The sequence below is a fragment of the Pseudomonas sp. SCA2728.1_7 genome, assembly GCF_018138145.1.
GTDB classification, from domain to species: domain Bacteria; phylum Pseudomonadota; class Gammaproteobacteria; order Pseudomonadales; family Pseudomonadaceae; genus Aquipseudomonas; species Aquipseudomonas koreensis_A.
The window spans coordinates 5518784-5634126 of record NZ_CP073104.1 but is presented as its reverse complement, the minus strand read 5'-3'; the positions used below and the strand labels follow the sequence as shown (position 1 = coordinate 5634126).

Annotated in this window: 88 protein-coding genes (2 of these 88 running past the window's edge); 43 read left to right on the top strand and 45 right to left on the bottom strand. The window is 59.3% G+C overall.

Annotation, left to right across the window (positions count from 1 at the left end; all coding sequences use genetic code 11):
- The 8 genes from ruvB to KBP52_RS25145 form a co-directional block, all read right to left on the bottom strand.
- Positions 1-571 carry the 5' portion of a Holliday junction branch migration DNA helicase RuvB gene (gene ruvB / locus KBP52_RS25180; RefSeq protein WP_007912736.1) on the bottom strand. 491 nt of this gene lie to the left of the window's left edge, so 571 of the gene's 1062 nt are visible here — the first part of the coding sequence; the start codon lies at positions 569-571; the stop codon falls past the left edge of the window.
- Positions 572-1180, bottom strand: coding sequence for a Holliday junction branch migration protein RuvA (gene ruvA, locus KBP52_RS25175; RefSeq protein ID WP_034153418.1), 609 nt, complete (start codon positions 1178-1180; stop codon positions 572-574). It abuts the gene before it with no gap.
- Positions 1181-1294: 114 nt separating this feature from the next.
- On the bottom strand, positions 1295-1822 hold the full coding sequence (ruvC, locus tag KBP52_RS25170) for a crossover junction endodeoxyribonuclease RuvC (protein WP_212621207.1): 528 nt from the start codon (positions 1820-1822) through the stop codon (positions 1295-1297).
- Between the two features lie 158 nt (positions 1823-1980).
- A complete protein-coding gene (locus KBP52_RS25165; RefSeq protein WP_007912738.1) occupies positions 1981-2727 on the bottom strand; it encodes a YebC/PmpR family DNA-binding transcriptional regulator in 747 nt (248 codons plus the stop codon).
- A gap of 127 nt (positions 2728-2854) precedes the next feature.
- The gene (gene aspS, locus KBP52_RS25160; RefSeq protein WP_095121315.1) at positions 2855-4630 is read right to left on the bottom strand and encodes an aspartate--tRNA ligase; all 1776 of its coding nucleotides are present in this window, start codon (positions 4628-4630) and stop codon (positions 2855-2857) included.
- A gap of 101 nt (positions 4631-4731) precedes the next feature.
- Complete coding sequence (locus KBP52_RS25155; protein WP_007912741.1) at positions 4732-4953, bottom strand: zinc ribbon domain-containing protein; 222 nt, start codon at positions 4951-4953, stop codon at positions 4732-4734.
- Between the two features lie 131 nt (positions 4954-5084).
- On the bottom strand, positions 5085-5423 hold the full coding sequence (locus KBP52_RS25150) for a ribbon-helix-helix domain-containing protein (protein ID WP_212621206.1): 339 nt from the start codon (positions 5421-5423) through the stop codon (positions 5085-5087).
- A gap of 185 nt (positions 5424-5608) precedes the next feature.
- Positions 5609-6079: a Dps family protein gene (locus tag KBP52_RS25145; protein ID WP_007912745.1), complete on the bottom strand. Its 471-nt coding sequence runs from the start codon at positions 6077-6079 to the stop codon at positions 5609-5611.
- A 311-nt stretch (positions 6080-6390) separates the two neighbouring features.
- Here KBP52_RS25145 and KBP52_RS30705 point away from each other — a divergent pair, with 311 nt between their 5' ends.
- The gene (locus KBP52_RS30705; RefSeq protein ID WP_008080216.1) at positions 6391-6993 is read left to right on the top strand and encodes a cold-shock protein; all 603 of its coding nucleotides are present in this window, start codon (positions 6391-6393) and stop codon (positions 6991-6993) included.
- A gap of 70 nt (positions 6994-7063) precedes the next feature.
- On the opposite strand, the gene KBP52_RS25135 is transcribed toward KBP52_RS30705, so the two are convergent.
- A complete protein-coding gene (locus KBP52_RS25135; RefSeq protein ID WP_038366649.1) occupies positions 7064-7270 on the bottom strand; it encodes a SlyX family protein in 207 nt (68 codons plus the stop codon).
- A 3-nt stretch (positions 7271-7273) separates the two neighbouring features.
- Positions 7274-7699: an HIT domain-containing protein gene (locus KBP52_RS25130; protein ID WP_212623161.1), complete on the bottom strand. Its 426-nt coding sequence runs from the start codon at positions 7697-7699 to the stop codon at positions 7274-7276.
- Between the two features lie 895 nt (positions 7700-8594).
- Between KBP52_RS25130 and KBP52_RS25125 the strand changes: the two genes are divergently transcribed.
- Positions 8595-9959 (top strand): OprD family porin, encoded by a 1365-nt coding sequence (locus tag KBP52_RS25125; protein WP_212621205.1) that lies wholly within the window; start codon positions 8595-8597, stop codon positions 9957-9959.
- A 118-nt stretch (positions 9960-10077) separates the two neighbouring features.
- Here KBP52_RS25125 and KBP52_RS25120 read toward each other — a convergent pair whose 3' ends face one another.
- Both KBP52_RS25120 and KBP52_RS25115 read right to left on the bottom strand, forming a co-directional pair.
- Positions 10078-10920, bottom strand: a complete 843-nt coding sequence (locus KBP52_RS25120) for a mechanosensitive ion channel domain-containing protein (RefSeq protein ID WP_212621204.1) — start codon at positions 10918-10920, stop codon at positions 10078-10080.
- Between the two features lie 181 nt (positions 10921-11101).
- Complete coding sequence (locus tag KBP52_RS25115; protein ID WP_007912755.1) at positions 11102-11587, bottom strand: YajQ family cyclic di-GMP-binding protein; 486 nt, start codon at positions 11585-11587, stop codon at positions 11102-11104.
- 140 nt (positions 11588-11727) lie between these two features.
- On the opposite strand from KBP52_RS25115, the gene KBP52_RS25110 reads away from it, so the two are divergent.
- Genes KBP52_RS25110 through KBP52_RS25100 form a run of 3 tightly spaced genes read left to right on the top strand, consistent with a single transcriptional unit; the run spans position 11728 to position 15315 of the window.
- Positions 11728-12645, top strand: coding sequence for a putative 2-dehydropantoate 2-reductase (locus KBP52_RS25110; RefSeq protein ID WP_212621203.1), 918 nt, complete (start codon positions 11728-11730; stop codon positions 12643-12645).
- A gap of 45 nt (positions 12646-12690) precedes the next feature.
- Positions 12691-14727 carry a HAMP domain-containing sensor histidine kinase gene (locus tag KBP52_RS25105; RefSeq protein ID WP_116029983.1) on the top strand — a complete coding sequence of 679 codons (2037 nt, stop codon included), beginning with the start codon at positions 12691-12693 and terminating at the stop codon, positions 14725-14727.
- A gap of 3 nt (positions 14728-14730) precedes the next feature.
- Positions 14731-15315 (top strand): cob(I)yrinic acid a,c-diamide adenosyltransferase, encoded by a 585-nt coding sequence (locus KBP52_RS25100; protein WP_212621202.1) that lies wholly within the window; start codon positions 14731-14733, stop codon positions 15313-15315.
- A 113-nt stretch (positions 15316-15428) separates the two neighbouring features.
- Here KBP52_RS25100 and KBP52_RS25095 read toward each other — a convergent pair whose 3' ends face one another.
- The 4 genes from KBP52_RS25095 to secA form a co-directional block, all read right to left on the bottom strand.
- Complete coding sequence (locus tag KBP52_RS25095; protein WP_212621201.1) at positions 15429-16376, bottom strand: Nudix family hydrolase; 948 nt, start codon at positions 16374-16376, stop codon at positions 15429-15431.
- On the bottom strand, positions 16373-17005 hold the full coding sequence (locus KBP52_RS25090) for a glutathione S-transferase family protein (protein WP_116029985.1): 633 nt from the start codon (positions 17003-17005) through the stop codon (positions 16373-16375). The genes KBP52_RS25095 and KBP52_RS25090 overlap by 4 nt, the downstream gene beginning before the upstream one ends.
- A 154-nt stretch (positions 17006-17159) precedes the next feature.
- Complete coding sequence (argJ, locus tag KBP52_RS25085; protein ID WP_212621200.1) at positions 17160-18377, bottom strand: bifunctional glutamate N-acetyltransferase/amino-acid acetyltransferase ArgJ; 1218 nt, start codon at positions 18375-18377, stop codon at positions 17160-17162.
- A gap of 122 nt (positions 18378-18499) precedes the next feature.
- Positions 18500-21235: a preprotein translocase subunit SecA gene (secA, locus tag KBP52_RS25080; RefSeq protein WP_123593678.1), complete on the bottom strand. Its 2736-nt coding sequence runs from the start codon at positions 21233-21235 to the stop codon at positions 18500-18502.
- Positions 21236-21543: 308 nt separating this feature from the next.
- On the opposite strand from secA, the gene KBP52_RS25075 reads away from it, so the two are divergent.
- Positions 21544-21999 carry a DciA family protein gene (locus KBP52_RS25075; RefSeq protein WP_077574296.1) on the top strand — a complete coding sequence of 152 codons (456 nt, stop codon included), beginning with the start codon at positions 21544-21546 and terminating at the stop codon, positions 21997-21999.
- Positions 22000-22107: 108 nt separating this feature from the next.
- Here the strand turns inward: KBP52_RS25075 and KBP52_RS25070 are convergent, their stop codons facing one another.
- A complete protein-coding gene (locus KBP52_RS25070) occupies positions 22108-23595 on the bottom strand; it encodes a helicase HerA-like domain-containing protein (RefSeq protein ID WP_212621199.1) in 1488 nt (495 codons plus the stop codon).
- A gap of 189 nt (positions 23596-23784) precedes the next feature.
- Here KBP52_RS25070 and KBP52_RS25065 point away from each other — a divergent pair, with 189 nt between their 5' ends.
- The 4 genes from KBP52_RS25065 to KBP52_RS25050 all read left to right on the top strand — a co-directional run bounded on the left by KBP52_RS25065 (position 23785) and on the right by KBP52_RS25050 (position 28933).
- Complete coding sequence (locus tag KBP52_RS25065; RefSeq protein ID WP_077574297.1) at positions 23785-25674, top strand: methyl-accepting chemotaxis protein; 1890 nt, start codon at positions 23785-23787, stop codon at positions 25672-25674.
- 373 nt (positions 25675-26047) lie between these two features.
- Positions 26048-27169, top strand: coding sequence for a glycosyltransferase family 1 protein (locus KBP52_RS25060; protein ID WP_249122212.1), 1122 nt, complete (start codon positions 26048-26050; stop codon positions 27167-27169).
- Complete coding sequence (locus KBP52_RS25055; RefSeq protein ID WP_212621198.1) at positions 27162-27938, top strand: DUF2334 domain-containing protein; 777 nt, start codon at positions 27162-27164, stop codon at positions 27936-27938. The genes KBP52_RS25060 and KBP52_RS25055 overlap by 8 nt, the downstream gene beginning before the upstream one ends.
- Positions 27935-28933 (top strand): lysylphosphatidylglycerol synthase transmembrane domain-containing protein, encoded by a 999-nt coding sequence (locus KBP52_RS25050; protein WP_212621197.1) that lies wholly within the window; start codon positions 27935-27937, stop codon positions 28931-28933. The genes KBP52_RS25055 and KBP52_RS25050 overlap by 4 nt, the downstream gene beginning before the upstream one ends.
- On the opposite strand, the gene KBP52_RS25045 is transcribed toward KBP52_RS25050, so the two are convergent.
- Complete coding sequence (locus tag KBP52_RS25045) at positions 28917-29096, bottom strand: hypothetical protein (RefSeq protein ID WP_034153438.1); 180 nt, start codon at positions 29094-29096, stop codon at positions 28917-28919. The two genes, KBP52_RS25050 and KBP52_RS25045, sit on opposite strands and share 17 nt — an antisense overlap.
- A gap of 85 nt (positions 29097-29181) precedes the next feature.
- Positions 29182-30030 carry a formyltetrahydrofolate deformylase gene (gene purU / locus KBP52_RS25040; protein ID WP_007912774.1) on the bottom strand — a complete coding sequence of 283 codons (849 nt, stop codon included), beginning with the start codon at positions 30028-30030 and terminating at the stop codon, positions 29182-29184.
- Between the two features lie 337 nt (positions 30031-30367).
- On the opposite strand from purU, the gene mvaT reads away from it, so the two are divergent.
- Entirely contained in the window at positions 30368-30745 is a 378-nt protein-coding gene (mvaT, locus tag KBP52_RS25035; protein ID WP_008058684.1) for a histone-like nucleoid-structuring protein MvaT, read from the top strand.
- A 97-nt stretch (positions 30746-30842) separates the two neighbouring features.
- Here the strand turns inward: mvaT and sbcB are convergent, their stop codons facing one another.
- Positions 30843-32273: an exodeoxyribonuclease I gene (sbcB, locus tag KBP52_RS25030; protein WP_212621196.1), complete on the bottom strand. Its 1431-nt coding sequence runs from the start codon at positions 32271-32273 to the stop codon at positions 30843-30845.
- A 181-nt stretch (positions 32274-32454) separates the two neighbouring features.
- On the opposite strand from sbcB, the gene KBP52_RS25025 reads away from it, so the two are divergent.
- The 6 genes from KBP52_RS25025 to KBP52_RS25000 are packed head-to-tail and all read left to right on the top strand — an operon-like array spanning position 32455 to position 39174.
- The gene (locus KBP52_RS25025) at positions 32455-33180 is read left to right on the top strand and encodes an RDD family protein (protein ID WP_212621195.1); all 726 of its coding nucleotides are present in this window, start codon (positions 32455-32457) and stop codon (positions 33178-33180) included.
- Complete coding sequence (locus KBP52_RS25020) at positions 33177-34154, top strand: stage II sporulation protein M (RefSeq protein WP_212621194.1); 978 nt, start codon at positions 33177-33179, stop codon at positions 34152-34154. The genes KBP52_RS25025 and KBP52_RS25020 overlap by 4 nt, the downstream gene beginning before the upstream one ends.
- Complete coding sequence (locus KBP52_RS25015) at positions 34141-35688, top strand: DUF4129 domain-containing protein (RefSeq protein ID WP_212621193.1); 1548 nt, start codon at positions 34141-34143, stop codon at positions 35686-35688. The genes KBP52_RS25020 and KBP52_RS25015 overlap by 14 nt, the downstream gene beginning before the upstream one ends.
- Entirely contained in the window at positions 35685-36848 is a 1164-nt protein-coding gene (locus KBP52_RS25010) for a DUF4350 domain-containing protein (protein ID WP_212621192.1), read from the top strand. The genes KBP52_RS25015 and KBP52_RS25010 overlap by 4 nt, the downstream gene beginning before the upstream one ends.
- The gene (locus KBP52_RS25005; protein ID WP_212621191.1) at positions 36845-37846 is read left to right on the top strand and encodes a MoxR family ATPase; all 1002 of its coding nucleotides are present in this window, start codon (positions 36845-36847) and stop codon (positions 37844-37846) included. The genes KBP52_RS25010 and KBP52_RS25005 overlap by 4 nt, the downstream gene beginning before the upstream one ends.
- Complete coding sequence (locus KBP52_RS25000; RefSeq protein WP_212621190.1) at positions 37843-39174, top strand: DUF58 domain-containing protein; 1332 nt, start codon at positions 37843-37845, stop codon at positions 39172-39174. Before KBP52_RS25005 ends, KBP52_RS25000 begins: the two co-directional genes overlap by 4 nt.
- Here KBP52_RS25000 and KBP52_RS24995 read toward each other — a convergent pair whose 3' ends face one another.
- The 6 genes from KBP52_RS24995 to KBP52_RS24970 form a co-directional block, all read right to left on the bottom strand.
- Positions 39175-43200, bottom strand: coding sequence for a hypothetical protein (locus KBP52_RS24995; RefSeq protein WP_212621189.1), 4026 nt, complete (start codon positions 43198-43200; stop codon positions 39175-39177). It abuts the gene before it with no gap.
- Positions 43197-47270: a neuraminidase-like domain-containing protein gene (locus KBP52_RS24990; protein ID WP_212621188.1), complete on the bottom strand. Its 4074-nt coding sequence runs from the start codon at positions 47268-47270 to the stop codon at positions 43197-43199. The genes KBP52_RS24995 and KBP52_RS24990 overlap by 4 nt, the downstream gene beginning before the upstream one ends.
- Positions 47271-47315: 45 nt before the next feature.
- Complete coding sequence (locus KBP52_RS24985) at positions 47316-51011, bottom strand: Tc toxin subunit A (protein WP_212621187.1); 3696 nt, start codon at positions 51009-51011, stop codon at positions 47316-47318.
- A 122-nt stretch (positions 51012-51133) separates the two neighbouring features.
- Positions 51134-54265, bottom strand: coding sequence for a hypothetical protein (locus tag KBP52_RS24980; protein ID WP_212621186.1), 3132 nt, complete (start codon positions 54263-54265; stop codon positions 51134-51136).
- A 324-nt stretch (positions 54266-54589) separates the two neighbouring features.
- Positions 54590-54949 (bottom strand): PilZ domain-containing protein, encoded by a 360-nt coding sequence (locus KBP52_RS24975; RefSeq protein ID WP_077574329.1) that lies wholly within the window; start codon positions 54947-54949, stop codon positions 54590-54592.
- A gap of 231 nt (positions 54950-55180) precedes the next feature.
- Positions 55181-55567 carry a hypothetical protein gene (locus tag KBP52_RS24970; protein WP_007951249.1) on the bottom strand — a complete coding sequence of 129 codons (387 nt, stop codon included), beginning with the start codon at positions 55565-55567 and terminating at the stop codon, positions 55181-55183.
- Between the two features lie 170 nt (positions 55568-55737).
- Between KBP52_RS24970 and pyk the strand changes: the two genes are divergently transcribed.
- Positions 55738-57189, top strand: coding sequence for a pyruvate kinase (pyk, locus tag KBP52_RS24965; RefSeq protein ID WP_077574310.1), 1452 nt, complete (start codon positions 55738-55740; stop codon positions 57187-57189).
- Positions 57190-57368: 179 nt separating this feature from the next.
- On the opposite strand, the gene KBP52_RS24960 is transcribed toward pyk, so the two are convergent.
- The 3 genes from KBP52_RS24960 to KBP52_RS24950 are packed head-to-tail and all read right to left on the bottom strand — an operon-like array spanning position 57369 to position 60182.
- Complete coding sequence (locus tag KBP52_RS24960; RefSeq protein ID WP_212621185.1) at positions 57369-58118, bottom strand: enoyl-CoA hydratase-related protein; 750 nt, start codon at positions 58116-58118, stop codon at positions 57369-57371.
- 29 nt (positions 58119-58147) lie between these two features.
- The gene (locus tag KBP52_RS24955; protein ID WP_212621184.1) at positions 58148-59083 is read right to left on the bottom strand and encodes an iron-sulfur-binding ferredoxin reductase; all 936 of its coding nucleotides are present in this window, start codon (positions 59081-59083) and stop codon (positions 58148-58150) included.
- On the bottom strand, positions 59076-60182 hold the full coding sequence (locus KBP52_RS24950) for a GGDEF domain-containing protein (RefSeq protein ID WP_212621183.1): 1107 nt from the start codon (positions 60180-60182) through the stop codon (positions 59076-59078). The genes KBP52_RS24955 and KBP52_RS24950 overlap by 8 nt, the downstream gene beginning before the upstream one ends.
- A gap of 991 nt (positions 60183-61173) precedes the next feature.
- Here KBP52_RS24950 and KBP52_RS24945 point away from each other — a divergent pair.
- The 7 genes from KBP52_RS24945 to KBP52_RS24915 all read left to right on the top strand — a co-directional run bounded on the left by KBP52_RS24945 (position 61174) and on the right by KBP52_RS24915 (position 77795).
- Positions 61174-62697: a fumarate hydratase gene (locus tag KBP52_RS24945; protein ID WP_133340783.1), complete on the top strand. Its 1524-nt coding sequence runs from the start codon at positions 61174-61176 to the stop codon at positions 62695-62697.
- A 202-nt stretch (positions 62698-62899) separates the two neighbouring features.
- Positions 62900-67384, top strand: a complete 4485-nt coding sequence (locus KBP52_RS24940) for a SpvB/TcaC N-terminal domain-containing protein (protein WP_212621182.1) — start codon at positions 62900-62902, stop codon at positions 67382-67384.
- Positions 67381-70089: an RHS repeat-associated core domain-containing protein gene (locus KBP52_RS24935; protein ID WP_212621181.1), complete on the top strand. Its 2709-nt coding sequence runs from the start codon at positions 67381-67383 to the stop codon at positions 70087-70089. Before KBP52_RS24940 ends, KBP52_RS24935 begins: the two co-directional genes overlap by 4 nt.
- A complete protein-coding gene (locus KBP52_RS24930; protein WP_249122211.1) occupies positions 70086-72917 on the top strand; it encodes an RHS repeat-associated core domain-containing protein in 2832 nt (943 codons plus the stop codon). The genes KBP52_RS24935 and KBP52_RS24930 overlap by 4 nt, the downstream gene beginning before the upstream one ends.
- Before the next feature lie 83 nt (positions 72918-73000).
- Complete coding sequence (locus tag KBP52_RS24925) at positions 73001-74761, top strand: ATP-binding protein (protein ID WP_212621180.1); 1761 nt, start codon at positions 73001-73003, stop codon at positions 74759-74761.
- On the top strand, positions 74761-76089 hold the full coding sequence (locus tag KBP52_RS24920) for a sigma-54 dependent transcriptional regulator (protein ID WP_212621179.1): 1329 nt from the start codon (positions 74761-74763) through the stop codon (positions 76087-76089). Before KBP52_RS24925 ends, KBP52_RS24920 begins: the two co-directional genes overlap by 1 nt.
- A gap of 386 nt (positions 76090-76475) precedes the next feature.
- Positions 76476-77795 (top strand): MFS transporter, encoded by a 1320-nt coding sequence (locus KBP52_RS24915; RefSeq protein WP_007912608.1) that lies wholly within the window; start codon positions 76476-76478, stop codon positions 77793-77795.
- 141 nt (positions 77796-77936) lie between these two features.
- Here KBP52_RS24915 and KBP52_RS24910 read toward each other — a convergent pair whose 3' ends face one another.
- The gene (locus KBP52_RS24910) at positions 77937-78695 is read right to left on the bottom strand and encodes a hypothetical protein (RefSeq protein WP_077574320.1); all 759 of its coding nucleotides are present in this window, start codon (positions 78693-78695) and stop codon (positions 77937-77939) included.
- A gap of 342 nt (positions 78696-79037) precedes the next feature.
- On the opposite strand from KBP52_RS24910, the gene KBP52_RS24905 reads away from it, so the two are divergent.
- A complete protein-coding gene (locus KBP52_RS24905) occupies positions 79038-79313 on the top strand; it encodes a hypothetical protein (protein ID WP_212621178.1) in 276 nt (91 codons plus the stop codon).
- 260 nt (positions 79314-79573) lie between these two features.
- Positions 79574-80203 carry a flavin reductase family protein gene (locus tag KBP52_RS24900; protein ID WP_212621177.1) on the top strand — a complete coding sequence of 210 codons (630 nt, stop codon included), beginning with the start codon at positions 79574-79576 and terminating at the stop codon, positions 80201-80203.
- 4 nt (positions 80204-80207) lie between these two features.
- On the opposite strand, the gene KBP52_RS24895 is transcribed toward KBP52_RS24900, so the two are convergent.
- Both KBP52_RS24895 and KBP52_RS24890 read right to left on the bottom strand, forming a co-directional pair.
- A complete protein-coding gene (locus KBP52_RS24895) occupies positions 80208-80450 on the bottom strand; it encodes a hypothetical protein (protein WP_077574323.1) in 243 nt (80 codons plus the stop codon).
- Between the two features lie 44 nt (positions 80451-80494).
- Positions 80495-80848: an antibiotic biosynthesis monooxygenase family protein gene (locus tag KBP52_RS24890; protein WP_038366796.1), complete on the bottom strand. Its 354-nt coding sequence runs from the start codon at positions 80846-80848 to the stop codon at positions 80495-80497.
- A gap of 338 nt (positions 80849-81186) precedes the next feature.
- Here KBP52_RS24890 and KBP52_RS24885 point away from each other — a divergent pair, with 338 nt between their 5' ends.
- Complete coding sequence (locus tag KBP52_RS24885; protein ID WP_212621176.1) at positions 81187-82116, top strand: AraC family transcriptional regulator; 930 nt, start codon at positions 81187-81189, stop codon at positions 82114-82116.
- A gap of 654 nt (positions 82117-82770) precedes the next feature.
- Here the strand turns inward: KBP52_RS24885 and KBP52_RS24880 are convergent.
- Both KBP52_RS24880 and KBP52_RS24875 read right to left on the bottom strand, forming a co-directional pair.
- Entirely contained in the window at positions 82771-84219 is a 1449-nt protein-coding gene (locus KBP52_RS24880) for an aldehyde dehydrogenase family protein (protein WP_212623159.1), read from the bottom strand.
- A complete protein-coding gene (locus tag KBP52_RS24875; RefSeq protein ID WP_212621175.1) occupies positions 84219-85856 on the bottom strand; it encodes a 5-guanidino-2-oxopentanoate decarboxylase in 1638 nt (545 codons plus the stop codon). Before KBP52_RS24875 ends, KBP52_RS24880 begins: the two co-directional genes overlap by 1 nt.
- Before the next feature lie 228 nt (positions 85857-86084).
- Here KBP52_RS24875 and KBP52_RS24870 point away from each other — a divergent pair, with 228 nt between their 5' ends.
- A complete protein-coding gene (locus tag KBP52_RS24870) occupies positions 86085-86966 on the top strand; it encodes a LysR substrate-binding domain-containing protein (protein ID WP_212621174.1) in 882 nt (293 codons plus the stop codon).
- A gap of 326 nt (positions 86967-87292) precedes the next feature.
- Here the strand turns inward: KBP52_RS24870 and KBP52_RS24865 are convergent, their stop codons facing one another.
- Both KBP52_RS24865 and KBP52_RS24860 read right to left on the bottom strand, forming a co-directional pair.
- The gene (locus tag KBP52_RS24865) at positions 87293-87907 is read right to left on the bottom strand and encodes an NAD(P)-dependent oxidoreductase (RefSeq protein ID WP_212621173.1); all 615 of its coding nucleotides are present in this window, start codon (positions 87905-87907) and stop codon (positions 87293-87295) included.
- Between the two features lie 46 nt (positions 87908-87953).
- Positions 87954-88832 (bottom strand): MBL fold metallo-hydrolase, encoded by an 879-nt coding sequence (locus tag KBP52_RS24860; protein WP_212621172.1) that lies wholly within the window; start codon positions 88830-88832, stop codon positions 87954-87956.
- 114 nt (positions 88833-88946) lie between these two features.
- On the opposite strand from KBP52_RS24860, the gene KBP52_RS24855 reads away from it, so the two are divergent.
- Positions 88947-89852, top strand: a complete 906-nt coding sequence (locus KBP52_RS24855; protein WP_212621171.1) for a LysR family transcriptional regulator — start codon at positions 88947-88949, stop codon at positions 89850-89852.
- A gap of 219 nt (positions 89853-90071) precedes the next feature.
- Positions 90072-90248, top strand: a complete 177-nt coding sequence (locus KBP52_RS24850; protein ID WP_176091768.1) for a hypothetical protein — start codon at positions 90072-90074, stop codon at positions 90246-90248.
- A gap of 118 nt (positions 90249-90366) precedes the next feature.
- Here KBP52_RS24850 and KBP52_RS24845 read toward each other — a convergent pair whose 3' ends face one another.
- A complete protein-coding gene (locus KBP52_RS24845) occupies positions 90367-91251 on the bottom strand; it encodes a helix-turn-helix domain-containing protein (RefSeq protein ID WP_212621170.1) in 885 nt (294 codons plus the stop codon).
- A gap of 177 nt (positions 91252-91428) precedes the next feature.
- Between KBP52_RS24845 and pobA the strand changes: the two genes are divergently transcribed.
- Both pobA and KBP52_RS24835 read left to right on the top strand, forming a co-directional pair.
- A complete protein-coding gene (pobA, locus tag KBP52_RS24840) occupies positions 91429-92622 on the top strand; it encodes a 4-hydroxybenzoate 3-monooxygenase (protein WP_212621169.1) in 1194 nt (397 codons plus the stop codon).
- Between the two features lie 79 nt (positions 92623-92701).
- Positions 92702-94219, top strand: coding sequence for an MDR family MFS transporter (locus KBP52_RS24835; RefSeq protein ID WP_212621168.1), 1518 nt, complete (start codon positions 92702-92704; stop codon positions 94217-94219).
- 124 nt (positions 94220-94343) lie between these two features.
- Here the strand turns inward: KBP52_RS24835 and KBP52_RS24830 are convergent, their stop codons facing one another.
- The 4 genes from KBP52_RS24830 to KBP52_RS24815 all read right to left on the bottom strand — a co-directional run bounded on the left by KBP52_RS24830 (position 94344) and on the right by KBP52_RS24815 (position 98217).
- The gene (locus KBP52_RS24830; RefSeq protein WP_077574339.1) at positions 94344-95192 is read right to left on the bottom strand and encodes a cache domain-containing protein; all 849 of its coding nucleotides are present in this window, start codon (positions 95190-95192) and stop codon (positions 94344-94346) included.
- A gap of 113 nt (positions 95193-95305) precedes the next feature.
- On the bottom strand, positions 95306-96160 hold the full coding sequence (locus tag KBP52_RS24825) for an ATPase (RefSeq protein ID WP_116030021.1): 855 nt from the start codon (positions 96158-96160) through the stop codon (positions 95306-95308).
- A 116-nt stretch (positions 96161-96276) separates the two neighbouring features.
- Positions 96277-97269, bottom strand: a complete 993-nt coding sequence (locus KBP52_RS24820) for an NAD-dependent epimerase/dehydratase family protein (protein WP_212621167.1) — start codon at positions 97267-97269, stop codon at positions 96277-96279.
- 54 nt (positions 97270-97323) lie between these two features.
- Entirely contained in the window at positions 97324-98217 is an 894-nt protein-coding gene (locus KBP52_RS24815) for a LysR family transcriptional regulator ArgP (RefSeq protein ID WP_077574342.1), read from the bottom strand.
- 96 nt (positions 98218-98313) lie between these two features.
- Here KBP52_RS24815 and KBP52_RS24810 point away from each other — a divergent pair, with 96 nt between their 5' ends.
- The 10 genes from KBP52_RS24810 (at position 98314) to KBP52_RS24765 (ending at position 112349) form a co-directional block, all read left to right on the top strand.
- Positions 98314-98715: an ACT domain-containing protein gene (locus KBP52_RS24810; protein WP_077574343.1), complete on the top strand. Its 402-nt coding sequence runs from the start codon at positions 98314-98316 to the stop codon at positions 98713-98715.
- Between the two features lie 5 nt (positions 98716-98720).
- On the top strand, positions 98721-99323 hold the full coding sequence (locus KBP52_RS24805; RefSeq protein ID WP_116030025.1) for a LysE/ArgO family amino acid transporter: 603 nt from the start codon (positions 98721-98723) through the stop codon (positions 99321-99323).
- A 176-nt stretch (positions 99324-99499) separates the two neighbouring features.
- Entirely contained in the window at positions 99500-100096 is a 597-nt protein-coding gene (locus tag KBP52_RS24800; RefSeq protein ID WP_007918933.1) for a Fe-Mn family superoxide dismutase, read from the top strand.
- A 333-nt stretch (positions 100097-100429) separates the two neighbouring features.
- Positions 100430-102481 carry a bifunctional diguanylate cyclase/phosphodiesterase gene (locus KBP52_RS24795; RefSeq protein WP_077574345.1) on the top strand — a complete coding sequence of 684 codons (2052 nt, stop codon included), beginning with the start codon at positions 100430-100432 and terminating at the stop codon, positions 102479-102481.
- A gap of 227 nt (positions 102482-102708) precedes the next feature.
- Positions 102709-104055, top strand: a complete 1347-nt coding sequence (locus tag KBP52_RS24790) for an imelysin family protein (RefSeq protein ID WP_123593718.1) — start codon at positions 102709-102711, stop codon at positions 104053-104055.
- A 278-nt stretch (positions 104056-104333) separates the two neighbouring features.
- Positions 104334-105761, top strand: coding sequence for a di-heme oxidoredictase family protein (locus tag KBP52_RS24785; RefSeq protein ID WP_212621166.1), 1428 nt, complete (start codon positions 104334-104336; stop codon positions 105759-105761).
- 28 nt (positions 105762-105789) lie between these two features.
- Entirely contained in the window at positions 105790-106854 is a 1065-nt protein-coding gene (locus KBP52_RS24780; protein WP_212621165.1) for an imelysin family protein, read from the top strand.
- 14 nt (positions 106855-106868) lie between these two features.
- Positions 106869-107969, top strand: coding sequence for a DUF1513 domain-containing protein (locus tag KBP52_RS24775; RefSeq protein ID WP_212621164.1), 1101 nt, complete (start codon positions 106869-106871; stop codon positions 107967-107969).
- A gap of 182 nt (positions 107970-108151) precedes the next feature.
- Positions 108152-109300, top strand: a complete 1149-nt coding sequence (locus KBP52_RS24770) for an efflux RND transporter periplasmic adaptor subunit (RefSeq protein ID WP_212621163.1) — start codon at positions 108152-108154, stop codon at positions 109298-109300.
- A 13-nt stretch (positions 109301-109313) separates the two neighbouring features.
- A complete protein-coding gene (locus KBP52_RS24765) occupies positions 109314-112349 on the top strand; it encodes a multidrug efflux RND transporter permease subunit (RefSeq protein ID WP_212621162.1) in 3036 nt (1011 codons plus the stop codon).
- 168 nt (positions 112350-112517) lie between these two features.
- Here KBP52_RS24765 and KBP52_RS24760 read toward each other — a convergent pair whose 3' ends face one another.
- From KBP52_RS24760 to KBP52_RS24745, 4 genes are all read right to left on the bottom strand, one after another.
- Positions 112518-112745, bottom strand: coding sequence for a hypothetical protein (locus KBP52_RS24760; protein ID WP_034153490.1), 228 nt, complete (start codon positions 112743-112745; stop codon positions 112518-112520).
- Positions 112746-112747: 2 nt separating this feature from the next.
- The gene (locus tag KBP52_RS24755) at positions 112748-113464 is read right to left on the bottom strand and encodes a lipopolysaccharide kinase InaA family protein (RefSeq protein ID WP_077574352.1); all 717 of its coding nucleotides are present in this window, start codon (positions 113462-113464) and stop codon (positions 112748-112750) included.
- Positions 113465-113468: 4 nt separating this feature from the next.
- A complete protein-coding gene (locus tag KBP52_RS24750) occupies positions 113469-114137 on the bottom strand; it encodes a class I SAM-dependent methyltransferase (protein WP_212621161.1) in 669 nt (222 codons plus the stop codon).
- 161 nt (positions 114138-114298) lie between these two features.
- Positions 114299-115343, bottom strand: the 3' portion of a protein-coding gene (locus tag KBP52_RS24745; RefSeq protein WP_016986674.1) for a HAMP domain-containing sensor histidine kinase. Its footprint extends 230 nt past the window's final position; 1045 of the gene's 1275 nt are visible here — the last part of the coding sequence; the start codon falls outside the window, past its right edge — the gene reads right to left on this strand; the stop codon is at positions 114299-114301.

The following is a 115343-nucleotide window of genomic DNA, read 5'->3' as shown; positions in this document are numbered from 1 at the left end:
GGTCGGCCGTGCTGTAGAACTCAAGACGCTGGACGATACCGAAGCGGTCACGCAACGGGTTGGTCAGCATACCGGCGCGAGTGGTTGCGCCCACCAGGGTAAATGGCGGCAGATCGAGCTTGATCGAACGCGCTGCCGGCCCTTCGCCAATCATGATGTCGAGCTGGAAATCTTCCATCGCCGGGTACAGCACTTCTTCAACGATCGGCGACAGACGATGGATTTCGTCGATAAACAGTACGTCGTGCGGCTCAAGATTGGTCAGCAATGCGGCCAGATCACCCGGACGCTCCAGTACCGGACCGGAAGTGCTCTTGATCGACACGCCCATTTCCTGGGCAATGATGTTGGCCAGCGTGGTCTTGCCCAGACCCGGCGGGCCGAAGATCAGCGTGTGGTCGAGGGATTCGCTACGACCACGAGCAGCCTGGATGAACAGTTCCATCTGCTCGCGCACGGTCGGCTGGCCAATATAGTCGGCCAGACTGACCGGACGAATGGCCCGGTCCTGGACTTCTTCGCGCTCGCGCGGGCTGTGCGCGGCGGTGATCAGACGATCAGCTTCAATCACTTAAATCATTCCCTTCAGGGCGCGGCGGATCAGGTCTTCACTGCTCAAATTCTTGTCCTTGATGGCGGTAATCGCCTTGCTTGCTTCCTGCGGCTTGTAGCCCAGGGAAATCAGCGCGCTGACCGCATCGTTCTCGGCGGTATTGACCGGCGCTGGGCCGTCCGGCTGATTCGGTACCAGCGCGAACATGGCCGGCGTAGTTTCCCAGGCCTTGAAGCGGTCTTTCAGCTCGACCAGCAGACGCTCGGCGGTTTTCTTGCCGACCCCTGGCACCTTGGTCAACGCCGAGGTGTCCTGCGACTGCACGCAACGGATCAGTTCGTCGACTTCCAGACTCGACATCAGGGCCAGGGCCAATTTCGGCCCGACACCATTGAGACGGATCAACTCGCGAAAAAAGTCTCGCTCACGCTTGCCCGCAAAACCATAGAGTAACTGCGCGTCTTCACGTACGACCAAATGGGTGTGCAGGGTCAGCGGCTCACCGACCGACGGCAGACGATAAAGGGTGGTCATGGGCACTTCCAGCTCATACCCGAGGCCGTTTACATCCAGAATCAGGTGCGGCGGCTGTTTCTCAGCCAGAGTGCCGCGCAAGCGTCCAATCACGTTTCAGATCCTTGAGCGTTGGCCAGCCGTGGGCTGGCGACAATCAGAGCGAAAGACTCGGGCCGGCAACACAGGCGCGAAAGTCCACACTCCGTAAATTTGATGCTGATGCTATCAGAGACGCAGGCGCCCGCCACGACTGCGTGCCGTTCCCAAACCGTGCGGCAGCAGACTGGAGCGTGTGTGCGCATGGCAAATGGCAATGGCCAAGGCGTCCGAAGCATCGATTTGTGGTTTGCTGGTGAGCTTGAGCATGTGCATGACCATCATCTGCACCTGTTCTTTATTGGCGGCGCCAGTGCCGACTACAGCCTGCTTGACCTGAGTGGCCGTGTACTCGGCGATCTCCAGGCTCTCTTCAGCGCAAGCCACGATTGCAGCGCCACGAGCCTGACCGAGTTTCAGCGCCGAATCGGCGTTTTTCGCCATGAAGACTTTTTCGATGCCCATGGTCACCGGGCCGTAAGTCTGGATGATCTCGCGTACGCCGCGATAAACGATTTGCAAACGTTCGTGCAACTCGCCCGCACCGGTACGGATGCAGCCCGAAGCCACATAGATGCAGCCACCACGCCCGGTATCACGAACAATGCCGTAACCGGTAATGCGCGAACCGGGGTCGATACCAAGAATTAAAGTCATAACGCCTGCAGATTCGGTAAAAGCACGATTTTCAAATCAACCCATAACAAATGTGGGAGCGAGCCTGCTCGCGAAAGCGGTTTCATCATCAGCAACGATGTTGCCTGAAAATCCGCCTTCGCGAGCAGGCTCGCTCCCACATTGAATCGTAGTCGCTCTTAACCGAGCTGAGCGGCCACGTCTTCCGGAATATCCGCGTTGGAATAGACGTTCTGCACGTCATCCAGATCCTCAAGCATGTCGATCAGCTTGAGCACCTTTTCCGCGCCTTCCAGATCCAGTTCGGCGCTGGTGGTCGGCTGCATGACGATTTCCGCGTCATCGCCCTTGAAGCCAGCAGCTTCCAGCGCGTTACGCACGGCATAGAAGCTGGTGAACGAGGTGAACACATCGATCGAGCCGTCTTCGTGGCTGACCACGTCGTCGGCATCGGCTTCCAGCGCCGCTTCGGTCAGTGCGTCCTCATCAACGCCCGGCGCGAAGCTGATCTGGCCTTTGCGCTCGAACAGGTAAGCCACCGAACCGTCGGTGCCGAGGTTGCCACCACATTTGCTGAACGCATGACGAACGGCTGCCGCAGTACGGTTGCGGTTGTCGGTCATGCACTCGACCATCACCGCCACACCGCCCGGGCCGTAGCCTTCGTAGGTCAGCTCTTCAACGTTGTCCGCTTCGGTGGCGCCAGCGCCGCGCGCAACGGCACGATCGATGATGTCGCGGCTCATGTTCGCACTCAGCGCCTTGTCCAGCGCCAGACGCAGACGCGGGTTGGAGCCCGGGTCACCGCCGCCCTGGCGGGCCGCAACGGTCAGTTCGCGGATCCACTTGGTGAAGATCTTGCCTCTCTTGGCATCCTGACGTTCTTTGCGGTGCTTGATGTTCGCCCACTTGGAATGACCTGCCATAACTCGCTCCGAATTCTCTTTGAAACGTTGCCCGCCCTGCTCATGCAGCGGCCAGCAAACAAAAATCTCGACCTGCTCTCTATAGAAAGAAAAAAGGCGCATCCGAAGATGCGCCTTCAGGCCCGTCTTACTCAGCCTTTGGCGTTTCGCGCAAACGAATGTGCAGCTCGCGCAATGCCTTGGCATCCACCACACCCGGCGCTTGCGTCATCACGTCGGCAGCACTCTGGGTTTTCGGGAAGGCGATCACTTCACGGATCGACTGGGCGCCGGTCATCAGCATCACCAGACGATCCAGACCGAAGGCCAGACCACCGTGCGGCGGTGCACCGTACTTCAGCGCATCGAGCAGGAAGCCGAACTTCTCTTCCTGTTCCGCTTCATTGATACCCAGCAGACGGAATACCGCTTGCTGCATTTCCTTGCGGTGGATACGGATCGAACCGCCACCCAGCTCAGTGCCGTTCAACACCATGTCGTATGCGCGGGACAGAGCGCCAGCCGGGTTGGCTTCCAGCTCTTCAGGAGAGCACTTCGGCGCGGTGAACGGGTGGTGCAGCGCAGAGAAGCTGCCGTCGTCGTTTTCTTCGAACATCGGGAAGTCGACGACCCACATTGGCGCCCACTCGCAGGTCAGCAGCTTGAGGTCGTGACCGAGCTTGATGCGCAGTGCGCCCAAGGCTTCGCTGACGATCTTGGCCTTGTCGGCACCGAAGAACACGATGTCGCCGTCAACTGCACCCACGCGATCGAGGATGGCGTTGAGGTTTTCCAGCGGGATGTTCTTCACGATCGGCGATTGCAGACCGTCAACGCCGGCAGCACGCTCGTTGACCTTGATGTACGCCAGGCCCTTGGCACCGTAGATGCCGACGAACTTGGTGTAATCGTCGATCTGCTTGCGTGGCATGCTCGCCCCGCCTGGAACGCGCAGTGCGGCGATACGGCATTTCGGATCGTTGGCCGGGCCGCTGAACACTTTGAAATCGACTTCTTTCAGTTGATCGGCAACGTCGACCAGTTCCAGCGGGTTACGCAGGTCTGGCTTGTCGGAACCGTAACGGCGCATGGCTTCTTCGAAAGTCATGTGCGGGAAGTCGCCGAATTCCAGACCCAGCACTTCCTTGAACAGGTTGCGGATCATTTCTTCGGTCAGGCCCATGATCTCTTTTTCATCGAGGAAGCTGGTCTCGATGTCGATCTGGGTGAATTCTGGCTGACGGTCAGCGCGCAGGTCTTCGTCGCGGAAGCACTTGGCGATCTGGTAGTAACGGTCGAAACCGGCAACCATCAGCAGTTGCTTGAACAGCTGCGGCGATTGCGGCAGGGCGAAGAACGAACCGGCGTGGGTACGGCTTGGCACCAGATAGTCACGTGCGCCTTCAGGAGTCGCACGAGTCAGGATCGGCGTTTCGACGTCGAGGAAGCCGTTCTCGTCGAGGAAGCGACGGATGCTGGTGGTCATGCGCGAACGCAGACGCAGCTTCTCGGCCATTTCCGGACGACGCAAGTCGAGGAAGCGATAACGCAGACGGGTTTCTTCGCCGACGTCGGAGAACTCGTTCAGCGGGAACGGCGGGGTTTCCGACTCGTTCAGCACTTCCAGTTCGTATCCCAGCACTTCGATCATGCCCGACGCCATGTTGGCGTTGGTGGCACCGGCCGGACGCAGACGCACCTTGCCGGTGATCTTCACGACGTATTCGCTGCGCACGCGATCGGCAGCGGCGAAGCTCTCGGCGCGATCCGGATCGAAAACCACCTGGGCCAGACCGTCACGATCACGGATATCGAGGAAAATCACCCCGCCGTGGTCGCGACGACGGTGAACCCATCCGCAAAGGGTAATTTCCTGGCCTTCCAGGCTTTCGTTCAGTTGGCCGCAATAGTGGCTGCGCATCATGGTCGTGGTTCGCTTCTCGTAATTCGAAAAATTCGGTGGAGCTCCCGTTGCTTTTCAAGCAATGCGGAACTCACGCGTGTCGTTCAACCTGAGGTTGAACCCTAGTCAGATTTGTCGCCACCGGCCAGGTTCTTCTTGGCGCCGGTCTTGAAATCGGTTTCGTACCAACCGCCGCCACTGAGGCGAAAGCCTGGCATCGACAGTTGTTTCTTGAGCTCTGGCGCCTGACAGGCAGGGCAGTCGACCAGCGGGGCCTCGCTGATCTTTTGAATGGCTTCCAACTGATGACCACAGGAAGCACATTGATAATCATACATCGGCATGGGGGTGTCTCGGCGATCAGATTGCCACCGCGCGCAGGGCTTTGCGGCGAAAGAGCGGGATTATATCGATTAAATGCGGCCTGTGCAGCCGTAAGACTGCACAGGCCGCGACCTCGTTTGCAACCGCCGCTTCAGAGCGATTCGGCAGGTGCACCGTGCTTGACGCCGTTCATGACACACACCACCCGCACCAGCGCGCTGAAATTTCTCACCCCGCCGTGACGCAAATGCACTTCACGGTCGACGTGGGACAACAGCGAGCTGATCGAACAGCAGTTGTCTGCGGCCATTTTGCCGAGGATGTTCCAGTAGACCCGCTCCAGCCGCAGGCAGGTCGCATAACCGTTCAGACGCACGGATCGTGACGATGGCTGAACCAGTGCCATGTCGAATTCGTTGACGAACGGATCGACTTTCAATTCATGTGGCAAGCCGACAATCCTGTCGCCTCGCCTGTCTCCCTCTACCATATCGGTGACACTCCTTTGCCATCTCTGCTTGTTTGAAAAGTCACATCCTGTGGCTTTCATAAAAGCGCAGACACAAAGTTATAGCCAGACGACTTATTGACCATCTCCGTAGGATAAGCCAACGATACAGGTAAGATTCCGGACAGCGCGCAGTCCTTCGAATGCTGGCCTGCGCGCCCGCAGGATTATGCTTCCAGCAACGCGCGCAGCATCCACGCAGTTTTCTCGTGAACCTGCATGCGCTGGGTCAGCAGGTCGGCGGTCGGCTCATCGCTGACCTTGTCGAGCAGCGGGAAGATGCCACGCGCGGTGCGGGTCACGGCTTCCTGGCCATCGACCAGTTGCTTGATCATGTCTTCAGCACTCGGTACGCCGACTTCCTCCTTGATAGAAGAAAGGCGCGCGTACGTGGCGTAGGCGCCCGGTGCCGGAAAGCCCAAGGCGCGAATACGCTCGGCAATCAAATCAACGGCCAGCGCCAGTTCGTTGTATTGCTCTTCGAACATCAAGTGCAGCGTGCGAAACATCGGGCCGGTGACGTTCCAGTGGAAGTTGTGGGTTTTCAGATACAGCACGTAGGTGTCCGACAGCAGACGCGATAAGCCTTCGACGATGGACTTGCGGTCTTCTTCACTGATACCGATATCGATTGCCATGTTTACCCCCTAACGGCGATTGAATTCATCCAACAGGTGCAGACCCACTCTAGCAAGCCTGCCGACTCCCCGCAGCCCGGATCGGGTGCAGGTGCTGCGACAAATCGACCGACACCTGCCGCTGGCCGGGCTGATTTGAGTAGCCGCAGGCTTTGCTGTTAAATAGGCAGTGTGTCGCCATACCCCATTTTTCGGGGTGTTGCGCATAGGCTGATGCCGTGAACGTGTCCACCGCCTCTTATTTTGTTCCGAAGCGAACCGTGCGCCTTCAGCTCTTCCTTGTGAGCCGTCATAAACGTGAGCCAATCAAAATGTTGAAAATCGTCCACCTGCTAATGGGCGCAGCAGCCTTGCTGCTGTCGTTCATACCCAGCTTGAAATCCGAAGCTGTTCCCTACCTGCAACAACCCGATGCACTTTATCTGGCCTTTTTCGGCCTGCTTAACCTGGTGATCGCCCCAGTGATTCCTTACTGGAACAAAGGCCCTCGTCAGCATCTGCAAAACCTGGTCAGCGCTCTTCTGGTACTGACCGTCGTCCTGCAAACCTTGACCCTGATCGCCCCGATGCCCGTCATCGCCGGCCAGCCAGCCGTGCTGTTCACCCTGGTGATCGCACTGGTTGCCGTGGTCTTGCACCTGGCTGTGAGCTTCTATCGTTCTTCACCGGCTGCCGCTCCAACCAGCTATGACATGACCAATCGCGATACCGGCACCGTCAAGTGGTTCAACACTTCCAAAGGCTTCGGCTTTATCTCCCGGGATTCCGGCGATGATATTTTCGTGCACTTTCGCGCGATCCGTGGCGAAGGTCACCGCGTACTGGTCGAAGGCCAGCGCGTGGAGTTCTCGGTGATGAACCGGGACAAGGGCCTGCAAGCCGAGGACGTGATCGCCGCTCTGCCGCGACGCTGATCCAGGCATGAAAAAACCGCGAACAGCGTGCTGCTCGCGGTTTTTTTACGCCTGCTGAAAAGTACCGGTCTCAGTAGTGCGGCGGTGGCGCCTCATCCTCAAAGGATTCGAACTGGCCGACCATCTCTTCCTGGCGCTTGAGCAGGGCTGCCATCTGCAATTGCAGGCGCTCGACCACGCGCTGCTGAGCCACCAGTACGTCGTTCAACGCTTGAATGGTGTCATCCTGAAACGCCAGACGACTTTCCAGATCGGTAACGCGTTCTTCCAGACTCATGACTCAGCCCTCCACAAAGGTGAAATGCTCGGTCAGGACCAGCCGCAACCGTTCGCGAATGGCAGCGACCTGCTCGGCACTATATGGCCTGGCCGGGTGCTTGCCCCAGACCGGTGCCGGCCAGGCTGCGTCGTCGCGTTTGCGCACAATCACATGCATGTGCATCTGGCTGACAACGTTACCCAAGGTCGCGACGTTCATTTTATCGGCATCGAACAGGTCCTTGAGCAGCTCCGCCAGCGCGGTGGTTTCCTGCCACAGCTGCTGTTGATCGGCGACATCCAACTGAAACAACTCACTGATATCGTCGCGACGAGGCACCAGGATGAACCAAGGGTAATTGGCATCATTGGACAGCAGCAGTCGGCAGAGAGGGAAATCACCGATCGTCAGCGTGTCCTGTTGAAGTCGTGAATCTAAAGCAAACACTGCGCGCACTCCCGGCTGATCTTCATTATTCAGCTTAGCGGCGATCCATGGGGACAGCGCACCAAGCGACAGGACGGCAGCATACCTGCGAATGCGTCAGCCTTCACGACGACGATGTACGCCGTCGCTCTACCAACGCCCCGAGATGTGACATTTGTGAGCGCGACGCACCAGCACGGAACCAACATCGACACTCAGCCAGACAAAATGACCGAAAACAGCAGAGACGTTCAGCTTCATTGCCCATGCAAGCTGTATGAATTCAGAACAGCTGTAAATTTTTTTGCACCAAAACCGCACAGTGCGTCTACGCTCACTGCGTCGGGCATCCGCCAAATACTCACTGATGGGGTGAACCGGTAACGTTTTTGGTTGTCATGCTCGCTTCTCGGCGTGGCAACACCATAGGAGGAATGGCGTCAAGCAATGAAAAAATCAGGCTTGAAGCCCAGCTTTCACGAGGTTTTCACAAACGCAGGCGGGTGTTCAGAAAAATAACCGCACCAAAATCGCGGTTTGTGCACGCTTGTTGCATTCGTACCCATATGGACTATAAGCGCACCACTGGAAGTGGATGCCTTAAGCCCCATAAGAACAGTGGCAGGGTTGCCCGATGGAGATTCAAGTGTTTTGCCAGGGACTCTTTTTTACCGATGCAAAAAGGCCCATAAACAGCGAGAAAGTTGTCAGTCCGGCTGCATTGGTACTGTGAATTTGCGACATCCACCGCGCCATTTGCGACAACGTCGTAAAGAAGCTGAAAGGTTGGATCAGCAAGTATCGCCAACATTGTCGGCGTGATATAAGTTTGCGCCGACACAAAAAGAAAGAGCCGCCCAGATAATAAAACAGGTGGGACGGCAGTACTCTTCTAAAACCAAAGGAGCAAATCACGATGCGCGTGATGAAGTGGAGCATGATCGCACTGGCAGTTGCTGCAGCCGCCAGTACTCAAGTGGCTACGGCCGCACCGTTTGTAAGTGACCAGTCTGAAGCCAAAGGTTTTGTTGAAGACGCGAAACTCACCGAGACGTTGAAGAACTACTACTTCAACCGCGACAACAAGAACGGCGGCGCTGATGTAAAGGACTGGACTCAGGGTTTCCTGACCAATTTCACCTCGGGTTACACCCAAGGTACCGTTGGTGTCGGTATTGATGCATTCGGCTACCTGGCCTTGAAACTCGATGGCGGTGACGGTACTTCCGGTTCGGGCAACATGAGCCGTAGCGACCACACTGATCCACTGAATGACTCCCGCGACGTTAATGACAGCCAAGGCAAAGCCGGCGCAGCCATTAAATTCCGCATCTCCAAAACCGAGCTGAAAGTCGGCGACCAACAGCCAAGCACTGCTCCAGTGTTCGCTATCGGCGGTTCCCGTATCCTTCCGCAAACTGCCAGCGGCTTCCAGCTGCAGAGCAGCGAGATCAAAGACCTTGACCTCGAAGCCGGTCACTTCTACTCGGCGACCAGCCAGGACAAGAACGCCCGTAACGGCGGTCTGTACTCCAACTACTCTGGCGTAGAAGCCGACTCGATCGACTACTTCGGCGGCAAGTACGGCATCACCGAAAACCTGAGCGCATCGCTCTACGGCGCCAAGCTGGAAGACATCTGGAACCAGTACTACGCCAACGTGAACCTCACCACGCCATTCGGTGGTGACACTTCGCTGAACACTGACTTCAACATCTACCGCACCACCGACACCGGTGACAAGCTGGCAGGTGACATCAGCAACACTACGTTCTCCCTGGCAACCGCGCTGTCGTTCCTGAAAGCACACACCTTCACCCTGGCCTTCCAGAAGGTCAACGGCGATACTCCGTTCGACTACATCGGTGTGGGTAAAAACAACCGTGGTGGCGACTCGATCTTCCTCGCCAACTCCATCCAGTACTCTGACTTCAACGGTCCTGGCGAGAAATCCGTGCAAGCCCGTTACGACCTGAAAATGGCCGAGTACGGCGTTCCAGGCCTGAGCTTCATGGTTCGTTACGTTAAAGGTTGGGACATCGACGGTACCGGCCTGGCTGCAAACAGCCAATACCGCACCAACACTGGCGCTCCGCTGTACGGTGAAGACGGCGAACACCACGAAACCAACTTCGAAGCCAAATATGTTGTTCAGTCTGGCCCGGCGAAAGATCTGTCCTTCCGCATTCGTCAGGCTTGGCACGTTGCCAACTCCGACCAGGGCGAAGGCGATGTCAAAGAGTTCCGTCTGATCACCGAATACCCACTGAACATCTTGTAATCGTCAGTGGTTAGTTTGGAAGCATAAAAAAAGGCCCATCTTGCGATGGGCCTTTTTTATTGCCTGTCACTTGCAATAGTTGCCTGACCGACAAGTCAGGCAATTAATTAGCAACCTATCATTGTGTTACCGATTCCTGCACCACACGAATCACGCGTTGCGGAAAAGGAATATCAATGCCGGCAGTCTTTAAACGATCACGCGACTGTTCGTTAAACATGAACATCACGTCCCAGTAGTCTGCAGTTTTAACCCACACCCGCAGGGAAACAGTGATCGAACTGTCGCCCAGCGTCGAAATCACGGCCTGTGGCGCAGGATCCTGCAACACACGCTCATCCTTGGCCAGATCCAGCAGCACCTGACGGGCCTTTTGCAGATCGGCTTCGTAATCAACGCCTACATCAAACACGACTTTACGAGTTGGCTGACGGTTGGTGTTGGTGATGATGCCGTTCGACAGGTTGCCGTTCGGTACGATGATGGTCTTGTTGTCGCCGGTACGCAGCACCGTGTGGAAAATCTGGATGCTGTCGACAGTCCCCGCCACTCCTTGCGCTTCGATCCAGTCACCGATACGGAACGGACGGAACAGCAGAATCAGCACGCCGCCGGCGAAGTTCGCCAGGCTGCCCTGCAAGGCCAGACCGATCGCCAGACCGGCCGCACCGATCGCCGCAACGAAAGAGGTGGTTTCAACACCGATCATCGAAGCGACGCTGACAATCAGCAGCACTTTGAGAATGATGTTCGCCAGGCTGCTGATAAAACCTTGCAGCGCCAGATCGGCATTGCGCAGGGCCAGCAGGCCACCGATTTTCTGCGTGACCTTGTTGATCAGCCACCAGCCGATGGCCAGGGTAATCACTGCCAACAGCACGCGGCTGCCGTATTCCATGATCATCGGGATCCACGCCTGGGATGCCTTGACCAGGTTGTCCACCTCAGCATTCAAATCCATGTTCTATCTCCTGATTTCCGGCCGTTCGGCACGCGAAAAATAAGCGGCAGAAACCCGCCGGGTGTACACAAAACAATGTGGGAGCTAGCCTGCTCGCGAAGGCGGTGTGTCAGTCAACTCATTGCTGAATGACACGGCGCCTTCGCGAGCAGGCTCGCTCCCACAGGTCATCTGACCGAGCTTAGTCGCGGAAGTTGTTGAACTGCAGTGGCATGCCGAATTCTTTGGCACGCAATGCCGCGATGGCTTCTTGCAGGTCATCACGCTTCTTGCCAGTCACACGCACTTGCTCGCCCTGAATGGCCGCCTGCACTTTGAGCTTGGCGTCCTTGATGTGGCCGACGATCTTCTTCGCCAGTTCCTTGTCGATGCCTTCCTTGAGCACGGCGTCCTGCTTCATCAGCTTGCCCGATGCGTAGGCGTCTTTGACTTCAAGGCACTGCACATCGATCTTGCGTTTGACCAGCGCCAGCTTGAGGATTTCGATCATCGCTTCCAGCTGGAACCCGGCTTCAGCGGTCAGGCTGACGGTCAGGTCCTTTTCCTTGAACTCGAAGCTGCCTTTGCCTTTCAGGTCATAACGACGATCGAGTTCCTTCACGGCGTTCTCGACCGCGTTGGTGAGTTCGTGTTTGTCCAGTTCGGATACCACGTCGAACGACGGCATGTAATCTCTCCAATAAAAAGGCGCGCTCGATGTGGATGGAGCGCGCTTGGCTTGCGGTTAAAATCGGGCTCATTATAACGGGTCTTTTCCCACCGACACGGCGAGCCGCACATGCCTGTACGCAATCGAGCAAAAAACTGATGTCCACCCCCTGGCATGTACTGGGCGCCGGCAGTCTCGGCACACTGTGGGCCACACGTCTGGCCCGCGCGGGTCTGCCGGTCAGGTTGATCGTGCGTAATGCCGAGCGCTTGCGCAGCTATGAAGCAGCGGGCGGCTTGACGCTGGTGGAGCACGGTGTGGCGAGCACCTATGCGGTCCCCGGCGAAACACCCGACAGCCCCGAGCCAATCCGCCGCTTGCTGGTCGCGTGCAAGGCCTACGACGCCGAAAGCGCCGTCGCCCGCCTCGCCCCACGGCTGACAGCGGACGCCGAACTGATCCTTCTGCAAAACGGCCTCGGCAGTCAGGACGCCGTCGCCAACCTTGTGCCATTGGCACGCTGCATCAGCGCTTCCAGTACAGAAGGCGCGTTTCGCGATGGCGACTGGCGTGTAGTGTTTGCCGGCCACGGTTTCACCTGGCTGGGCGACGCTGGCCATCCCGTCGCGCCGATCTGGCTGGATGATCTCGACGCGGCGAAAATCCCCCACGAATGGAGCACCGATATCCTCACGCGGCTGTGGCGCAAACTGGCGCTCAACTGTGCGATCAATCCGCTGACCGTGCTGCACAACTGCCGCAACGGTGGTTTGCAGGAACACCATTGCGAAGTCGCCACCCTGTGCGCTGAACTGGCCGAGTTGCTGGAGCGTTGCGGCCAACCCGCCGCCGCCGACAATCTGCAACAGGAAGTCGAACGGGTCATCCATGCCACCGCCGCCAATTACTCATCGATGTATCAGGACGTCGCCAATCAACGCCGCACGGAAATCAGCTATCTATTGGGCTATGCCTGCAAAGTCGCTGCGCGCCACCAGTTGAACCTGCCGCACCTCAATCAATTGCAACAGCGGCTGATCGCGCATCTGAACAGCCGTGGATTGCCCAGCGACTGAGCAGCGGCTACGCTGGCCACTTGTTCCTTTGCTGCGATAAACCTGATGCCATTGCGCCAGCGCCTCGAAAACCTGCCGGTCGGCCAGAAACTGCTGGCCGCCCTGCTGGTGCTGTTGACCACGGTTCTGCTGGTCGCCAACCTGACCTTTATCAGCGCCGCCTATTACATCTCCCAGGAAAGCATGGCGCCGCAGGCCTTGCAGACCATCGGCCGACTGATTGCCAACCCGAGTCTGGTCAGCGAGGCCCTGCAATCACCGCAAAGCGCCGAGCGCCTGCTCAAAGAGCTCGACAGCTACTCACCGCTGCGCGCCGCCGCGCTGTATGACGGCAAGGGCGAACGCCTGGCGCAAGTCCAGCACGGCGACAAACTCAGCCTGCCGGAACGTTATCGGCACATCGAAGCGTGGCAACTGACCGAGTTTCGCAGCAACCAGTTGATCACCCTGCCCCGCCCCGGCACTGCGCCGGGCCATCTGTTGCTGGTGGCCAGCAGCGAACTGCCGATGGCCTTCTACACCGGCACCCTGACCGCCAGCCTCGGCATTCTGATTTTCAGTGTGTTGTTGTGGCTGGTGATTGCCCGGCAGATCAAACGTCTGATTACCCGCCCGATTCATCAGTTGGAAGAGCTCTCGCGCCAGGTCACCCGCGAAGAAAACTACGCCCTGCGCGCCTCACGCGGCAACCACGACGAAATCGGCAGCCTCGCCGAGGCGTTCAATACCATGCTGTCGCGCATCGAAGCCCGCGAACAGCAACTCAAGCGTGCCCGCGATGACTCGCAAGCCGCCTACGATCAGGCCCAAGGGCTGGCCGAGGAAACCCGCCACACCAATCGCAAACTGGAACTCGAAGTCCAGGTGCGCAGCAAGATCGAGAAGAAGCTCACCGGTTTCCAGAACTACCTCAACAGCATCATCGACTCGATGCCCTCGGCGCTGATCGCCCTCGACGAGCAACTTTACGTCACCCAATGGAACCAGGAAGCCAGTGCCCTCTCCGGCACGCGACTGGACGAAGCGCTGAACCAGCCGATCTTCCTAGCCTTCGAACCGCTCAAGCCATTTCTGCCGCAACTCAAGCAGACGGTCGAGCAGCACACCGTGGCGAAAATCGAGCGGGTAACCTGGTTCAAGGATGAAGAACCGAAGCATTACGCGCTGACGTTCTATCCATTGATGGGCGGTGCCGGGCGTGGCGTGGTGATCCGCATCGATGACATCACCCAGCGTCTGTCGCTGGAAGAAATGATGGTGCAGTCGGAAAAAATGCTCTCGGTCGGTGGCCTCGCCGCCGGCATGGCCCACGAGATCAACAACCCGCTGGGGGCGATCCTGCACAACGTGCAAAACATCCGTCGACGCCTTTCCGCCGACCTGCCAAAGAACCTCGAAACCGCCGAGCAACTGAACATCGACCTGGACACGGTGAACCGCTACCTGCAGGGCCGCGAAGTGCCGCAGTTGCTCGATGGCATTCAACAGGCCGGTGCCCGGGCAGCGAAAATCGTCACGCACATGCTCAGCTTCAGCCGCCGCAGTACCCGGCAAATGGCGCCGTGCGATCTGCCGGCACTGATCGATCAAGCCGTGGAAATCGCCGGCAACGACTTCGACCTGGCCATCGGTTTCGACTTCAAGGGCCAGGCGATCATCCGCCAGTTCGACCCGGCGCTCGGCCCGGTGCCGGGCACCGCCAACGAACTGGAACAGGTGCTGCTCAATCTGCTGAAAAACGCCGCGCAGGCGATTCACCAGCGCGAAGACGACAGTGAGCCTGGGCGGATCATCCTGCGCACCAAGCTCAATCCACCGTGGGCCGAAATTCAGGTCGAGGACAACGGCATCGGCATGAGCGAGAACGTGCGCAAACGCACCTTCGAGCCGTTCTTCACCACCAAGGAAATCGGCCAGGGCACCGGGCTTGGCTTGTCGGTGTCGTACTTCATCATTACCAACAATCACAAAGGACAGATGGAAGTGCAGTCAGCACCGGGCCAGGGCACCTGTTTCACCTTGCGCCTGCCGCTGACGCAACCGCTGCCCATCGCTGCTGAAACCAATCAAATATCGAGGTAACCCATGGGCTTTCGCCTGTCGAAAATCTACACCCGCACCGGTGACAAAGGCGAAACCGGCCTGGGTGACGGCCGTCGCGTGCCCAAGGATCACCCGCGCATCGAGGCCATTGGCGAGGTCGATACGCTGAACAGTCAGGTCGGTGTATTGCTGGCCGGGTTGCTGGCCGAGCGCGACACGTATCCGGGGCTGGATGAACTGATCGAGGTGTTGGCGCCTTGTCAGCATCGCTTGTTTGATTTGGGTGGCGAGCTGGCGATGCCGGAGTATCAGGCGTTGAACGCGGCAGAAATCGAACGACTGGAAACTGCGATCGATGTGTGGAATGAAGAACTGGGGCCGCTGGAGAATTTCATTTTGCCGGGCGGGTCAATGCTGATTGCCCAGGCCCATGTCTGCCGGAGCCTGGCGCGGAGTGCCGAGCGGCGGTGTCAGCATCTGAATGCGCTGGAACCGTTGGCCGGGGTTGGGCTGGCGTATATCAATCGGTTGTCGGATTTGCTGTTTGTGGCGGCGCGGTTGATTGCGCGGCGGCAGGGGATTGCGGAGATTCTTTGGCAGCCGGCTGCCAAGCCAGCAGAAAAGTAGCGCCCTATAGGACGCCATCGCGAGCAGGCTCACTCCTACAGTTGACCGCGTTCTACCTGAAGTAACGCGGTCAATTGTAGGAGTGAGCCTGCTCGCGATGAGGTCAGTAGCCGTTAAACAGAGTCAGGCCAGAACGCGCGAATCCCCGCCACACCCTGCGCGCCAACGCCCCAAGCCTTGTCCCGCTCCGCCGGACCAACCCCGCCCAACAGAAACACCGGCTTACTAAAGCCTTCAATCAACACCTCAGCCTGCTCCCAGCCCAGCGGCTGCGCATCCGGGTGAGTCAGCGTCGGCTGCACCGGCGACAGGGTCACAAAATCCACGCCCATCTGTTCCGCCAACGCCAATTCCTCAGCGTTGTGGCACGACGCCGCGAGCCAGCGCTCCGCCGGCAACGGGCGCCCCGCCGCCGCATATTTACGCAGCTGTGCAGAGGTGATGTGCCATCCGGCAGAGGGGAAATCGCCGAGCCATTCGAACGGCCCCTTGATCATCAACTGCGCCTTGCCGGCACACAGCCCCACCGCATCAACAGCCAGATCGCGGTACTTGGGGTCGTAGCCGTTCGGTGCGCGCAGCTGGATCAGTTTGATCCCACCGGCAATCGCCTTCTGGATTCCGCGCAGCAACGCCGGGGTTTCCAGGTCCTCAGGAGTTATCAGGTATTCCGCCGGCAGACGCGCGGCGGCAACGATCGGCTGATTGGCGGCCGGGAACTCATAGTTCGCCAGCTCCTTCGCGGTCACCCAAGCCAAAGGCTGGCCCTCGGCACCGTGTGGTTCACCGGTGAATGCCGAGACTTCCCAGACATCCAGCAATACCTGCTTGTCCGGGTAATCGTGACGCACTTTGATCAGCGGGCGGGCGGCGCCAACGACGATGCCCAACTCTTCGTGCAGCTCCCGGGCCAGCGCAGTTTCGACCGACTCGTCAGCCTCGACCTTGCCCCCGGGAAACTCCCACAGACCACCCTGATGCTGGGTGTCGGCGCGGCGGGCGATGAGGATTTTGCCACTGTCGTCACGAATGACCGCAGCGGCGACGTGTACACGTTTCACGGATTCAACTCCTCCAGTCCAGCCTTCTGCCATGCCTTGAAGGCGGGCCATTGGTAGACGGTTTCAACATAGGCTTCGTCGGCGGCGGGCAGCTGCACTTGGTAGGTGCGCAGACGCACGGCAATCGGCGCGAAGAAGGCATCGGCCAGACTCACGCGACCAAACAGATACGGCCCGCTCTCGGTCGCGGCGGCACGGCACTCGGCCCACAGCGCGAGCATGCGTTCGATATCGACCTTCACTTCCGGCGGTACCGGGTTCAGCGGTGCGTCATGGTTGAGGTTGAACGGCATGTGATTGCGCATGGCGAAGAAGCCGCTGTGCATTTGAGCGCAGGCGGATCGCGCCTGGGCGCGGGCGAAAATATCGCTCGGCCAGAGCTGCTCGGACGGGAACTGTTCAGCGAGGTATTCGGCGATGGCCAGTGAGTCGGCGATGGTGCCGCGCGCCGTTTGCAGCAGCGGGACTTTAGCGGTCGGCGAATGCTTGAGCAGCAGCGCGCGGGTGTCGGGCTTGCCGAGTTTGATCAGTTCTTCGCTGTAGGGTGCGCCGGTCAGTTCGAGCGCCAGGGCGGCACGCAGGGACCAGGAGGAAAGCAGTTTGTCGCCGATGATCAGGTGCAGGGACATGGGTGTGGCGCCTTTTCGTCAGTGGAGAAACCTGGAGACTTACATTCTTTGAGCTGCCGTCTTCGCGAGCAGGCTCGCTCCCACATTGGATCGTGTCGCCACAAATCCCCTGTGGGAGCGAGCCTGCTCGCGAAAGAAGCGACCCGGTCTAGGATCAAGTGCGGTATTCGGCGTTGATCTTCACGTATTCATGCGACAGGTCGGTGGTCCAGATGGTTTCGCTGCAATCGCCACGACCCAGTTCGATGCGGATGGTGATCTCTTCCTGCTGCATCACCGCCGAACCCTGGGCTTCAGTGTAGGTCGCCGCACGGGCGCCACGGCTGGCGATGCACACCTCGCCAAGGAACACGTCGATTTTGCTCACGTCCAGATCCGGCACGCCGGCACGACCAACGGCAGCCAGAATACGGCCCCAGTTCGGGTCAGAAGCGAACAGTGCGGTCTTGATCAGCGGCGAGTGCGCCACGGTGTAGCCAACGTCCAGGCATTCCTGATGATTGCCGCCGCCATTCACTTCAACAGTGACAAACTTGGTCGCGCCTTCGCCGTCACGCACGATGGCCTGGGCCACGTCCATGCACACTTCGAACACCGCCTGCTTCAATTTGGCGAACAGCTCGCCTTCAGCGCGGGTGATTTCCGGCAGTGCAGCCTTGCCCGTGGCGATCAGCATGCAGCAGTCGTTGGTCGAGGTGTCGCCGTCGATGGTGATGCGGTTGAACGACTTGTTGGCGCCGTCGAGCATCAAGTTGTGCAGGACATCGCGGGAGACTTTGGCGTCGGTGGCGATGTAACCGAGCATGGTCGCCATGTTCGGGCGGATCATGCCCGCACCTTTGCTGATACCGGTGACGGTGATGGTCACGCCGTCATGCGCGAACTGGCGGCTGGCACCCTTCGGCAGAGTGTCGGTGGTCATGATCCCGGTGGCAGCGGCTTCCCAGTTGTTTTCCGACAGATCGTCCAGCGCGGCTTGCAGGGCGCCTTCGATCTTCTCGACCGGCAGTGGCTCGCCGATCACGCCGGTGGAGTACGGCAGAATCTGGCTGGCATCGACACCGGTCAGCTCGGCCAGTCTGGCGGTGGTGCGCTCGGCAGCGGCCAGCCCCGGCTCGCCGGTACCGGCGTTGGCATTGCCGGTGTTGGTCAGCAAATAACGCACGGCGTTCTGTACGCGTTTCTTCGCCAGGATCACCGGCGCGGCGCAAAAAGCGTTCAAGGTGAACACGCCCGCCACGGTCGAGCCTTCGGCGCAGCGCATCACAACGACATCTTTGCGCCCCGGGCGCTTGATGCCGGCCGAGGCGATACCGAGTTCAAAACCGGCAACCGGGTGCAACGTTGGCAAAGGACCAAGACCAACAGCCATGAATGCGCTCCTTACTCAATGATGTCAGCACCGCCACGCGCAGCGACGGTGGTTTAAATGGCAAAACGCCGCGACGGCAGGAGCCGGTCGCGGCGCGGGTATTTCAGCGATTGAAACGGGTTTTACTGGATCTGCCCGTGGCAATGCTTGAATTTCTTGCCCGAACCGCAGTAGCACAGTTCGTTGCGGCCCAGCTTCTGTTCGTTGCGCACCGGCGCGGTGGCGAGGGCGACATCAACCTCTTCACCGAGTATTTCCGGTTGCTCCAGACCTGGCGCTTCGGCGTGTTCGAACTGCATGCGGGCGGCCAGTGCTTCGGCTTCCTGACGCAGACGTTGCTCTTCGGCTTCCGGATCTTCGCGGCGCACCTGAACGTGCGACAGCACACGGATCGAGTCGCGCTTGATCGAATCGAGCAACTCGGAGAACAGCGTGAACGACTCGCGCTTGTATTCCTGCTTCGGGTTCTTCTGAGCGTAGCCACGCAAGTGGATACCGTGACGCAGGTGATCCATGGTCGACAGGTGGTCTTTCCACAGGTCGTCCAGCACGCGCAGTACGATTTGTTTCTCGAACGAGCGCAGTGCGTCGGCACCGGCCTGGTCTTCTTTCTCGTTGTACGCCGCCATCAGCTCGGTCATGAGCTTCTCGCGCAGGGTTTCTTCGTACAGGTGATCGTCTTCGTCGAGCCATTGCTGGATGGGCAACGCTACACCGAAGTCGCTCTGCAGCGAGGCTTCCAGACCGGCCACGTCCCACTGCTCTGGCAGCGATTGCGGAGGAATGTGCGCGCTGACGGTGGCGTTGAGCACGTCCTGACGGAAATCAGCGATGGTTTCACCGATGTTGTCAGCGGCCAGCAACGTGTTACGCATGTGATAGATCACTTTACGCTGTTCGTTGTTGACGTCGTCGAACTCGAGCAGTTGCTTGCGAATGTCGAAGTTACGGCCTTCAACCTTGCGCTGCGCCTTCTCGATCGCGTTGGTCACCATGCGGTGCTCGATCGCTTCGCCCGGCTGCATGCCCAGGGCTTTCATGAAGTTCTTCACCCGGTCAGAGGCGAAGATACGCATCAGGCTGTCTTCCAGCGACAGGTAGAAGCGGCTGGAACCAGCGTCACCCTGACGACCGGCACGGCCACGCAGCTGGTTGTCGATACGACGCGATTCGTGACGCTCGGAAGCAATCACTTGCAGACCACCGGATTCCAGCACTTGCTGGTGACGCTTCTGCCAGTCGGCCTTGATCTGGGCAATCTGCTCAGGGGTCGGGTCTTCCAGCGACGCGACTTCAACTTCCCAGTTACCGCCCAACAGGATGTCGGTACCACGACCGGCCATGTTGGTGGCGATGGTCAGAGCGCCCGGACGACCGGCCTGCGCGATGATCTCGGCTTCTTTTTCGTGGAACTTGGCGTTGAGAACCTTGTGTTCGATGCCTTCCTTCACCAGCAATGCGGACATGTGCTCGGAGGTTTCGATGGTGGCAGTACCCACCAGCACCGGACGACCGGCCGCCATGCTTTCCTTGATGTCCGCAACGATCGCCGCGTATTTCTCTTCGGCGGTGAGGAACACCAGGTCGTTGAAGTCTTTACGCGCCAACGGTTTGTTCGGCGGGATGACCATGACTTCCAGACCATAGATCTGGTGGAATTCGAACGCTTCGGTGTCGGCGGTACCGGTCATGCCGGACAGCTTGGTGTACAGACGGAAGTAGTTCTGGAACGTGGTCGAGGCCAGGGTCTGGCTCTCGGCCTGGATGTTCAGACCTTCCTTGGCTTCGATGGCCTGGTGCAGGCCTTCGGACAGACGACGACCGGGCATGGTACGGCCGGTGTGTTCGTCGACCAGTACGACCTGGCCGTCCTGCACGATGTATTCGATGTTGCGATTGAACAGCTTGTGCGCACGCAGACCGGCATACACGTGGGTCAGCAGGCCCAGGTTGTGTGCCGAGTACAGGCTCTCGCCTTCCGCCAGCAGGCCGACGCGGGTGAGCATGTCTTCGATGAACTGGTGACCGGCTTCGTTGAGTTCGACCTGACGGGTCTTCTCGTCAACGGTGTAGTGGCCAGCCTTGGTGACTTCACCTTCGACTTCTTCAACGTGCAGTTCCAGCTGCGGGATCAGTTTATTGATCTCCATGTACAGCTTGGAGCTGTCCTCGGCCTGACCGGAGATGATCAGCGGGGTACGCGCTTCGTCGATGAGAATGGAGTCGACTTCGTCGATCACGGCAAAGTTGAGTTCGCGCTGGAATTTTTCTTCCATGCTGAACGCCATGTTGTCGCGCAGGTAGTCGAAACCGAATTCGTTGTTGGTGCCGTAGGTGATGTCGGCGGCGTAGGCCAGACGTTTCTCTTCCGGCGGCTGGAACGGCGTCACGACGCCGACGGTCAGGCCGAGGAATTCATACAGCGGACGCATCCAGTTGGCGTCACGACGCGCCAGGTAGTCGTTCACCGTCACAACGTGCACGCCCTTGCCGGACAGTGCGTTGAGGTAAACGCCCAGGGTCGCTACGAGGGTTTTACCCTCACCGGTGCGCATTTCGGCGATCTTGCCTTCGTGCAAGGTCATGCCACCGACGAGCTGTACGTCGAAGTGGCGCATACCCATGATGCGCTTGCCGGCTTCGCGGGCGACCGCAAAGGCTTCTGGCAACAGCTTGTCGAGGGTTTCCCCTTTGGCGATGCGGGCCTTGAACTCAGCGGTCTTGGCACGCAATTGATCGTCCGAAAGGGCCACCATTTGCTCTTCGAAGGCATTGACGAGCTGCACCGTCTTGAGCATGCGTTTGACTTCACGCTCGTTCTTGCTTCCAAAAAGTTTCTTTAACAAAGGCGCAAACATATCGGCAGGATCTTCCACACTAAAGGGATGGAGGGCGGCCCCGTGAGCGTCGCCCGTGCAGCCCTCATGGCCGCATGCGAACGAGCATTCTACCCGGAAACGGAAGTGAGGAAAGTGGCGATGTTCCACGATGCTGGCACTGCGCTTTGACGGGGCTCACTTAAAATAGGGGCGTTTTGCTCAACTTCAAGTCATACAAGGCAGAAGTTAGTCGTTGATTTAATGGGTAAAGCGGGGGCAAAAGCAATGGGCGAGTGATTTCGGCCTTTCTGCTACCATGGCGTTTCTGTTACTTCAGGTGTTCGATCATGGCATTCCGCCCTCTTACGGCCAGAGCACCCGCCGTTCTCCTGCGCGAAGCCAAGCCGCTCAAAGCCATCCTCGGCCATGCCCAACGACTGGGTCATTTGCAGCGCCTGCTCGAAAGCCAACTGCAACCTGCCGCCCGCGAACACTGCCATGTCGCCTCGTGGCGCGAAGGCAGTCTGTTGCTGATTGTCACCGACGGCCACTGGGCGACACGCCTGCGCTATCAGCAAAAACGCCTGCAGCGGCAATTGCAGATGTTTGACGAGTTCGCCAGTCTGACGCGGATTCTGTTCAAAGTGCAGCCGCCGACGGTTCAACGCGGGGCAGCCGGGCACACGATGGATTTGTCCACGGAAGCGGCGGCGACGATTCAGGCGACGGCGGACGGGATCACTGATCCGGGGTTGCGTGCGGCGCTGGAGCGACTGGCGGCGCACGCCAAAGACAAGTCCTGACGGCTATCAATAATTGTAGGAGTGAGCCTGCTCGCGATAGCGGTGAAACAGTCGACATTGTCGTGACTGGCATACCGCAATCGCGAGCAGGCTCACTCCTACATTAGATCAGCGGCGTTTGCTGCCACCGAGTAAAGAGCCCATAAGGCCGCGTACCAGTTGTTTGCCCAGATTGTTGGCCGCCTGGCGCATGGCGGATTTCAGCGCTTGGCCGGCGGCGGTGCCAAGGAACTCTCCCGCCCTGTCGGCCAGGCTCGGCTCTTCAGGCGCAGGCTTGCCTGCGGTTGCCTCGGCTTCAGGCGCCAGGCCCTTGCGTCCCATCAGAATTTCATACGCCGATTCCCGATCAATCGGCTTGTCATAGCGCCCTTTGAACGGCGATCCGGCAATCAACACCGTGCGCTCAGTCTCGGTCAACGGCCCGATCCGCGATTGCGGTGGCGCCACCAGCACGCGCTGGACCATCTCCGGCGTGCCTTTTTCGGTCAGCGTGCCGACCAAGGCCTCGCCAATCCCCAGTTCAGTCAACACCGACAAACTGTCAAACGCCGGATTAGGCCGGAAGCCGTCCGCCACCGCGCGCAGGGATTTCTGCTCTTTGGCAGTGAAGGCGCGCAAGCCATGCTGAATGCGCAGGCCGAGCTGCGCCAGCACGTCATCCGGCAAGTCCGCCGGCGACTGCGTGACGAAGTACACGCCAACCCCTTTGGAACGGATCAAGCGCACCACTTGTTCCAGCCGCTCCTGCAGTGCCTTGGGTGTATCGCCAAAGAGCAAATGCGCCTCATCGAAAAACAGCGCCAGCAGCGGTTTGTCGGCATCGCCGCGCTCCGGCAACTGCTCGAACAGCTCAGCCAGCAGCCACAACAAGAACGTCGCGTAGACCTTCGGCGCCTCGTGTACCAGACGACTCGCGTCGAGCAAGTGAATGCGCCCACGGCCATCGGCGCTCGGTTGCAGAATGTCTTCGAGTTGCAGTGCCGGTTCGCCGAACAAGGCTTCGGCGCCCTGCTGCTCGAGGATCGCCAGACGGCGTAGCAGCGCCTGACTCGAGCCAGTGGTCATCAGCGCCGCGTCTTCGCCCAGCAGTTGCGGGTTTTCCTTGAGATGATTGAGCAGCGCCTTCAGATCTTTCAGATCCAGCAGCAACAGGCCCTCGCGATCGGCAACCTTAAAGGCTGCGTAGAGCGCCGACTGCTGACTGTCGGTCAGTTCCAGCAGGCTGCCGATCAGCAACGGGCCCATTTCGCTCAACGTGGTGCGCAATGGATGACCGGACTCACCGTGGATATCCCACAGTGTCACCGGATAAGCCTGCGCCGTGTAGTTGAGCCACGGCATCCCGGCGATACGCTCGGCAACCTTGCCCTGCGGGTTGCCGGCCGCACCGAGGCCACACAGATCGCCCTTGATGTCCGCGGCAAACACCGCGACCCCGGCGTCGCTGAACGCCTCGGCCAAACGCTGCAAAGTAACGGTTTTACCGGTACCGGTGGCGCCGGCGACCAGTCCGTGGCGGTTCGCCAGGCGCATGGCCTGAGCAATCTGCTGGCCCGCGAGATCAGCGCCGATTACGAGTTGCGAGGAGTCAGGCATTTTGTCACCCAGTGGTTAATCTTTGATTACGCATGGCCGATACAGAAGAGTGAGAGACCCGACCACAAGTCAGGCCGGACATTTCCCTAAGGAGAGACGGAAATATCAGCTTGTTTTCACCCTTGCCCATTTTGCGCGCTTCTATAAAAGCACGCCCTGGACATTAAGACCTTAGCGGAACCCCAAGCCATGAACAAAAATCTGCGCTTCAGCCATAAAATCTTGCTTGCCGCCGCCCTTATCGTCATTGCCGCCTTCGCCTCGTTTACCTTGTACAACGACTGGCTACAGCGCAATGCGATCCGCGATGACCTGAACAACTATCTCAACGAGATGGGCGAAGTCACCGCCGGCAATATCCAGACCTGGCTCAGCGGTCGCATTCTGCTGATCGAGAACGCCGCCCAGAACATCGCCATCAACCCGGAACCGGCCAATGTCGCCAGCCTGCTGGAACAGAAAGCCCTGACGTCGACGTTCATGGCTTCCTACCTCGGCGATGCCACTGGCCACTTCACCATCCGTCCTGATGCGAAGATGCCCGACGGTTTCGATCCACGGGTGCGCCCTTGGTATAAAGGTGCCGAGAGCAGCAGTACCTCGACCCTGACCGAGCCGTACATCGACGCCGCGACTGGCCAACTGATCATTTCCATCGCCACCGCCTCGAAAAAGGCTGGTCAGAGCGTGGGCGTGGTCGGTGGCGACTTGAGCCTGCAATCGCTGGTCGACACCCTCGCCGCCCGCGACTTCGACGGCATGGGTTACGTGTTCCTGGTCAGCGCCGACGGCAAGATCCTCGTGCACCCGGACAAGGCGCTGGTGATGAAATCACTGAAAGAAGCCTATCCGCAGGACACCCCGCGCATCAGCAGCGACTTCAGCGAAGTCACCGTTGACGGCAAGACCCGCATCGTCACCTTCGCGCCAATCAAAGGCCTGCCGTCGGTGAACTGGTACATCGGTCTGTCGGTGGACAAGGATCAGGCTTTCGCCATGCTCAGTCAGTTCCGCACCTCGGCCGTGATCGCCACCGTGATCGCGGTGGCGATCATCATCGCCCTGCTTGGCATGCTGATCCGCCTGCTGATCCAGCCGCTGCACGTGATGACCCGCGCCATGGAAGACATTGCTGATGGCGAAGGCGACCTGACCAAACGCCTGACCATCGTCAATAACGATGAGTTCGGCATCCTCGGAACCGCATTCAACCGTTTCGTCGAGCGCATTCACGGCTCGATCCGCGAAGTGTCTTCGGCGACCGGCCAGGTTAACGAAGTCGCGCTGCGCGTGGTCGCTGCGTCGAACTCGTCGATGTACAACTCCGATCAGCAAGCTTCGCGCACCAGCAGTGTGGCGGCGGCGATCAACCAGCTCGGCGCCGCCGCGCAGGAAATCGCCCGCAACGCCGCACAAGCCTCGAATCAGGCCAGCGACGCGCGCGGCCTGGCTGAAGACGGCCAGCAAGTGGTGGATCGCAGCATTAAAGCGATGAATCAGCTGTCGAGCATGCTCAGCGCGTCGAGCAGCAATATCGAGTCGCTGAACAGCAAAACCGTGAACATCGGCCAGATTCTCGAAGTGATCACCAGCATTTCCCAGCAAACCAACCTTCTAGCGCTTAACGCGGCGATTGAAGCGGCGCGTGCCGGTGAGGCCGGTCGTGGTTTTGCTGTGGTGGCCGATGAAGTGCGCAATCTGGCACACCGCACCCAGGAATCGGCGCAACAGGTGCAGACCATGATCGAGGAGCTGCAGGTCGGCGCCCGTGAATCGGTGAGCACCATGAGCGACAGCCAGCGCCACAGCCAGGACAGCGTGGAAATTGCCAACCTTGCCGGGGAGCGCTTGAACAGCGTGACGCAGCGCATTGGCGAGATCGACGGCATGAACCAGTCGGTGGCCACGGCGACCGAGGAGCAGACCGCTGTGGTTGAGTCGATCAACGTCGATATCACCGAGATCAACACGCTGAACCAGGAAGGTGTGGAGAACTTGCAGGCGACGTTGCGGGCTTGTTCGGATCTGGAGCAGCAGGCTTCGCGTCTGAAGCAACTGGTTGGCAGCTTCCGTATCTGAAGATCAAGAGCCTTACCCCCTCACCCCAGCCCTCTCCCCCAGGGGGGCGAGGGGGAAAGGGAGCCGATCTTCGTGCTGTTCAAAATTCGAGTTCGACTCAGGTCTCTCAAGTCGGCGTACCTCCAACATCCACCACGGTCTGATCCCTCGTCCTTAAAAGGGCGAGAGGAAAGGGAGCAGATCTTCATGCTTTTCAGAACCTGAGTTCGACTCAGGTCTCTCAAGTCGGCGTACCTCCAACATCCACCTCGGTCAGTCCCCTCTCCCTCCGGGAGAGGGCTAGGGTGAGGGCGCTCTTCAGCCCACCGCGCAATCCCGACCGAACATCTATTCTTGATAAAGGTCAACCAAGGGAGAACCACGCAGCGGAGGGTTGATCACCGTGCACATCGCCGACATCACCATGTTCTACGCCCCGGCCAGCGGTGGCGTGCGCACTTATCTGGATGCCAAACACCGCCGGCTGGGCGTCAAACCCGGCATTCGCCACAGCCTGTTGATTCCAGGTGCGCATTTCGGCGAACACGACGGTATTTACACGGTTCCCGCCCCCGCCCTGCCCTTCGGCAAGGGTTATCGCTTCCCTGTACGCCTCGCGCCTTGGCGAAATGTCCTGCAGGATTTGCAGCCTGATCTGATCGAAGTCGGTGATCCTTACCTGACCGCATGGGCCGCGCTGGATGCCCGGCGGCAGCTCGATGTGCCGGTGATCGGCTTCTATCACTCGGATCTGCCGCTGCTGATCAGCAATCGCATGGGCCATTGGGTCACGCCGAATATCGAGGCATACGTCACCAAGCTTTACGGCAACTTCGATCGGGTCCTGGCACCCAGCCAGGTCATGGCTGACAAGCTCAGCGGCCTCGGTGTACGCAATGTTTTCGTGCAACCGTTGGGCGTCGATCTGCAGACCTTTCACCCCAGTGTCCGCGACCCGCAACTGCGCGCAGAACTGGGCATCGCCGAAGACACCCGGTTGCTGATTTTCGCCGGACGCGGTTCGAAAGAGAAAAACCTGCCGGTGCTGCTCAAATGCATGCAACGCCTTGGCCCGCGTTATCACTTGTTGCTGGTCGGTTCTTCGATGCCGGCGGCAGTGCCGGACAATGTCAGTGTGATCGACGAATTCTGCCCCGCGCCACGCGTCGCGCAGTTGATGGCCAGTGCCGATGCGTTGATCCATGCCGGCGATCAGGAAACCTTTGGCCTGGTGATCCTCGAAGCCATGGCTTGCGGCATTCCCGTGGTGGCGGTGGCTGCCGGGGCGTTCGAAGAGATTGTCACTGAGTCTTGCGGCCTGCTGTGCGCGCCAAACAACCCGCAGGCGATGGCCAATGCCGTGCGCGAACTGTTCAGTCGCGGCTGCGGCAAACTGGGCGCACAGGCCCGCCAGCATGTCGAAACCCACTACGCCTGGGACACGGTGGTCGACAGTTTGCTGGGCCACTATCACGCGGTACTTGGGCAAACGCTGCCGCGGGTGGCCAATGGTTGAATCGATGAACAATCCCGCCGTGTTGCTGGTATTGCACGACGTGGCACCGTCGACGTGGACGGATTACCAACCGTTTGTCGAGGCGGTCGACGCATTGGGCAATGTGCCAATGACGTGGCTGGTCGTACCGAACTTCCACCGGCACAACACCCTCGACGCTCACCCGGCATTTTGTCGAATGCTCGACACGCGCGCCGCCCGTGGCGATGAGTTGGCGTTACATGGTTATTTTCACGATGACCAGGAGCCCCGCCCAACGACACCACGAGACTGGTTCATGCGCCGGGTCTACACCCATGAAGGCGAGTTCTATCGTTTGTCCCGCGAAACCGCCCTCGCCCGCCTGCGCGATGGCATCGATGTTTTCCAGCGCCGCGGCTGGCCGCTGCACGGTTTCGTCGCCCCGGCGTGGCTGATGAGCGACGGCACCCGCCAGGCCCTGCGTGAATTGCCGTTTAGCTACACCAGCGATCCGCAGCATCTTTATCGGTTGCCGGATTTCACCGCTATCGACGCCCCCGGTCTGGTCTGGAGCGCCCGCAGTGCCTGGCGCCGGGGCCTGTCAAAGTTGGTCTGCGAGCAGCGGGAACAGCGCTGGTGCCAGGCGCCGGTGATTCGGCTAGGCTTGCACCCGGTGGACATGCGCCACCGCTTCTCCCGCGACTACTGGTTGCATACTCTTGAACGACTGCTGAACGAAGGACGCGTACCGATGACCAAAATGAACTGGCTCGCTCAACAGTGCGGTCGACTGGAACGCGTCGCATGAGTCGCGGCATTCTGTTGCTCATCGGCCTGCTCGCGGCAGTGCTGATTCCGGTTGTGCTCGGCGGCGGCGAAACCTGGGCGCGGCTGCAAAGTTTCCCTTTGCACTGGCTGCTGATCATGTTCGGCATGATCCTGCTGTGCTGGGGCATCAATACCCTGCGTTTACGGTTGTTGCTTGGCGATCAACGTGATCGCGTAACACCCTTGAAGAGTCTTGGCGTGGTCATGGCCGCCGAATTCGCTTATTGCGCAACACCCGGCGGCAGTGGCGGACCACTGACGATCATGGCCCTGCTGGCCCGTTCGGGTGTGCGGCCGGCGCGGGGCAGCGCGGTGTTTGCCATGGATCAACTGAGTGATTTGCTGTTCTTTCTCTGCGCCCTTAGCGGAATTCTGATTTATGCGCTGTTTCAACACCTCAGCGATCGGCTGGAGTGGCTGCTGAGCGTCAGTGCGGTGTCATTGTTCGGCGGTTTGCTCAGTTGCGTGCTGGTTGCGCGTTATCACCGCGCCTTGATTCGCCTGAGCGGTCGTCTGCTGGCAAGGATGAACGTTAAGGCCAGCACCCGCCGTCGCTGGGCGCGCAAGTTGCTGCATTTTCTCGCCGCGTTTACCGATACGTTGAAGTTGCCCTTGCAGACACTGATCAAGGTCTTCGCGCTGACGTGCGTGCATTGGTTGCTGCGTTACAGCGTGCTGTATCTGGCGCTGCGCGGGTTGGGCGCCGACTTGCAGTGGGCGTGGAGTTTTCTGGTGCAGATGCTTTCGCTCGGAGCCGGACAATTCAGTCTGCTGCCGGGCGGTGCCGGGGCGGCGGAATTGACGTCGGCAGCGCTGCTGGCGCCGATGGTAGGGAAATCCACCGCAGCGGCGGCGATTCTGATTTGGCGGGTGGTGACGTATTACTTCTATCTGGTGGTGGGGGGCCCGGTGTTTCTGTTGATGTTGGGGCGGCCGCTGTTGAAGAAGCTGATGAACGTCAGACAGGCTTCTTGACGTCGTCCTGCTCCTGCTCTTTGAGTTGTTCCCACAACTCGGCAGCGCCGGGAAACTCGGTACCATCCTCCGGGCTCATGTCCTCGGGATCATATCGACTCAAACAACCCTCGCCCAAAGTTGCCGGTGCTTTGGAAGTGGCTTTGTCCAGTGGATCACTCATGAACATTTCCTCGGGGCTTGAATGAACAAGGGTCTGAGCGATTGAACGCCCAGACCCTTGGTTTTTCAAGCCTGCATGGGTTCGATCAGAACACCACAGTCTTGTTGCCGTGCACCAGCACGCGGTCTTCGAGGTGATAACGCAGGCCACGCGCCAACACCATCTTCTCGACATCACGGCCGAAACGCACCATGTCTTCGATGCTGTCACTGTGGCTGACGCGGACCACGTCCTGCTCGATGATCGGACCGGCGTCCAGCTCTTCGGTGACGTAATGGCAGGTCGCACCGATCAGCTTCACGCCACGCAACGACGCCTGGTGGTACGGCTTGGCGCCGACGAACGACGGCAGGAAGCTGTGGTGAATGTTGATGACCTTGTGCGCGTATTCACGGCACATGTCCGGCGGCAGGATCTGCATGTAACGCGCCAGTACCACTACTTCGGCATCGTGCTGTTTGACCAGGCGCGACACTTCGTCGAAGGCCGGTTGCTTGTCTTGCGGATTGACCGGAACGTGGTAGTAAGGAATGCCGTGCCACTCGACCATGCTGCGCAGGTCATCGTGGTTGGAAATCACGCAGGAGATTTCGCAGTCCAGTTCATCGCTGTGCCAGCGGTGCAGCAAGTCAGCAAGGCAGTGAGACTCGCGGCTGGCCATCAGCACGACACGCTTTTTCTGCTCGGTGTCGGTGATGCGCCAGTCCATCGAAAACTCTTCGGCGATCGGTGCAAACTTCTCGCGCAGCACTTCAATACCGAAAGGCAGCGAATCGGCACGAATTTCGTGACGCATGAAGAACCAGCCCACTTGATTGTCCGAGTGGTGGCTCGCTTCGGTGATCCAGCCGTTGTGGGCTGCCAGAAAATTACTGACTTTGGCAACAATGCCAACGCGGTCCGGGCAAGAAATCACCAGGCGGAAAGTGCGCATGAGGGGGAAACTCCAGAACTTCGCAAAGGCCGCCATTCTAGCGGCTGCGGGGGAAAACTGCAGTATTGATCAGCATCGGTGCGCGCCAGGCCCGGCACTCCGGTTTTTCGCTGGCGTCACCATCAAGCTGAGGGCCAGCGTGTGACATCGCTTGATCAGGCAACTGTGAATATCTGTGATGACTGGATCACACTATTTAACTGAATATTCAATAGAACGCAGTTTCTCGTAACTAATTTAAATAAAAACTCCGGTTAAATGTTTACTTGATGAAACAGCCTGACTATTATTGCGGCACTGTCACCCTGCCATCCCGCACTCTACTAAGGTAGTAATCATGTCCTTGATCAACGAATATCGCGCCACCGAAGAAGCTATCAAAGAGCTGCAAGCCCGTTTGAAGAACCTGTCCCAAGACGACAAACTGCAAACCGAGCTGGAATTCGAAGGCAAACTGCGCACCCTGATGGGCGAATACTCCAAGTCGCTGCGTGACATCATCGCGCTGCTGGACCCGGAAGCAAAAACCAAAGCTCCACGTGGCGGCGCTGTAAAAACTACCGGCACCAAGCGTGCTCGCAAAGTTAAACAATACAAAAACCCGCACAACGGCGAAGTCATCGAAACCAAAGGTGGCAACCACAAAACTCTGAAAGAGTGGAAAGCCAAGTGGGGCGGTGACGTGGTTGAAGGCTGGGCTACCCTGCTGGGCTAAGCCGTAACGCCTTCGCAGAGCGATCCGCGAAAAAACAAACGCCAGCGAATGCTGGCGTTTTTTTATGCCCGGCATTTAAGCCCGGTCATGTTCGATTTCAAAGATTCAAACGTTTGCGCAATGCCTGGACATAATTCTGCCATTCATTGAGCACCTCACTCTGCATCGGCGTGGCATTAAGCGACCATTGCTCGGCCGCCTCGGTAAAAGATTTCAAGGTATTCGGTGCGCCGAACTCAGGCGTGGACAAACGCTGCTGACAAAATATTCTCCAGCGCTCTTGCTCTTCGAAATTCAACGTCTCGGGAAAGTTACGTGCGCGATATCGAAAGAGTAATTCGGGCAAACGTTCGTCATCGAAAGGCCATTGCTCTTGCGCTAGTTGTGCCGGGTCGGCGCTCCTGACTTGCTCACATAGACGCCGGTCGCGGTCGCCGATAAATCCGTCGTACAACTGTTGTTCCGGATCCTCGCTCGGCGTGAAATCTTCACTGACATAAATCTCTGCAACTTTATCTTTCCAACTTTGTTGTGCGTCAGTTAGCCGCAGTGCTCGCTGTTGATACAGCGCCATGTCCAGCCCCAGCCGTTGCTGATCTTGCGCGCGCAAAACCGAAAGCGGCGCCACCACCGGGCAACGGTTGATGTGAATCAGCTTGAGCGGTACCGGCAGCTCGCCTTCCAGTAAATCATCGCGACGCGTGTACAACCGCTGGCGCAGGGTCTGCGCGTCCAGATCAAGCAACCCCTGCGGGTCGAGGTGCAGATCGCAGACGATCAAGGCGTTACGGTTTTTGGGATGCCAGGCTAATGGCAGCACCACACCGACATAACTGCGCGCGGCCGAGAAACGCCCGGAAATATGCACCAGTGGCTGCAGCAGACGAATCTGATCCATGACCTTTTGCTTGCTGCGCAACTGGAACAGCCAGTCATACAGTTTTGGCTGTTTCTCGCGGATCAACCGCGCCAGTGCGATGGTGGCGCGCACGTCTGACAAGGCTTCGTGGGCGTGACCATGATCGATATTGTTCGCCGCTGTGAGGCGTTCGAGCTTGAGCGTCACCCGGCCTTCGTCATCGGTCGGCCAGACCAGGCCGTCAGGACGCAACGCATAGGCGGCGCGTACCACATCGATCAGATCCCAACGGCTGTTGCCGCCCTGCCACTCCCGGGCGTACGGGTCGAAAAAATTGCGATACAGGCTGTAACGGGTCATCTCGTCGTCGAAACGCAGCGTGTTGTAACCGGCGCCGCAGGTGCCGGGTGCCGCCAGTTGAGCGTGCACCCGCGTCATGAAGTCCGCTTCGCTCAAACCCTTTTCGGCGAGCTGGCTCGGGGTGATGCCGGTGATCGCGCAAGCGGCCGGATGCGGCAGGATGTCTTCGCTGGGCTGGCAGTAGAGATTGACCGGCTCGTCGATTTCATTGAGCGCATGGTCGGTGCGAATCCCGGCCACCTGCAACGGGCGATCATTACGCGGATTGATGCCAGTGGTTTCGTAGTCGTACCAGAAGATTGAAGTCACAGGCGGTTCCTGAACTGAAGATCGGCAAAGTCTAGGCGCTCGACCGCGCTCGCGGCCAGCCTCGCGTCATTCAAACACTTCGCGCTTTACGATGTGCAATACATAGTTATGTCGTTTTCCCCCGAGAGGCTGCTAGCATCGGCCTCACTTGCATCCCGAACAGGCGAACATCAGGTAGCCCATGCTCGAGCCCACAGCACCGCCAAGGAAAGCACCGCTGGCCCCGCCGCTGGATACGCGGCATCAGGTCGAAACGCCGGAAGGTATCGACCTGCCGTTGCGTCCTGCCGGGTTGATGGTGCGTGCCGTGGCCTTCGCGATCGATCTGGCCATACGCGGCGTGATCATGGGCGTGCTGTTCATCGCCCTGGCGTTTCTCGGCAAGCTCGGCATGGGTCTTGGTTCGCTGCTGCTGTTTGCGATCAGCTGGTGGTACATGGTGCTGTTCGAAGTGCTGCGTCAGGGCCGCTCGCCGGGTAAACAGTGGATGGGGCTGCGCGTGGTGCACGACGACGGCACACCGATTGGCTGGTCGGCCTCACTGCTGCGCAATCTGCTGCGTTTTGTCGATCTGCTGCCCTTCGGCTACTTCCTCGGCACCCTCAGTTGCCTGCACCACCCGGCCTTCAAACGCCTCGGTGACATGGCTGCCGGTACGCTGGTGATCTATAGCGAACGTCCGCTGATGCGTCCGCAACTGCCTGATGCCGAACCTCGCCGCTCACCTGTTGCCCTGACACTCGCCGAACAACGCGCCGTGCTGGGTTTTGCCGAGCGCCAAGGTGATTTATCGCCAGCGCGGGTCAATGAACTGGCGGCGCTGCTCGCCCAGCCTTTGCATATTTCTGCTCCCAAAGCTGTCGCTGAACTCAACGGCATCGCTCGCGGTTTGTTGGGCCCGACATGAAGCAGAGCCTTTTCGAAAGTCGCCACAAGGCCGAATGGGAGCGTTTTGCGCTGGCCCTCGAACGCCTCGAACATGGCAAGGACACCTCGCAAGTCGGCGGCTTCCCCAAGGCCTATCGACGGCTTTGCCAACATCTGGCGCTGGCTCAGGAGCGTGGTTACAGCAGTTTCCTCATCGATTCGCTGCAGCAACAAGTACTGCGCGGACATCAACAGCTGTACCGTCATCGCAGCCGACTCGGCGCCAATCTGCTGAGTTTCATCCTCGCCGACTTCCCACGTCTGGTGCGCGCCGAATGGCCTTTTGTGCTGGTCGCCAGCCTGCTGTTCTTCGGCAGCCTGATCAGCGTCGGCGTGTTGGTGTATGTGTTTCCCGAACTGGTCTACAACCTGATCCCCGCCGATCAAGTGCGCGAGATGCAAGGCATGTACGACCCGGTCGCCGGCCACCTCGGACGCCCCGCCGAACGTGCGGCCAGCGAAGACTGGGTGATGTTCGGTTACTACGTGATGCACAACATCGGCATCGCCTTTCAGACCTTCGCCAGCGGTTTGCTGATGGGCGTGGGCAGTGCGTTCTTTCTGTTCTACAACGGCATGGTCATCGGCGCGGTCGCCGGGCATCTCAGCGAGATCGGTTTCGGCCAGACCTTCTGGTCATTCGTCATCGCCCACGGCGCCTTTGAACTCACCGCCATCGCCCTCGCCGGCGCGGCCGGTCTGCAACTCGGCTGGGCGTTGATCGCTCCCGGGCGGCTGACCCGCAGCGAAGCGCTTAAACGGGCGGCGCGCAAAAGTGTGCTGCTGGTGTGCGGCGTGATGTTGTTCCTGCTGATTGCTGCGTTTATCGAAGCCTATTGGTCATCGAAAACCAGCGTCACGCCGCTGACCAAATATCTGGTCGGCGCCGGGCTTTGGGCTTTGGTCGTGGTCTATCTGTTGTTCGCCGGAAGGACCCGCCATGCGCCTGAGTGACGCCACCGTGGTGATCCGTCCGCGCACTACATGGGAGGCCATGGACCTCGGCGTGCTGATGAGCCAGCAACATCGCCGTCTGCTGATGACCAGTTGGGCGATCGTCACCTTGCCGCTGTTCGCTTTGCTCAGCCTGTTGTTCTGGGATTCGCCGTCACTGGCGGTGTTTATCTTCTGGTGGCTGAAACCAGCGTATGAACGCCTGCCGCTGTACATCCTGTCGAAAGCGCTGTTCGGCGAAACGCCGACACTTAAACAAGCCTTGCGCGAATGGCCGCGCCTGCTCAAACCGCAACTGCTGGCCAGCCTGACCTGGCGCCGCTTGAGTTTGAGTCGCAGCTTTCTGCTGCCGGTAGTGCAACTCGAAGGCCTCGATGGCAATGCCCGACAGCAACGCCTGCAAGTGCTGCTGCAACGCAACGCCGGTGCCGCGCAGTGGCTGACCATTATCGGCGTGCATCTGGAGACTGCGCTGTGGATCGGCCTGATGGTGCTGTTCTATATGCTGTTGCCGCAGCAGATCGAAACAGATTGGGACTGGCAATCACTGATCTTCGCAGCGGATCACGACTGGCGCTGGCTCGAACACCTGACCAATGTTTTCTACGCGCTGGTGCTGGTGGTGTGGGAGCCGATCTACGTCGCCTGCGGCTTCAGCCTTTATCTGAACCGCCGCACACAGCTGGAAGCATGGGATATCGAGTTGGTGTTCCGCCGCTTGCGACAGCGTCTCAACAACGGTGTTTTGGGGGTGCTGCTGGCGGTCTTTCTGCTGCTGCCGAATGTGCCTTCCGCGTGGGCCGCCGAGCCGGATGACAGTCCACAGGCGCCGCGACTGTTGAATCAGCCACTCACCAGTCAGGCATCCCGTGACAGCATCAAGGCACTGCTTGAGCACCCGCCGTTCAAGAACAAGGAATCCGTCACCCGCTATCGCTTTGGCGACGACCCGGCGAAACCTGCCGAAGCGCAAACACCGGGTGAAGCGCCGCAGTGGCTGAAAACCCTGCTGGGCTGGCTCGACGGGCAACACTTGAACGTGCTGGCGAAGGTCATCGAGGTGCTTTTGTGGGGCGCGGTCATTGCTGCGCTGGGCTGGCTGATCTGGCGTTATCGCGAGTTTCTGCAAGCCTTCGTCAGCCGCCGACCGAGGTTGCCTGCCAAACCGAAACGCGCGTTGCCGCAGCAAGCCTTCGGTCTGGATTTGAACCGCGACACCTTGCCTGACGACATCGCCGCCCATGCCGAACAACTCTGGCAAAGCCAACCCCGTGCAGCGCTGGGCCTGCTGTATCGAGGGCTGCTCAGCCATCTGTTCCACGACTTCGACCTGACCCTGAAACCCGCCGACACCGAACTCCAGGTGCTGGCACACGTGGAGCAATTGCAGCGCGCCGAACTGCTCGCCTTCAGCCGCAAACTGACCAATCACTGGCAGAACATGGCCTACGGGCATCGCGTACCACCGGCGTCCATGCAACAGGAATTGTGTGATGGCTGGCGCGCCTTGTTTGGCCCCGGAGCTGCCCGTTGAGTCGCCGGACACTGTGCTGGATCGCTGCGTTGATCGCCTTGCTGCTGGGCGCGCTGAGCGTTTTCCTCTACCTCAAGGCCAAGCCTTATCAGGAAGAAGTCGATCACGGCCCCTCGCCCGCCGCGCAAGCCAATCCTTATCTGGCGGCGGAGATCTTTTTACGTGAGCGTGGGCTCATGGTCAGCCATGCCGAAAGCCTCGCGGTGCTCCCCGATATCGATCCGCGCCGGCATACGCTTCTGCTGTTCAACGACCGCTCTCGCATGACTCCGCGTCAGGTCGATCAGATCCTGAACTGGACGCGCGCCGGCGGGCGTCTGGTATTCGTCGCCGAATCGCTGTGGGATGAGCAGACCAGACAAAGCAACGACCTGTTGCTCGACCGGGTGCAACTGCATCAATCCCTGAGCAAGGATCTGAAAGACTTGCCCGCCGACGTTGAGCCAGATCGCTTTCCGAAACTGACCAAACTCTATCTGGAAGACGAAGACGCACCGGCCTACGCCGGTTTCGACACCGACTTCCACCTCGACGACCCGAAGAATCTTGCGCAAGCCTGGGCCAACAGTGCCAAGGCCACGCACATGATGCAGCTGCCCTACAGCCTTGGCACGATCACCGTGGTCACCGACGCCGAGTTGTGGAAAAACAACACCATCAGCCAATACGACAACGCCTGGCTGCTCTGGTACCTGAGCGCCGACACCGACGTTGCGTTGATCTACAACACCGAGCACGACGGCCTGCTGACCTTGCTCTGGCGCTACTTCCCGCAAGCCATCGTCGCCCTGCTCGCCTTGATCGGCCTGTGGCTCTGGCACGTCGGTGTGCGCAACGGCCCACTGCAATTGCCCGCTCCGAGTGGACGTCGGCAATTGCAGGAACACCTGCGTGCCAGTGCCGATTTCCTGTTGCGCCACAACGGTCAACAAGCGCTGCTGCAAGCCCTGCAACAGGATGTACTGCGCCGCGCCCGTCGCCGGCATCCTGGCTTTGATCAATTGAACGTTGCCGAACAATGGCTGGCGTTGTCGCGCCTGACCCGGCAACCCACCCGCGCTATCAGCCAGGCCCTGAGCCCGGTGCCGAACCGGCGCATATCCAGCACCGATTTCTGCCGCCAGGTCGCCCACCTGCAAACTCTGAGGAACACGCTATGACTGAACAGATCGAGCCCGGCAGCGCCAGCCACGCCGCCCAGCAACGCCAGCGTGCCAGCCAGTTGGCGCAGGCAGTGCGCGGCGAATTGCAGAAGGCCCTGATCGGCCAGAATCAGGTGATCGACGACGTGCTGACGGCGCTCATCGCCGGCGGCCACGTGCTGCTCGAAGGCGTGCCGGGGCTGGGTAAAACCCTGCTGGTACGGGCATTGGCCCGTTGCTTCGGCGGCGAGTTTGCGCGGATTCAGTTCACTCCGGATCTGATGCCCAGCGACGTCACCGGCCACGCCGTGTATGACCTGCAAACCGAGCAGTTCAAGCTGCGCAAAGGCCCGTTGTTCACCAACCTGTTGCTGGCCGACGAGATCAACCGCGCACCGGCAAAAACCCAGGCAGCCTTGCTCGAAGCGATGCAGGAGCGTCAGGTCACGCTCGAAGGTCGCGCCCTGCCGATCGCGCAACCGTTCATGGTTCTGGCGACGCAAAACCCCATTGAGCAGGAAGGCACCTATCCCCTGCCCGAAGCGGAACTCGACCGTTTTATGCTCAAGGTGCGCATGGATTATCCCGACGCCGATCAGGAGTTGAACATGGTGCGTCAGGTCTGCCGTTCGACCCGCGCCGACATGCTCGATGTGCAACCACTGCGCACCGTGTTGCAAGCCAAGGACGTGCAAGCCTTGCAACGCATCGCCAGTGACTTGCCGCTGGACGATCAGGTGCTCGATTACGCCGTGCGCCTGGCGCGCAGCACGCGCACCTGGCCGGGGCTGACCCTCGGCGCCGGGCCGCGCGCCTCGATTGCGTTGGTGCGTTGTGCCCGCGCTCGCGCTTTGCTGCGTGGGGGTGAGTTCGTGATTCCCGACGACGTCAAAGGCTGCGCGCTGGCGGTGCTGCGTCATCGGGTGCGCATTGCCCCGGAGCTGGATATCGAAGGCCTGCAGGTCGATCAAGTGCTCCAGCAACTGCTTGAGCAGATTGCGGCGCCGCGTCTGTGAAACCCTCGCGCCTGCTGTTGATCTGGCTGGCCTTGTTGCTGGCCATCGGCATTGTGCTGGGCACATTGCGCGCACTGGAGATCGAGATCTCGGCGAGCCTGATCTCGATCAACTGGGGCTTGCTGCTGGCGTTGCTGGCCTTGGCGATACTGGATGCGCTGCGCCTCAAACGTCTGCCGACGCCACGCGTCACTCGACAAATGCCCGGCAGTCTTGCACTCGGCCGTTGGGGTGAAGTGCGTCTGGAAGTCGAACATGACTTCAGCGAGCCGATGCACATTCAACTGTTCGACCATCCGCCAGAAGGCCTGAGTTTCGAAAACCTGCCACTGTCGATTGAATTGCAACCCGGCCAGCGCAGCCTGCTCGGCTACCGTCTGCGCCCGCTCAAACGCGGGCATTTCAACTTCAGCCACTGCGAAATCAACCTGCCCAGCCCTTTGGGGTTATGGTCAGGCAAACGCCTGCTCAATGTCCGCGACCAGACCCGTGTCTACCCCGACTTCGCCCGGCTCTACGGCGGTGAGTTGCTGGCCGTGGACAACTGGCTCAGCCAGCTCGGCGTACGCCAGCGGCAACGTCGCGGTCAGGGTCTGGAGTTTCACCAACTGCGCGAATTCCGCGAAGGCGACAGCCTGCGTCAGATCGACTGGAAAGCCACCGCCCGTCAACGCACACCGATTGCCCGCGAATATCAGGACGAGCGCGACCAGCAAATCATTTTCATGCTCGACTGTGGCCGACGCATGCGCAGCCAGGATGATGAACTGTCGCACTTCGACCACGCGCTCAATGCCTGCCTGCTGCTCAGTTATGTGGCGTTGCGCCAGGGCGATGCGGTGGGCCTGAGTACCTTCGCCAGCGAACACCCACGCCACCTCGCGCCGGTCAAAGGCAGCGGCCAACTGAACGTGTTGCTGAACACGGTTTATGACCTCGACAGCACGCAACGCCCTGCCGATTATCAGGCCGCTGCCAATCAACTGCTGACGCGACAGAAGCGCCGGGCCTTGGTGGTGCTGGTGACCAACCTGCGCGATGAGGACGATGAGGAACTGCTGAGCGCGGTCAAACGCCTGAGCGCACAACATCGGGTACTGGTCGCCAGTCTGCGCGAAGAGACACTGGATACGTTACGCCAGTCAGCGGTGCAAACCCTGCCCGAGGCGTTGGCTTACTGCGGCACGGTGAGTTACCTGAATGAACGGGCAGAACTCCATGAGCGGTTGAGTGCTCATGGGGTTCCGGTGGTGGATGTTCGGCCCGCCGAGTTGGGGGCCGAACTGGTGACGCGGTATCTGAGCTGGAAAAGAAGTGCGGCGCTTTGATCAAGTCACCACCTCGACCTGTACGCTGCCAGTGTCCGAAGAACCGTCAGGATTTTCGACCTTGACGGTCATAGACATGACTTGCGGCACCTGCACAGGCCTGCCAACGCTGGTGTATTTCCCCTCTCTGTCGGTAAGCCCCTCGATAAAGGGCGCATTGTTGCGTGACACCAGAATTTTTCTGAATGGCATGGGTTTTCGCGATTGCTTGTCGACGATCCGCGCGGTCATCGTCACCAACTGATTGACCGGAACCGGATTGGGTGTAGCGACAACCGACTCGACGGCCGCAAAACGTGACTCGACGATATCGAGGATCAACGTCCTGACGTTCCATCCCGCTACCCCGCCCTTCACCGATGCGCATAGTAAAAACTTTTGTGACATGCCAAGGACCAAATACACCTTCGTCTTGCCCTCGGCATCCGTCAGCGTTGTCGGCAATGGTTTGTTGTCGCACTCCCAGATCACTTCGACATTGGCCAAAGGCTCGCCGGTAGCTGAAACCACCAAAGCCTGCGCTGAAATCTCTTGCCCCGGATAACCGGTCAAATTGTCGCTGAACAGGTCTTTGATCTCTCGAGGCGCATGAAGGAAGAACGGCAACGAAATCGATTCCGAATACTGCGCATCCCCCACCGTCGCGATCAGTTGCGCCGCTCCGGGAGTCTTGGGCACAAAGCGGATCCGCGCCACGCCGTAGAAGTTGGTGGTCGTCGTCACCTCGCCAAGATCCTCATTGCGAAAGACAACGGTCATCCCCACCATCGGCCTGCCACTGATGGCAGAAACAACGGTGATCTGTTCAGACACCGCCTCGCCCCAAAGCAAGGTCTGACTGACCCGCGAACGCTCGGCGATTTTCACCACTTGTGCGCCTTCCCCCAAAGACATCGCGTTGACGGGAGAAAGACTCGCCAAGCGTTCGGAAGCAAAACACAGCCCGAAACGGGCATTTTTCAGATCTCCAACGGAATAGAAGTAGGTGAGTCCGTTCTCACTGAAACGCTTGAATTCGCCGAGCGCGGGCTCATCGAAGCGTATGCCCAGTTCCATTGGCCCGGCCCCTGTCATCCCCAGTGCCAGACCGTGATCCTGCAATGCGCTGTTGGCCGCGGCTTTCACATCGATCCGGTGCTGGCCCTTGCGGCGCGGGAAACAGGTTTTCTCACCCCACAGTTGTTCCGGCTTGTTGTCGAAACTGACCATCAAGCCGGCCCACGGATCCGTTAGCTGCGCTTTGACGGCTACCGTGCGAGTGTCTTCGAAGTTGTCAAAGTAGCTGTCCACCAGCGCCGTCACCGAATGCATGCCGCCGGTTTTTGGACGGAAGTCGAAACCGCTCCAGCCCTCGGAGTCGGTGGACGTTGTCGTGCCATCCATGCCGTCCCACCATTTCACCGAAACCAGCTCCACCGGACGGTCGGTGAAATGCGAATACACCTGTACCCACAGCCAGGCGGGGGCCTGGCCCACGACCGGATCCACGGCTGCTTCGCGCAAGGCATGGATCCTCACTTTGTTATGGCCCAACACCATCGATTTGGCTTCGGAGACATAACCCAGCTCAGGAAAGGCAAACTTCAGCGCGAATCGACCGGGCTGCTCGCTGGCGGAAAAATTCAGCTTCCAGATCGCCCCTCCATCACTCAATAACTGGAAATCATCCAGCGGGGGGACAATCGTTGCATTGAGCTGCTCTGGTGAATCGCCCAACCAACTCAGCGCGGCCTGCAACCCCAACAGCGGGCTTAACGCATTGGGCAACACATTGAAACAGTGAATGGCGCGCAGACACGGATAAAGCGCTTGTTCGTCCGGCGCAGCCCGGATCTGATCCAGCAGCAGGCTGACCTCCGTACTCAAATCTACAGACAACAGGCGCCCGGACAACTCTCGAACACTGTCGATACCTTCCAGACGCAGCTCCAGCTCAAACAGCCTGCTGGTGCTGTCTTGCGCCGCTGAACTCAGCGTCCATTGCACCCCCGCCGCTGCCAAAGGTTTGCCTTTCCCCAAATCGGAAGGCTGTAAACCGATATCGGGATCATCGCCACGCCAGTGCAGGCTGATGGCTTTGCCGACCCAAGGACTGCCCGGCAAAGGGGTGACGCTCAAGGTGTGCGAACGCCCTTTTCGACAAACCAGACCGAGCGTATTGCGTTCGACGACCTCACCATCCAACCGGATCTCGACCTCGCTCTTCCAGGGGCTGGTAGCGATCGCCCGGACCTCGAACTCCCGAGTGATCGGCACGGCTTCCGGGTGCGCCTTGATGTGGGCGGTGACCTTCAAATCACGGGCTGCTGATGGGGGGTAGAACACGTTTGCCCAGCCACCAGCCCCGGTCCGGGCAGTAATAATGCCTTCAGGCGTGTGCCAGTCGACCAACGCGTTACGAACCGGGTCACCGTCAGCGAATGCCGTCTCATGCACGACTTGCACACGCAACAACACGCTTTCCTGCTCATCGACCACCGGAAATTTGTTGGCTTCGCGCACATCGCCGACCCTGACCCGATTGCGCGCCAGCGACATCGGTTTGCCCGGCGATGGCAGCAACAGTTTCGAGCAAATCAGCGACAGCAGGAAACGGCCGTCGAGCTCATCACCACAGCGCAGCGTCCAGTGCGTGTCGGACGGTGTGACCGGCACCCACTTCGCAAGGGGTGGACTGACATCGACGCCCAGTTGTTGATGACTGTCGCCACTCGAATGCAAGGACAGCTCAGTGTCCAGCAATGGACTGTTTTGCGGCAGACGCACCTGCAAGTCATAGATGTCGCCACGATTCGGATAACCGTTCGCATCCCAGGCTGTCTCGGTATCCTCGACAACGGCGCGCAAGTCCTTCCACGGATCAGTGGGCAGTACGTGCACCGTGAACGGTTCGGTGTAAACCCCATTGGCGTAGTAACGACTCTCGACCGACGCCACGACGACCACTTCTCCCGCCTTCGCCGGCTCAAAAACAACGTAAGCCCAACCGTACTCATCGGACACAGAGGCTGCTATCACCCGCTCTTCCGTCGACCAGTTGACCGTCTGACCCGCGAGGGGCTGATGCGTATAGAAAGACGCCACCCGCACGCCCAGACGCACGCTTTGCTGATGTTCCAGTACCGGGTGATACGCGGCTTCGAGTCTCTCGCGAAACTCCAGGCGATGATGTCCCAGCGATACCGGGATCGTATAAGGCTCTGAGTTGTAGCGGTTGATCAGGTTCAGCTTGAGCGAATATAGATCCCCATCACCGACCACTGGACAGTAGAACGACCATTTCCCTGTCAGCAACTGTTCAACCTCCGGCCCCGGTTTGACGATGATCGCTTGCTGTGGATTATCAGTAAGGGTCAGTGCTGCCTCGGTATTCTCCCAGGCATTCTCCGGTTCAGGTTCGCACGTCAAACTGTGTGGGTTGTCGTCGGTTGCCCCCAGACAAAAATACAACGTGCTGCCCTCGTCCAGAACCTGATCATCCAGTTTCATGGTTTGCAGTTTCAACGGGGCCAGGTGCAACTGGAGGTTGATGCGGGTAATACGCACTTTCGAGTGGTAATCCCCATCGTTGTTTTGCGGACTATTGATCTCTATACGAAGCTTATCGCCGGCGTCGAGTGGTGAATTCAGCGCTTGCTCATATTCATTCGGGACAAACTCCAAAGGTTGCCCGGCCGCCAATCGGGCCACATCCTCTTCATGGTTGCGGCCAACCGCGGGTTTCAGCTCTACCTTCAATATTTCTTCCGAACCCTTGAAGAGGTATAGCCATCCCGACTGCTGGTGGATCGTCTCGCACAGGAAACTCAGCCGGTATTGCGCATCGCTGGCGGTTTTCCTGGGGACTTCCAACTCCTGGCTGACAGCACTGTTATGAGAGAGGTGCAGCAGTATGATTCGCTCCTCGGCGAACCAGTCTTCCGATACACCGATCGAAAGACCGCTTTTTTTCCAGCCCTGTGTCCCTTCGCTGAAATCACCATTGAACAGCAGATTCCGCTTCGCTTGAACGATCGGCTCATTCATGACTGGCCCACTCCTTTGACCTGACTGTTGCGCGCGGCACTTTCAAATTCGTCAACCAGATCAATTACTTTGCTGACAAAGGTCGGCTCGCCAACCTTGGCCGTGTAGCGGATACGCACGATGCAGTCGGTCATGGAGAGCAGCATGTCTTTTTGCGGTTGCTTCAAATGCCAAGGGAAAAACAGCATCCACTTCGACACCGCGCCGGTGTTCTCGAAGCTATTGAGCAAGCCTTCATCGGGTTTCATGGCCGTCAGACCGTTGTCGGCGATCCCGACCGACAACACGATTTGCTGGCCACTGCGCAAATTGATCAACACGTCGCCAGGCGCCACGTCCCCAGGTTTATGCAAGTACTGCACTGACTGCGTCGTTGCCCGGGTGGCCGTCTTGCTTGAGATCTGCAGCAAGGTCGCCCGCACATCCTCGAACGGTCCGGTCAGCACCGGCAGGTCGATTTCCACTGAGTTGATCTGCCGGCAGAAGTGTCCCGGATGATCACGATCGAAGAGCAACTGGGTCAGCTGGAATTCCAGTGTGCCGGTTGTCTGTAGCTGGGCGAGCGCAACGTCCCAGCTGGCGATACCAGGCTGCGGGTCAACCTTGTCGTTGAACAATTTGCGCAAGGAAACGGTTTTCACCAACTCCTGCCGACGCTCGTAGCGCTGCAGATATTCGCGCTCCATCCGCAGCAAATGCACGCGCAAATGCTCGCCGGCTGTCAAACCATGACGTTGTTCCAGAAACACATTGGGCAAGGGAATTTGCGCATCGTAATCGCCGGTTTCAGCATTCAGCGACGCCTGGGCACTGAGGCACAGGCTGATCACGGCGTCATAGGTCTGATAGTACAAAGCCTGGAACTGGCCAAGCATCCAGCCAAACAACTCGGCATTGCTCGCGCGCTTTTTCAGGAAGTTGTAAACCGCCAGCGCCTGAGCATTGGCCCGCAGGGTTTGTGCAAGGTTCGTGCGAGCCGCGGTGACCGCATGGCGTTGTGCCTCGACCTGCACACTGAGGCCGGCGGCCTCGGACTCGGCCTGATCACGTTGCAGCGCCCATTCGTTGCGGCGGCGACGGTAACTTTCGGTAGTGGCCTGACCGTCGGCGTCGATTTGCAACATCGATGCGGCGATTTCCAGGCTGAAGCACACGGCATCGATCGCATTTTCGGGTTTCATCCCGCCATTGGCCACGCCAAAGATTTTTGGCAACGCCGCGATGACCGCTCCGGTGGGTTTGAGGATTTTGGCGGTCAAGGCATGGGTTTTCGACTGTTTCAAGCTCGCCATGACCTGATATTCAACCGCCGACACGTCCTCGTTATAGCGCTGCGCGTAGGCCTGCTGCCGCTGTAGCGCCACGTCCCGGCTCTGCTCCAGCGCCCTGACGCTGGCCTCCAGTTGAGCGATGGACTGCTCCTGCACGGTTCGGGAGTAGTCGCCCAATTCCACCAGATGTGTTTGCTGCAGTTCTTCCTGCTCGGCACGCGCGCGTCGTTCGAGCATATCGCGTACCTGATTGCCGAACCCCTCTAGCACCTGCACCGCACGCGAGGCGATGTCGTGAACGGTGCGCCAGCGAAACGCGCCGACAACCAACCGCCCGCCCATCGGCCGTGGCCCACCCACGCCATCCGAAGCCAGAAAGCGCAGCAACTCGTTGGGATCGGACCGCGGGCTGAAAAGCGGGATATCCAGCGGTTTGCCATCGAGGGTGAGGTTGTTGCGCAAGTTGTGCAGACGTTGACCCGGAGCGTCAAACAAATCCATCAACGCTTGATCGATGGGAATCCTGAACGGCCCGGCAGCCAACAAACCGAGCTTTGGCGCAATATCGGAACCGGACGGGACATCCGCCAGACTGAAGGCGAGCGACTGTTCAAACGCCTCCAGCGCCGGACGGCTACTGCTTGCGCCCAACAGACTTGCCACAGTAGCGGTTTGCCAGCGATTCACCGCTCGGGCCACAGGCGGCTTGCCCATCAGGAATTCGGCTTGCACATAACACAATTTGGCCGCCACCAGGCTGTCGCGGGTCAGTTGACGGTAATACCAGTCGCCCCAAGCCATGAGATTTTTCACGTACTCGCAGAACATCAAAATCCTGAAGTGCTTGGGCGCTGAATAGCCGATGGCATCCGGATCGGCGGGGGCCAGTGCCTCACAGCCGGGATTGCCGGCGTCGTTCGCCAACGGCCGGCAGCGCCAGTACGACACTTTGGGGGCGGGGCTGTCGGGATCGGCGATGGCTTGCGGATCAAACGCGTAGTGCAGCCATTTCTGCGCATCGGCAAAACGCTCTTCATCGCGCAGACGCGTGTACACCAGATGCGGCAGATGGAAAAACAACTCCCAGTAGTGCAACCCGTTGGCACCATCGAAAGCACCGTTGGGCTCGTCGAACTCACTGCCGGTTGGCGGTGGCTCCACGAGAAACTGTGTATCCCAGTCCAGCACAGCGTCGACGGAGATACTGGAACGCAGTACCAGTTCAGGGCCGAACTGTGAGTTCAGGCGACTGTATTTCAGGTAGGGAACCGGCAATTCGTAGGCAATAAACTGCGCGGAATCGGTGGTGTTTTTCAGCAGTTTTGGCGGAGTGAAGTCCGCCAGATTGACGATGTCGAGTTTGAATTCCTTGCCGCCAAACCCGGTTTCCGTAGCGTTGAGAGTGAAGGTTGTGCCTCTGGGCCAAGTACCTTTGTCACGTTCGAATTTCAGCGATGCAGTGGCCCAGTCTCCGGCTTGCGAAAACTTCGCTTTAATAGGCCCAGGATCCGTAGCGGCACCGCCGACCAAGGTCAATTCGAACTCTACTGGAACGCCGGCGGGCAGCCCCGTAGGCCTGCAAAAACCATTGACGGTCAGCACATCTTTCTCGTCGACACGCTGGGCCGTGGCCCGGAGATCGAGATAACCCGCCATGGAACCGACAGGCTTTACCGCGCTGGTCATCGTCACCTGAAGGTTAAATGGATGCTGCACCGTCTCGGGCGTTTTAAACCGGTCTTGCGCGACATCCAGCCAGCCACCTGCGTCAGTCAGGTCGGGCCGCATCAGCACATCGTAAATCCTGTGTATCACCGGTTTTACCGGAGTTGATTCGTTGTCCTTCACCGGAATCAACACCCCCAGCTTGCCTTTGGGAGACCCCATATCGATCCACACCGTGGCAATCAGCTGAAAATCCTCGGCATCCTCGGGCTCTGCTTGCGCACTGTACAAAGTCAGCGGCGCCGACCATTGACCGTTCTGCGTCATGAAGGCCAGGTTGACGCTCAGTTTGTCGGGGATGAAGTCGTCATCCGTTTTACCTTCGACCTTGTCACTCCACTCGGCCCAGACCAGACACAACCGACCGTTCCAGAATACCGCGCGAATATCCAGCACCCGATACGCTGGCTGGATCCCCACTTCCCGCCATTCGCCCCAGGCCGCCGGATTGACAGCAACGCAGGTGGACGTGAGCTCAATCTCGGCCTTGCGCCAGAAGTACAGGAACGGCGGCACCCGCTGACGACCGACAAAATAGTAATCGGCGCGGTCAGGCGTGTGGCCGTGCATGTAGCAACTGATGACATCCAGATCGCAGGTCTGCTCGAAGCCTTGCAGATAGTTCTGCAAGGCCGCCTGCACCGAATCGGCATTCAAGCGGGTCTGGTTCAAGTCGTTTTCGAGGGTTTTGAACAGGCTGCTCTTGCGTTGGCGGACAAACGGGTTGACGACTTGTTCCGGGTAAATCCTGATCAACTGCAAGGCAGCCCAGTCAGAAATGTTGTTGCACAGTCCCCACTCTTCCAGATCGCTGGCGGGAAACTGGTGATTGGGATAACCGGGTTCAAGTTTGCGGTACACCGCGTGAATGTACTGTTGCGCGCAACTGGTCGCTTCGGCCACCCAAGAACTTTTCACAGCGTAGGTGTCCAGCGGATCCATGCGCAGCAGTTCGAACAAATCTGCCAAGGTTTCCACAAAAGGGTATTTCGCCCGGCTCGCATGGCCGATGCAGTAATCAAGCAAAGCGGAACGCCGTTTTTCCTGCAGATCGCCAATGTGTTTCAGTGCCATGACCCTTGCTCCTGGATGGGGAATAAATGCTGGACTGGGGACATCTCACGCTGGTGGCCCACCCCCCTCGAACGTAATCTCATCGAAGTGCGCCTTCGTGCCGCTACGCTCGCAAAGCACGCTCAACTTGAATTTGCCGCCGGTATCGCTGGAGACCATCACCCGCGTGAGCCCTTCCAGATTGGTACTCCCCTGTTCTCCCCGGAAGATCACTTTGTTTCCGCTGTCCTCACCACTTTCGACAAACCAGCGCACCAACTCGTCTACTCCCAGGTTTCCAAAACCATCCATCAACGTTGCGTAGAGTTCGACTTCATCGCCCCGTTTCACGACCCCCGAAGGCACCGGCGGGCTCAACATCGCGACGAAATCCAGGGTGGTATGGTCGGAAATGAGGGTGATGATCGGGGCGTTCTCAGGCTCGAACAGATCCAGCCAGAAAAAGGGTGTGTCCACGCCCATTGCGGCACCGGGTTTATAGATGGCCTTGAAGGTTCCGTTGGGATCGGTGTGGCCTGATTCGATTTCGCCCAGACTGGCGCGAAAATGCACCCGGATACCGCTCAATGGGTCTCCGTTGGGATCTTTGAGCGTGACCGTGTAAGTGGCTGTTTGGGTGGAGCGGGCGACAACCTCGGTGGGTTCCACAACGCAAGTCATGGTCACAAGCTGCCGCAGATCCCCCGCCACTTGAGCGAGCGGCGTACGCGCCTCGGACTGGCTCAGCAAGGCCAATTCGGCTGCCTCGGCATAGGCTTGCTTGTCCACGACTTCAGGCAAATGGCCCATCAGGAAAATCGTCAGTGCGTCCATCCCCGTTTTCGTCGACATCTCACGGACGCGGATAAACAGAGCCAGTTGGCTAAGGTTTCTCAGTATCGGCCGCTGCGGATCCATGCGATTGATGCATTCACGCACCTCCTGCACGCTCCAGTCGAAGAACTCGGCCAGTCTGATCGTGGAAACCTGATGCAACAGCTGCTTCGCGTGCTCGCCAAGGGTTGCTTCCAGCGCGTTGACTTCGCGCAGGTAGTCGAGCAGCTTCTGCGCCGGTTGCGTACTCAAGCCAAATGCCCGGTTGAGCGTGGTCAGGTGATAAAGGGTGCTGACGGTAAGGTCCTTTCTGGCCTGCCCCATCCAGGCGTCATAACCGTAATCGAGATAATCCTCTAACAGGGTGGCACTCAGCCCCAACGTTGAAACCACCTCAGCGCGTCGCCGTACATCGGCCAACAGCGTCAGCAACTCATCAGCATCCGGGTTACGCCTGGATGGCTCGGTGCTCGAATCGATACGTGATTTTACCTGGCGCAAAAACTGGTAAACCGTTTTGTCGGCCCAGTTCAGCACCGCAATTGCCTGATCCGATGCAATCTCGGCATAGGCCGCCAGCGTTTCCTTGACCAGTGACACCTGGGCATCCCTGGCATCCAGTAGCACTTTGAGCAGGGTGCTGGCCAGACTCATGCGCACCCCGGGTTCCAGGGTACCGAGGGCCTGATCGACTGCCCACTCAACCCTTTTTTGCGCATCAATCAAGTACTCTTCCGGTGTCCCGATGGGCGCCAGCACCAGCCCATCGGTATCGATAACAGGCTTCAGTTCTGCAACACTTTTCACCAGGAAATCCAGCCAGCTGGCCGCACCGGCAGGCGGCAGGCCGGCCATCAACACCGATGCATTGGAGAATTGCGCCGTTGGCAGCAGGTTGCGTACTTGATCGAACAGCTGTTGATCCTGCTCGGAGGCTTCGCGGGCGGGTTGCGGGGGCAACGCGTGTTTCAACACCCATAACGCAAGCAAGTTATTGTGCTCACACCACTGCACGCACGATTGCAGAGCATCAATGATGTTCAGAACGTCGGGGGTCTCGCTGTCGACCGAGCCAATTTTTGGAGTGCCCGCCAACTCATTGAGCCAGTCCTCCCCCCCCACCAGTAGCAGCATCAACACGCCTTCGACGGGGGTGAGGCTCAGCAATCGGGACAATCGCACCAGTCGATAAAAACTGGAAATGATCGGCAAGCAGCGCTTGAACTTGTTGCCGACGCTGTGAGCCTTGGCCACTTGCAATGCCAGATACTGGTAAGTCTGTGTGTCGATCCCCAGACCATTGCACAGCTGGCTGATGGTCAGATCGACTTCGCCCGGTGCGGGCGTGACTGGAAACTCGCCGTCGTCCAGCAACAAAGGTTCGCGATAGCTGCCTTGACTGTTGAACACCTGATCGAATTGCGATAGCGCTTCGCCGCTCCCGTAAATGGCCAGCTCATTGATTAATACCGCAAAGTCCGCCGCCGTGCAGTTGTAGCGTTCGCGTAAAGTCTGGAACAGCCCGAGGGCATGTATGACGTTGTCCGATATCCACCATTTTTCTTTATCCGCACCGCCGCGCACTTCCGCGCTGATCGCAGCAACCAGCACGGCGTCCACCTGATCACTGGGCAGTTCCAGCCAGTTGCACAGGCGCACCATTCGGTTTATCCGGTCGAAGACGGCAAGCCCCTCGACATTGTTGTAAACAACAGACAATCGATGCAGAGACGCAGGGCTATCATCCGCAACGTTGATAATCACGCCGGGGTGGGCATTGGCGTTGATGTAGACCGATCCGAAACGCCCGCTTTCTGGCGACGGGACGGGTTCTTCGGCACCCGTCAAAGGGGTCGAAGGTGTCAGGGGAGAGTCTTTGGGGTAGACCACATTGGCCGAACGCACCGGGGCGAACCCACGAATGGACAGCAAACGTTCAATCCCCAGCGTGCCGAGCCTTGTGTGTGCGCCGAAGTACGCAACCTGATCCAGATTCTGCGGCCCCGGCCCCTGCTCTATGTCTGAGCCATAGTTATCCCGATAAAACGCGGCAAGGTCTTCAAGCTCTACGGGAGGCTCCGTTAACAATTCCCGCTGATAGGGTCCGAATCGCGTCGAATGTGCCAGCGCACGTTCGGCGAAATCAATCCAGGTACCGGATCGCAAAAAGTAGGGGTAGTTCAAATGCACTGTGTGGGCAAAATCACCCAGTGACAGGCCGTTGATTTGCGCAACACCGTCAGCGCTGGCCCAGGCTTGGAAGTAAGGCAGGCTATTGGGATAACGCGCTTCAATCATCGCGTCTTCGATGGTCTTTTGTGGCTGGTTTTCTATCGGATGCTCAGTAATGAAACACTCCAGAACCGAGATGATGATGTCCACCGAAGACACCGACCGGAACACTGCACTGAAATCCACAGACAGATCCATCAGATCAGCACGACGCTCATTGAGCGGGTAGCCTGGAGGATCAAGTTTTACCGATTCGATCCGGTCGCGGATCCAGAGCAACAAAAAGATCAGATAGGCTACTGGGGACAGGAAGGACTCCAAAGAATCCGGCAGAGCCAGTTTTTCGAACTCGGTATGGAAAAGCAGCTCGTATCGGGGACCGGTCACCAGCGATAACAACCCGCTCGCCGGCTTGGCAACGCCATCGCCATTGCCACCGCTCAGTTGTTGCTCGATGAACTGACGGCTCAGGTAAGTGGCCATGCTGTTGGCACGACGTAAAAACCGTTGGGCGTCCGTCCTGTTCATCTGATACTCGTTGATCAGGTATTCCACGCCTCTTTCCACCAGCGGGAAAATCGAGCCGCCATTCTCCAGGTAGGTTTTGAGCGGTTGCACACTCGCGTCCTGCGCGTTTGGCTCTTCAGTAAACAACTGATCGTACAGTTGCAGGCCGGGACGGCGCGGATCAGCCATGATCAGATTCCTTGGGTCGAGAGCTGGCCTGAACCGCCCGACGTATTCGTCAGGCGGCCCCTTCGTTCTGATCGATTTGATGCTGGATAGCCTTAAGCGTCTACTGTCATAACTGACAGGTTCTATGACCGCTCGTCGGCTTTTCGTGAGTCAGCGTCGCGGGGCACCGGCTCGACCTCGAAGCGTGGGCTCTCGGCCCAATCGGAAACCCCTGCCTGCGATGTGAGCGTCTGCCGGAACCGGCACCACGTGCCGCCGGGGGGTAACGACACATCGGACTCACCGCGCCATTGGTTTGCAGCGACGGGCAGCAGCGGCGTCCATTTCTGCTCCGGGTCGAACCAGCTCACGACTCGCCCGCTGCCCTCATCGCCCACACCGGCAAAGGCCACCGGATCATGCACCCGACGCCCGGCTGCCGGTTCCTTGAAGATGGGCAGGTACAGGCCCGCCACGACTTTGCGTGAGGTGGTGTCCGACTCGAAGCCATCAAGCATGGCCTTGACCTCCAGAACCCTCTCGCCGTCAGCCTGAACCTCAACAGCCATCGACCAGGTACGGTCCTCCAGCACGACAGTGCTTTGCGTGGCGGCCCCCAACGTCACCGTAGCGGTGTCGCCCGGCACACCGAAACCTGACACTACCAACTGCCGGCCGACCCGTTCGTCTTCGACCGGGGTCTCGACAAAAGGCGCTGCCGGGACCACGTCATAGGTCAAATACTCGGTGAAGGCGGACTCATGTGTCTTGTTGTCATCAGTAAATAACTGCCGGGCGCAGATGATGTAGGTGCCCACGAGCTGCGTCACTTGCTGCCGCCAGTTACCGCTCGCAGGCACCGGGATATTGCTCAACCACGGTTCGGCAGCCCCCTTGCACCAGATTTCGACGTGCGCGAAAGCCAGACCAACGCCCTCCAGTGTCCAGGTGCGCGGCTGCTTGCCGCCCTCCTGCGGTGTGCTGATCTGCGGTGGCGCCAGCACCACGTTGAAGCTTCGATGGTCACTTCTGTCGGACGGCCGTCCGTTGCGTTCCTGTTTCGCGAAGATCGTGTGTCCACCGTGCTTCAAACCGGTGAGCGGGATTGCCCATTCGTTGTCCACGACCAAATGCAAAGCATCGCCTATTTTTTGTTGAAACTGAGACTCGTACAGTTGCATCGTGGCGCCGCTCACACCGTCGCCACCCTTGATCAGTACATCCTGCCCCACGTCACTGTCTTCGGCCGGATACGTGATGACCGGTGTGAACATGGCCGGGTAAAGCGTGAAGTCTCGGGATTGCGCCTCCGAGGTCTGATCGGCTGCCGTTTGGGTAACGAAGATGGTTTGGGGGACATCTGCGGGAAACGGCTGTGTTCGCTGGAACGTCCATGTGTCCTTTTCAACGTTGCCGCTATAAACGTTGTTGTCGCCGCGAAAGGTTATGCTCACCGTGGCGCCTTCCAGGCAGTTGCCGCGGATCATCGGTCTCAGGCCTTCCAGGGGTAGCTCGTCCACCGTGGGTGGCAGGGGCGCAATCGAAACCTTCAACACCACACGGTTGAGTGAACAATGCTCCTCCAGACACTGCTGGATATGGACTTCCCGATCCTTCACCGGCCCCCAGTCTTCATTGGCTGTGCTCGACCAGGTTCCACCGCTCACGACTGCATCAGGGGCAGCCTTGAGGTCGCCACCAGGATGGTAAAAACTCACGGTGGCGCCGTTATAACCCTTGCCGCTGAAGACCGGCCGGTAGGCTTTGGTATGGGTTACGTCGGTGACATCCGGCATGTTGTTGCGGATTTCGAACTCATAAGGCCGCGACTCGATCCAGCCACTCGCGTTGTCGACGATCTTTTGCACGACCTCGACTAAATAAATCCCAAACGTCCAGCCTGTCGATGTTGTTGTCCAGGAACCGTCGGCTCGCACAATGACATTGGGCGGCGTGTTCGGCGGTTCGTCGCCCGGGTAACGCTTGAGGGTGAACTGAATCTGCGTTTCGAGGTACTGGTCGTAATGGCCACTACCGGAAAACGTCATGGTTTCTTGATTGAGGGTGTACTCGACCGACGTTTTGCCCGGGCGAACCCGTATGCCGAAGGGTTCGCTGTTTATCGAGGTAATTGCGTTGACTGTCTGCGTGCCGAAAATCGAATGAGGACCGGGTGTAAGGGTGCCTTCTCGGCGCCATACACCGGTGTCGGGTAGTGGCCAGCCCACAGCCACAGCCACGGCCCCCCTTTGCTCCGAATACACGTCGACCCTGTTCTGATAGAAGCCGGTGGCTCCGGTACCCTCGAACATCGATGTCATATCCACGATTGGCGGCGCAGCGGGATTGGGCTTGGGTGCTGTAAACACGGGAGGGCCAATAACATAAAACTCTTGAGGGTTGCTCCAGTCGGAGTAGCCGCCACCCAGATTCTGTCTGGCAATAATGGTGTAACGTGCCCCTCGCGCGAAAGTATGGCTACTGGTTGCGAGCCATTCGCCGTCGGAATCAACCGGATCGGATGTGGCCACAAGCATGGGGGGGTTTGCTATGAAAACACTGATGCGGGATCCCGGCAGCGCCCCGTTGCCCTTGAACACGGGTAGAACACTCTCGACGGGCAGATTGATACTCGGGGATGTAATTTTGACTATGCCTAGAACCGTGAACGTTTTCGTCTGGGTATATCGACCCAGTGTCCCATTGACGTCTTCGCGGATTTGTAGCTCATGAACGCCTTGGTTAAGGCCCGTCGACAATGTGACAGTCCAGCGCCTATCAGATTGAGTGGTGTGCGTGGTGCTCATCACGGCTTTGTCGGCAGGACGCACAAGCCTTATCACACTGCCAGGACTTGCAGTGCCTGATACCCTAACGCCAACCACACCAACGGCATCAAACGCGGCAGGCTTCCTTACTTCAACAAGCTGGGAGGTCCACGGAGCCCACTCGTCACCTCGCCTCCAAACCCCATCAAATTTGGCCTTGCCTTCTACAAGTCCATTGATCTGAATAGTGTTCCAATGAACTGCCTGGAACCAATGCCCATCAAGAATCTTCCTGCTCGAGGTTGCGGAATGAAAGTCCATCCACACCTGATTATGTTCACCGGCATACGATGGAATGCTGAATGTAATCGGCGTATCTGGGCTGACAAGAATCGTGCTGTTTCCGTAATAAAACTGGAGAGGTTTCCAAGCCTGAACTTCTGAATTCCCGTCATCTTCGTTCGAAGCATGCTCAACCTTCTCAGGAATAAAAGTACCCTCTGACATGATCGCTCTCCTTTGGCCAGGGTTCTGGCAGCTAGGTCTTGTTTTTACAGAACTCGCGAATACCCAGGCACCTGTAAAACCTGACAGTCCCGACGAACGGTAAATGCTGCAGCAGAGCAACTGAAAGCGTTCTGCATCAGCTAACGCCCGCTTGGTTATTGGCAGAGAAAACGCGGGGTGACGAGTGGACGATTGCGATGGTTTGACGCGTGGGCGGGGTACCCAAGGATGCTTTCGCGGGCAAGCCCGCTCCCACAGGATTCGTGCACAGCACAAATCAAAGGTCGGAACGAACCTGCTCGCAAAGCTTTTAGCGGTTTTGAATCAGGCCGAAGCCGGCATCGGCTGAAAACTGAAGTACTGCTGTAACGCCTGCACCAGTTGGCCGAATTCCGCCGGCGGGCGCTGTACGATGAAGCCGGCGTCGTAATGCAGCGGCGTGGCGTCTTCATGGCACCACACGCAACACGCGGTGAAGTCGATGACTTGCTGGCAGCCATCGCTGGCGGGGATTTTCAGGCGTAACTGGAAGTCCACCCCGATCATCATCGGCAACTGGCTGATCAGCATCAGCCCGTCTGCGGAGACATTGCCGAGAAAACCGATGGGCTTGTCGGTAACGCTGTTGAACACTCTGAGGAAGTACGGCAACTGGTGCCGTTCGATCCGGCGGTCGGTAAACATGCGCAGTTCGCCATGCAAGGCTCCATGACAGAGCCGCACCTTTGCTTCGGAACGTGCCTGTGTCGCAGGCCCGCTCTCCCCGCTTCCGGTGTGACGGTCGCCAAGTCGCCGTCACCTGACCACTTGCCAGTCGCAGGTGTTGCTCCGGGTTTACAGATTCAGCTCCAAACCCGGGTTACTCGACTATAGCTCAGCTTGTACACACAGCCAGATTTTGTATGACAACTGTCATCAGAAGCGGGTCGGGCGCACCACGGCAGCGGCGCTGCGCGTCGGGTAATGACCCAGGCTCTGCAAGGTTTCCAGACGCGCGCGGGCGCGGTAGGCGTATTCGCTGTTGGGGTACGAGGCGATGATGAACTGATAGGTCTGCGCCGCGTCGACAAACATTTTCTGCCGCTCAAGGCACTGGCCGCGCATCATCGACACTTCCGGCCACACATACGGGCGGGCACGGCTGGCGCGTTCGACCTTGGACAGCTCGAGCATGACCTGCTCGCAATTGCCGCGGTCATAGGCGCTGTAGGCGTTGTTCAAATGATGGTTCATCGACCAACGGGTGCAGCCCGTCACGGCGAGGACGCTGAGGGCAAGGGCGGCAATGGGTACGAATCGCATGAGGGTTCTCCTGTCTTGTGCTCTTTATCGACCCTTGCCGAGAAATCTTCAGAAGTGTTTGCGCCAATCGTCGTGTTCAATAAAGAAAACAATAAGTAGTGCATTCGAACAATGACTACACCCCAAGAGCATAGTAGCCTTCGCTAGCGCTTGAACTCAGGAGTCTTTGCATGTCCGTCCGTCGTACCAAAATCGTCGCTACCCTTGGCCCGGCCAGTAACTCGCCGGAAGTTCTCGAACAGCTGATTCTGGCTGGTCTGGACGTTGCCCGTCTGAACTTCTCCCACGGCACCCCCGACGAGCACAAGGCTCGCGCGAAGCTGGTGCGTGACCTCGCTGCCAAGCACGGCCGCTTCGTCGCCCTGCTCGGTGACCTGCAAGGCCCGAAAATCCGTATCGCCAAATTCGCCAACAAGAAGATCGAGCTGAAGATCGGTGACCAGTTCACCTTCTCCACCAGCCATCCGTTGACCGAAGGCAACCAGCAAGTGGTCGGCATCGACTACCCGGACCTGGTCAAGGACTGCGGCGTGGGCGACGAGCTGCTGCTCGACGACGGCCGTGTGGTGATGCGCGTGGATACCGCCACCGCAACAGAATTGCATTGCACCGTGACCATCGGCGGCCCGCTGTCCGACCACAAAGGCATCAACCGTCGCGGTGGCGGCCTGACCGCACCGGCCCTGACTGAAAAAGACAAGGCCGACATCAAGCTCGCCGCTGAAATGGAAGTCGACTACCTCGCGGTGTCCTTCCCGCGTGACGCTGCCGACATGGAATACGCCCGTCAACTGCGCGACGAAGCCGGCGGTACCGCCTGGCTGGTGGCGAAGATCGAACGCGCCGAAGCCGTGGCCGACGACGAAACCCTCGATGGCCTGATCAAGGCTTCCGACGCGGTAATGGTTGCCCGTGGTGACTTGGGTGTGGAAATCGGCGACGCCGAGCTGGTGGGCATTCAGAAGAAAATCATTCTGCACGCACGCCGCCACAACAAGGCGGTGATCGTCGCGACCCAGATGATGGAGTCGATGATCCAGAACCCGATGCCGACCCGCGCCGAAGTGTCCGACGTGGCCAACGCCGTGCTCGACTACACCGACGCCGTGATGCTGTCCGCCGAGTCCGCTGCAGGTCTGTACCCGCTGGAAGCTGTTCAGGCGATGGCGCGCATCTGCGTCGGCGCTGAGAAGCACCCGACCGGTAAAACCTCCAGCCACCGCATCGGCAAGGAATTCACCCGCTGCGACGAAAGCATCGCACTGGCGACCATGTACACCGCCAACCACTTCCCGGGCGTCAAAGCGATCATCGCCCTGACCGAAAGTGGCTACACCCCGCTGATCATGTCGCGCATCCGCTCCTCGGTGCCGATCTATGCGTTCTCGCCGCACCGTGAAACTCAGGCGCGCGCAGCCATGTTCCGTGGCGTGTACACCGTACCGTTCGACCCGGCTTCGCTGGAACCGCACGAAGTCAGCCAAAAGGCCATCGACGAACTGGTCAAGCGCGGCGTTGTGGAAAAAGGCGACTGGGTCATCCTGACCAAGGGCGACAGCTACCACACCACCGGCGGCACCAACGGCATGAAGATCCTGCACGTGGGTGACCCGCAGGTCTGAGTGATGCGCTGAAAAACAAGAGCCCCGGCATGTGAGTGCCGGGGCTTTTTGTTTTCTGATCCAGGAGATGTGTCGACTGATCCGACGCCATCGCGAGCAGGCTCACTCCTACAGGGGTACGCATTTCAAATGTAGGAGTGAGCCTGCTCGCGATGGCGTCAATCCATACAACAAATATCTCAATGCCGTTTGATAAATCCGGTCAACGCCGCCAACGCTTCCGGCGAACGCAACCGTTGGGTGAACAATGCGCCCTCCTCCTCGATCACCTTACGAATCAACTCGCGATCCGGCGCCTTCATCAATTGCTTGCTGATGCGCACCGCCTCCGCCGGCAGCTCGTCAAAACGCAATGCCACTTCCCGTGCCTTGCGCAACGCCGCATCACCACTGCCCAACGCCTCGGTGGCAATCCCCCACTGCGCAGCCTGTTCACCACTAAAGCCTTCGCCCAACAACAGAAGCTCCGCCGCTTTGGCCTGCCCGAGCAAACGCGGCAGGATCAGGCTGGAGCCAAACTCCGGGCACAACCCGAGATTGACGAACGGCATGCGCAATCGCGCATCGCGGCTGACATAGACCAGATCGCAATGCAGCAACAACGTGATGCCAATGCCCACCGCCGCGCCGGCTACAGCAGCTATTACCGGCTTGCGGCATTCGAGCAGGTTGAGCATGAAGTGAAACACCGGGCTGTCGAGGTCGCTCGGTGGTTGTTGGATAAAGTCAGCGATGTCGTTGCCGGCGGTGAAGCACTCTGCGCTGCCGGTGATCAGCACGGCGTTGATCTCAGGATCGCCATCGGCCTGCTTCAGCGCTTCGGCGAGGCGGCTGTACATGGCGCGGGTCAGTGCGTTTTTCTTGTCCGGGCGGTTGAGGCGCAGGGTCAGCAAACCGCGTTCGCGTTGCAGCAGGATGGCATCGGTCATGGCGTGTCTCGCGTCTGAAAATTCAGCGCTCAACCACGGCTCAAAAATACGTCGGCCAGCAGTTGGTTGCGCGGCAATCCGGCCAGGTACAGACGTCGGGCGAAGGCGTCGACGCTGGCCGTCGAGCCGCAGACTAAGGCCAGGGTTTGCCGGGAAACAAGGCGCAGTTGCGCCAAAGCGGCGGCTGACTCGGCCGCTGTCCACAGCTCGACAGTGAGGTTTTGCCGCTGTGCGGCCAGTGCGGCAAGGGGTTTGGCCAGATAGTGCTCGTCGGCATCATGGGCCACGTGAATGATGCGGATCGCGCCTTGGTGATCCTGGCGCAGGGCTTCACGCAACACGCCGAACAACGGGCCTAGACCGGTGCCGGCAGCCAGCAGCCACAGCGGCCGGTTGTGCCAGTCCGGGTCGTAATGCAAGGCGCCGCCTCGCAGTTCACCGAGGCGGATCGAATCGCCGATCTGCAAGCGCCGCGCGGCGTCGCTGAACTCGCCGGGCTGGCGGCAATCGAGGTGGAATTCGAGAAAACGATCTTCTTCCGGCAGGCTTGCCAGCGAATACGGTCGCGCAATGTGATCGATCCACAACACCAGATGTTGCCCGGCGCTGTAGCGCAAGGGCCGCTGCGGGGTCAGACGCAAGCGCAGAACGCTGTCGCTGAGCCAGTCCAGCGCCTCGACCACTGCCGGGCGACCGTCGGTGATCGGGTCGAAGGTGTGCACCTGCAAGTCTTCGACAACCTGACACTGACAGGCCAGACGCCAGCCTTGCTGACGCTGTTCGGCGCTCAAGGCGTCCGGGCGATTGTCGGCGGGCAGGCCTTGCACGCATTGCACCAGACAGGCATGGCAACTGCCGGCGCGGCAACTGTAAGGCACGACGACGCCATTCTGATTGAGGGCATCGAGCAGGTTGCTGCCCGTGGCCACTGACCATTGTCGCTCACCGACGCGAAGTTCAGGCATCAACGTTCTCCCACGCGGCCGCACACCGATTGCGCCCGTCACGCTTGGCCCGATACAAGGCTTGATCGGCGCGCTGCAAGGCGTCGTCCAGATCATCGCCCAATGCCAGCAGGGTCATGCCGGCCGAGAGACTGAGATTGCGCACATTCAGGCCGACCAGTTCAACGTCGGTGAAGGCGATGCGCAGACGCTCACAGCACGCGGTCAGCCGTTCAGCGTCGCAATCGGGCAGCAGCACAACGAATTCCTCACCACCATAACGCGCCAGTACATCGCCGTCGCGCAGACACGCCTGAGCGACGCCGGCGAAGGCCTGCAACACCTGATCGCCGGCGGCGTGGCCGTGCAGGTCATTGATGCGTTTGAAGTGGTCGAGGTCGATCAGTGCCAGGCCGTGCACGACATCGTCGTCCATTTCATTCAGCTCTCGCGTGGCCAGACGCAGAAAATGTCGACGATTGAACAGTCCGGTCAATTCATCGGTGGCGACCAGATCTTCGAGCTGACGCATCATCCCGCGCAGGGTGTCCTGATGCGCCTGCAAGGCAAACCGGCGCTGGCGCTGGCGTTGTCGCGACACCTGGACGAAGCGTGCGTAAAGCACCAGCCACGCCAGCACCATCGCCAGAATGCACACCTGCAAGGCTGCGAGCGCTGGCTCGCGCAAGCGGAAGTGGTAACCTTCCCACAGCGTGATTGCACAGAAACTGAAGAATACCAGCAGGGCACAGCGGATGAAGGCCCGTCGACTGAGATGGAACAGACCGAACAGCAGGATCAGCACGTAGAACACCAGAAAGGCGCCGCGAGCTTCATCCAGATGGGCGATCAGCCAGGTCTGCCAGCCGAGGCCGATCAGCACCTGTGCTTCGGTCAGGCTGGGGTCGGCAAAGCGCAGGTTGCGCCCGCTCCAGAACAGCGCGAACAGCACCGACTGACTGATCACCACCAGCGCACTGCCGATGGCCACCGAGCTGACAGGCTGGGCGTAATGTCCGGTGAAAAACGCCAGCCACAGCAGCAGCAAAGCCAATCCATAGGTGGCCGCAGCGAGGGCAAAGCGTTTGAGCAAAAGACGTTGAATGGCGTTATGGGTCAATCGTTGACTCACCGTGCGATAAGAGGCTGACCGAGTGTCCTACTCTACAGACCGGCTGCCACTTTAGAGGCGTAGTCGATAAATGACCACCGATTTTCGGGCTCGAAATTTGACGTCAAAAGTGTGGCCTGCGTATACCGCCAAAAGCCCCTCACCCTAACCCTCTCCCGGAGGGAGAGGGGACTGACCGTGTTGTTTGTTCGAGATACGCCGACCTGAAATACCGAGCCGAACTCAGGTTTGAACAGCATAAGATCGGCTCCCGCTCCTGAGCTGAACTCAAGTCTGAACAGCACGAAGATCAGCTCCCTTTCCCGAGTCGAACTCAGGTCTGAACAGCACGAAGATCGGCTCCCTTTCCCGAGCCGAACTCAAGTCTGAACAGCACGAAGATCAGCTCCCTTTCCCGAGTCGAACTCAAGTCTGAACAGCACGAAGATCAGCCCACTTTCCTGAGCCGAACTCAGGTCTGAACAGCACGAAGATCAGCTCCCTTTCCCGAGTCGAACTCAAGTCTGAACAGCACGAAGATCAGCTCACTTTCCCGAGTCGAACTCAGGTCTGAACAGCACGAAGATCAGCTCACTTTCCCGAGTCGAACTCAGGTCTGAACAGCATGAAGATCAGCTCCCTTTCCCGAGTCGAACTCAAGTCTGAACAGCACGAAGATCAGCTCAATTTCCTGAGCCGAACTCAAGTCTGAACAGCACGAAGATCGGCTCCCTTTCCCCCTCGCCCCCTTGGGGGAGAGGGCTGGGGTGAGGGGGTGGCTCTTGAAGTGCAAACCCGCTGTCCGATATTCGCCCACCCATGCGACCAACGAATGACTGCCGGCGCGTGTACGCCCCATCTAGGCGCGGTATACTGCCGCGCCTTTTTAGCGTCGCGCCAGCAGCCCCGGCGTGCCTTGAAAGGTGCTTGCGACCGACCGATGCACCCAAGCCGCAGGCACCTTATTAAAATGTTCCCGTCTTTTAGAGGAGCGCGACTCATGACCGTGATCAAGCAAGACGACCTGATTCAGAGCGTTGCCGACGCCCTGCAGTTCATTTCCTATTACCACCCCGTGGATTTCATCCAGGCGATGCACGAAGCCTACCTGCGCGAAGAATCGCCAGCGGCCCGTGACTCGATGGCGCAGATCCTGATCAACTCGCGCATGTGCGCCACCGGCCACCGCCCGATCTGCCAAGACACCGGTATCGTCACCGTGTTCGTGCGCGTCGGCATGGACGTGCGTTGGGATGGCGCCACCATGGGCCTGGACGACATGATCAACGAAGGCGTACGTCGCGCCTACAACCTGCCGGAAAACGTCCTGCGTGCCTCGATCCTCGCCGACCCGGCGGGTGCTCGGAAAAACACCAAGGACAACACCCCTGCCGTGATTCACTACTCCATCGTCCCGGGCAACACCGTGGAAGTGGACGTGGCGGCCAAGGGCGGCGGTTCCGAGAACAAGTCGAAAATGGCCATGCTCAACCCGTCCGACTCAATCGTCGACTGGGTACTCAAGACCGTTCCGACCATGGGCGCCGGCTGGTGCCCACCGGGCATGCTCGGTATTGGCATCGGCGGCACCGCCGAGAAAGCCGCGGTCATGGCCAAGGAAGTGTTGATGGAATCCATCGACATCCACGAGCTGAAAGCCCGTGGTCCACAGAACCGCATCGAAGAAATGCGTCTGGAGCTGTTCGAGAAGGTCAACCAGTTGGGCATTGGCGCCCAGGGCCTCGGTGGCCTGACCACCGTGCTCGACGTGAAAATCATGGACTACCCGACCCACGCAGCCTCGCTGCCGGTGTGCATGATCCCGAACTGCGCCGCCACCCGTCACGCACACTTCGTGCTCGACGGTTCCGGCCCGGCCTCGCTGGAAGCGCCACCGCTGGACGCCTACCCGGAAATCGTCTGGGAAGCTGGCCCGTCGGCCCGCCGTGTCAACCTCGACACCCTGACCCCGGAAGACGTGCAGAGCTGGAAGCCGGGCGAAACCGTCCTACTCAACGGCAAAATGCTCACCGGTCGCGACGCTGCGCACAAGCGCATGGTCGAGATGCTCAACAAGGGTGAAACCCTGCCGGTCGACCTGAAGGGCCGCTTCATCTACTACGTCGGCCCGGTTGACCCGGTCGGTGACGAAGTGGTTGGCCCGGCGGGCCCGACCACCGCTACGCGGATGGACAAGTTCACCCGGCAGATCCTCGAGCAGACCGGCCTGTTGGGCATGATCGGCAAATCCGAGCGCGGCCCGACCGCGATCGAAGCGATCAAGGACAACAAAGCCGTGTACCTGATGGCCGTTGGCGGCGCTGCTTATCTGGTGGCTCAGGCGATCAAGAAGTCGAAGGTGCTGGCATTTGCCGAACTGGGCATGGAAGCGATCTACGAGTTTGAGGTCAAGGACATGCCGGTCACCGTTGCGGTGGACAGCAACGGTGAGTCGGTGCACATCACCGGTCCTGCGATCTGGCAACAGAAGATCAGCGAAAGCCTGGCGGTAGAAGTGCAGTAAGCATTTCGCTCTCATAAAAACGGCCGGTTCATCTGCAACGATGAACCGGCCGTTTTTATTTGTGCGAACCGATCGCGATAAAAAACCTGCCAAAGCACACAAAATGATCTTGCGCACCTGTCAGATCTGACAGGTTCAATTTCAGCCTGTTCTTGTTAGCGTCAATCCATACACGCCCACGTCAAGCGCGATGGATTTCCCTATGCCCGATCAAGACTTGAGCATTACTGCTCCTTCCATCGCCAAAAGCTCATCAATCGCCACCATTGGCAACAGTTGGAGCGCCGTCGGCCCGACCGGTACGGCTGGATTCGAACTGCCTGTCCCGACGACTGCCGGACGCGGCTATGATCCGCAACTGACCCTGCGTCACAACAGCAACAGCGGCAACGGCCCCTTCGGCGTGGGGTGGGGTATAGACATCAGCCGGATCAGCCGCCGCACCAACAAGGGTGTGCCGCGCTACACCGTTCACGATGAAATCGTCAATCAGAATGGCGAAGTGTGCATGGCCGAGCTGGATGAAAACGGCGATCTCAAATACCGTTTGGAGAGCACATACAACGGCCAGGACATCGGCCCGCATAAAGTGGTGCGTTACTGGCCGCGAATCGAAAGCGATTTCGCCCTGTGCGAGTGCTGGCAACGGCAGACCGGGAAGCCCGATGAACCGGTGTTCTGGCTAGTGCATGGCGCTGATGGCTCATTGCGCGCCTATGGCATGACTGGCGCTTCACGCCTCGCCGCCCCCGACGATGCGTCTCGCGTCAGCGCCTGGCTGTTGTGCGAAAGCATGAACGCGCGCGGCGAGCACATCTGCTACGAATACAAAGCTGACGATGCTGAGCCTGACCCGGTTCATGACTATCGTGCCCAGCGTTATCTGCGCCGGGTGTGCTACGGCAACGTCGTGGCAAGCAACCAGCTATTGAGCTGGACCTCCGATAACCCCGCGGCCACTGCGCGATGGTATTTCCAGTTGCTGTTCGATTTTGGCGAGCGCGGAACATTACTCACTGATAAGCCGGAATATGCCAGCACCAAGCTCTGGCCCGTGCGTGACGACGCTTTTCTGACCCACGGACAAGGTTTTGAACTGGGCACCCGCAGACGGTGCCACCAGGTGCTGATGTTTCATCTCTTTCCTGACGGTGCGGTCGACAGCGCCAAACTCGTTCGCCGATTGCTGCTGGAATATGGGCCACTGTCAAATGAGCAGCCCTACAGCCTGATCCGCGCGGCGCACTATCAAGGGTTCAATGCCGACGGTAGCGCCGAAAACTCAGCGCCAGTGGAGTTCGAGTACTCGGCGTTCCGCATCAATAAAGTCCCGCAGCGCTTTCTCGAATCCGACCAGCAAAATGGCATTGAGGACGGCCGTTTCTACAGCTGTATCGATCTGTGGGGCGAAGGCCTGCCGGGTTTGCTCTGCCGTTACGACCAGGCCTGGTATTACCGAGAACCCAAGCGCGCGAAGCCCAACACCGACCAGGTCGATTATGAGCAATGGCAGTTGCTGGAGAAGATCCCTGTCGCCAACCGTAATAGCGCCGTGCTGCAAATGCTCACCGACCAGATCGGTAGCGGACACTTGCAATGGGTCACCGCACAACCGGGCTTCAGTGGTTTTCGTGAACTGACCGAACAGCGTGGCCTCTCTGAATTTTTTCCCATCGACGCCTGGCCGAAGGAGTTTTTCTCCTCGCAGGCAGTCGTCGGCGACTTCGCCGGCGATAGTTTGCTTTCATTGGCGATCATCGCCAGAGACTACGTTCGCTACTACCAGAATCTGCGTGAGAAAGGCTTCGCGCCGGCTGAGAACGTTACTCATGACCACGACGACCCCTTGCCAGTGTTCAGCAATTCACGCAGTGAACTGGTCATGCTGGGCAATCTGACCGGCAGTGATATTCCCGGGTTGTGCCGCATTCGCCATGACCGGGTCGATTATTGGCCAAGTCTGGGTCATGGCAAATTCGGCAGAGGTCGCAAGATCAGCGAGTTGCCGTTCAACTATGGAGAGTTCGATTCGTTGCGTGTGCGCCTTGCCGACATTGACGGCTCCGGCGCACCGGCGCTGATTTATCTGAAATCCGATGTTTTCGAGATCTATCTGAACTGCGCGGGTAACGGTTTCATACAAACGCCCGTGATTGTCCCTTGGCCGACAGGCGTGCGGTACGACTCGTTGTGCCACGTTATCTTCGCCGACCTGCAGGGGCTGGGTTGCGCCACGCTGATCCTGACCGTGACGCACATGCAGCCGCAGCATTGGCGCTACGACTTCGTCTCGGCCAAACCCTATCAACTGATCGCCAGCAATAACAACATGGGTTGCAGCACCCGTGTGACCTATCGCAGTTCGGCACAGGAATGGCTGGATGAAAAACGCGCCTTGCTCAAACGCCGGCGCCTGCCAGTGTGCCGTTTGCCATTTGCGGTGTCGGTGGTCAAGCAACAGCAGCAACTCGATGAGATCACCGGTAACTGCTTGACCCGGGTTTTTACCTGGCAGGAGGGGTATTACGATTCCAGGGAGCGCGAATTCCGCGGTTTTGGTCATGTGCAGCAGACCGACAGCGAAGCGGCCACGATCAATCCGGATCCAGGCTTTAGCCAGCCGGTACGAGTACTGACCTGGTACCACACGGGCCGCGCGCTGAATCTCTCCCGCCTGACCTATTTCAAAAGAGATGCGCAGGCTGTCGCGTTGGGCAAAACCTTGTTCACCCGTTATGAGCGCAAAAAGGGCGTCGATAAAATCGTCAAAACCACGCTCGACGCCGAAAGCAAATACCAGATTGCGCGGGCCTTGGTCGGCTCGGTTCTGCGCAGCGAGACGTACGCCGACACACCGCGCCTCACCATGCCTTACCTGGTCGTAGAGCGGCGTTATCTGGTGCGCGAAGTACGGCCCCAGGATCGGTATGCCGCCGCGGTTTTACTGCCGATGCTGGCAGAGGAAATCGAGTATCAATACGACGGTTTCGCCAATGATCCGCTTTGTCGGCACAGCATCAACCTGCTGCGGGACGCCTACGGATCATTGATCCGTGGGTTCGACGTGAGTTACGCCCGCAGGCTGACGGCCGACAGCCCCGCGCCCTTCGCCGATGAAGATGAAAACGCTTTTTGGCGCGACGCCCACGACGATGCACAGCAATCGTTCTATTTGAGGGAGTCGCGTGCCCGATTCATTGATCTGGACACTGATCGACAAAAATGGCGCCTGGGCCTGCCCTACCAACAACGTGAAAATGCGCTGGTGTTGCCCAAAGGCACGCTGCCTGCCGGGCTGAATCCGGCGCAGGTGTCCTACGAGAACTTTACGAAACATCAGGATTCGAAAACCTGGCTCGACCTGCACGTACTGATAACACAATCCGTGCAGCGTTATGTGGGCACAGACGGTAAGCCACTCAATGATGGTGAAGCCGGTTTCGAAGCCTTGTCAGGCCGGGTGGAAGTGGCGCTGCTGGACAAAACCGCACTGGACGCCTACAGCCTGCCCGGCAAGGATTTTGACGTGCGGGCCGAACTGAAAAAAATCGGTTACAACTCAATGCCGTTTCTGTTCGGGATAATCCCGCGGGGCAGCACACATCAGGACTTGTGGTCTGCGTACTTCAATGATGTCGAATACCACGATAGCGAGCATTTCCATCACGTGCGACGTTATCGCGAAACACTCAGCCACGGTTGGACCAGCGCTGACTATGATCCCTTCGCACTGAGGATTATCCGCGTTGAACTGCCCGACGGTTGTGTGACGCAAACCCGCTACGATGATCACCATCTACTTCCCCGGGAAATCACCGACGCCAATGAAAACGTCGAGGAAGTGCATTACGACGCCTCCGGGCAACCCATGAGGTTCAGTTTTTACGGCAGCGAAAGGGGGGCGGCCGTCGGCTTCTGCCCACTGAGCGAATATATCCCTCTGCCGGATCCCCATCCTGAAAAAGCCATCGCCAATCCGGAGGGCGCCGTGCAACGTGCGGCGAGTACGCTGCATAAAGACCTGTTCAGCTGGATGGGACAGATTCCGCCCGGTGCGGCGTTGTACTCAAAATGGATAGACCAGAGGCTTCTGTTACCCAGCGGGCATATTCGCGCCAGCGCCCGCCGTCGGCTGACCCACGGTAAAGACCTGACGGCTGATGAACTTGCATTGTTTGCGGCGATAAAAGAAGTCTGGCGCGAGCCGGTGTACACGGTGAGCCTTAGAGCCGATCGCTACCCCGGCGACGTAATCAAGCAACAGTTCCAGATAGTCAAGGCCTGTGTCGACGGTTTTGGCCGGTCATTGCAAACCCAACAACTGGTCGATCCGGGCGAGGCGTACGAGGTAGACCCGACAGACTGCTCGCTGCTCATAGATAAAGGTCAGTCGCCTGCCAATCCACGCTGGCGCATCAGCGAACGCGTCGAGTACAACAACAAGGGGTTGCCGACGCGCCAGTACCGGCCGTTTTTTGCCAACAGGCATTGCTACATCAACGATCGATCACTGCACAAACTCGGACTGTACGATCAGCTGTTTTATGACCCATTGGGTCGCGTGGTTAAAGTGCTCAACGCCAAAGGCTACTTTTCCCGAGAGACTTACCATCCCTGGTATCGCGCCTCCTACGATTTCAACGACACCGCCGAAGAAGCGCCGCCTTCCAAGGTGCCGAAACAATGAACGCCAGTGTGCATTCGCGCACGCCCTCGCTGGCGGTGATCGACGGCCGTGGCCTGCCGATTCGTCAGGTCGCCTACCTGCGCACGGTGGCTGGCGAGCCCCCTGGAGCACTCGTGACACGCCAACAACACGATGTGGCCGGCCGTCTGGTGGCGCAACACGATCCTCGCTTGCCCATAGCGAACGCCACAACCGTTTACACGCTGGACGGCGCGGCGGTGCTCACCGACAGCGTCGATAGCGGCAGGCGCCATGTGCTCGCCGGCCTCGCCGGCGAGCCGCTGCAACGTTGGGACGAGCGCGGCCATCACTGGCGCTCGACCTTTGACAGCCAACTGCGCGTGGTGGCGACGGAGCTCTCGGGCAACGGTCAGAATCAGCTCGATACCTTCGCCTATGCCGAGGGGGCCGAGAGCGCAACCCACAACCGGCGCGGCAAACTGATCCAGCAGGTCGATCCCTCAGGTTCACTGGACATCCGCTGCTATGCCTTCACCGGCCAGCCACTGGAGGAAACCCGTACGTTCCATGATGGCGCAGCGTACACCAGCAAGCATGTGTTCAGTCCGCTCGGCGTCGTGCTGGAGCAGACCGATGCCGGCGAACATTGTCGACGGTCACGTTACAGCCTCGCCGGGCAACTCAAACAGGTGGATCTGTGGATCAAGGGCACACAACTACAACCGGTGTTGCTGGATGCGCAGTACAACGCCAATGATCAGATCGTCGAGCAACGGGCCGGCAACGGTGTGCTCAACCAATGGACCTACGATCCCGCCGACGGACGCCTGCACTCCCAGTGCAGCCAGGCAGACGAAAAATTACTGCAGAGTTTTGTGTATTTTTACGACCGGATGGGCAATGTTGTCCGCGTCGAAGACCGCACCTTTGAACCCGTCTGGTTTGCCAATCAACGGATCGACGGTCACCGCGATTTCAGCTACGACTCACTGTACCGGTTGATCCGCGCCACCGGCTACGACGACGCTGCGCCTTCGGACATTCCCGGCTGGCCGACACCGACCGACCCGAAAAACCGCCTCAATTACACCCAGAGCTATAAATACGACGACGGCGACAACCTGACCGAACTGTGTCATGTACGAGACGGTAATACCTTCACCCGTCAGATGTGTATCGACCCGAACAGCAACCGCGGCGTGCTCTGGAAATCCGGCGACGCACCGCCGGATTTCGACACGTTGTTTGATCCTCACGGCAATCAACAGACTCTGAAGCCAGGTCCGAGATTGCAGTGGAACGCGCGCGACGAGCTGGAAAGCGTGCCTCTGGTCATCCGGAAAAACAGCAACAGTGACGCCGAGCATTACCGTTACAGCCAGGGCCAGCGAGTCTTCAAATGCCATGAATGGTTTACCGGCACCACCCGCCACTTTCATCAGGTACGTTACCTGCCCGGCCTGGAAATCCGCACCAAGGACGACGGCGAAGAACTGCACGTCATCAGCCTCGGCAATGCGCGGTGCCTGCACTGGATCACCGGGCGTCCCGGCAGCATCGAAAACAATCAAATGCGCTACAGCCAGAAAGACCACCTCGGCTCCTGCGTGATGGAGCTCGATCAACAGGCCGACATAACCAGCAAGGAAGGTTATTACCCCTTCGGCGGAACCGCGTGGCTGGCGGCACGACACGAAGTGGAAGTGCGCTACAAATTCATCCGTTATTCAGGCAAGGAAATGGATGTCAGCGGGTTGTATTACTACGGTGCACGGTATTACGCGCCGTGGTTGCAGCGCTGGGTCAGTGCGGACCCGGCGGGGGCCGTGGATGGGCTGAATCTGTATGGGTTTGTCGGGAACAATCCACTCAGTTATTTCGATGCTCAAGGGCAACAGCGAACATCTTCCGAATTATTGACAATCGTGAGTGACTATGAAGATTTGCTGGCTACTGCCACGCGAAGACTGGACACATCGATCTATCAACTCAGCCACTTGAACTCTACCAAGGATATCTACCGCTCCAGCGGAAAGCGGGCTGTCCTGACGTTGCTCAACGTTCTAGCCTCTGCCATCACAGCGGGTACGGTGTTTACCGCAGCTACCGTCGTCGGAACGTTGGCCACCATCAACCCGGTCACGGGGTTAGCTATCGGAGTAGCCACCGCGGCAATCGCCGCTGACGTGACAGGCGCCGAGATTGACAAACTCGGCGAAGACAATGCCTTTGGTTACAAACTTTTGCCCGATAGCGCAGATTACGACATCGGCAACCTGACTGAAGAAGCCAAATCCAAAGGCTGGAAAGCGAAAATCAAGTCTTTCGTCTCAAAATATGACCCGCGCACTACAGACGGAAACAAGGAATCATTAATCGTAGGGGGTATCGGAGCGGCTGATGTACTGACGGGTGGCACTCATCTGGAAAAATTTCTGGCGTTCTTCCGCTTGAGTGCCGAAGTGACCGAGGCATTCAATGATTCGCTGGGGCAGCATGATCTGGATCTGGTAGAGCAAGGGATCGAATCGGCTGCCGCTTACCTCACTTCCCGCATGGCACTGTCTGACTTGGCTCTGGAAGAGCTGGAAGGTCTCGGCCGGGAACACATTGCAACGGCGCAGGGCACCCGCTATCGCCTTGCGCAGGCGGAAACCGTCGTGCTGGGCAAGATGAATCGTGCGCTCGAGTTACTGCCAAGAGTGTCGGCACACCTGCAACAGAAAAGCGCGGCGAAAGGATGATGATCACTCGCGCTTTGAATCGTACGCCAGAGGTCGTGGCCTGGGATGGCAGAGGCTTGGCTTTCAGACAAATAGCCTACCTGCGCAAAGCTGCCGACGCTGCTATTGAACCGCTCATTACTCGCCAGTACTACAACGTGATAGGCGCGGAGATTGAAAAATGGGATGCGCGTCTTTTTGGCGCAAAGGCTCGCCCCAACCTCGCCACCGTCTCTTCACTAAATGGCCAGCCGTTGAAAATCGACAGCGTTGACGCCGGCTGGCGCTTGACCCTCCCGGGACTGGCCGGTGAGCCTTTGCAGCGCTGGGACCAGCGCGGTAGCCATTGGCACATGAACTTCGATCAGCAACTGCGGGTGGTAGCGGTCGAGGAAAATGGTGAACCCGATGTGGATGTTTTCATTTACGCCGGCGCCTCGGCGAAGGCGCAGTTCAACCAACGCGGGCAGTTGCTGGAGCAAAAAGACCGTGCCGGTTCGCTGTTGACGGACAGTTTTTCCCTGACCGGCCCGCCGCTGTGCGAAACCCGCACCTTCCAGGACGGTGAAGCGTTCACCAGCGCACAGGTGTTCAGCCCGCTCGGTGCGCTGCTGGAGCAGACCGACGCCGGCGGCCATCAACGACGCTCGCGCTACGGCCTGGCCGGGCACCTCAAAAAAACTGAACTGCTGATCAGCGGCACGCCTGACTGGCAAGAGGTGTTGCAGGACGCGCAGTACAACGCCAACGACCAGATCATCGAACAACTGGCCGGCAATCGCGTCCTCAGTCAGTGGACATATGACCCGGCGGACGGTCGTTTGCACACCCAGTCGAGCCACAAGGACGCTTACACAGTCCTGCAAAACCTCGAATATTTCTACGACCGCGTCGGCAATATCACCCGCATCAAGGACCACGCTTTTCAGCCGCGCCACTTCGCCAACCAACTGATCGATGGCCACCGCGATTTCACCTACGACTCGCTCTATCGGCTGACCAGCGCCACCGGTTACGACGACGCCCCACCGCCCGACATACCTGGCCTGCCGCAACCGGGCGACCCGAACAATCGCCTCAATTACACCCAGACTTACCAATACGACAGAAGCGGCAACCTGACAAAACTTTGTCACGTGCGAGCCGGCAATAACTTCACCCAGCAGATGCGCATCGACCCACAGAGCAATCGTGGTGTGCGCTGGAAACAAGGCGATGCGGAGCCGGATTTCGACAAGTTGTTCGATACACACGGAAACCAGCAGGCGCTACAGCCAGGCCAATCCATGAGTTGGAATGCCCGCGACCAACTGTTGAAGGTGACCCTGCTACCCCGCACAAACGGGCGCAATGATGCCGAGGGTTACGGGTACAGTCGGGGCATGCGTGTGTTCAAACGCTACGAAACCTTCACTGCCACCACCGAACATTTCCAGCAGGTGCGCTACCTTCCGGGGCTGGAAATCCGCACCCGCGACAACGGCGAAGAACTGCACATCATCAGCCTCGGAAATGCGCGCTGCCTGCACTGGCTGGCGAAAAAACCCGATGACATCGACAACGATCAACTGCGCTACAGCCTCCAGGATCACCTCGGCTCCTGCGTGATCGAACTGGATCAGCAGGCGCGAAGGGTCAGCGAGGAAGGTTATTACCCCTTCGGCGCCACGGCGTGGATGAGCGCGCCCTCGGGGACTGAAGTCAGCTACAGATTCATCCGCTATTCGGGCAAGGAAATGGACGTCAGCGGTTTGTATTACTACGGCGCACGGTATTACGCACCATGGCTGCAACGCTGGGTCAGCGCGGACCCGGCAGGCGACGTGGATGGGCTGAATCTTTACGCCTTCGTCGGCAACGATCCGATTGGCCATGTCGACGTCAACGGTGAATCCAAGTGGCCTACTTTGGACGATATGAATGCCGGAGTGGATCGCATCATTGCTTCGCAAAACAAGAGCTTTGCCAAAAATGCGCAACGCCTTGCAGAAAAGCGTATGGCCCGCCAAATGAATGATCAGATGATGCAGCACATTGAAATTCTGGGGATTACCCAGCGCCGCGCCAGCGATGCCGCCAAGCAACTCGACAGAATGGGTTCAGGCAGCGACATTGCCTTGGCGACAACACGCAGAACGCTGGTATTGGTCGCAAGCAAAGCCCTCAGTTATGGCGTCGGTCTAACGATCGGTGTCGGTGCTCAGGCTCTAGGCGCCGCGGCACCCGGTGTCGGCAACGTGATAGGCGCAGGGATGGGCTACGCCGCAAAAATCGGGGTCAGCGCGCTCATCGACTACGCGGCTGAAAGAAGCGGACTGAGCGCGTCGGTCAATTTGAAAACCTCCAAAGTGTCAGCGGACACTATTATCGAGAAAGCCCAACACAAACAAATGCAGCCGCTTGAGTATTTAAACGCCAAACTCCAGGGCATGATTCCTCGCGACAAAAAATCCGGACTCAAGTTGGTGAAGGAGGCAGGCGCTCAACTAACGGCGACGGGTGTGAAGGGAACTCTCAATTCACTACCTCCCGCAGCGGCCGGCGCCATCGCTAGCGGAGCCGCGGCGTTATGGAGTTTGCCGGAAATTGTCAATGAAGCGGCCAAGGCCATCTCTGGAAAATCCAGCGAAAAAATGTTTGAGTTCGAGGGGAAAATTCTCGGACTTGCACAGGCTATCGAGGCGAGTAACGACTCGGTCCATGAGTATGCTCACGCACTTGGCAGAACCAGCATGAACGGCGTCGACCTCAACGATCTAGACCAGGAAACAGCCCGAATCACCGACATGCTCCACGGTCTGGCGTTAACGGTGCAAAAGCATAGAACTGCTCACCACGCCGCCGCGTAAATGGGCGGCTTTCTGAGCGGGGACAATGTTCCCGCCTGCCGACATGCTATCGTGCCCGCCCGACTGCCATCCGTTAGCCCAGCATGCTGCCGACTTCCCGTACCTTGCGTCTGTCGTTGTATACCCTGCTGATCATCACCGGCGCGGCGCTTGCCGCCACACTTGCGATCCGCCACGCCGAACGTCAGGCGCTGGAGGAAGACGCCGCCCGCGCCAACCAGCAACTGGCGTTGTACGCCAATTCCCTGCACACCCTGATCGACCGCTACCGCGCCCTGCCCGCCGTGCTGGCGCTGGACCCGCAATTGCGCTCGGCGCTGGCCGGGACGGTCGATGCCGAAGAGCAGTCAGCGCTGAACCTGAAACTGGAAAAGATCAACGGCGCGGCGCAATCCTCGACCCTTGAACTGCTCGATCACACCGGGCTTGCCGTGGCGGCGAGCAACTGGCGTCTGCCGAGCAGTTACGTCGGCCACAATTACGGCTTTCGTCCCTATTTCAGCCAGACCCGCACCCAAGGCACCGGGCGTTTTTACGCGGTGGGCGTGACCAGCGGGATTCCCGGCTACTTCCTCTCCAGCGCGGTGCTCGGCGATAACGACGAGTTCCTTGGCGCAATGGTGGTCAAGCTGGAATTCCCCGAGCTGGAACGCGAATGGAGTCAGGGCAATGACACGCTGCTGGTCAGCGATGCGCGCGGGATCATCTTCATCGCCAACCAGCCCGGCTGGCGTTACCGCGCGCTGCGTGCGTTGAGCGCCAGCGACATGGCCGAGATCAAAGCCACGCGCCAGTACGACAAACAGTCGCTGCAGCCTTTGACCCATTTGTCGCTGCGCAGCTTCGATGACAACAGTGATCTGCGCCGCGTCGAAGGCCCTGAGGGCACAGCGGATTATCTATGGGAATCGCTGCCACTGAGCGCCGAAGGCTGGACCCTGCACCTGCTGCGCCATCCGCAAGTGGCCTTCGAAGACCTGCGCAACGCCGGCCTCGCCGCCGCCGGGGTGTGGCTGGCGCTGGTGTTTCTGTTGCTGTTTCTCAACCAGCGCTGGCGCCTGTCGAGAATCCGCCAGCGCAACCGTGAGGAACTGGAACAGTTGGTGGAAGAACGCACCCGCGACTTGCGTACCGCGCAGGACGGCCTGGTGCAATCGGCCAAACTCGCCGCGCTCGGCCAGATGTCCGCCGCGCTGGCCCACGAAATCAATCAGCCGCTGACCGCTCAGCGCATGCAACTGGCGACTCTGCGCCTGCTGCTCGACCATGGCCGTGTCGACGATGCCTATAAAGCCTTGAAACCGGTGGACGACATGCTCACGCGCATGGCCGCCCTCACCGGCCACCTCAAGACCTTCGCGCGCAAAAGTCCCAGCGGCTTGCGCGAACGACTGGATCTGGCGACGGTGGTCGATCAGTCGTTGCAGTTGCTCGATGCACGGCTGCGCGATGAACAGGTCAGTCTGGTGCTGCACCTGACACGTCCGGCGTGGGTGCGCGGCGATGCGATTCGTCTCGAACAGGTACTGATCAACCTGCTGCGCAACGCCCTCGATGCGATGCAGGGCAAAGCCTGCAAGCGTCTGGAAATCCGTCTGGAAGCCGATGAACAACTGTGGCGGCTGAGCGTCAGTGACAATGGCGGCGGCATCGCCGAAGACCATTTGGGCCAGGTCTTTGATCCGTTCTTCACCACCAAACCGGTGGGCGACGGTCTGGGCCTGGGGTTGGCGGTATCCTTCGCTATCGTGCATGAATCCGGCGGCCGTCTGAGTGCCGAAAATGGCGACAGCGGCGCGGTGTTCAGCCTGACTTTGCCGATCGATCTGGAGGCACACATCTGATGCTCAATTCGGTAATGGTGGTCGATGACGAAAGCAGCATTCGCAGCGCCGTCGAGCAGTGGCTGAGCCTGTCGGGGTTCGCGGTGCAGTTGTTCAGCCGCGCCGAAGATTGCCTCGCCGCCCTGCCCGCGCACTTTGCCGGGGTGATCCTCAGTGACGTGCGCATGCCCGGCATGGGCGGCCTGGCGTTATTGGCCGAGGTGCAGAAACGCGACGCTGATCTGCCGGTGATTCTGCTCACCGGCCATGGCGATGTACCGATGGCCGTCGAGGCGATGCGCGACGGTGCCTACGACTTTCTGGAAAAACCGTTCAGCCCGGAAACCCTGCTCGGCAGCTTGCGCCGGGCGCTGGACAAACGCCGGCTGATTCTGGAAAACCGTGCCCTGCACGAACAGGCTGACAACCGCGCGAAACTCGATGCGACGTTGCTTGGCGTGTCCCGTGGTTTGCAGACGTTGCGTCGGCAAGTGCTGGATCTGGCGGCGTTGCCGGTCAACGTATTGATCCGTGGCGAGACTGGCAGCGGCAAGGAACTGGTCGCGCGTTGCCTGCATGATTTCGGCCCGCGCGCGGCCAAGCCGTTCGTGGCGCTGAACTGTGCGGCGATCCCTGAGCAGCTGTTCGAGGCCGAGTTGTTCGGTCACGAGAGCGGCGCGTTTACCGGCGCCTCGGGCAAGCGCATCGGCAAACTGGAATACGCAGACGGCGGCACTTTGTTTCTCGATGAAATCGAAAGCATGCCACTGGCCCAACAGGTCAAACTGCTGCGGGTGTTGCAGGAGCAGAAGCTTGAACGGTTGGGTTCGAACCAGAGCATTCGCGTCGACCTGCGGATTGTCGCGGCGACCAAACCGGATCTGCTCGACGAGGCTCGGGCCGGACGTTTTCGCGAGGATCTGGCCTATCGCCTCAACGTCGCCGAGCTGCGTTTGCCGCCGTTGCGCGATCGTCGCGAAGACATTCCGTTGCTATTCGAAACCTTTGCCCACAATGCCGCTGAACGCCTGGGGCGCACCTTTCCACCTTTGAGTGGTGCGCAATTGAGTCATCTGCTCAGCCACGACTGGCCGGGCAACGTGCGCGAACTGGCCAACGTTGCCGAACGCCAGGTGTTGGGGCTGGATGAGCCTGCGCCGGGGATCGATCCGGGGCAATCGCTGGCGGCGCAACAGGAGGCGTTTGAGGCGCAGTGTTTGCGTGCAGCGCTGACCCGGCACAAGGGCGATGTGAAAGCGGTGCTCGAAGAACTGCAACTGCCGCGCCGCACGTTCAATGAAAAGCTGCAGCGGCATGGGTTGAGTCGGGAGATGTTTTTGAGCGAGTAAGTCGGGCTTGGGATTTTCTGTGTAGCTGAGATCTTTTCCCCCTCACCCCAGCCCTCTCCCCCAGGGGGGCGAGGGGGAAGGGAGCCGATCTTCATGCTTTTCAAACCTGAGTTCGACGCCGAAATTGCAGGTCGGTGAATCTTGAATAAACACCTGCAGTCAGTCCCCTCTCCCCCCGGGAGAGGGTTAGGGTGAGGGGCTTTTGATCTTCGCCCCAATAAGCGGAAATCCGCTCATCAACCCAGATTCTTCGGCGATATCCCGCTCACCCAATCCCGCCACCCCCTCTAAACCGGCGCTCCCCCCGTTGGCACACCTCCTGCTATAGCCCTCGCAGGCTGCGTTCCAACGCGCTCCACAAAAACAATTAAACGAAGGATCCTTCAATGGATAACTCCAACGCCCTGCCACTTGGGTCGGCTGCCGTGCCCGCCAAAGAAAGAACCACCGCCAGCCGGATCAAATCGATCTTCAGCGGTTCCGTCGGCAACATGGTCGAATGGTACGACTGGTATGTGTATGCCGCCTTCTCCCTGTACTTCGCGAAAACCTTCTTCCCTGCCGGTTCCACCACCGCCCAACTGATGAACACCGCCGCGATTTTCGCCGTGGGCTTTCTGATGCGTCCGATCGGTGGCTGGCTGATGGGCATGTATGCCGACAAGGTCGGCCGTAAAAAAGCCCTGATGGCCTCGGTCTACCTGATGTGCTTCGGCTCGCTGCTGATCGCCCTCAGCCCGAACTACGAAACCATCGGCATCGGCGCGCCGATCCTGCTGGTGTTCGCGCGACTGCTGCAAGGCCTGTCGGTCGGTGGCGAATACGGCACCTCGGCGACCTATCTGTCGGAGATGGCGACCAAGGAACGTCGCGGCTTCTTCTCCAGCTTCCAGTACGTGACCCTGATCTCCGGCCAGCTCATCGCGCTGGGCGTGCTGATCGTGCTGCAGAACGTGCTGACCACTGAACAGCTGTACGCGTGGGGCTGGCGTATTCCGTTCGCCATCGGCGCGCTGTGTGCAGTCGTGGCGCTGTACCTGCGTCGCGGCATGGAAGAAACCGAGTCGTTCACCAAGAAAGAAAAGTCCAAGGAAAGCGCCATGCGCACCTTGATGCGCCACCCCAAAGAGCTGTTGACCGTGGTCGGCCTGACCATGGGCGGCACCCTGGCGTTCTACACCTACACCACCTACATGCAGAAATACCTGGTGAACACCGTCGGCATGAGCATCTCCGACTCGACCACCATTTCTGCCGCCACACTGTTCCTGTTCATGTGCCTGCAGCCGATCATCGGCGGCCTGTCGGACAAGATCGGCCGTCGTCCGATCCTGATCGCCTTCGGCGTGCTGGGGACGATCTTCACCGTGCCGATCCTGATGACCCTGCACACCATTCAGACCTGGTGGGGTGCGTTCTTCCTGATCATGGCGGCGCTGATCATCGTCAGCGGCTACACCTCGATCAACGCGGTGGTGAAAGCCGAGTTGTTCCCGACTGAAATCCGCGCGCTGGGCGTTGGGCTGCCGTACGCACTGACCGTGTCGATCTTCGGTGGCACCGCTGAATACATCGCGCTGTGGTTCAAGAGCATCGGCATGGAAACCGGCTACTACTGGTATGTGACGGCGTGCATCGCGGTGTCATTGCTGGTGTACATCACCATGAAGGACACCCAGAAGCATTCTCGTATCGTCACCGACTGATCGGGATTTCACAGCCACTGCAATGGTGGCTGTGATGGACTCTTCGCGAGCAGGCTCGCTCCCACATTGGTTCTGTGATCGACATAAATCCCCTGTGGGAGCGAGCCTGCTCGCGAATGCCTCAACTCGACTTCGGATCAATCAGGACATTTCGGCAGCCGCCCCCTGTCTGCCATACCGCTTCTGCGCATACGAAGCCCCGACAATCATCACCAGCAGAATCCCCGCCAGCACCGCAGAAGAACCGATGGTGCCGAAGTCCAGCCCACCCTTCTCATGGGGCTTGGTCATCAAGTCGCCCAACGTCGCGCCAAACGGCCGGGTCAGCACGAACGCCACCCAGAACAACACCACCGTGGAAATCTTCGTGAAGTACTTCAGCAGCACGACCGCCGCGATGGTCGAGCCGATCAGCAGCGCGCCACCGGCAAAACCCAGCCCTGAATCGTCGGCAAGGTAGTCGCCCAGCGCGGTGCCGAGGGTGTTGGAAAACAGAATCGCCATCCAGTAGAACATCTCGCCGCGGAAGGTCTGCACCTTGCTGACGTTGAGCGAGTCACCGCTCAGACGCCACGCGGCAAAGATCGCCAGCAGGATCGCGATAAGGATCATCGAGCCGGTGGCGTAACCCAGTCCGAGGGTGCGATCCATGAAGTCCGACATGGTCGTGCCGGCGGTACTGGTCGACAGGATCACCAGCCAGTACAGCAATGGTTTGTACGTCTTGGCCATCAACTGCGTGATCAGCGTCAGGACAAACACGCTGATCAGAATCAGCGAGCTCATGGCGTAACCGACGTTAAGGGTCATCGACAGCAAATCGCCCGCGGTTTCCCCCAGGGTCGTCGCGCAGATTTTCATGACCCAGAAGGCCAGGGTGATTTGAGGAAGTTTATTCATCGCAAGCAACGCTCCAGTGTGTGACGGCCGGTTCTTGGTTTTCTGGCCGTGGGCAGACTGGCGTTGCGGCAGTGAAAATGCGGTCGGCAAAGTATGAAAAAACTGTCACACGCGCAAAAACAGCGATTAATCGCTAATTAATGCTGCCCGTTCATTGTGCAATCACCTGATCGATGACCTGCGCGACGCTCGCACCGACGACGAAAGCGAAAATTCTGCGCCGCCCTTAATATCTAGTTAATCGATTGTTTTTAGCATTAATTTGCGCTTTTTAATCAATTTAGTTGGCGTAGCATTAAACCCAAGCAAGACACACCCGCCAACGAATCTGGAGTAACCGACATGAAAACCAAACTGATCCTCGCCCTCACCCTCTCCGTACTGGCCGCCAACACCTTCGCTGCCGACGGCTCGGACAAAACCAAATCCGCCGATTTCATCAACGGCGCCAGCGCCGCGATCGAAACCAGCCACTCGGGCACCTATGCTGCTGACGGTTTTGATAAAACCAACATTGGTAAAGCTGTGGCTGCCGATGGTTTCGACAAGACCAACCTGGGTAAAACGGTCGCTGCTGACGGCTTCGACAAAACCGGTACTGCCGCTGCCATCAGCTAAGTATCAGCAGTCGTCCCACAGCCCGGCCTTGGCCGGGCTTAGTCTTTTCTGGGGCATGACAATCTCTGAACTCCACACAAATCCCTTGTAGGAGTGAGCCTGCTCGCGATAGCGGTGGGTCAGTCAAACATCTATCAACTGACACACCGCTATCGCGAGCAGGCTCACTCCTACACGGGGTTTTGCGTCTGGCTGGAAATATGCGGGGCGTCCTTGCACTATGGCTGCATCCGAAACTCAGCCTCAGGAATTCACCCACCATGCCCGATGACATCCACTTCTACGAACCCGCCAACGGCCACGGTCTGCCCCACGATCCGTTCAACGCCATCGTCGGTCCGCGCCCGATCGGTTGGATTTCTTCGCAGGATGCCGACGGCCGCTTGAACCTGGCGCCGTACAGTTTCTTCAACGCCTTCAACTACATTCCGCCGATCATTGGTTTTTCCAGTGTCGGGCGCAAAGACAGCCTGAACAATATCGAGCAGACCGGCGAATTCGTCTGGAACCTCGCCACCCGCCCGCTGGCCGAACAGATGAACCAGAGCTGCGCGATGGTCGCGCCTGAGGTCAATGAATTCGAATTGGCGGGATTGACGACGGTCGCGTCAAAAGTGATTTCGGTGCCACGGGTCGCCGAAAGTCCGGTGTCCTTCGAATGCAAGGTCACGCAGATCATTCAGTTGCAGCGTGCCGATGGCGAGACGGTGCCGAGCTGGCTGGTCCTCGGCGAAGTGGTCGCCGTTCACATTGCCAAGTGGCTGTTGAAGGACGGCATCTACGACACCGCCGCGGCAGAACCGATTCTGCGCGGCGGCGGGCCGGCGGATTATTTCCAGCTGGGGCCTGAGGCCCTGTTCAAGATGTGGCGTCCGGGTGCCAACAAGTAACGCGTTACCAGATCAATTCGGCGTCGTCAGTGACGCCCTTGAGGTTATCCAGCTCATTGATCGCCGCTTCATCGGCGGCAATGGCGCCGGGGAAGATCTGGTCATTCAGCAGTTTGTGAAAGCGTGGTGCGCCGCCATCGACTAGGGCCTTGACCGCGATTGCCGCGTGATAGCCCTTGTTGCCGCCCAACTCGACGGGGACGACTGCGGAAACTGCTTCGAAGTGTTCGAACTCTTTACGTGCCATGTCACACATCCCGGCTCAGACAAATTAAGCCGGACATTAAACCCTCAACCGACGAGTTTGTGTACCGGCGCCGGGCATTGGCCGAGGGCTTGTGCCGCCGACACGTCCTTGAAGGTGTGGAAGTCGAGGCTGTTGACCACCAGTTCCTGCACCAGCTCGGCGAAGATTTCCATCGACGGGCTGTTGAAATAGTTGGTCATCATTTGCTGGCTGCTCCAGAACCCGGAGACCAGCCACAACTCGGGATCACACTGCGAATGCTGCAAGGCAAAGCTCAGGCAACCGGGGGCGGCGCGGGACGGATCGATCAACGCACTGAGGCGCACACCGAGTTCCGCCGAACGCCCGGCGCGCGCTCGAACGAAGGCCATATGACTGACGGGAATCTGCTTGGACATGTTCAACCCTCCCAGGGAGTCGCGTGGCAGCCGGGGGACGGGCTGCGACAGGATCAAAGGTTAAGGGCCTGACGCCCGCCGCCGTTAGTCGATTCCTGCCGCCGCGTTGCACAATCCTGCGAGACTGCACGCAGAACCTGTAACAACCTGTAAAACGGCGTCACACGGTTGTCATACGGCGTATCAAGCAAGTTTGCCACTCTGCGTCCTGCTATGGCTGGGCATGCCCATAAGCCCAAGCAGAATCAGGCAAGCATTTCGCAGGATGTGTCTACCGCTGACGCTTGCACAAACATATGCTCTGCTCCATTCCACCTCCCCTGCCGAGGATGCCGTGCATGACGTCATTCAATCGTTTTCAAGCCGAACCCAGCGCTGACATGGAAAAACAGCGCGCGGAACTGGCGGCGATCATTCGCCGCAACACCACCGACGATGGCAGCTACGAGACCGCCATCGGCTCGCTGTTCATGTCGCGCCACACCCAGTCCCACGACTTCGCCCCGGTGCTCGCGCAACCGGCGCTGTGCATCATGGCGCAGGGACGCAAAGAGGTGCGGCTGGCCGACGAGTACTTCAATTACGATCCGCTGAATTATCTGGTGGTGTCGGTTTCGATGCCGCTGAGCGGGCGCGTGGTCAACGTATCGCCGGAGGATCCGATCCTCGCCGTGCGCCTGGACATCGACCCGACCGAAATCACCGCACTGATCGCCGACGCAGGTCCCATGGGTGTACCAACCCGGCCAACCGGGCGTGGTTTGTATGTCGAGAAGATCGACAGTTCGATGCTCGATGCGGTGTTGCGTCTGGCGCGTCTGCTCGATGCGCCGAAAGACATCGCCATGCTCGCGCCGCTGATTCGCCGGGAGATTCTTTATCGCCTGCTGCGCAGTCCGCAGGGGCATCGCTTGTATGAAATCGCGATTGCCAACAGTCAGAGTCATCGCATCAGCCAGGCGATCAAATGGTTGAACGGCAACTTTGAACAGCCATTGCGCATTGATGATCTGGCCAAGGAAGTGAATCTGAGTGTGTCGACCTTGCATCACCGGTTTAAGGCGATGACGGCGATGAGTCCGTTGCAATATCAGAAGCAGTTGCGCTTGCAGGAAGCGCGGCGGTTGATGTTGGCGGAGGGGCTGGAAGCGTCGGCGGCGGGGTATCGGGTGGGGTATGAGAGTCCGTCGCAGTTCAGCCGTGAGTACAGCCGTTTGTTTGGTGCGCCGCCGTTGCGGGATTTGGCGCGGTTGCGGCTTTCGGTGTGACCGCTAGAAGCCCCTCACCCTAACCCTCTCCCAGAGGGAGAGGGGACTGATTGGGGGATATTGAAGAGATTCACCGACTTGAACGATTGGCTTTGAATCCATAATCAACTCGATTTTTCAGATCGATGGACAGCGCCAGACACCTCGGTCGGCTCCCTCTACCTCCGGGAGAGGGCTGGGGTGAGGGTCGGCTTTCCAAGTGCTTTGACCAATCCATAATCGACCGGATTTTTCAGGTCGATGTACAGCGCCAGACACCTCGGTCGGCTCCCTCTACCTCCGGAAGAGGGCTGGGGTGAGGGTCGGCTTTCCAAGTGCTTTGACGAATCCATAATCGACTGGATTTTTCAGGTCGATGGACAGCGCCAGACACCTCGGTCGGCTCCCTCTACCTCCGGGAGAGGGCTGGGGTGAAGGTCGGCTTTCCAAGTGCTTTGACCAATCCATAATCGACTGGATTTTTCAGGTCGATGGACAGCGCCAGACACCTCGGTCGGCTCCCTCTCCCTCCGGGAGAGGGCTGGGGTGAGGGTCGGCTTTCCAAGTGCTTTGACCAATCCATAATCGACCGGATTTTTCAGGTCGATGGACAGCGCCAGACACTTCGGTCGGCTCCCTCTCCCTCTGGGAGAGGGCTGGGGTGAGGGTCGGCTTTTACACCGCCCGGATCACATGCTTGATCTCCTGAAACGCCGCCAACCCCCAAGGCCCCAGCTCGCGGCCAATACTGCTCTGCTTGTACCCGCCCCACGCCGCCTGCGGGAAAATCACTTGCGGTGCATTGATCCATACCATCCCCGCCTGCAAGGCATTGGCCACGCGGTCCGCCGCAGCAGCATCGCTCGTCACCACACTGGCTACCAAACCAAACGGCGTGTCATTGGCCAAGGCAATCGCCTGTGCTTCAGTGGCGAAACTGCGCACACACAACACCGGCCCGAAAATTTCTTCACACCACAGCGCGCTGTCCAGCGGCACGTCGGTAAACACGGTCGGCTGCAAGAAATAGCCGCGCGGCAGATCCGTCGGGCGATTGCCGCCGCAGATCAATCGCGCACCCGCGCTGAGCCCACGGTCGATGTGCCCAAGCACTCGCTGGTACTGCGCCTGATTGACCAGCGCGCCCATTTCCACGTCCGGGTCAAACGGATCGGCAACCCGAATCGCTTGTGCACGCTTGTGCAAACGGCGGAGGAATTCCTCTTCCAGCTTATCAGCCACCAGCACACGGCTGGTCGCCGAACACATCTGCCCGGCGTTGAAAAATGCGCCGCCACAGGCCAGCTCAACCGCCAGATCGAGATCTGCATCCGCCAACACCAGCAGCGAAGATTTACCGCCCAATTCCAGGCTGACGCCCTTCACCGTTTCCGCCGCACGCTGCATCACTTGCACGCCGACTGCGTTGCTGCCGGTAAAGGAGATTTTGGCGATGCGCGGATCCGCCGACAATGGCGCACCGACCGCCAGTCCTGTGCCGCAGACAAGATTGAACACGCCGTTTGGCAGACCCGATTCCGCGATGATCGCCGCCAGCTCCAGCTCCGGCAGCGGTGTCACTTCCGACGGCTTGAGCACCACGCAGCAACCCGCCGCCAACGCCGGTGCAAGCTTCCACGCCGTGGTGACCATGGGGAAATTCCACGGCACGATCAGCCCGACCACTCCGCACGGTTCGCGGCGCAGACGTGCGCTGAAATCATCGCTGGGCAGCGGCACGTTGCTGTCCTGTTGGGCGTCGAGGCCTTCGGCGAGTTCGGCGTAATACTCGAACGTGGCGATCACATCGTCGACGTCGATGGCCGCTTCGAACTGCGGTTTGCCGTTGTTGCTCGATTGCAGACTCATCAAATGATCGCGTCCGTTACGCACGCCATTGGCGATGTTGCGCAGGATTGCGCCGCGCTCGGCACCGCTGGTTTGCGACCAGCTCTTGAAGGCTTCGCTAGCGGCCGCAACGGCTTGATCGACCGCGTGTTCGTCACCGCCATTGACCGTGGTCAGCAGCGCTTCGGTGGCCGGGTTGATCACCCGCAGGTGTTCGCGGCCGGCCGACCATTGGCCGTTGATGTAGAGGCCGTCGAGTGTGGTCGGGAAACTGATCATTGCGCCACCGCCTGCATCCACTGGGTCTGGTCGATTTCAATCAGGGTCGGGCCCTGACGATCGCTTGCACTACGCAACGCGCTGCGCAGTTGTTCGATGCTGCTGATAGCTTCAGCCGCGCAGCCGAGGCCCTTGGCTACAGCGACAAAATCCGGGGTGTAGATGTCGACGCCGACCGGCTCGATGGCGCGGTTGACCATGTACTTCTTGATCTCTTCGTAGCCCTGGTTATTCCACAGCAGGACGATCACCGGCACCCGCGCTTCGACGGCGCTGGCCAGTTCCGGCAGGGTGAATTGCAGGCCGCCGTCGCCGATCAGGCACACCACCGGTGGCCGCGCACCTTGGTCGGTTTGACCGCCGAGCCAGGCGCCAATCGCTGCCGGCAAGGCGTAGCCGAGCGTGCCGTAGCCGGTCGAGGCATTGAACCAGCGGCGCGGGTGATCCGGGTTGAACGTCAGGTTGCCGGTGTACACCGGTTGCGTCGAGTCGCCGACGAACACGGCGTTGGGCAGCTCATCAAGTACGGTGTCGAGGAAACGGGTTTGCGCGAGGGTCGGTGCATCCCAGCTTGCCGCCAGTTCAGCGCGCAGTTTGCCGGCGCGGGCCTGGCCCCAATCGCTGCTGCGCTCGCCGAGTTTTTCCGGCGACAGCGCATCCAGCAAGGCCTGCGCGGCGTTGCGCGCATCGGCCACCAGTGCCAGGTGCGGCGGGTAGTTGCGCACGGTCTGATCGGCGTCGATATCGATGCGCAACAGTTTGCCGGGAATCTCGAAACCACCGGCGAAGGTCACGTCGTAATCGGTTTCGGCCAGTTCGGTGCCGATCGCCAGTACTACATCGGCATCGGCGACCAGCGCGCGGGTGGCAACCAGCGTCTGGGTCGAGCCGATCAGCAGCGGATGGTTGCCCGGCAGCATGCCTTTGGCATTGATCGTCAGCGCCACCGGAGCGTCGAGCAACTCGGCAAGTCTGGTCAGCTCTGGCGCTGCGTCGATGGCACCGCCGCCAGCCAGAATCAGCGGACGTCTGGCTTCAGCCAGCAGCTCGCTCATGCGTTTGACGGCCGCTGGCGCAGCGCCGGCGCGGTCGATATTGACCGGTACGCTGGCGAGCAATTCATCGGCGTTTTCGACCAGCACGTCCAACGGAATTTCGATGTGTACCGGACGTGGGCGACCGGCCTGAAACAAGGCAAAAGCACGTGCCAGCACTACCGGCAATTCAGCGGCGGACATCAAGGTATGCGAGAACGCCGCAACACCTGCGACCAGTGCGCTCTGATTCGGCAATTCATGCAGCTTGCCGCGCCCACCGCCCAACTGACTGCGCGATTGCACGCTGGAGATCACCAGCATCGGGATCGAGTCGGCGTAAGCCTGGCCCATCGCCGTGGTGATGTTGGTCATGCCCGGCCCGGTAATGATGAAGCACACGCCCGGTTTGCCACTGGTGCGCGCGTAGCCGTCAGCCATGAAACCGGCGCCCTGCTCATGCCGTGGGGTGACGTGGTTGATGCTCGAACGGGCCAGCCCGCGATACAACTCCACGGTGTGCACGCCGGGAATGCTGAATACCTGCTCGACCCCATAATCCTCGAGTAACTTGACCAGTACTTCGCCACACGTCGCCATGTCGATTGCCCTTCTTGTTCGCTGAAGACACCGAACCAATGTGGGAGCGAGCCTGCTCGCGAAAGCGTCGGATCAGCCAACATCTTTGTTGAATATGAAACCGCTTTCGCGAGCAGGCTCGCTCCCACAGGGTCCGTGGAATGGCTTCATTGGAACGGTCGGCAGGTAGCGGCAACAATCGATTAAAAGTCATACTAGCCATGTCCTCACGTCATACCTTGGATCCCCATGAAACGCCTGCCTCCCCTCCCCGCCCTGCATACGTTTCTGATCACCGCGCAGTGCTGCAACTTCACCCGGGCCGCCGAGCAGTTGCACATCACCCAGGGCGCGGTGAGCCGGCAGATCGCCGGGCTGGAGGCGCATCTCGGTTATCCGCTGTTCATCCGCCTGGCCCGTGGCCTGGCGCTGACCGCCGAAGGACGTGAATGGCTACCCCGTGTGGAAAAAGTCTTCGGCCTGATCAGCGAAGCCACCGAGCAAATCGGCCTGCAGCGCGAAACCCTGCAACTCAAAGCGCCGAGCTGCGTGATGCGCTGGCTGCTGCCGCGCTTGCTGCAATGGCAGAAAGAACGCCCGGACGTGCCGGTAAAACTCACCGCCTCGCTGCAACACGGCGTGGACTTTCAGCGCGAGCAATTTGATGCCGCGGTGATCTACGGCCCGCCGCCAGACAACTCGCCGGGCGCGCTGCACCTGTTCGACGAGCAACTGACGCCGGTGTGTTCGCCGCTGTTGCTCAAGGGCTCACCGGCTCTGTATACGCCGGCGGATCTACAACAGCATCTGTTGCTGCACCCCACTCACGATATTCAGGATTGGTCGGTGTGGCTGAACGCGGCTGAGCTGCGGCTGAACAACATCGGCAGCGGCCAGCATTTCGAAACGCTGGATCAGGCGATGTCGATGGCGTCGCACGGAACGGGGGTGGCGATCGGCGATTGGTCGTTGATTGGTGATGACTTGCGCGCGGGGCGGCTGGTGATGCCGTTCGAGTTGAAGGTGAAGACGGGGCTGGCGTATTACGTAGTTTTGCCGCCGGGGATTGAGGCTTCGCCGCAGCTTGAGGAATTGATGATCTGGTTGGTTGAGCAGGCGCATTTGCGGTGAGGCTTTTTTCCCTCACCCTAACCCTCTCCCAGAGGGAGAGGGGACTGACCGGGGGATATTGAAGAGGTTCAGCGACCTGAACGATTGGCTTTGAATCCATAATCGACTGGACTTTTCAGGTCGATGTACAGCGCCAGACACCTCGGTCGGCTCCCTCTCCCAAGGGAGAGGGGACTGACCGGGGATATTGAAGAGGTTCAGCGACCTGAACGATTGGCTTTGAATCCATAATCGACTGGAATTTTCAGGTCGATGTACAACGCCAGACACCTCGGTCGGCTCCCTCTCCCTCCGGGAGAGGGCTGGGGTGAGGGTAAAGCTGTATATCAATACCCGACAGTAAACCGCTGACGCGAATGCTTCGGCGTTTCCACTTCGTTGATCAACGCAATCGCGTAATCGGCAAAAGTAATCCAGCTACGCCCTTCGGCACTCACCAGCAAATGATCCTGGCCGACACGGAAACTCCCCGTGCGCTCCCCTTCGACAAACTCTGCCGACGGCGACAGAAAGGTCCAGTCCAGTTCTTTCTCCAGACGCAACGCCTCAAGAAACGCCGCACCGGCACTGGCTTCAGCTTTGTACTCCGCCGGGAAACCCGCACTGTCGATCACTCGCGTATCGTCCGGCAGCAACAGCGAACCGGCACCGCCGACCACCAGCAAACGCTGCACACCGGCGTGCTTCACTGGCCCAACAATAGCGCTCGCAGGAACGGTAGCGAAGTGCGCAGCGGTGATCACCACATCGTGACCGGCCACCGCGTCCTGCAACGCGGCCGAATCCAGCACATCGACATTCTTGCTGACCACACCGGCACGCGCGCCGATCTTCGAGGTGTCGCGGGCGATAGCAGTAACGCTATGGCCGCGACGCAGGGCTTCTTCCAGCAGTTGGCTACCGGCGCGGCCGGTGGCACCAATGATTGCGATCTTGCTCATGACATTCTCCAGTTGGCTTGAGAGTGCTGCGTTTTTCAGAATCGGCTTACCACTGCATTTCGCCCTTGGCGACTTTCGCGCTCAGCTCCAGCGAGCTTTCTTCGCCCAGTTTTGGGTAACGCTTTTTCATCGCGGCGATCAGTGCGGCGGAATCTTTGGCCTTGGCGGTTTCCACGTCAAAAGCCTTAATGTAGTCGGCGGTGAATTTCACGCTGGCCAGCGAACGGCTGCTGTCACCCAAGTAGTGACCCGGCACCACGGTGTTCGGTTTCAGGGTTTCAATAGAGTGCAACGTTTCCAGCCAGTCGGCGTGGGATTGCGCGGTCTGGGTATCGGCCATCCATACGTGGATGTTTTCGGCGACAACCACACCACCGACCACGGCTTTGAGCGACGGGATCCACACAAAACTGCGATCCGGTTGTTTGCCGTCGAGGCCGATGACCTGCAATTTCTGCCCTTCGAGCATCAGGCTGTCGCCCTTGAGCACGCCCGGTACGATGGTTTTCGCCGGAACGTCGGCGCCCATTTTCGGCCCCCAGAAAGCCAGTTTGCCGGCGACGGTTTTGTTGATGTGATCAACGGTCGGTTGCGAAGCCAGCACCTTGGCGTCAGGAAAGGCCTGGGTCAGGGTATCAAGGCCGAAGTAGTAATCCGGGTCACCATGGCTGATGTAGATAGTGGTCAGGTGTTTGCCGCTGGCGCGGATCTTTTCCACGACGTGTTCAGCCTGGGACTTGCCGAATTGCGCATCGACGAGGATTGCGTCTTTCTCGCCGCTGACCAGCACCGAGGTCACCGGGAAAATCGCCTTTGTCCCCGGGTTGTAGACGTCGAGGGTCAGGTTGGCTGCCGCTGCATGCGCGGCAAAACCCAGGGATGCGGTGGCGAGCAGAACGCGTTTGAGTGTGGTGAAGCCGATCATCTGTTGCTCCGGTGTCCGAATGCCGTGTTTGGCGATGGGACAGAGCTTAGTTGCCTGACTCAGTACAAAAAATGCGATGCTTGAACATAGTTTGTTTCTGAAAGCGGGCAAATCATGGATCGTCTCCAAGCAATGCGGGTGTTTGTCACCGTGGTGGATCTGGGCAGTCAGTCGGCTGCGGCTGATCATCTGGACCTTTCGCGGCCGGTGGTTTCACGTTATCTGGCGGAGCTGGAAGACTGGGTCGGCGCGCGGCTGATGCACCGCACCACGCGCAAGTTGAGCCTGACCGCCGCCGGCAGTGAAATCCTGCCGCGTTGCCGACAGATGATCGAACTGTCGACGGACATGCAGGCCGCCGTCAGCGAACCCCACGACGCCCCGCGCGGCTTGCTGCGGATCAGCGTCAGCACCTCGTTCGGGCAGGCGCAACTGGCCGATGCGATGGCTGCTTACGTCAAGCGCTATCCCGGTGTCAGCATCGATATGCAAATGCTCGACCGCACGGTGAATCTGGTGGATGAACGGATCGATCTGGCAATTCGCACCAGTAACGATCTCGACCCCAACCTGATCGCCCGGCGTCTGACCGTTTGTCGTTCGGTGGTGTGTGCCGCGCCGGCTTATCTGCAAGAGCAAGCGGCGCCGTTACGGGTTGAGGAATTGAGTCGGCATAACTGCCTGACGCACTCCTATTTCGGCAAGAGCCTGTGGCATTTCGAGGAGGATGGCGAACCGGTTTCGGTGCCGGTGCAGGGCAATATCAGCGCCAACGAGGCCAGCACATTATTGCGCGCAACACTGGCCGGTGCCGGGGTGGCGATGTTGCCGACGTATCAGGCCGGGGTGCATATTCACAGCGGTGAACTGGTTCGACTGCTGCCCCATGCCGAACCGCGGCAGATGAGCATCTACGCGGTGTACGCCTCGCGCAAACACATGCCGGCGGCGCTGCGCAGCATGCTGGATTTTCTGGTGCTCAGGTTCCCGGAAAACCCCGAATGGGATATCGGCCTGTAAACCCATTTAACTGTGGGAGCGAGCCTGCTCGCGAAAGCGGTGGGTCAGTCAACACTTGAGTCGAATGACAGGACGCTTTCGCGAGCAGGCTCGCTCCCACAGTGGCTATCGATATGCTGAATGGCCAGTTACAACCTCAAGCACACTCGCTGGCAACTCCCCGCCGCTGACCTATGCTGAAAGTAATACCGCAGGGTATGTCGTTCAGAGGTCAACGCCATGAACATCAAAACAAGAAGGTACTTCGCGATTTTCATCACCTGCGCCGCCACGCTGGCGCTGTACGGCACCGCAGCCTGGCGGGTCGAACAGCAGCGACAGCTACCGCGCGAGTATGCGAGCTGCAACTTCGAGCGGTGCATTCCGCACAATGCCACGCTGAATGCGCTGCGCTGATATTCAACTGTAGGAGTGAGCCTGCTCGCGATAGCGGTGTGTCAGTCAAACTTTATCTGTATGACACACCGCTATCGCGAGCAGGCTCACTCCTACAGGGGTTTTGTGGTGTGAGTGGTTAATGCTCGGCCTTGAGGCTGTCGCGGAAAGCCTTTGGCGATATCCCCACCCGGCGCCGGAACAGGCGCGTGAAGTTGGTTGGGTCGGAAAACCCCAACAACTCCGACATCTCGTAAATCGTCATGCTGGTGTAAGTCAGCAAGCGCTTGGCTTCCAGCAACTGGCGCTCGTGCATGATCTGCAACGCCGGTTGTCCCGCCAGCTCACGGCAGGTGCCGTTGAGGTGCGACACCGAAATCCCCAGTCGATGCGCGAGGTCTTCGACCTTGACGTGCTGGCGATAAGTCTCCTCGACCAACTGGATAAAGCCATTGAGGTATTCGCGCTGACGCTGCGGACGCTGACTGGCTTTGTGCCGCACGATCGCCTGACGGCTGACCCAGACCATGATCACGCTGACCAGCGAATGCATGAGCATTTCCCGCGCCGGCTGGTGGCCGTTGTATTCGGCCTGCAACGCCGAGAACAGGCTGTTGAGGTAATCGCCGTCGTTACCTGCCGGGTAGTTGTCTGCGCTGGCCAGCGCATGTACCGAATCGCCCAGTTGCGCCTGCAAGTGGTTGATCAGCGGTGTGGCGAGAGTAACGATGAACCCTTCGACGTCTTCGGAAAAACGAAAGCCGTGCACCGATAACGGTGGCAGCACTTGGATGGCCGGGGTGTCGAGTTGCGTGCGTTGCCCTTCGATCTCAAGCTCTGCCTGACCTTTGAAGACGAAGAGTAACTGGCACAAATCAGCATGGCGGTGGGGTTTGATTTCCCACTCGTGTTCGCGACTGCGGGAGGAAATGGTTTCACAGTGCAGCAAGTCAGGGGTCGGCCAGTCCAGGCTTTCACCGTAGAGCTTGAACACTGGAATCGAAGGCAGCTCAGGCTTGTTCATCACTTCAATCCAGGCCTCGGGGTTGTGGGCGATAATCGCACCGATTGGCAGAATGTACAGGTATCGGCTCAGTTTTCACCTTCAATTGACAGACCCGCAAGGGAAAAATGCAAGCACTCGATCCATAAAAATCATTCACCGGTCTTGGCCGCGTGAAGCTTGCGAGTCATAAAAACAATGAAAACGCTGAAAACCCAAGTCGCCATTATCGGCGCCGGTCCGTCCGGATTGCTCCTCGGCCAGTTGTTGCACAACGCCGGCATCGATACCCTCATCCTCGAACGCCAGACCCCGGATTATGTCCTCGGGCGCATCCGCGCCGGTGTGCTCGAACAGGGCATGGTAGAGCTGTTGCGGCAGGCTGGCGTGAGTCAGCGCATGGACGCCGAAGGACTGGTGCATGGCGGCTTCGATCTGGCCCTGGACGGGCGTCAGGTGCACATCGATCTGCACGCGCTGACCGGTGGCAAGAGCGTGATGATCTACGGCCAGACCGAAGTCACCCGCGACCTGATGGCCGCTCGTCGGGAGGCCGGCGCGCCGACGATTTACCAGGCGAGCAATGTCGTTCCTCACGGCATGAAACGCGACGAAGCCTTTGTCACTTTCGAAAAGGACGGCGAAACCTTTCGCGTCGATTGCGATTACATCGCCGGTTGCGACGGTTTCCACGGTGTCGCTCGGCAGGCGATTCCGGCCGACAGCCTGAAGGTCTTCGAGCGGGTTTATCCGTTTGGCTGGCTGGGCATTCTCGCCGACACGCCGCCGGTGCATGAGGAGTTGGTCTACGCCCGTCACGAACGTGGTTTTGCTTTATGCAGCATGCGTTCAGCAACGCGCACCCGCTATTACCTGCAAGTACCGGCGGATGAAAACGTCGATGACTGGAGCGATCAGCGCTTCTGGGATGAATTGAAAAATCGTCTGCCAGTAGAGCTTGCCGAGAAACTGGTTACCGGCCCTTCGATCGAAAAAAGCATCGCGCCGCTGCGCAGTTTTGTCGTTGAGCCGATGCAGTTCGGGCGGATGTTTCTGGTCGGTGACGCCGCGCATATCGTTCCGCCCACCGGCGCCAAGGGTTTGAATCTGGCGGCGAGTGACGTCAGCACGTTGTTCAATATTCTGCTGAAGGTTTACCGCGACGGGCGCACCGACCTGCTGGAAAAATACTCGGAAATCTGCCTGCGCCGAGTGTGGAAGGCCGAGCGGTTTTCCTGGTGGATGACTTCCATGCTGCATCGTTTCGACGATCACGATGACTTCAGCCAGCGCATCAGCGCCTCGGAACTGGACTACTTTGTCAGTTCAGAAGCAGGGCGAAAAACCATTGCAGAAAATTACGTCGGACTTCCGTACGAGGCTATCGAATAGCTTCCTATCGACTTACACTGGCGAGCATCCCCGCTCGCCTGACGATCTGCGGGACTCTCACTGCCCGCAGGTTTTGCCCGTGACCAATCTCAATCACCCCGAAACGCCCAAACCGGCCATTCGCAGCGTGCTGGTCGCGTTGATGATGGCGATCTTTCTCGGCGCGCTGGATCAAACCATCGTCGCCGTGTCGATGCCGGCCATCTCTGCACAGTTCAAGGACGTCAGCCTGTTGGCCTGGGTAATTTCCGGGTACATGGTCGCGATGACGGTGGCCGTGCCGATCTACGGCAAACTCGGCGACTTGTACGGGCGGCGCAAATTGATGCTGTTCGGCATGGGCCTGTTCACCCTTGCCTCGCTGTTTTGCGGCATGGCGCAGAGCATGGAGCAACTGGTACTGGCGCGGATCCTTCAGGGCATCGGCGCCGGCGGGATGATTTCGGTGAGTCAGGCGATCATCGGCGACATCGTGCCGCCGCGTGAACGCGGGCGTTATCAGGGTTACTTCAGCAGCATGTACGCGGTGGCCAGCGTTGCCGGCCCGGTGCTCGGCGGTTACATGACCGAATACCTGTCGTGGCGCTGGGTGTTTCTGATCAACCTGCCGCTGGGCCTCGGTGCCTGGTGGGTGGCGCGGCGCAATCTGCGTGGCCTGCCGATTCCGCAGCGCAAACCGATCATCGATTATCTCGGCACCTTGCTGATGATCATCGGCCTGACTGCCCTGCTGCTGGGCATTACTCAGGTTGGTCAGGGTCATTCGTGGCGCAGCGCTGAAGTGCTTGGCCTGTTCGCTTGTGCAGTGGTGGTACTGGCGGTGTTTGTCTGGCACGAGCGCCGTGCTCGGGAGCCTTTGCTGCCGATGCACCTGTTTGCCAACCGCAATGCCCTGCTGTGCTGGTGCACGATTTTCTTCACCAGTTTCCAGGCGATTTCCTTGATTGTGTTGATGCCGCTGCGCTTTCAGACCGTGACCGGGGCCGGTGCTGACAGCGCGGCGTTGCACTTGCTGCCATTGGCGATGGGGTTGCCGATTGGTGCATTTTTCGCTGGCCGGCGCACGTCGATTACCGGGCGTTACAAACCACAGATTCTGAGCGGCGCTCTGCTGATGCCGATCGCGATTCTCGGCATGGCATTCAGCCCACCGGAGGCGACGCTGATCAGCGCACTGTTCATGTTGCTCTGCGGTATTTCCAGCGGCATGCAGTTCCCGACTTCGCTGGTCGGTACACAAAATTCGGTGGAGCAACGCGACATCGGCGTAGCGACCAGCACCACCAACCTGTTTCGCTCTCTCGGCGGCGCGGTGGGCGTGGCGTTGATGTCGGCGCTGTTGCTGGCGTTGTTGCAAGATTCGAATTTTGCCCATCTGGCGAGCAGTTCGCTGATGAGCGAGGGGCATTCCGGCAACGTCTTGCTGGATGGTTTGAACGCCGCGCCGGGGGATGCGCAGGACGCCTTGCGGGCGGAATTGCTGGTGACGTTCCGGCATTTGTTGTGGGTGAGTGCGGCGGTGTCGTTGCTCGGGTTGGCGGCAGCGATTGCGATGCCGAACAACCTGCTGCGCGGGCGCGAACACGGCGCCAAATAATTCAAACAACGCAGACCCCTTGTAGGAGTGAGCCTGCTCGCGATGCGGTATGTCAGTCGACATCATCGCTAAATGACACACCGCATCGCGAGCAGGCTCACTCCTACAGGAGAGCGATGTTCATTCAAGGGCTGTAGTAACCGACGGCAACGAGGAAATGCCCGGCCTTCTTCAGGTAGGCATGCTTGTCCTCGACCTTGCCGGTCACCGGGTTTTTCCAGCGATATTCGTACTCACCTTCATCCTGCTTGCCGATCAGCGCCAGAATCGGCTCGCCCACCGGTTTGCCTTCCGGATCCTTGACCTTGCCGAAGTCGGTGTTGATCAAGCGCAGGTTGGTGCCGTGGGCGACGTAGCGCTGGGTATTCAGATCAACGACGAACACGTACAAGTCATCCTGCAAATAGCCACCCTTGAGCGAGTTGATCGCCGTCAACGTACCCTTCTCGTCTTTGCCCAAATCAGTCGCCGCTTTGTCGAGCAATGCCTTTGCCTGCTCCGCCGAGGCTCGCGGCAAGTAATAACCGACCGCCAGAATTCGCTGGCCGATGCGTTGATAAAACACATGCTTGCGCTCGACCTTGCCGTCGGCCCAGTTCTGCCAACGATACTCGGCCTGCTGGATGCCATTGCCTTCCGGCACTTTCAACGCGTCCTTGAAGGTTTTCTGCAAATCCGGCCCGAGCACCTCACTCACGTCACGACCGATCAACGCCGACGAAGGCCCACCGCTGGCGAGCATCACGCCTTTGGTGTCGACGACGAACACGTAGCGATCCTTGTCGACAAACTCGCCTTGGCGGCTGAACGCGGCGAACGCCTTGTCGCCATTGTCGTGGTAGTAGGCCAGGGCTTTTTCCAGCAAGGCAATGGCGGCCTGACTGTCATCCTTGGCGGTGGTGGCGGCGCTGGCCTGGCCGAAACCAGCCAGTAACATCACGCCGAGCCAGGCCACTTTATGCAAAAACCCCATAGCGCATCCCTCGTTCTTGTTGGTGTTTCAAGAGCGTAGACGGCTTGGGGTGATGTACGAGTATTCAGAATGATGCAGGGGATTACAGAATCCCCTGCACTGATCAACAAAGCTTATGGGCGGGAATTGATCTGCTGCTGCAAATTCTGAATCTGCGCCTGAAGGGTGTTGATGTTGCGGGTCATTTGGCCACGGAAGGCATCGAACTCAGCAGTATTGCCGCCGCCCTGCGCGGCTGCCGGGCGGTTGTCCTGTTCGCTTTTGAGCACAACGATTTCCTGCTCAAGACGATCGATCGCCGCGCTCGGGTTGCCCTGCTTTTTCAGTGCAGCGATATCGGCGCCGAGGCTTTTGAACTGCGCATCGAAGGCTTTCAACTGCGTGTCGACCTTGCTGGTGTCGGCCGGTGTGCTTTTCACCGTCGCCAATTCCGCGCTCAAGGCTTTGACCTGCGCTTGCAACTGGGTATTGGCGTTCTGCTGTTCGGTGGTTTGCGCGGTCATCTGCGCCAGGCGTTTGTCCAGATCACTGGCCTGTCCTGCTACGCCTTGCTGCTGTTTGCTCTGATCGAGCAGCTTGCCTTCGAGCTGTTTGATTTGCAGCTTGAGGGCTTCGCTGTCGCTGGTGACGTTGGACTGGCTGGCGACGACCTTGCCGGAAATGTCCTGCAAGCGTCCGGCCGCTTCTTCGCTGATCCGCGCGAAGCTTTCCTGGGTCGCGACCAGTTGCTGCTCCATCAACGAGATCTGCTGGAAACTCCACCAGGCCAGACCGACGAAGGCGAAGAACAGCGCACCGACCAAGGCCCACAATGGCCCGGTGCTCGCGGCCTTGACCTTGACCACCGGCGGCGTGCGCGAGTGTACGGAGGTGCGGGCGGTGGTCGGAATGTCATCGTCGTCGAAGTTGTCGGCACGCAGGCTCGGGACATCATCGAAATCGTCGTGGGCATCATTACGCATGGACATTGAGGCAACCTTTGGGAAACGCGGTGATGGCTAAATGCTGCGAAGTATAACCGCCGCAGCCGCAGGGATTGACCCCCAAGCGGCTACACGGTTCATTGCCGCCCGGCCGAATCGTTTCAACGGATGTCCTGAGCTTTCCACCACGCGCAGAACTCATCCAGCGCCGACCACAGGCTGACTTTCGGATCGTAATCCAGATAATGCCGGGCGCGGCTGATGTCGAGGGTGAAATTTTTTTTCATCACCTGCATGCCCAGGCGCGACAGGGTTGGCTCCGGACGCCCGGGCCAGAGCTTGCACGCCCCTTCGTTGAGCGCCGCGACGCTATAGGCCAGTCCATACGAACGGTACTTGGTGACCTGCGGCACTTCCATTTTGCGCATCACGTAATTGACCACATCCCACAGCGGCACCGGCGCGCCATTGCTGATGTTGTAGGCCTTGCCCAGTGCGGAGCCGGCGGCCAGCAAGCTGCTGAGCAGCGCTTCGTTGAGATTCTGCACACTGGTGAAGTCGACTTTGTTCAGGCCATTGCCGATGATCGCCAGCCGGCCCTTGCGCTGCATGTTGAGCAGGCGCGGGAAAATGCTCATGTCGCCGGCACCGGTAACAAAACGCGGGCGCAGGGCGATGGTTTCCAAGCCGAATTCCTGGGCACCGAAGACCTTTTGCTCGGCCAGGTACTTGGTCGCGGCATAGTGATGCTTGAAGCGCTTGGGCACTTGCTCTTCGGTCAGGTTGAAATGATCGCGACCATCGAAATAGATCGATGGCGACGACAGATGCACCAAACGCCGGACGCGCTGTTTGAGACAGGCTTCGACAACGTTTTCGGTGACCTGCACGTTGCCCTGATGGAAGTCCTGATAGCGCCCCCACAGTCCGACGGCGCCCGCGCAATGCACCACGGCTTCGACGTCCGAGCACAGTTCGCGGACCAGGTCGGGATCGGTCAGATCGCCGGGGACAAACTCGGCACCCCGGCGCACCAGATGTTCGACGCTCTCGGCCCGGCGACCGTTGACCCGCACGTCCAGGCCCTGCTCCAGGGCGAAACGCGCAAAGCGTCCGCCAATGAAGCCGCTTGCGCCGGTGACCAGAATTTTCATGTAAAGCTCCGATGTCTTTCGTTTTGCCTGATTCGAGTGTCTTGACGCTGGCCGTCAGTCCAACGGCACCAGCCATTGCGCCGATGAGCGCACCAATTGCTCGGTCAGCAAGCCCAGCAGCTGACCGCCATTGCGCCAATGATGCCAGTACAACGGCACATCAATCGGTTTATCTGGCAACAGTTCGCGCAATAACCCGCGTTGCAGTTGCTCGCGCACTTGCAGTTCCGGCACCAGTCCCCAGCCGAGCCCGGCCTCGGTCAGGCGGATAAAACCTTCCGAGGATGGGCACAAATGGTGCTCGAATCCGCCATCGACACCCAACGAAGCGAGATAGCGATGCTGGAGAAAATCGTCAGGCCCGAACACCAGCGCAGGTGTTCGCGGCAATTGTTCGGCGCGCACGCCATCAGGAAAATGTCGTTCGATAAACGCCGGGCTGGCCAATGCGCGATAACGCATCGCGCCGAGCAACACACTGCGCGCACCGGCCACCGGTCGTTCGCTGGCGCAAAGGCACGCGGCCACTTCACCGGCGCGCATGCGTTTGAGGCCGACGGTCTGGTCTTCGACGACCAGATCGAGCAACAAATGCTGGTCGGCACAGAAGTCGCCAACCGCGTCGGCCCACCAGGTAGCGAGGCTGTCGGCATTCAACGCGATGCGCAAACGCTCTGGCAGGCCCTCTTCATCCAGTGCGGGCACCAGCGTCTGCAAATCGCGCTCAAGCAAACGCACCTGCTGCACATGGTTGAGCAGGCGCCGGCCAATCTCGGTCGGCGATGGCGGCGTGCCGCGTATCAGCACCGGCTGGCCAACCCGCGCTTCGAGCAGTTTGATCCGCTGCGAAATCGCCGATTGCGACAAGCCCAGCACCTGCGCGGCCCGTTCGAAACCGGCCTGCTCGACCACAGCGGCCAGAGCGGACAGCAATTTATAGTCGAACATCAGTTTTCCTAATGAGCGATCAGCAATATTGGTTTTTCTTATACAGGTTTCGCCCGGAGAATAGCCAGCAAGCACTGTTTATCAAGGAACACACACATGGCTGGCGAAACTTCACTCACGACTTTGTTGCGCAGCATGAGCCCGCAACTCAACGTCGGCGAATACGTGTTCTGCACCCTGCGCGACGGCGCGTTGCCGAGCGGTCTGGAGATTGTCGGTAGCTTCCACGAGCAGGAAGGCCTGACCGTGATTCTCGAACGTTCCCACGCCGAACAGGCCGGTTTCAGCTTCGACTATGTAGCAGCGTGGATAACCCTGAATGTGCATTCGGCTCTGGAAGCCGTGGGCCTCACCGCCGCGTTTGCCACAGCATTGGGCCAGGCCGGGATCAGTTGCAACGTGATTGCCGGCTATTACCACGATCATTTGTTCGTCGGTCAGGCCGACGCCGAACGCGCCATGCAAGTGCTGCGCGACCTCGCAGCCAACGCGGAGTAATTTTTATGTGGCAAAGCTATGTGAACGGCTTGCTGGTGGCGTTCGGGCTGATCATGGCGATCGGCACGCAGAACGCGTTTGTATTGGCGCAGAGCCTGCGTCGTGAACACCACTTGCCCGTGGCGGCATTGTGCGTGGTCTGCGATGCGCTGCTGGTGGCGGCGGGGGTATTCGGACTGGCGACGGTTCTGGCGCAGAACCCGACGCTGCTCGCCATTGCCCGTTGGGGCGGCGCGACGTTTCTGATCTGGTACGGCAGCCAGGCGCTGCGCCGGGCCTGTTCGAAACAGAGCCTGGGTCAGGGCGAGAACCAGACTGTGCGCTCCCTGCGGGCGGTGATGCTCAGCGCTTTGGCCGTGACGCTGCTCAACCCGCACGTTTATCTGGATACGGTGTTGCTGATCGGCTCTCTCGGCGCGCAGCAATCGGTGCCGGGCGCTTATGTAGTGGGCGCGGCGAGCGCTTCGTTGCTGTGGTTTTTCACGCTTGCGCTAGGCGCGGCATGGCTGGCCCCATGGTTGGCCCGGCCAAGTACCTGGCGGATCCTCGATCTGGTGGTGGCGTTGATGATGTTTACCGTGGCCGGGCAATTAATTTTCGCCAGTTGATTTATTCCAAACAGCTCTGGAACCTCTATCCCACACAGTTGTTGCGTGGTTATGCCGCAACCCCGGTGCTATGATCGAAACCCTGCGCCGCAAAGAGTAAAAACTCGCCGGTGCATTTCTGGCCGCCCGTGATCGGCCTTGCGCTCACCGCAACAGACCTGATTAGGAGAATCATCATGGCTTTCGAATTGCCGCCGCTGCCTTACGCACACGATGCCCTGCAGCCGCACATTTCCAAGGAAACCCTGGAATACCACCACGACAAGCACCACAACACCTATGTCGTGAACCTGAACAACCTGGTGCCAGGCACCGAGTTCGAAGGCAAGACCCTGGAAGAAATCGTCAAGACTTCCTCGGGCGGTATCTTCAACAACGCCGCTCAGGTCTGGAACCACACTTTCTACTGGAACTGCCTGGCGCCAAACGCCGGCGGTCAACCAACCGGCGCGCTGGCTGAAGCCATCAACGCAGCCTTCGGTTCGTTCGACAAGTTCAAGGAAGAGTTCAGCAAAACCTCGATCGGCACCTTCGGTTCCGGCTGGGGCTGGCTGGTGAAAAAGGCTGACGGTTCCCTGGCTCTGGCCAGCACCATCGGCGCCGGTAACCCGCTGACCAGCGGCGACACCCCGCTGCTGACCTGCGACGTCTGGGAACACGCTTACTACATCGACTACCGCAACGTTCGTCCTAAATACGTCGAAGCGTTCTGGAACCTGGTCAACTGGAAGTTCGTTGCTGAGCAGTTCGAAGGCAAAACCTTCACCGCTTAAGCTGCGCGCCAGTCAAAAAACCCGGCTTTTGCCGGGTTTTTTTATGCCTGCATTTAAATAGCGTTTTTCTCACCCTGAAAGCCGTCTACGGCTGCTTGCTGCCGTGTCACTGCGGGCTACCATCAAAAAGAGGAAAAAATGCTGCGAACCGCTCAAGTTGAGGGACGAAACTACCGACATAGTACAAATTAGGGCTAATACTCCAGACAGCAGCATTTCGGCCTAGGCCACGGGCAAATCATCCCCGGTCTGATTGTCCCTTTGACTGCCAACACGGGATTGCCAATACTCATGGCAACTTGACGCTACCCGCACGGAACAAGGAATAACCCTTTGAAGCTGGAACTCAAGAACAGCTTGTCGGTGAAGTTGCTCCGGGTCGTGCTCCTGTCGGCATTGATCGTCGGCGTAGTCTTGAGCTGCGCGCAGATTGTTTTCGATGCCTACAAAACCCGTCAGGCCGTTGCTGGCGACGCCGAACGCATCCTCGACATGTTCCGTGATCCCTCGACCCAGGCTGTCTACAGCCTCGACCGGGAGATGGGCATGCAGGTGATCGAAGGCCTGTTCCAGGACGATGCCGTGCGTCAGGCCTCCATTGGCCATCCCAACGAGGCGATGCTCGCGCAGAAATCCCGCGACCTGCAGCAGTCCAACAGCCGCTGGCTGACTGACCTGATCCTCGGCCAGGAACGCACCTTCACCACGCAACTGGTGGGGCGTGGCCCGTACAGCGAGTATTACGGCGACCTGAGTATCACCCTCGACACCGCCACCTATGGCGAGGGCTTTATCGTCAGTTCGGTGATCATCTTCATTTCCGGGGTTTTGCGGGCACTGGCCATGGGTCTGGTGCTGTATCTGGTTTATCACTGGCTGCTGACCAAACCGTTGTCGCGGATCATCGAACACCTCACCGAGATCAACCCGGATCGCCCCAGCGAGCACAAGATTCCGCAGCTCAAGGGCCACGAGAAAAACGAACTGGGCATCTGGATCAACACCGCCAACCAGTTGCTCGAATCGATCGAACGCAACACCCATCTGCGCCACGAAGCTGAAAACAGCCTACTGCGCATGGCCCAATACGACTTCCTCACCGGCCTGCCGAATCGCCAGCAATTGCAGCAGCAACTGGACAAGATTCTGGTCGACGCCGGCAAGCTGCAACGCCGGGTCGCGGTGCTGTGCGTGGGGCTGGATGATTTCAAAGGCATCAACGAACAATTCAGCTACCAGACCGGCGACCAATTGTTGCTGGCCCTCGCCGATCGCTTGCGTGCCCACAGCGGCCGCCTCGGCGCCCTCGCCCGCCTGGGTGGCGATCAATTCGCACTGGTCCAGGCCGACATCGAACAACCTTACGAAGCGGCAGAACTGGCGCAAAGCATCCTCGATGATCTGGAAGCGGCGTTCGCCCTCGACCATCAGGAGATTCGCCTGCGCGCGACCATCGGCATCACCCTGTTCCCGGAGGATGGCGACAGCACCGAGAAGTTGCTGCAAAAGGCCGAGCAGACCATGACGCTGGCCAAGACCCGCTCGCGCAACCGCTATCAGTTCTACATCGCCAGCGTCGACAGCGAGATGCGTCGCCGCCGCGAACTGGAAAAAGACCTGCGCGATGCGCTGTTGCGTGATCAGTTCTACCTCGTCTATCAGCCGCAGATCAGCTATCGCGATCACCGCGTGGTCGGCGTCGAAGCGCTGATTCGCTGGCAGCATCCGGAACACGGTCTGGTGCCGCCGGACCTGTTCATTCCGCTGGCCGAGCAGAACGGCACGATCATCGCCATTGGCGAATGGGTGCTCGATCAGGCCTGTAAGCAACTGCGCGAATGGCACGATATGGGTTTCGCCGACCTGCGCATGGCAGTGAATCTATCGACCGTGCAACTGCACCACGCCGAATTGCCGCGCGTGGTCAATAACCTGCTGCAAATGTACCGCCTGCCACCGCGCAGTCTGGAACTGGAAGTCACCGAAACCGGCCTGATGGAAGACATCAGCACCGCCGCGCAACACTTGCTGAGCCTGCGCCGTTCCGGTGCGTTGATTGCCATCGATGATTTCGGCACCGGGTATTCGTCACTGAGTTATCTGAAAAGTCTGCCGCTGGACAAGATCAAGATCGACAAGAGCTTCGTGCAGGATCTGCTCGATGACGACGACGATGCAACCATCGTTCGCGCGATCATTCAACTGGGCAAAAGCCTCGGAATGCAGGTGATCGCCGAGGGCGTGGAAACCGCCGAACAGGAAAGCTACATCATTTCCGAAGGCTGCCACGAGGGTCAGGGCTATCACTACAGCAAACCGCTGCCGGCCCGGGAACTGGGCGCCTATCTCAAACAGGCACAACGCACTAACGCGGCCATTCTCTAGATCAAAAGATCGCAGCCTGCGGCAGCTCCTACATGAATCGCATTCCCCTGTAGGAGCTGTCGAGTGCAACGAGGCTGCGATCTTTTGATCTGTGCCATCACACCGACGTAAATAAGAAATATTTCCAGCCACAACCCTTTACACATAATGCGAAAGATTTGCATTATGTCGCAGTTTTGCGCACCCCCAGCGCGAGTCCACTCAACTATCGAAGCAGGATGTTCGCCATGATTCGTATGCCTCTGGCTACCGCCAGTCTGCTGGCCATCGCTATTTCCCTCGCCGGTTGCGGCGAAGGCAAAGACAAGGCCGCCGCTCCGGCCGCACCGACGCCAGCCGCCAGCACCACCGCACCTGCGGCTGCGCCTGCCGCTGCCGGTAAAGTCGACGAAGCCGCCGCCAAGGCTGTGGTCGCGCACTACGCCGACATGGTCTTCGCCGTCTACAGCGATGCCGAATCCACCGCGAAAACCCTGCAGACCGCCGTCGACGCTTTCCTCGCCAAGCCGAACGCCGACACCCTGAAAGCCGCCAAGGCTGCCTGGGTCGCCGCGCGCGTTCCGTACCTGCAAAGTGAAGTTTTCCGCTTCGGCAACACCATCATCGACGATTGGGAAGGTCAGGTTAACGCCTGGCCGCTGGACGAGGGTCTGATCGACTACGTCGACAAATCCTACGAGCACGCACTGGGTAACCCGGGCGCCACCGCCAACATCATCGCCAACACCGAAGTTCAGGTCGGCGAAGACAAGGTCGACGTCAAGGACATCACTGCGGAAAAACTCGCCAGCCTCAACGAGCTGGGCGGTTCCGAAGCCAACGTCGCCACCGGCTACCACGCGATCGAATTCCTGCTCTGGGGCCAGGATCTGAACGGCACCGGCCCTGGCGCTGGCAACCGTCCGGCCTCCGACTACCTGGAAGGCGCCGGCGCCACTGGCGGTCACAACGATCGTCGCCGTGCCTACCTGAAGTCGGTGACCCAACTGCTGGTCAGCGACCTCGAAGAAATGGTCGGCAACTGGAAGCCGAACGTGGCTGACAACTACCGCGCCACTCTGGAAGCCGAGCCGGGCGAAACCGGTCTGCGCAAAATGCTCTTCGGCATGGGCAGCCTGTCGTTGGGCGAACTGGCCGGCGAGCGCATGAAGGTTTCCCTGGAAGCCAACTCCCCTGAAGACGAGCAGGACTGCTTCAGCGACAACACGCACAACTCGCACTTCTACGATGCCAAAGGCATTCGTAACGTCTACCTAGGTGAGTACACCCGTGTTGACGGCAGCAAAATGACCGGCGCCAGCCTGTCGTCGCTGGTGGCCAAGGCTGACCCGGCTGCCGACACTGCACTGAAAGCCGATCTGGCTGCCACTGAAGCGAAGATCCAGGTCATGGTCGATCACGCCAACAAGGGTGAGCACTACGACCAGTTGATCGCAGCGGGCAACACCGCTGGCAACCAGATCGTTCGCGACGCCATCGCCTCGCTGGTCAAGCAGACCGGTTCGATCGAAGCCGCTGCCGGCAAACTGGGCATCAGTGACCTGAACCCGGACAACGCTGATCACGAGTTCTGATCAACCGCGTCTGCGTCAAAAGAGGCGACCTTCGGGTCGCCTTTTTCATGTCTGCCGTACACGGCCCTTTGTAGGAGTGAGCCTGCTCGCGATAGCGGAGTGTCAGTTGACGAATTAGTGTCTGATGCACCGCTATCGCGAGCAGGCTCACTCCTACAGGGGTTTTGCATTGCTCTTCAGATTTGCGCTGTATCAAGCAAACGATAATTCCTCTTATTCAATCATCCCGGCCCTGTTAGACTTTGCGCCTTTATTTTTGCCCGTCCGCAGGATGTCTGATGCCCTCGCTGCCTCTTCGCTTGTCCGCACTGTTGCTGGCCCTGGGCCTGAGTGCCTGCGATGACGCCCCGCGTTTCACCAAGGCCGAGCCCGGTGAAGCCCGTTCGGGCGGTGCAGCGACCGTGCGCAAGACCGATCAGAATGCGTTCTCTCTGCCCTCGGCCAACCTGCCGCCGTCGCGGCGGGTGGATTTCAGTGTCGGCAACAGTTTCTTCCGCAGCCCATGGGTGATCGCACCGTCGACCACCACTGCGCGCGATGGTCTCGGCCCGCTGTTCAATACCAACGCCTGCCAGAACTGCCACATCAAGGACGGTCGCGGCCATCCGCCAACGCCGGATGCCGCCAACGCGGTATCGATGCTGGTGCGCCTGTCGATCCCTGATGCGCCGCAATTCGCCAAGCTCATTGAGCAAGTCGGCGTAGTGCCGGAGCCGGTCTACGGCGGCCAGTTCCAGGACATGGCCGTGCCCGGGGTCGCCCCGGAAGGCAAGGTGCGCGTCGATTACACACCCGTGCCCGTGCGTTTCAAAGACGGCACCGAAGTCGAACTGCGCAAACCGGTGTTGCAGATCACCCAGCTGGGCTACGGCCCGATGCACCCGGACACGCGTTTTTCCGCCCGCGTCGCGCCGCCGATGATTGGCCTGGGCCTGCTCGAAGCGATCCCCGAAGAAGCCATCCTCGCCAACGCCGCCGCACAGGCAAAAGACAAAAACGGTATCAATGGCCGCCCCAATCAGGTCTGGGATGACGCCTTGCAGAAAACCGCCATGGGCAGATTTGGCTGGAAAGCCGGGCAACCGAACCTCAATCAACAGAATGTTCACGCGTTTTCGGGTGATATGGGTCTTACGACGAGTTTGAGACCCTTTGATGATTGCACCGACGCGCAAACCGCCTGCAAACAAGCGCCAAACGGTAATGGCCCGGATGGCGAGCCGGAAGTCAGCGATAACATCCTGCGTCTGGTGCTGTTCTACAGCCGCAACCTCGCTGTGCCGGCACGCCGTGGCATCAACGATGCAGAAGTGCTGGCCGGCAAGAACCTGTTTTTCCAGGCTGGCTGCGATGCCTGCCACACGCCGAAATACACCACCGCCGCCAACGCGGCCGAGCCTGAACTGGCCAATCAAGTGATTCGCCCGTACAGCGATCTGCTGCTGCATGACATGGGCGACGGTCTGGCCGACCACCGCACGGAATTCCAGGCCTCCGGCCGCGACTGGCGCACGCCGCCGTTGTGGGGGATTGGCCTGACGCAAGCGGTCAGCGGCCACACCCAGTTTTTGCATGACGGTCGCGCGCGCAATCTGCTCGAAGCGGTGCTCTGGCACGGCGGCGAAGCGCAAGCCGCGCAGCAACAGGTTTTGTCTTTCAATGCCGAGCAGCGTGCCGCGCTGCTGGCGTTTTTGAACTCACTTTAAACACTGATAAAAGAATCGGGAGCCCGACATGTTCCGTCCCAAGCTACTGTTCACCAGCCTTGCCGCGCTCGCCCTCGGCGCCTGCTCGCCGCAGGATCCACAAGCGGTCACCTCGGCGGCCATCGCCAAATCGGTGATCCTGCCGACCTACACCCGCTGGGTCGAGGCCGACAAGCAACTGGCGGTTAGCGCCCTCGCCTACTGCCAGGGCAAAGAAACCCTGGAAACCGCCCGCGCCGACTTCCTCCACGCACAGAAAGCCTGGGCCGAGCTACAACCGCTGCTGATCGGTCCATTGGCCGAGGGTAACCGTTCGTGGCAGGTGCAGTTCTGGCCGGACAAGAAGAACCTCGTTGGTCGTCAGGTCGAGCAACTGGTTGTCGCGCAACCGCAGATCGATGCCGCTGCACTGGCCAAATCCAGCGTTGTCGTTCAGGGTCTGTCGGCCTACGAATACATCCTCTTCGACGCCAAGCCTGATGTGGCCAACGCCGAGCAGAAAGCCAAGTACTGCCCACTGCTGATCGCCATCGGCGAGCGTCAGAAGCAACTGGCCGAAGAGATTCTGCAGAACTGGAACAACACCGACGGCATGCTCGCGCAGATGACCAAGTTCCCTAACCAGCGTTATGCCGACTCCCACGAAGCGATCGCTGATCTGCTGCGTGTGCAAGTCACCGCGCTGGACACCCTGAAGAAAAAACTCGGCACGCCAATGGGCCGCCAGAGCAAGGGCGTGCCACAGCCGTTCCAGGCCGATGCATGGCGCAGCCAGTCTTCGCTGACTGCACTTGAAGCCAGCCTCGCAGCGGCCAAAACCGTCTGGGAAGGCGTCGACAACAAAGGTCTGCGCGGTCTGTTGCCATCTGAGCAAAAGCCTTTGGCCGACAAGATCGATGCCGCTTACGCCGCGTCGCTGAAGCTGTTCGACAGCACCCAGCGTTCGCTCGGCGAAATGCTTGAAGACGACGCTGGTCGTCAGCAACTCAACGACATCTACGACAGCCTCAACGTCGTCCATCGCCTGCACGAAGGCGAACTGGCCAAGGCGCTGGGCATCCAACTGGGCTTCAACGCCAACGACGGTGACTGATGAGGGCAACGGCCATGCTGCGACGTCAGGTTCTGACTTTAGGTAGTGCACTGCTGGGAGCAGTGACGCTGGGCGGCTGGACGCTGTTCAAACGCAAGGATCAGAGCCCGCTGTTGCTGTCGGCGCGCGACGACACTGACGGCAAGCATTACGCCGTCGGCTATCGGCTGGATGGCACGCGGGTGTTCGCCACCGAAGTCGGCCAGCGTTGCCACGACATCATCAACCACCCTACGCAGCCGATCGCGTTGTTCGTCGCCCGTCGTCCGGGTACCGAGAGTTACCTGATCGACCTGCGTGACGGTAAGTTGCTGCAGACCGTGACCTCGCAGCCGAACCGGCATTTCTACGGGCATGCCGTGGTGCACAAGGACGGCGAATACCTGTACGCCACCGAGAACGACACCACCGATCCTGGCCGTGGTTTGCTCGGTGTGTACAAGTTCGAAGGCGAACGACTGGTGCACAGCGGTGAGATTTCCACCCACGGCCTCGGCCCGCATCAGGTGTCGTGGATGCCCGACGGCGAGACGCTGGTCGTGGCCAATGGCGGGATTCGTACCGAGGCGGAAAGCCGCGTCGACATGAACCTCAACGCCATGGAGCCAAGTCTGGTCTTGATGCAACGTGACGGCACTTTGCTGAGCAAGGAAACCCTCGCCCAGCAGATGAACAGCGTGCGCCATCTGGGCATCGCCAGCGACGGCACCATCGTTGCCGGTCAGCAATTCATGGGCGCCTCGCATGAGCGCTCGGAACTGTTGGCGATCAAGCGTCCGGGGCAGCCGTTCGTGGCGTTCCCGGTGCCGGATCATCAGTTGCAGTCGATGGGGCATTACACCGCCAGTGTTGCCGTGCACAGTGATTTGCGTCTGGTCGCCCTGACAGCGCCGCGCGGCAACCGTTTCTTTATCTGGGATCTGGACAGTGGCGAAGTACGCCTCGATGCGCCGTTGCCCGATTGCGCCGGTGTCGGTGCGGTGAAGGACGGTTTTGTCGTGACCTCCGGGCAAGGACGTTGCCGGTACTACGATTGCCGTCAGGATGAGTTGTTGGCCAAGCCGCTGGAATTGCCGGCGGGGCTCTGGGACAACCATCTGCATCTGATGGCCTGAAACAGCCTTAAAAGATCGCAGCCTTCGGCAACTCCTACATTGGAATACACTCCTCTGTAGGAGCTGCCGAAGGCTGCGATCTTTTTGCGCCCCCCCTGTAATAACTGCCAGTTGGAATCCCCCCTGCACTCGGAGTAATGTGCCCGCCTGTCTCACCTGATTTATCCAAGGAACTGGAAAATATGCTGCGTCGCCGCATGCTGATCATGTTGGGTGTTGTTTTGCTGATCGTCCTGGTGCTGGGCGGGTACAAAGCCTTTTCGATCTACACGATGATCCAGGGCTTTTCCAAGCCGAAACCGCCGATCAGCGTCGCCGTGGCCAACGCCAGCGAACAGCCGTGGCAGCTGCGTCTGCCGACCGTCGGCACGCTCAAGGCGCTGCAAGGTGTCGAGCTGAGCCTGGAAGTGGCCGGCACCGTCACCGAGCTCAAGTTCGAATCCGGACAGAAGGTCAAGGCCGGGCAACCGCTGCTGCAACTCGACAGTGGCGTCGAAACCGCCCTGTTGGAGACCGCCAAGGCTGATCTGGGTCTGGCGCAGCTGGACTTCGGCCGTGGCAGCCAACTGATCGACAGTCGCGCCATTTCCAAAGGTGAATACGACCGGCTCTCGGCGGTTCTGCAAAAGGAGCGAGCCACGGTCAATCAGCTCAACGCAGCGCTGGCGAAAAAGCGCATTCTCGCGCCGTTCAGCGGCACCATCGGCATCCGCCAGGTCGACATTGGCGACTACCTCGCCAGCGGCACCAAAATCGCGACCCTGCAGGATTTGAGCAGCCTCTACGCCGACTTCTACCTGCCCGAACAATCGATCCCGAAACTGGCCATCGGCCAACCGGTGCAAATCGCGGTCGCCGCGTATCCCGGGCAAAACTTCGCCGGCAAGATCAGCGCAATCAACCCGATCGTTGAAAGCACCACGCGCAATATTCTGATCCGCGCCACGCTGGCCAACCCTGACGGCAAATTGTTGCCGGGCATGTTTACCAGCCTTGAAGTGCTGCTGCCCGATCCGCAAAAACACGTCGTGGTACCGGAAAGCGCGATCACCTACACCCTCTACGGCAACTCGATCTACGTGGTCGGGCAGAAGAAAGCCGAGGACGGCAGCGTCGAAAAGGATGACAAGGGCCAACCGGTGCTGATCGCCGAACGCCGCTTCATCGAAACCGGTGAACGCCGCGATGGCCTGGTGATGATCAACAAGGGCGTGCAGAGCGGCGAACAAGTGGTGACGGCCGGCCAGATCAAACTGGACAACGGTGCCCACATCGCCATCAGCGACGACAAGACCCTCGGCGAGCAGAACAGTCCGCCGCGCGCCGACTGATCAAGGAATCCCCATGGCTTTTACTGATCCGTTCATCCGCCGCCCGGTGCTCGCCACCGTGGTCAGCCTGTTGATTGTGTTGCTCGGCTTTCAGGCCTGGAGCAAGTTGCCGCTGCGCCAATACCCGCAAATGGAAAACGCCCTGATCACGGTGACCACCGCTTACCCCGGGGCCAACGCCGAAACCATTCAGGGCTACATCACCCAGCCGATGCAGCAAAGTCTGGCCAGCGCCGAAGGCATCGACTACATGACCTCGGTCAGCCGGCAGAACTTCTCGGTGATCTCGATCTACGCGCGCATCGGTTCGAACACCGACCGTTTGTTCACCGAATTGCTGGCCAAGGCCAACGAAGTCAAAAACAAGTTGCCGCAGGACGCTGAAGACCCGGTGCTGAGCAAGGAGTCCGCCGATGCCTCGGCGCTGATGTACATCAGCTTCTTCAGCAAGGATCTGAGCAACCCGCAGATCACCGATTACCTGTCACGGGTGATCCAGCCAAAACTGGCAACCCTGCCGGGCATGGCCGAAGCGGAAATCCTCGGCAATCAGGTGTTCGCCATGCGCCTGTGGCTCGACCCGGTGAAGCTCGCCGGTTTCGGCCTCAGCGCCGCCGATGTGACCAACGCCGTGCGCCAGTACAACTTCCTTTCCGCCGCCGGCGAAGTGAAAGGCCAGTACGTGGTCACCAGCATCAACGCCAACACCGAACTGAAATCGGCCGAGGGATTTGCGGCGATTCCGCTCAAGGTCAGTGGCGACAGCCGCGTGCTGCTCAGCGATGTCGCGCGGGTGGAAATGGGTGCGGAAAACTACGACTCGATCAGCTCGTTCGGCGGCACGCCGTCGGTGTACATCGGCATCAAGGCGACACCCGGCGCCAACCCGCTGGACGTGATCAAGGAAGTGCGCAAGCTGATGCCCGAGCTGGAAGCGCAGCTGCCGCCGAACCTGAAAAGCGAGATCGCTTACGACGCCACGCTGTTTATTCAGGCCTCGATCGATGAAGTGGTGAAAACCCTGTTCGAAGCGGTACTGATCGTCATCGTCGTGGTGTTCCTGTTCCTCGGCGCATTGCGTTCGGTGGTGATCCCGGTGGTGACCATTCCGCTGTCGATGATCGGCGTGATGTTTTTCATGCAGATGATGGGCTACTCGATGAACCTGCTGACGCTGCTGGCGATGGTGCTGGCCATCGGTCTGGTCGTCGACGATGCGATTGTCGTGGTGGAGAACATTCACCGGCACATCGAGGAAGGCAAGACGCCGTTTGATGCGGCGCTGGAAGGCGCGCGAGAAATCGCCATGCCGGTGGTCTCGATGACCATCACCCTGGCGGCGGTGTATGCGCCGATCGGTTTCCTCACCGGGCTGACCGGGGCGCTGTTCAAGGAGTTTGCCCTGACCCTGGCCGGCGCAGTGGTGATTTCCGGGATCGTCGCCCTGACCCTGTCGCCGATGATGTGCGCATTTTTGCTGCGTCACGAGGAAAACCCAAGTGGCCTGGCGCATCGGCTCGACCGTATTTTCGAAGGTCTCAAGCGCCGCTATCAGAGCATGCTGCACGGCACGCTGAACACACGGCCGGTAGTGCTGGTGTTCGCGGTGATCGTGCTGTGTCTGATCCCGGTGTTCCTCAAGTTCACCAAATCGGAACTGGCCCCGGACGAAGACCAGGGCATCATTTTCATGATGGCCAACGCACCGCAGCCGACCAACCTTGATTACCTGAGCACCTACACCGACGAATTCATCAAGATCTTCAAGGAATTCCCGGAGTACTACTCCTCGTTCCAGATCAACGGCTACAACGGCGTGCAGGCGGGCATCGGCGGTTTCCTGCTCAAGCCGTGGAACGAACGCAGCCGCACGCAGATGCAGATCCTCCCCGAAGTGCAAGGCAAACTGGGCGCCATCCCGGGTCTGCAGATCTTCGGTTTCAACCTGCCCTCCTTGCCCGGCACCGGTGAAGGCTTGCCGTTCGAGTTTGTGGTCAACACCGCCAACGATTATGAGCTGTTGTTGCAAGTCGCCGACCGGATCAAGAAACGCGCGATGGAATCCGGCAAGTTCGCCTTCGTCGACCTTGATCTGGCGTTCGACAAGCCCGAAGTCGTGGTCGATATCGACCGCGCCAAAGCGGCGCAGATGGGCGTGTCGATGCTGGATCTCGGTGGCACGCTGGCGACGCTGCTGGGCGAGGCGGAAATCAACCGGTTCACCATCGAAGGGCGCAGCTACAAGGTGATTGCTCAGGTCGAACGGCCGTACCGCGACAACCCGGACTGGCTGAACAATTACTATGTGAAGAACACCCAGGGTGAGCTGCTGCCGCTGTCGACGCTGATCAAGGTCAGCGACCGCGCCCGACCGCGCCAGCTCAACCAGTTCCAGCAGCTCAACGCGGCGAAGATTTCCGGTTTCCCGTTGGTCAGCATGGGCGAAGCCATCGACACGGTCTTGCAGATTGCCCGCGAAGAAGCGCCGGCCGGGTTTGCCTTCGACTATGGCGGCGCCTCACGCCAGTTTGTGCAGGAAGGCAGCGCGTTGTGGGTGACGTTTGCCCTGGCCCTGGCGATCATTTTTCTGGTGCTGGCGGCGCAGTTCGAGAGTTTCCGCGATCCGCTGGTGATTCTGGTGACGGTGCCGTTGTCGATCTGCGGGGCGCTGATTCCGCTGTTCCTCGGCTGGTCGAGCATGAACATCTACACCCAGGTCGGGCTGGTGACGCTGATCGGTCTGATCAGTAAACACGGGATTCTGATCGTCGAGTTCGCCAACCAGTTGCGCAAGGACAAAGGCCTGACGGCGCGTGAAGCCGTTGAGGAAGCGGCGGCGATTCGCTTGCGGCCGGTGCTGATGACCACGGCGGCGATGGTGTTTGGCATGGTGCCGTTGATTCTCGCCACGGGTGCGGGGGCGGTCAGTCGCTTTGATATCGGTATGGTGATTGCCACGGGGATGTCGATCGGCACGTTGTTTACGCTGTTTGTGCTGCCGTGTGTTTACACCCTGCTGGCGAAACCCGAGCCCAAGCCAACCGCATAACCCCCTGTAGGAGTGAGCCTGCTCGCGATAGCGGTGGATCAGTCGCCTTAAATACTGACTGACACACCGCTATCGCGAGCAGGCTCGCTCCTACAAGGGATCTGTGTCGTCTCGGGCATAAAAAAAGGCCTCGCATCTGCGAGGCCTTTTATGTGGGCTTCAATCGGTTCAACTCTGCGGCCTCATCCCTTGAGAAAGTCCGAACATGAACAGCAACAAATCATGATCGGGTTTGGTCGCCACGGAGGCTTTCGCCACCCGTGGGACTGCGCAGTGGGCGTCGTCTACGGACGCGCCAACCACCTGCATGCGGGGCTGCTCCCAGGCAGCCACCGCCAATGACGCAACTGCCAAGGCTCCAACCAAAAACAAACCTCGTGCAATTTCTAGTTTCATCGCTATAAACCTTTGATAGCGCTGCCAAACGCCGTCTCATAAAAGTAGACGAGTTTTTTCCAGTCCGCGTCGCGGAACGACGAATGGCGGCGCAATTGCTTCATGTCGTGGGAAGCGGCGCGATAGGCGGTCAGACGCTGGCGGCACTTCTCCAGATCGATCAAGGCAACCTCGACCTTGGCCGACTCGCCCTCGCCCGTCACCCGCACAAACACGTGTTTGATGTAAATGCAGCTGTGCTGCCAACGGCCCTTGTGCATGCGCGCCAGGTTCTCGGCAAGGTCCTTGAGCACACGCTCGTAAACCCCATCGCCACACTGATCGCGACCGCCGGCAGCCGCCAGCCAATGTTCCAGTTCCTGGAAACCGTCCAGGGACTTGGTCACCAGCAGCGCGCGCCATTTGTGCTGCGGATCAGGCTGGGCGCCGCAAAAAACGATTTCTGGCACGCGCACACCGAGCTTGCTCACGCCGGTCAGCGCATCGAGCTCACGCAGAACAGTGGGACGGCCAAAAGGGTGCAACCAACTGCGATAGATATGACCGGTCTGGCGCTTGGCATACAGCAGTTGACCATCGCGCCCCACGACCCTTTGCACGCCACTTTCGCCACCGCGTCGAACGTTGGGTTCTTCCACCCACTCGCCACGCTGGTTCCAGTAAAAGTCAAAGCGATCTTGCGGAGCGACATCCGTTTCTGCTGCCAATTGCACTGCCATCCTGTTACCTCTTGCGTAATACGTAAACCCGCCACATGGCGTAGAACGGAATAAAGTCCAGTTGTTCCTGAATCCGAAAACCTGCTTCCTCGAATTCCTTTTCCACCGTAGCGGCCGGTAACACAAAGCGATTCTGATACTCGCGTTTGTCACGGTTGCGCTCGGCTCGCTGGCGTTTCCAGGCTTTGAAATTGCCATCAACCCACAGCGAAACGATCACACTGTCCCGGGTAACGCGCTCGAATTCGCGCAGAATCGCCCGGCGATGCTCGGCTTCACCGATGTGGTGGAGCAGACGCATGCAGAAAATGCTGTCGACGGCGTTGTCAGGCAAGGCAATCTCGAAGGCAGATGTGTGCAAGGGTTGTACCCGTTTCACCACATCGGCCGGTTGCGACTGCATAGCCGTCTTGATCATCGACTCGGAATTGTCCGCGCCGATAATCACCCGGTTAGCCTTTTCGCCCAGCAAGGGCCAGAAACGCCCGGCACCGCAAGGCAGATCCAGCACCAGTCCCGGCTCACCCACCGACGCCAGCGCCTTGCGGGCCATCTGTTCGTCACGCCAGTGGGAGAGACGACGTCCAAGGCTTTCTTTGTGCTTGCGCAGATATTTCTGCGCATGTTGATCGTCGTACTTCTCGGAAAAATCGAGTTTGATCGGACCGGCCATCACCTGGACTCCTGAATTGCTGATGTCACCACCTTAAGGAGCGGCGTGTCAGCGTCAGGTCATCCGTTTGTGAAAAAAATGTCCGGTAAACAGACAAATTATTACAGCGTTATACAGGATTCAGACAGGTTAGAGGGAGTAGCCTTGCGCCACCCCCTGCGTCAGATTTTGCCCAGATCCACTTCGAAGCGGCAGCCATTGGGCTCCATCGTGCTCAAACTGACGGTCCAGCCCTGGTTCTCGCAGATCCGCTGCACCAGCGACAATCCCAGTCCCAGACCTTCGCCACGCTTTTCGCTGCCACGTACGAAAGGCTCGAACATGGCTTCGCGTTTTTCTTCCGGAATGCCGACACCGGAGTCCTCCACCACGAAACCGCTGCCGTTGAGCGTCAGGCGAATAAAGCCCTTCTCGGTGTAGTGGCAAGCGTTGCGCAACAGATTGCCCATCACCGCGGTCAGCAAGGTCGCGTTGTAGCACGTGTGCGGCGGACTCCCCGGTTCGAACTGCAAGGTCAACCCTTTGCTTTCGATCGGCTCACGCCACACGCACAACAGGCTGTCCGCAACTTGAGCGAGATTCTGTTGCGGCGCCGAGCCGGCATCTTCGCGCTGGGAGCGGGCGAGCATCAGGAAGGTCTGCACCAGTTCGCGCATTTCCTCACTGGCTCGCGCAATGCGCTCGACCTGATTACGCCCGCGCTGATCGATGGCCGGGTTTTCCATCAGCAGCTCGCAGGAGCTGGCCAGCACCATCAATGGCGTGCGCAACTCGTGACTGACGTCGCTGGTGAACAATCTTTCACGGGTCAGCGCCTGACGCAGACGTCCCAGCGTGGCATCGAACGCCACCGCCAGTTCGCCGACTTCGTCTGCCGCATAATCCGGCGCCAGCGGCGGTGCCAGTCCGAGTAACTGGTCGCGATGGCGCACTTGTCGGGCCAGGCGCACCACCGGCGCCATCACCTTGCGTGCGAGTACCCAACCGAGGAATACCGCCAGGGCCAGGCTGAGCACGAAGCCCACCAGCACCACGGCAAACAGCACCCGCTCGCGCTCTTCGAAATCGCTTTGATCCTGCAGCAGCACATAACGCCGACCGTCAACGATCTCGACCATCGCGTGATACGACAGTTGCTCGCGGAACACTTCATGGAAACCCGCATCGAGGTGACGCAAGTCCTTGGGCAGCTCGAAATCACCCGGC

Excerpts from the sequence above, each read along its gene's own strand:
- KBP52_RS24775 (WP_212621164.1), top strand. The coding sequence starts at position 106,869 with ATGCTGCGACGTCAGGTTCTGACTTTAGGTAGTGCACTGCTGGGAGCA.
- KBP52_RS24985 (WP_212621187.1), bottom strand. The coding sequence starts at position 51,011 with ATGGCTGATCCGCGCCGTCCCGGCCTGCAACTGTACGATCAGTTGTTT.
- KBP52_RS24850 (WP_176091768.1), top strand. The coding sequence starts at position 90,072 with ATGAACATCAAAACAAGAAGGTACTTCGCGATTTTCATCACCTGCGCC.
- KBP52_RS24890 (WP_038366796.1), bottom strand. The coding sequence starts at position 80,848 with ATGTCCAAGCAGATTCCCGTCAGTCATATGGCCTTCGTTCGAGCGCGC.
- KBP52_RS24870 (WP_212621174.1), top strand. The coding sequence starts at position 86,085 with ATGAAACGCCTGCCTCCCCTCCCCGCCCTGCATACGTTTCTGATCACC.
- KBP52_RS24760 (WP_034153490.1), bottom strand. The coding sequence starts at position 112,745 with ATGAAACTAGAAATTGCACGAGGTTTGTTTTTGGTTGGAGCCTTGGCA.
- KBP52_RS25075 (WP_077574296.1), top strand. The coding sequence starts at position 21,544 with ATGGCATTCCGCCCTCTTACGGCCAGAGCACCCGCCGTTCTCCTGCGC.
- KBP52_RS25135 (WP_038366649.1), bottom strand. The coding sequence starts at position 7,270 with ATGAGTCTGGAAGAACGCGTTACCGATCTGGAAAGTCGTCTGGCGTTT.
- KBP52_RS24925 (WP_212621180.1), top strand. The coding sequence starts at position 73,001 with ATGCTGCCGACTTCCCGTACCTTGCGTCTGTCGTTGTATACCCTGCTG.
- pyk (WP_077574310.1), top strand. The coding sequence starts at position 55,738 with ATGTCCGTCCGTCGTACCAAAATCGTCGCTACCCTTGGCCCGGCCAGT.
- purU (WP_007912774.1), bottom strand. The coding sequence starts at position 30,030 with ATGCGCACTTTCCGCCTGGTGATTTCTTGCCCGGACCGCGTTGGCATT.
- argJ (WP_212621200.1), bottom strand. The coding sequence starts at position 18,377 with ATGGCTGTTGGTCTTGGTCCTTTGCCAACGTTGCACCCGGTTGCCGGT.
- KBP52_RS24915 (WP_007912608.1), top strand. The coding sequence starts at position 76,476 with ATGGATAACTCCAACGCCCTGCCACTTGGGTCGGCTGCCGTGCCCGCC.
- KBP52_RS24830 (WP_077574339.1), bottom strand. The coding sequence starts at position 95,192 with ATGGGGTTTTTGCATAAAGTGGCCTGGCTCGGCGTGATGTTACTGGCT.
- KBP52_RS24885 (WP_212621176.1), top strand. The coding sequence starts at position 81,187 with ATGACGTCATTCAATCGTTTTCAAGCCGAACCCAGCGCTGACATGGAA.
- KBP52_RS24750 (WP_212621161.1), bottom strand. The coding sequence starts at position 114,137 with ATGGCCGGTCCGATCAAACTCGATTTTTCCGAGAAGTACGACGATCAA.
- KBP52_RS24900 (WP_212621177.1), top strand. The coding sequence starts at position 79,574 with ATGCCCGATGACATCCACTTCTACGAACCCGCCAACGGCCACGGTCTG.
- KBP52_RS25115 (WP_007912755.1), bottom strand. The coding sequence starts at position 11,587 with ATGCCGTCGTTCGACGTGGTATCCGAACTGGACAAACACGAACTCACC.
- KBP52_RS24955 (WP_212621184.1), bottom strand. The coding sequence starts at position 59,083 with ATGCCTGAACTTCGCGTCGGTGAGCGACAATGGTCAGTGGCCACGGGC.
- KBP52_RS24825 (WP_116030021.1), bottom strand. The coding sequence starts at position 96,160 with ATGTCCATGCGTAATGATGCCCACGACGATTTCGATGATGTCCCGAGC.
- KBP52_RS24875 (WP_212621175.1), bottom strand. The coding sequence starts at position 85,856 with ATGGCGACGTGTGGCGAAGTACTGGTCAAGTTACTCGAGGATTATGGG.
- KBP52_RS25145 (WP_007912745.1), bottom strand. The coding sequence starts at position 6,079 with ATGGCAATCGATATCGGTATCAGTGAAGAAGACCGCAAGTCCATCGTC.
- KBP52_RS25120 (WP_212621204.1), bottom strand. The coding sequence starts at position 10,920 with ATGGATTTGAATGCTGAGGTGGACAACCTGGTCAAGGCATCCCAGGCG.
- KBP52_RS24895 (WP_077574323.1), bottom strand. The coding sequence starts at position 80,450 with ATGGCACGTAAAGAGTTCGAACACTTCGAAGCAGTTTCCGCAGTCGTC.
- KBP52_RS25050 (WP_212621197.1), top strand. The coding sequence starts at position 27,935 with ATGAGTCGCGGCATTCTGTTGCTCATCGGCCTGCTCGCGGCAGTGCTG.
- KBP52_RS24790 (WP_123593718.1), top strand. The coding sequence starts at position 102,709 with ATGATTCGTATGCCTCTGGCTACCGCCAGTCTGCTGGCCATCGCTATT.
- KBP52_RS24930 (WP_249122211.1), top strand. The coding sequence starts at position 70,086 with ATGATGATCACTCGCGCTTTGAATCGTACGCCAGAGGTCGTGGCCTGG.
- KBP52_RS24770 (WP_212621163.1), top strand. The coding sequence starts at position 108,152 with ATGCTGCGTCGCCGCATGCTGATCATGTTGGGTGTTGTTTTGCTGATC.
- KBP52_RS24815 (WP_077574342.1), bottom strand. The coding sequence starts at position 98,217 with ATGTTCGACTATAAATTGCTGTCCGCTCTGGCCGCTGTGGTCGAGCAG.
- KBP52_RS24970 (WP_007951249.1), bottom strand. The coding sequence starts at position 55,567 with ATGCGATTCGTACCCATTGCCGCCCTTGCCCTCAGCGTCCTCGCCGTG.
- KBP52_RS25055 (WP_212621198.1), top strand. The coding sequence starts at position 27,162 with ATGGTTGAATCGATGAACAATCCCGCCGTGTTGCTGGTATTGCACGAC.
- KBP52_RS24975 (WP_077574329.1), bottom strand. The coding sequence starts at position 54,949 with ATGTTTACCGACCGCCGGATCGAACGGCACCAGTTGCCGTACTTCCTC.
- KBP52_RS24980 (WP_212621186.1), bottom strand. The coding sequence starts at position 54,265 with ATGTCAGAGGGTACTTTTATTCCTGAGAAGGTTGAGCATGCTTCGAAC.
- KBP52_RS25045 (WP_034153438.1), bottom strand. The coding sequence starts at position 29,096 with ATGAGTGATCCACTGGACAAAGCCACTTCCAAAGCACCGGCAACTTTG.
- KBP52_RS24855 (WP_212621171.1), top strand. The coding sequence starts at position 88,947 with ATGGATCGTCTCCAAGCAATGCGGGTGTTTGTCACCGTGGTGGATCTG.
- mvaT (WP_008058684.1), top strand. The coding sequence starts at position 30,368 with ATGTCCTTGATCAACGAATATCGCGCCACCGAAGAAGCTATCAAAGAG.
- KBP52_RS24810 (WP_077574343.1), top strand. The coding sequence starts at position 98,314 with ATGGCTGGCGAAACTTCACTCACGACTTTGTTGCGCAGCATGAGCCCG.
- KBP52_RS24805 (WP_116030025.1), top strand. The coding sequence starts at position 98,721 with ATGTGGCAAAGCTATGTGAACGGCTTGCTGGTGGCGTTCGGGCTGATC.
- ruvC (WP_212621207.1), bottom strand. The coding sequence starts at position 1,822 with ATGACTTTAATTCTTGGTATCGACCCCGGTTCGCGCATTACCGGTTAC.
- KBP52_RS25025 (WP_212621195.1), top strand. The coding sequence starts at position 32,455 with ATGCTCGAGCCCACAGCACCGCCAAGGAAAGCACCGCTGGCCCCGCCG.
- KBP52_RS24960 (WP_212621185.1), bottom strand. The coding sequence starts at position 58,118 with ATGACCGATGCCATCCTGCTGCAACGCGAACGCGGTTTGCTGACCCTG.
- KBP52_RS25165 (WP_007912738.1), bottom strand. The coding sequence starts at position 2,727 with ATGGCAGGTCATTCCAAGTGGGCGAACATCAAGCACCGCAAAGAACGT.
- KBP52_RS25020 (WP_212621194.1), top strand. The coding sequence starts at position 33,177 with ATGAAGCAGAGCCTTTTCGAAAGTCGCCACAAGGCCGAATGGGAGCGT.
- KBP52_RS24785 (WP_212621166.1), top strand. The coding sequence starts at position 104,334 with ATGCCCTCGCTGCCTCTTCGCTTGTCCGCACTGTTGCTGGCCCTGGGC.
- KBP52_RS25100 (WP_212621202.1), top strand. The coding sequence starts at position 14,731 with ATGGGCTTTCGCCTGTCGAAAATCTACACCCGCACCGGTGACAAAGGC.
- KBP52_RS25155 (WP_007912741.1), bottom strand. The coding sequence starts at position 4,953 with ATGCCGATGTATGATTATCAATGTGCTTCCTGTGGTCATCAGTTGGAA.
- aspS (WP_095121315.1), bottom strand. The coding sequence starts at position 4,630 with ATGATGCGCAGCCACTATTGCGGCCAACTGAACGAAAGCCTGGAAGGC.
- KBP52_RS25125 (WP_212621205.1), top strand. The coding sequence starts at position 8,595 with ATGCGCGTGATGAAGTGGAGCATGATCGCACTGGCAGTTGCTGCAGCC.
- KBP52_RS24780 (WP_212621165.1), top strand. The coding sequence starts at position 105,790 with ATGTTCCGTCCCAAGCTACTGTTCACCAGCCTTGCCGCGCTCGCCCTC.
- KBP52_RS24995 (WP_212621189.1), bottom strand. The coding sequence starts at position 43,200 with ATGAATGAGCCGATCGTTCAAGCGAAGCGGAATCTGCTGTTCAATGGT.
- KBP52_RS25005 (WP_212621191.1), top strand. The coding sequence starts at position 36,845 with ATGACTGAACAGATCGAGCCCGGCAGCGCCAGCCACGCCGCCCAGCAA.
- KBP52_RS25065 (WP_077574297.1), top strand. The coding sequence starts at position 23,785 with ATGAACAAAAATCTGCGCTTCAGCCATAAAATCTTGCTTGCCGCCGCC.
- KBP52_RS24820 (WP_212621167.1), bottom strand. The coding sequence starts at position 97,269 with ATGAAAATTCTGGTCACCGGCGCAAGCGGCTTCATTGGCGGACGCTTT.
- KBP52_RS24755 (WP_077574352.1), bottom strand. The coding sequence starts at position 113,464 with ATGGCAGTGCAATTGGCAGCAGAAACGGATGTCGCTCCGCAAGATCGC.
- KBP52_RS24905 (WP_212621178.1), top strand. The coding sequence starts at position 79,038 with ATGAAAACCAAACTGATCCTCGCCCTCACCCTCTCCGTACTGGCCGCC.
- KBP52_RS25015 (WP_212621193.1), top strand. The coding sequence starts at position 34,141 with ATGCGCCTGAGTGACGCCACCGTGGTGATCCGTCCGCGCACTACATGG.
- secA (WP_123593678.1), bottom strand. The coding sequence starts at position 21,235 with ATGTTTGCGCCTTTGTTAAAGAAACTTTTTGGAAGCAAGAACGAGCGT.
- KBP52_RS30705 (WP_008080216.1), top strand. The coding sequence starts at position 6,391 with ATGTTGAAAATCGTCCACCTGCTAATGGGCGCAGCAGCCTTGCTGCTG.
- pobA (WP_212621169.1), top strand. The coding sequence starts at position 91,429 with ATGAAAACGCTGAAAACCCAAGTCGCCATTATCGGCGCCGGTCCGTCC.
- KBP52_RS24860 (WP_212621172.1), bottom strand. The coding sequence starts at position 88,832 with ATGATCGGCTTCACCACACTCAAACGCGTTCTGCTCGCCACCGCATCC.
- KBP52_RS24935 (WP_212621181.1), top strand. The coding sequence starts at position 67,381 with ATGAACGCCAGTGTGCATTCGCGCACGCCCTCGCTGGCGGTGATCGAC.
- KBP52_RS24910 (WP_077574320.1), bottom strand. The coding sequence starts at position 78,695 with ATGAATAAACTTCCTCAAATCACCCTGGCCTTCTGGGTCATGAAAATC.
- KBP52_RS24990 (WP_212621188.1), bottom strand. The coding sequence starts at position 47,270 with ATGGCACTGAAACACATTGGCGATCTGCAGGAAAAACGGCGTTCCGCT.
- KBP52_RS24920 (WP_212621179.1), top strand. The coding sequence starts at position 74,761 with ATGCTCAATTCGGTAATGGTGGTCGATGACGAAAGCAGCATTCGCAGC.
- KBP52_RS24865 (WP_212621173.1), bottom strand. The coding sequence starts at position 87,907 with ATGAGCAAGATCGCAATCATTGGTGCCACCGGCCGCGCCGGTAGCCAA.
- KBP52_RS24800 (WP_007918933.1), top strand. The coding sequence starts at position 99,500 with ATGGCTTTCGAATTGCCGCCGCTGCCTTACGCACACGATGCCCTGCAG.
- KBP52_RS24945 (WP_133340783.1), top strand. The coding sequence starts at position 61,174 with ATGACCGTGATCAAGCAAGACGACCTGATTCAGAGCGTTGCCGACGCC.
- KBP52_RS25150 (WP_212621206.1), bottom strand. The coding sequence starts at position 5,423 with ATGGTAGAGGGAGACAGGCGAGGCGACAGGATTGTCGGCTTGCCACAT.
- KBP52_RS25110 (WP_212621203.1), top strand. The coding sequence starts at position 11,728 with ATGTCCACCCCCTGGCATGTACTGGGCGCCGGCAGTCTCGGCACACTG.
- KBP52_RS24845 (WP_212621170.1), bottom strand. The coding sequence starts at position 91,251 with ATGAACAAGCCTGAGCTGCCTTCGATTCCAGTGTTCAAGCTCTACGGT.
- KBP52_RS25105 (WP_116029983.1), top strand. The coding sequence starts at position 12,691 with ATGCCATTGCGCCAGCGCCTCGAAAACCTGCCGGTCGGCCAGAAACTG.
- KBP52_RS25090 (WP_116029985.1), bottom strand. The coding sequence starts at position 17,005 with ATGTCCCTGCACCTGATCATCGGCGACAAACTGCTTTCCTCCTGGTCC.
- KBP52_RS25070 (WP_212621199.1), bottom strand. The coding sequence starts at position 23,595 with ATGCCTGACTCCTCGCAACTCGTAATCGGCGCTGATCTCGCGGGCCAG.
- KBP52_RS24765 (WP_212621162.1), top strand. The coding sequence starts at position 109,314 with ATGGCTTTTACTGATCCGTTCATCCGCCGCCCGGTGCTCGCCACCGTG.
- KBP52_RS24940 (WP_212621182.1), top strand. The coding sequence starts at position 62,900 with ATGCCCGATCAAGACTTGAGCATTACTGCTCCTTCCATCGCCAAAAGC.